Raw genomic sequence first — 113,820 nt, forward strand, 5'->3', positions numbered from 1 at the left:
TTACTCTTACGGCAAAAGAGGGGTTGGCATTGATCAACGGGACGCAGGCCATGACTGCCCAGGGGGTGGCAGCCTATCTGGAGGCGGAACAACTGGCCAGCCAGGCGGAATCCATTGCGGCAATGACGATGGAGGGGTTAACGGCCATTACAGATGCGTTTGATAAAGAAATCCATCTCGCCCGGGGCTACAAGGAACAATGTGAGGTTGCAGAGCGGATCCTCTCCTACTTAGAAGGAAGCGGGCTGACGACCAGACAGGGAGAAGCAAGGGTACAGGATGCGTATTCCATCCGTTGTATTCCTCAAGTGCATGGAGCTTCCTGGCAGGCGCTGGGCTATGTAAAGGAAAAACTTGAAATCGAAATCAATGCAGCGACAGACAATCCCCTCATTTTTGATGAAGGACGGAAAGTTATTTCCGGCGGCAATTTTCATGGCCAGCCAGTAGCGCTGGCGATGGATTTTCTCAGTATAGCTATGGCTGAATTTGCCAACATTTCGGAACGGCGCATTGAGCGGATGGTGAATCCGCAGCTGAGTGATCTCCCCGCCTTTTTAAGTCCGAACCCTGGACTTGAGTCGGGAGCAATGATTATGCAATATTGTGCGGCTTCTCTTGTGTCAGAGAACAAAACGCTGGCTCATCCTGCCAGTGTCGATTCCATTCCCTCGTCCGCCAATCAGGAAGACCATGTCAGCATGGGAACCATCGGCGCCAGGCATGCTTACCAGATCATCACAAATGTGAGAAGGGTGCTTGCAATCGAACTCATTTGTGCTCTTCAGGCGGTAAGGTTCAGAGGAATTGACCGGATGGCACCTAGAACAAGAAAAATTTATGAACAGGCCAGTTCAATCTGCCCGCCGATCACATCGGACCGTATGTTTTCAAATGATATTGAAAGAATGAACGAATGGCTCAAACACAATCGCTGGGATAGCCTCATTAATGTGTCCGGTGAAAATCCAAAAGAAATGCAACGATAAAAGGGGGAAACGTAACATGTCAGATACTATTCAACGAATCTCTGCTCCACGCGGAAAAAAACTTCATACAAAGGGATGGGTACAGGAAGCTGCACTAAGGATGCTAATGAACAACCTTGATGCAGAAGTAGCAGAAAAACCGGAGGAACTTGTCGTATACGGAGGAATCGGAAAAGCGGCTAGAAATTGGGAGAGCTATGAAAAAATCGTGGCTACTTTAAAAGAGCTGGAAAGTGATGAAACCCTACTGATTCAATCTGGCAAACCGGTTGCCGTCTTCAAGTCTCATAGTGAGGCCCCAAGAGTACTTCTTGCCAACTCGAACCTCGTTCCCGCATGGGCCAACTGGGAAACGTTTCGTGAGCTTGATGGAAAAGGGCTGATGATGTACGGCCAGATGACCGCGGGAAGCTGGATCTATATTGGCACACAAGGGATACTTCAAGGCACCTATGAAACTTTTGGGGAAGCGGCTCGCAAGCATTTTCATGGTTCGCTCGAAGGGACACTTACCGTTACAGCAGGACTCGGGGGTATGGGAGGAGCACAGCCGCTGGCCGTTACGATGAATGGCGGTGTGGTTATTGCCATTGAATGTGATCTTTCCCGCATTCAACGCAGAATTGATACGAAATATTGCGATGTGCTTGCTCTCGATCTTGATGAAGCATTAATGATGGCCAAACACGCAATGGCTGAAAAGCGTCCGCTTTCCATTGGTTTGTTAGGCAATGCTGCAGAATTATTGCCTCAGCTTGTAAAACGAAATGAAATTCCTCAGCTCGTGACTGACCAAACGTCAGCACATGACCCATTAAACGGCTATCTTCCTGCAGGAATGACCATGGAAGAGGGGGCACGGCTTCGCAAGGAAGATCCTCAGGGGTACATCCAAAAAGCAAAAGAGAGCATGGCCGTTCATGTTCAAGCCATGCTGGACCTGCAGGAAAAAGGAGCTGTCACGTTTGATTATGGCAACAACATAAGACAGGTTGCATTTGATGAAGGCATAAAAGATGCCTTTGCTTTTCCGGGCTTTGTTCCTGCTTTCATCCGGCCATTGTTCTGTGAAGGAAAAGGGCCATTTCGGTGGGTGGCATTGTCAGGTGATCCTGAAGATATCTATAAAACGGACGAAGTCATTCTCAGAGAATTTGCAGATAACGAACATTTATGCAACTGGATCAAAATGGCCCGGGAAAAAGTTCAATTTCAAGGATTGCCTTCACGAATATGCTGGCTCGGATATGGAGAACGGGCAAAGTTTGGCCGTATCATCAATGAAATGGTGGCAAAAGGAGAGCTTTCCGCTCCAATTGTCATCGGCCGTGATCATCTGGATTGTGGTTCGGTGGCTTCTCCAAACCGGGAAACCGAAAGCATGCTGGATGGCAGTGATGCCGTAGCCGACTGGCCAATCCTGAATGCGCTCATTAACTCGGTCAACGGAGCAAGCTGGGTTTCCCTTCATCATGGCGGAGGAGTAGGAATGGGCTACTCTTTGCACAGTGGGATGGTGATTGTGGCCGACGGTACTCCTGAGGCAGGCGAAAGATTGGAAAGAGTGCTTACCTCAGATCCGGGTATGGGCGTGGTCCGGCACGCGGATGCAGGATATGAGTCGGCGAAGAAGACCGCCAAAGAAAAAGGAATTCATATGCCAATGTTGCAGGAATAGGAGGGAAAAAATGCTGGATACACTACTCACACCCATCGGACAGCTGCTGATGATTACGGGTTCAAAAGGCCCAAAACGGGGAAGTGACATGGCCGTTCTTCCTGTGATTGAGCATGGTGCCCTCGGGATAAAGGATGGAAGAATTGCGTTTATCGGAAGTGCCGAAGAGGCAAATGGGCTAGAGGCAAAAGAAAGAATAGACTGCAGTGGAAAAGTCGTTTCTCCCGGCTTGGTAGATCCCCATACCCATCTTGTTTTTGGCGGATCACGGGAACACGAAATGGCATTAAAACAGCAGGGGTTGTCCTACCTTGAAATACTGAGCCGGGGAGGCGGTATTTTTTCCACTGTAAAAGCAACGAAAGCAGAAAGTGAGGAATCCCTTTTTCAAAAGGGGCTGTTCCATCTTGACCGGAGCCTGAATCTTGGCATCACCACCATGGAAGCGAAAAGTGGCTATGGACTGGACAGGGAAACGGAGCTAAAACAGCTAAGGGTCGTTAAACAATTAAATGAGGCGCATGAAATGGACATCGTCTCCACATTTTTGGGTGCACACGCCCTGCCCCCGGAATGTAAAGCGGAGCCTGATGCATTTTTAAACAGCATGCTTGACCTCTTGCCGGAAATTAAAGCGGAGGGGCTTGCAGAATTTGCAGATATTTTTTGCGAGACAGGCGTCTTTACGGTTGAACAATCCCGTAACTTTCTGGCATCTGCCAAAGAGATGGGGTTTGGAGTCAAAATACATGCCGATGAGATTGACCCTCTTGGCGGAACGGAAATGGCGTGTGAAATTGGGGCGGTTACGGCAGATCATCTTGTTGGTGTTTCCGAAAAAGGGATTTCCCTGCTTGGGACAGCGCCGACTATTGCCGTCTTGCTGCCGGGGACTACATTTTATCTTGGCAAAGACAGCTATGCTCCTGCCAGAAGCATTATTGAAGCGGGCGGAGCTGTCGCCTTGTCAACCGATTTCAATCCGGGAAGTTCACCTACTGAAAATCTGCAGTTTATCATGAATCTGGCCGCTCTGCGCCTTAAAATGAAACCGGAAGAAATCTGGAATGCGGTAACGGTAAATGCAGCGCATGCAATTGGAAGAGGAGAAGAAGCCGGTGCAATCGAGATTGGAAGATGGGCAGATATTGTGTTATGGGATGCTCCCAACTATCATTATCTTCCCTACCACTATGGTGTAAACCACGTAAACACTGTATGGAAAAAAGGCAGGAAAGCTGGGGAAAGGAAGCCTTCTTATGCCTGATATCCGTTATCTTTTGCCCGCCAGTGAACCTAAATTCAAGGATAGTGGAATAACGAAAGCAGGTGAATTGCTAAAAGCCTGGAACGGCAGTCCGGCAACCGGGATCGGACTGATTGGAGCTCCTTTATCCAAGACCTCGATATCCCATTCGGGAGCTGCCATGGCACCGGAAGCCATTCGAAAAATGCTGCATTCCTTTACAACCTATAGTGTAGAAAAAGACAAAGATCTCAAGTCAATGGCTATTACCGATTTTGGGGACATCACTCCCCATGTAACAGATCTGAAAGAAACACAGAACAGGTTTGTAAAAGTGATACAAGAAGTGCTTGAACGCAATCCGGATATCATTCCTGTAATCCTGGGCGGCGACCATTCGATCAGTGCGTCGAGTATCAGAGCCTTTAAGAAGGTTAAAGGGCCGGTTGGGATTATTCAGTTTGATGCGCATCATGATCTCCGAAATCTTGAAGATGGGGGACCTTCCAATGGTACCCCCTTCCGCCAATTAATAGAAGGGAACGATATTAAAGGAGAACATCTTATTCAAATCGGAATCCGGGATTTTTCAAATGGCAGAATGTATACAAACTATGCCAAAGAAAATGGCATTAAGATCTATTCCATGAACGATGTCAACCGTTTGGGAGCAAGGAGGATTTTGGAGGAGAGTGTTCGTACTCTAAAATCCAAGGTTTCTTCCATTTATGTTTCTGTGGATATGGATGTACTCGACCAGGCGTTTGCTCCGGGTTGTCCGGCGATCGGACCCGGAGGAATGAACAGTGAAGATCTTATTCAGGGGGTACAATATCTCTCCACCTGCCCGGATGTTAAGGGGATGGATATTGTCGAGGTGGATCCAACCCTTGATTTCAGGGATATGACCAGCCGTCTTGCGGCTTACCTGATCCTTCAGTTTCTTCTGAATCGCCCTTGATATAAGAAGAAAACCATCCAGAAGAATGACGCTGGATGGTTTTTTATGATTTTCCCTCTTTTTTCAGCATCCGGTTCAGCTTGGACCAGCGGAGCTCGATAAGCGGCTGAGCAAGTGCAATGACAGGCTTGCTGGCCAGGAACATGGTAATGATCACTGCGAGGACAAGGAGCATGACATAATAATTGTTGTCCTCAATCTTTGAAAAAAGATCGGTTGTAAACAGATATTTTAATACAAACCCGTGCAGCAGATAGATATATAACGTCCGTTCTCCGAATTCGGTAAAGAAAAATCTCCGTTTCGGTATAATCGCCAAAAAGCTGAACGTTGATAAAAACATGACCGCATACAAGCCGAGTCTGATCACACCGCCATACCATTCATTATGCCCCAATATATCTGCATAGGAAGATGAGGACAGGAGCCAGTCTTTGGCTTGATCCGGAATAAAGAAATGATAGGCCAAAAACATGAGTACGAGAAAAACTCCCGAAGCGATGCGTATGGATGGCTTTAGAATTTGTTTGAAATCCCTTTTGGTCAAATAGTGTCCCAATAGAAACACCGGGAAAAAGACAAAGGTTCGCAGAAGGCTCAGGTACGTCCCAATTTCTGTAATGTACCCAACCGCAATTCCGATGCCGGTCGCCAGCAGCAAGGGATATTTCATTTTCACAAAAACCTTTAAAAGGACGTTCCAAAACACAAGGCTTAATAGAAACCAAAGCGCCCAATGCGGATCGAAAAAGTTAAGCTTCATTTCACTTTTATTGTAGAGATCATAGTAAAAAAAAGAATAGATTAATTGGAAGACGATGTATGGAATAAGAATCTTCCTGAAGATTTTGGAAAGATATCCGTCTTTGCGTACTCCTTTGGTGAAAAATCCGGAGATTAAAATAAATGCCGGCATATGGAAGGTATAGATGAAATTATAGATAGTGTAAAGCCAGTCACTTTGGCTTTTAATCGGAGAAATAAAGTGTCCAAACACCACTAAAAAAATTAAAATAAATCGTGCATTGTCAAAATAATAGTCTCGTTCTTTTACTTGGGTCGCCATAATTCCTCCAACTTTTACAAGACGTGCAAATATAGTTATTCGTTTCTTTTTTATGAGCAGGGTCCGTTTTTTTGTATCTCTTTCTATAATTCCCATAAATGACTGGTAATCTAACCTATAAATAAAAAAAGTACAAACGGGGGGTTTGTACTTTTACCATATCATCCTTTTCTTAAAAAGGGCTTAAAAATCAATTTTAATCTTAATAAATCCTGCGCTGCGCAGTGCTTCATAGATGATCACAAGAGCCGGCCCGACAATTAATCCGATGAAGCCAAGGAGCTGGAAGCCAAGGTAGAGGCTGATCAATGCGGCAAGCGCTGAAATTCCAAGGCTGGAACCAAGGATCTTGGGCTCGATAATACGGCGGATTACGGTAAGAACAACAAACATGATGATTAAGCCAATCGCAAGGAAGTCATCACCTACAATAAAATTGTAGATCGCCCAGGGGACAATAAACGATCCGGTACCCAGTATGGGAAGGATATCGACAAGAATGATGAATAAAGCAATCAGAACGGCATATTTGACATCCAGAATCAAAAGGCCGATTAATGCAAGCACATAGGTGATAAAGCTTAAGATCAACTGGGCACGGATAAATCCTACGGTTGCTCGGGACAGCTGGGTAAAGACGAGCTCGACCTTTTCCCGCGCAGAGGTTGTAAACAAATTGAGAAAGTTGGCAAAAAGCCTCGGCAAGTCCAGTGAAATTAAAAATAAAGCTACCAGATAAATAATAAGGTAAAGCAGCAGCTGGGGTATGGCAGCCGCAACTGCAATGATGCCGTTAGTCAGTTTGGTTGCAAAGCTTCCGGCATAATCCTTAAATCCGTCCAAAGCATTCTGAACAGTTGAAAGGGCTTCAGGAGGAAGGGAGGCATAGAGCCTTTCTACTTTATATAAATCATTTTCAATCAGACTGAATACTTTTACTGCATACTTCGGAACCATCGTAAGGAAATCAATCGTCTGAACAACAAGAGTGGTTGTCAGCCAGTAGGTGAAAATGCCGAATCCGGCAAGAAATAAAATAAACACAATCGTTACGGACAGCAGCCTTTTAATTTTAAAGTGGTTTATGAAAAGTTTAATCGCCGGTTCAAGCACCAAAGCGGTCACAAGCGCTAAAATCAATGGAATGCTGTATGGAATAAGAAAAATGGCTGCTGCCAGCAGCACAATAATAATAATTACATTCTTTAGACGCATTTCTGTACATCATCCTCTATGTATAATAACTTTCTCTCTAATTAAATGATTATATGGAACGGGTAAAAAGTCAATCTGTAATATTGGTAATCTCATGAATTTTGCAAGTTTTTCCTTTGATGCATGGTAACCAGGATGGCATTGAGCTGTCCTCCAAGAATAAGAATCATGGCGGACAGGTAGAACCAGATCATAAGCGTCAGCAAAGCACCAAGGTTTCCATAAATCTGACGGTAATCAAACAAGGTCACATAGTAGGAAAATCCAAGGGAGATCAGCTGCCACCCAATGGTTGAAAAGAAAGCACCGGGAAGAACATGTTTTAATTTCAAACGGACATTCGGGGCGATAAGGTATAGGGAAATAAACATAACCATGAGGATCACAAAGCCCAATGTCCATCGGGTCGTTGCCCAGATATGGAAAGCTGGATGATTGTATCCAAGGTGATTGGCTAAAAAATGGCCAATCGAGCTTCCAAAAACGGGTAGCAGTAAAGATGAAACGATCGCAATAACCAGGCCAATGGTCAAAAGGATACCCAGCAGCAGTTCCCTGATAAACGGACGGTTCTCTTCCACATGATATGCTTGATTGAACACGCGGATAATGGCGAGAATGCCGATCGAGGACAGCCAGAGGGTAACCAATAGACTGATTGAAAAAATATCCCCGCGGCTTTGATCAAGTACCGATATCAAATTGTATTCCAGCAGGTTAAAGGCCTGAACAGGAGCAAACGGCCGGATAAGCTCCAGTACGGAGGACGACGAAATCGGCAGAAAGCCCAGTATAGAGAAAACCAAAAACGAAAACGGAAATAAAGAAACCAAAAAATAATAAGCAAGCTGTGCCGACAAATCGAACACTTTATCTTCAAAAAAACGCAATTTCAATTCCTTCAGAAATACAATCATAACAAACTCCTTCTGCCTCACTAGCCCCAGTATTCCCCTTGTTTCAGCAATAGAGACGTGGACGTCAAATTTTTTCACCGCCCGAAAATGATTGAAACCTTATGCGTAACGAACCGTATACTTTAACATGCCAAAATTCTTAAAAAGCAGAATTGAGAGGTGAAGGACAAGGTTGTGATAGGGAAATGGACGATGCATGTCTCCCGGCTTTTTAAGAAAGGATAGTAAAGAATTTGAAATTATTTTATGTGTTTTTCACATCATAAGGTGTTTGAGCTGGAAATCAAGGAGGATATTTACTGATGGATTTTTTATCAACCGAATTTCTGTCTGCGCTCTTATCCATTGTCATTATTGACCTGGTACTCGCAGGCGACAATGCGATTGTCATAGGACTTGCAGCGAGAAATTTGAAAAAAGAACAGCAAAAGAAGGTTATCATCTGGGGAACGGTCGGAGCTGTCGTGATTCGTGCTGTGGCAACAATGGCCGTTGTATGGCTGCTTAAAGTACCTGGCTTGCTATTGGCAGGTGGCCTGATCTTAATCTACATTGCCTATAAGCTAATGGTGGAGGAAAAAGACCACGACATTAAAGCACAGGACAGTATTTTGGCAGCCATCCGGACCATTATTATAGCGGATGCGGTTATGGGGCTTGATAATGTACTCGCTGTGGCAGGAGCAGCTCATGGAGACTTTTTGCTCGTTGTTCTTGGTTTATTGATTTCTGTTCCGATCGTCGTTTGGGGCAGTACATTGTTCTTAAAACTGATCGACAAATTTCCATTCATTATTACCATAGGGGCGGCTATTCTCGCCTGGACAGCCGCGAAGATGATCGTTGGTGAGCCGTTCCTGAAAGAATATTTCAGCAATCCGGTCATAAAGTACGGTTTTGAAATTATTATCATTGCAGCTGTGGTCCTCATCGGCTGGCTGAAGAAACGTTCGGCCAGCAGGAAAAAGGCAGAACCGGCGAATCAATCCGAGAGCGGTGTCTAAACGAAACGAAAAAAGCTGAAGCAGGCGTTGTTCTGCATCAGCTTTTTTTGCTGAATTCATTTAAAACACATCTTTTTTGGTAAACACGGCAAAGGAAACAACGAGGCCTCCGATTGCCCATACCAATAGGACGATCAGTGAAAAGCCGAGGGACATTCCTTCTATTGGTGTGGCCATTCCGCTAATGTAGTCGGTGAGGCTGAGATTAACCATAAACAAATATTTCGCACTTTCCCATGATGATACCATGTTGGAAAGAATCGCTCCGGCGATAAGTGCAGCCAGCATGATTCCCATGACAGCCGCTGTGCTCCTGAGCAGAACCGAAAGCATGAAGGTTAAGGTTCCGACGACAAGGCACACAAACCAAACTAAACCAAATTCCATAAGGATATACTGCCATTGGGGTATGAGGTGAACGTTATTCGTAACTAATTCCTCTCCGCTTGTGCTAAAGCCGGTGAGCAGCGGCATGCCCCATCCCCCATAACCGAACACCACGCCTGATATGGCATAGGATAACACCGCGGATGCCGTTACAATAAAGGAGACGGATAAGATCAGAGCTAAATATTTGCTTAATAATATTCGCCATCGCTTGACTGGCCGGGTAAGCAGCAGCTTGATGGTTCCGCCACTTGCTTCCGATGAAACGAGATCGGCAGCTACAACCATGACCAGAAGCGGAAGCAGCAAATCAATGGAGTTTTCAACAAACACCCTCATGAATGTTGGAGCACCGGGAGCTTGCGGATTAATATTGTGATCCAGATAGTATTGCTGCTGAGCCAAACGGATCTTCAGGTATTTTCTCCAGTCATCCTGCATCCTGCTCGAGCTTAGCCGATTTTGTGTATCCACAATTTCCTGTTGAAGCTGTGTTCTCCAATCCACGTTCCCCAGTTTTTCCCGTGTTGTTTTTACTTCCTGATACTGTGCGTACGTGAAGAGAGGCACAAGAGCCGCGATAATGAGGATGATAACGAACAAACGCTTTTTTCTGAAAAGCTTAAGCAACTCGTTATGGACAAGTTTATTCAATATGCTCGCCTCCTGTCAGTTCCAGGAAAAGATCTTCGAGGGCAGGCAGCTTAGTTCGCATCTCTTTCACTTCCACTCCTGCAGTGACGAGCATCCGATTCCATTTCCCGATTTGATTTTCATCATATAAGGTAATAAGATTTTCTTGCAACCGTGTGACATTCGTGACTTCCCTGAGCAGGGATTCTGCTTTTTCCAGCGGTTCAGCCTTCCAGACCACCCGTTCTTGTTCTGCCAGCAATGCATGAACCGAATCCACACGGATGATGCTTCCTTTTGAAATAATTGCAACACGGTCGCACATCAGCTGAATTTCACTAAGCAGATGGGAAGAAACCATGACACATAATTTTTCTTTTTCCGCGAGGAAGCGAATGAATTCTCTCATCTCGCGAATCCCGGCAGGGTCCAATCCGTTGGTTGGTTCATCAAGGATCAACAGTTTGGGGTTTCCCAGCAAGGCCTGGGCAATCCCCAGCCTTTGCCTCATGCCAAGGGAATAGGTGCCGACTCTGTCATGAATCCGGTTTCCCATATCCACAAGTTCAACTACTTCATGAAGCCGTTTCTGCGGAATGGAGGGATCCATCCGGGCAAAATGTTCAAGGTTTTCCCAGCCGGTCAAATAAGGATAAAGTTCCGGATTTTCTACGATGCAGCCCAAGTCTTTCATGGCATCGCCAAAATGGGTCTGAACGTTTTTGCCTCCGATCAGGACAGTGCCTGAAGAGGGCTTAATCAATCCGACGATCATACGGATGGTTGTCGTTTTCCCGGCTCCGTTGGGACCTAAAAATCCAAAAACTTCTCCAGGGTACAAGTCAAAGGAGATGCCTTTAATGATATCTTTTTTACCGATTGTCTTTCGCAAGTTTTTTACGGATAGAGCGGGTGATTGGCTCATTTTTGGTCCTCCTCGCTAAAACGGATGAGGGAAGCTGTGCGCTCTCCGATTAATTGATATCCTTGTTTGTTGGGGTGAAAATGATCACTGTACAAATAATCATTCACATTCAGTTCGAAAAGGTCAAAAGTAGGTACATAAATGATATTTGGCTGAGCAGCTGCGGCGTTGGCTGAATCATAATTCCACTTTCTGACGATGCTGGAGGTCGTTTTCGAATCCTGCATGTCACTGAAGGGATTATAAAGCCCAACATGATAGATAATACCGTTTTTGTTCAGCGAGCGGATTTCTTTATAAATAACTTTTAAGTTTGAAAGATAAACATCTTCTGTTTTATTGATATTTTTCGATTCCAGCTCTTCGAGCGCTTGTCCTCCGCGGAATAAATCATTGCCGCCAATGGTCAGCAGAATCACATCTGCATTTTTTATTTGTCGCTGAATTTGTGGCTGCTGGATTTGCTTAAGAAGCTGGACAGAGGTTTGTCCCTTTATGGCGGAATTGGTCAACTCGATTTCCTTTTTTGTTGTCTTTGCCAATTCTTCCTTGAGGTAACCAATGTATCCCTTGCCATCAGGATCTCCTGTTCCTCTTGTCAATGAGTCACCAATGGCCGCAATTTGCAGGGTTTTCCCTGATGAATTTTGCTTCTGTTGTTGAGCGGTATCCGGCTTCAGCGATTCTGCCTGCCGGTTTTTGTTATCCGCGAAAAATTGATCCTGAAGGACCCAGGCAAGACCCGCCAGCCAGACCAATGCGGATAAAATGGAAAGAGCTGTGACGAGAGATAGACCTTTTTTTCTCACAAGACCATCCTTTCATATCCTGATTAGTAAAAGCATAGCAGACAATGGAAAAATCTCTTACTATTTTGCATAGGAATTCCTTCATTTATTTCAAATGTTTTCAAATCTGACACATTAGGAATTTTGGTTTTTTATTGATATTTGCTGGTAAAGAAAGAGACAATATAGAAAAACGGTGGAAAGGCAACAAGGTGATCATAAATATGAAGAAAAAAATGAGAAGCATGGTGGCCGGTTTGATTATAATCGGCGGTTGTGCAATCTATATGTATATCAGCCTGATGCCGCCTCTTAAAATACAAACTAAAAGAACCTCAGCGGTTCAAACGTGGATGGACGCAGAAAATACGGGCCGCTTTCCTTTGAAAATAGAAGCTTTTTATATTAATAATAATGAAGTTCCACCCGAGGTCACTATGAAGATGAATACTTCTTGGGTTCCTGTTCGCGGGCAAAAGATTTTTGCAGGACAAAAAAAGAAAATACGTATTCTGCATGACTTTCCGGCTAAGCAAATCGTGATTGTTTATCAATATGCCGGCATTCCTTTCACCCGGACGTTCTTTGTAAAAGATGTCGCGCAATATAAAAAGAAGCTGTTTTTTAAAGAATTTATTTAATTTTTGTTGAGATACGATGAAAAAAGAAGGAATTTTGTAAAAAAACTCATGTGTTGAAGGTGAAGCAAGCAAAAAGCGTTAATATCAGACAAAAATGATTATTCTGAATATTTTAATTATGCTTAGAATACAGTATTATAAACGTAACAAACGAAGGGAGTAGATTCCAATGAAGAATGAAAGCGAAGCATGCTAAAGAAGCTTTAAGGAGCTTATGCATGTGGGTCTTCAGAGTAGTCTATTTAATAACACCTAATCTGTTAAAGGCGTGATTCCAATGAAAATTGTTAGCGAAGCATGTCAGAATCGTATCCAACATAAAACCAGCCCGTGAAAACTGGTTTTGCGATATGTGGACATGTGGGAAACCAGTGACGGGTACGCATTAATTCAGAGGACGTGGTTCCAATGACAACGGTAAGCGAAACATGCTAGAATCATGGCGCAAAGGAAAATAGTCCGTGAAAACTATTTTCGCATCATGTGGGCATGTGGGAATCCAAAGAAGGAAAATAAACTGAAAGATGCAAGTCTGCAAGTAATGCAAGGCATGTGTTTTAAGTAAAGAAAGGAAAATCAATAAGTGAATAGCAAGTACATTAAATGAGGCGCACGTTTATGTTCATTCACATAAACAGCGCCTTATTTTTGTTTCTTCCTATTCGTCATCATAACACGGAGATTTTCGGGGAACGCTATGAACATTATTTCACTTGTGTTTGAGGCATGAAGCGGCAGGGAATCTTAGCAGGGAAATGGAGGGGTGTGGATGAGTAAAGGTACTGAAAACGAAGCTTCAGAAACAACGAAGCCAAAGAAACCGGAGCGGCAATATTATTTTCCTGCTCAAATTGTAGAAAGTTTTATTACAAAGGGAAAGGAATCCCTGCAAACGACGTATATGGCCCAGTTCATTCTTTCGGTTCTGGCGGGAGCGTTCATCGCATTTGGAGCACTCGGTTCAGTACTGCTTACAATAGAAGTAGACAGCCAGGGGGTAATGAATCTGCTTGCAGGGGTCGGCTTTACCATCGGCTATGCCATGGTTTTTTTATCCGGCTCAATCCTTTTTACCGAAGTAAACATTCTCCTTCCCAGTTATATCATGCAAAGCAATTACTGGATCAGCAAAAAACTGCTCTATTTTTGGCTGATCTGTTACATAGGAAACTTCCTTGGTGCTTTATTTGTCGGCTTCCTGCTCAATTTTTCAGGATCGCTGCATGGGGAATTTTACGATCATCTGCTAACCTTTATGGAAAAGAAAATGGAATTTACGCATCGTGGCACATGGGGCTGGTTTCAGGTCCTTTTCTCAGGCATCCTCGCCAATTGGCTCATTGGAGCGGCCGCGGTTCTTGCTACTGCGGCAAGGGATGTTGTAGGGAAAATACTTGGTATTATGCTGCCTGTCATTATCTTTGAGGCCGGCAACTTTCAACACGCCGTAGCAAATATGGGTTATTTCAGTATATCTGTTCTTGAAGGCTTTGATATCAGCTGGTACAAATTTATCCTTTTAAATTTATTTCCGGCTACCATTGGGAATTTAGTCGGCGGCGCCATTCTCGTATCTCTGCTCTTGTCTTACGCTTATAAAGAACAAATTGATGAAGGGGTATTGAAGGAAGAGGAAGAGGCAATCGATGAAATCGAACATAAGGATAAAAAAGGTCAGCACTCATAATGTGATTATGTATGTTCAGCAGGTGAATGCGTGTTATTTTCGGATAAATAGGGTAAATAGTAATCACTAACAAGTATGAGGAGGCCCATCATGAGCTTAACAAAACAGCAAATCAACAAACTCGAACAATCATTGCTGAGGATGAAGAAACAGCTTGAGGAACAGCAGGAGTTAAGGGAGAGCCAGGAAAGCCTGCAGGAGTCTACAGGGGAAATCAGCTCAGTTGACAGCCACTTTGGTGATATGGGGAGTGAGTTATATGACCGCGAAATGGCAATGGCGCTTGATGAAAATCAAGAGGAAATTCTTGAAGACATTAACGAAGCGCTCCAGCGTATCGAAGAGGGTACCTATGGGAAATGCGTTGACACGGGAGAAGAAATACCTTACGAAAGATTAAAAGCTCTTCCTTATGCCAAACGGACTGTTGAAGCGCAGGCGGTAGCGGACAAGGAAGGAAAAATCAGTGACCAGTACGAAATTGAAGAACCCTCGTTTGTCCGTAATGGAGAAAAGAATCTTGAAGACAGCCGGATGAGAACGGTAGACGAAATTATGGACACACATGGAAATGCATCAAACAAAGGAGAGGACGCCTGAGCCGCTCCTTATTTTTTACCCAATAAAAAAGCAGCAGTCCCTCTAGCGGGGTTCTGCTGCTTTTTTGTTTTTGGCGTACTTCTTGCTGCTGGCATATTCCAGTATGGGTTTAAAATAAAAGATTAAATTAAACAAAATGTTTCCGAGCAGGATGCCGGCAAAAGCATCGAGAATAACGTGCTGTTTAACAAAAAGGGTGGAAAAAATGATCAGATATCCGATCAATGCCACTGAAGCAACAAAAACGGGTGTCTTTGTTTTACAATGGCGGGAGGCAATTACCATGAGGTAGCTGCTCAGCACATGAATGCTTGGAAAACAATTGTACGGTTCATCTGCCGAATAAATATAACGGATCATGGATGTGAAAATGCTGTTTCCATCCAGAGGAGGCCTTGGAACAGTGGTCTGAAAAAAGAAGTAAATAACATAACAAATGACCATTCCGGTGGTAAGGCTCAACAAAGTCTTATAGTAGAGAGACCGGTCATAAACAAAAAAGTAAAACAGCAAGCCAAAGATGAAAATATACCAAAAGACATAGGGAATAATAAATGCTTCAATAAAAGGGATCTGCTGGTCAAACGATGTGATAAGGCTCCTGGCTCCACGGTTTCCATTATTAAGCAACTCATAAAAAGAGTGCAAAAGCGGAATAGAGAGCATTAAGCACAAAGGAAAGAAATGCATTTTTAATTTACTCAAAGTCACTACTCCTTTAGCCGTGATAAAAAGTACTTACAATGTATTACCCTATTTTACCCGAATGAACACTATAAACCGAACACAGGTGATTACCACATTATACCATATTTTCAGTAATGCCGGCGTTTCCAAAAGAGAAATGGACATTCCAAAAACAGGATACGACCCACATGAGATCATGCGGGTTCTTGTTCATAATAGCGTAAAAATATGCCTATAGCACCCCTTTAAAGGAAGGTATTTTAGAAATGAATGCTAAAAGTCACTAAATGTTCCAATATATGATGGGACATTTTATAAACACTACTTTTTAAGGGGCGAAAAGACCTACTATAAAAGATGAGTAGAGCAAATGGCGGAAATCCCCCTCCATATTTTAACTAGTATTGGCAAAATTTGAGGAATTCTTTAGGTTTAATGTCACGAAAAATCGGGAATTATCTCTTTTTGTAATATTAATGTAATCTTCCTAAAACACGGATGTCATATTTTGTTGGTAGAATCTAAGTAAGTTAGCAAGAAGAAAATACCAACATTGGTAATACAGATTCTAGGGGGATACATGCTTTGAAAAAATTGGTAGCGGCAGCGGCACTAGTAGGAATGATGGCTTTCAATCCGATCGTAGGTAAAGCAGCGCTTGGCGATCACACATTAAAACAAGGTATGACCAGTAAAGACGTACAACAATTACAGACCGTCCTAAAGAAAAAAGGATACTTTACATATAAAAAGACAACGACTTACTATGGTACATATACGAAATCAGCAGTTAAAAAGTTTCAAAAAGCAAAACGGTTAAAAGCGGATGGCATTGCCGGCTCAAACACATTTAAAGCACTGGGCGTAAAAAAAGCAGTAAAGAAAAGTTCTTCAAGCAGCTCAGCAAGTGTAATAACTGTGGCAAAGAAATATAAGGGAGTTCCATACCGATGGGGCGGAACGACACCAAAAGGTTTTGACTGCAGCGGCTATATCAATTATGTGTTTGAAAAAGCCAAGAGAGTAGACTTGCCACGCACGGTTTCAGGTATTTATTTGAAAGGGACACGTGTAAGCAAGCCAAAAGCCGGCGATGTGGTGTTTTTCCATACGTACAAGAGCGGAGCATCCCATGCAGGAATTTATATTGGCAATAACGAGTTCATTCACAGCTCATCTTCGAAGGGTGTAAGTATTGCTTCTATGAAAAATCCATACTGGGCTCCTAAATATCTTGGAGCAAAGAAAATATAACAGGAAAACAGGCATATTAAATATGTCTGTTTTTTTATTTATTCTTTGTCATACTGTTTCACTTTTCTGAATACTATAGTATAATTTAAGATATATTGTAGGGCCTTAATGCAGTTTACCTTCCTGTGAAAGGAGTGTTAGGCATGTATTTAGGTGAAACTGTCAAAATTGATCGATTTGACGGAGAATATTTTGAGGTGAGCCAGCACTGGCTGATGGATATTGTGTGGAACAAATATCACATGCCGCTAAGGGACTTTTTGGCTTCCTATGACAGAAGAGACAGCGACTATATACTTTCACTTGCGAATCACAACACGCTGGAGTTTGAATTGAAATATGATGAAAACCACTTGTTTCTGTAAGTGGTTTTTTTTGTTTTTGCCCAGTGTCATCCTCTTTACCCGTTTCATATCATATGAAAGATGTGAGGCAAGGAGGAAGAAAAATGGCGAAAAAACCAGCGAAGAAAACGGCAAAAAAGACATCCAAGTATGATCAGGCGGTCAACAAGTATGCACATACAGTAAAAATGGTCACAAGCTCGACCTGTATTTCATGCAAGACGCAGTGTGCGAGAGGGCTGTCATATATCGAAAAAATGAGCCATCCGGGAGCAGTGGGCCATGGAGTCCCTTGCCATCTGACAAAAGGAAAAGGAACCAAATAAGATGGAATGGCATGGGTCCCGCTTCATACCATTATGAGCCAGTTTCCTCATGGGTGAAGCGGTGACTCTTTTTTATAAATGGATGATAATGGCAAAAAAAGGTGTTTACACAACCGGTAACAAGGGAAAAGTTCAGAATAGTGTGAAGTTCTTTGGCTCTGGCCCATAAAGTAATAGAAAACATACACTTATACCCGAAAAGTCAGGTGATAAAGATGAGCAGAGAGTGCAGAGAAAAACTGAGTTTAAATGGAATTTGGAAATGTGTGCAGGATGAAGATGACCAGCTGGAAGGAAATATTCGAAATAAGCCGGTTTACCATGCTGAAGAGTTAACATGGACAGACATTCTTGTTCCTGCTCATTGGCAGAAAGCGGGTTATGAAGATTTTCAGGGGGTGATGTGGTATAAGGCGACATTCCGGGCACCACCCAAAAAGTCCGATAAAATGTTTTATATTTGTTTTGACGCGGTAGATTATTATTCGGAAGTTTGGTTGAACGGTGTGTACTTGGGAACGCATGAAGGAGACTTTGATGCATTTGAATTCAATGTTTCCGATTTTCTCCATAATGGCGAGGAAAACATTCTGGTCGTTAAAGTGACCTCAGAATTGGATACGAGACCGGAGAGGAAAAAGATTGCCAAGGGCGGGCTTTATCATTGGGACTGTCTTCCAGTGAACCAGGAAGGGCTTACCGATTGCCCCGAGGTCCCTTCTTCTGTGAACGCTCACTATCCGAATCCACTCATCAACCCGGGCGGTATTTGGAAGGATGTTTATCTGGAGGAACGAGGCAAGGTACATATTGAGCATATCCAGATTACACCCTACTTGAAGGATGACTATAAGAAAGCCACCATCTACCTGGACGTTGAATTAAACAACAACAACAGCAAGGAAGCAAGGATTGATGTGGAGGTCTCCTTTTTGCCTCATAATTTCAGGGGGAAAATATACAGATGGAAACGGCAAAGTTATTTCCAGAGGCCGGGAACAAGCAGTTACTCCATGACCGACCAGCTGTCCCAGCCAAAATTGTGGTGGACATGGGAGCTTGGTTTTCCCCATCTTTATAAAGCTGTGATTGAGGTTTGGGCAAACGGGGTATTGGTTGATAAAAAGATTCAAATATTTGGGATTAAAGAAATAAAAATGGACGAAAATTGGATCTTTTATCTCAATGGAACGAGAGTTTTTATCAGAGGCAACAATTACTTGTCCGACCAGTTCCTTTCCCTGATGACCAAGGAATCCTACCAGCTCGATGTCCAGATGATGCTGGACGCCAATATGAACACCACCCGTTTGTTTGCGCATGCTGAACAGGAAGAGTTTTACCAGCTGTGCAATGAAAAGGGGATTATGGTGTTTCAGGACCTGCCCTTTCAGTGGGGCTATGAATCGACAGGTCTTTTTATAAAAAGAGCAGAGGATGTCGCCAGGCGTTTTATACGAATGCTGTATAACCATCCGTCCATCATTCTTTGGTCATGCCACAGTGAATCCCGCTATCATGATTACAATAAGCTGGATAATATGCTGCTGCGCGTGGTTAAGGAACTCGACAGCCTGCGCCCTGTAATAAAAAACTCAGTCCTTGTCTCTGAAGAAGATCTTCCACACTATTTTGAGACACTTGACGATTTTACAACTTATATAGGTACACATTTAAGTGTTCACTGGGTTGGATGGTACTGGGGGAAAATTGAGGACGCAGAATTCTATAATCCGATGTTTGTAACAGAATACGGCACTCAGTCCATTCCAAATGAAGATTCCTTAAAGAAATTTATGAATCAGGAGTCTCTCTGGCCGGTTAACTGGGAGATCTACCGCACATGGGGATTCCAGACGAACATTTACCAGACCATGATGGGATCTGTGATGACCCAGTCGCTTCAGGATCTTATCAACATCACCCAGGATTACCAGGTGCAGTTTTACAAGGAACATACGGAGGCATTAAGAAGGAAGAAATACAATCAGGTAGGCGGACTGCTTCAGTTTCACTTTGTAAATACCGGACCTTCCATTGACTGGTCCATTATCGACTATTACCGCCAGCCGAAGAAAGCATACTTTGCCATGGCAAAGGCTTTTGAACCGCTCCATCTGTCGTTCAACGGAGATATTACGGAAGGTGAACTTGGACGCACAGCCACGGTTATACCATGGATCATCAATGATTATAATGTAGCTTTTGAAAATTATGAAGTGACCTACAAAGTGTTCCTGGAAGATGGAACGCTGGTGGATCAGCAAAAATTTTCCGTTCCATTGATTGAGAAAGATTCCGTCCAGTCGTTTGAATCGTTAACCCTTCCAGTTGCGAAAGGGGAGACGGTTACCGTAACAGGCCAACTGAAGGACATGAACGGTACATTGATTATGGAAAATGACAAAGTGATCCGGTCGCTTCCATCTGAAGATGAGGTGCAGGATCCATTTAAATCACCCATACGTTTATAAAATGAGGAGGCAATTCTATGAAAAAGGGAATATTGCTGCTGTTTTGCCTTATATTTGCATTTTCGATGGCTGGCTGTTCCAACGACAAGCAGGGAGCGTCCGGATCGGAGAAAGGCGGGGAGGTGCAGCTTAAGATGTGGGCGCACCAGGGCCAGCCCAAGGAAGTCGACTTTTATAAAAAGAGGATTGACGAGTTTAACAAAGAACACAAAGGTAAAATTAATGTAAAGCTTGATATTATCCCAAGCGGTACAGGTCATGCGTATGAAGATAAAATCAATGCAGCTGCCACCTCCAATGGACTGCCGGATGTTCTCGATATGGATGGTCCCTTTGTCGGAAACTATGCAGCTACCGGTATTCTTTCACCAATCGATGATTATGTGGAGAAGAGTGACAAACAGGATTTTGCCAAATCCATCATCCAGCAAGGTACATATGACGGCAAGCTTTATGCACTTGGAGCGATGGAATCCTCCATTGTAGTTTTTTATAACAAAAAACTATTAAAAGAAGCGGGTATTCAGGCTCCTGAAACACTCGACAAAGCATGGACGTGGGACCAGTTCATGGAAGCCTCCAAAAAGCTGACAAAAGGTGATGTGCGCGGACTTACCATGCACATGGATCTTGGGGTCGGTGAGTGGCTTACGTACATGGGTTCTGTATTCGTATGGTCAAATGACGGGCTCTTGCTAAACAAGGACAGAACGAAAGCAGAAGGCTATTTAAACGGGCCGGAATCGGTAGAAGCGTTGAATTATGTGAAAGGTTTATTTAAATCAAAGGTTGTAAGTGTTTCCAACGGACCTGCAGATTTTGAAGAAGGAAAAGCCGCTATGATGATCGGCGGAGTATGGTTGATTCCTGGTTTTGAAGACTATAAAAATCTGGATTGGGGGATGACCTATTTCCCTTACAGCAAGAAGAAAGTGTCGCCTTCAGGCTCTTGGGCATTTGGTGTTTCCAGCCAATCTCAGCATCCAAAGGAAGCGGCGGAAGTTGTAAAATGGATGAGCAATAAGGATTCCGTCGTTGAAATCTCAAAGATTACCGGAATGCCCCCGGCGAGAGAATCCGCATTTAAGGAAATTAAAGAGTATGACAAACTTCCGAAAAAGGTAATCAAAGACCAGGTATTGAATACGGCAAAAGCCCGTCCGGCCACTCCAGCCTATCCAGTGCTGAGCGCCAAGTTTGCTGAAGCGTTCCAAGCAGCTGCGCTGGGACAGGATGTAAAGCCAGAACTGGATAAAGCAGCAAAGGACACTGACCGTGAGCTTCAGCGCTTTAAAAAATAAGAAGGGAAAGGAGTGATGATGTCACTCCTTTTCATATATTTTTACGCGGAAAGGAGAAAAGGATGGAACCAATTACCCAAAAAACAAACGTAAACAATCCGTTGCCCACAGTGAGCCCGAAGCAAAGAAAAAGAAAAAATTTGTTTACCAGCTATGGCTTTGTAGCTCCTGCCATAATCCTGCTCTTTGTATTTTTAATTCTTCCAGCTATTCTTGCGTTATATTTCAGCTTTACAAACTATTATCTTCTAACCCCGGAACAAACGAAATTTGTCGCATTTGAAAATTACAAGCGGCTTGCAGAGGATAGCCTCTTCCTGAAATCACTGGGCAATACAGCCATTTTCGTAGTGATTGTCGTTCCTGTACAAACGCTTGTTGCACTAGCCCTTGCGCTTTTGGTCAATCAAAAATTAATGGGTATAAAATTTTTCAGGATGGCCTTTTTTGCACCTGTTGTGACATCGATGGTTATCGTATCCATCCTCTGGACCTTTATTTATAATCCTGACAATGGCTTGGCAAACTCCATTTTAAATATTGTCGGTCTGGGGCCGTTTCAATTTCTGACGGATAAAGACCAGGCAATGTACTCTATTATTTTTATGAGTATCTGGCAGGGTGCTGGCTATCAAATGATGATTTTTCTTGCGGGACTTCAGGATATTCCGGATCATCAATATGAAGCAGCATCCATCGACGGAGCAAATGCATGGCAAAAGCTGATTCATATTACTATTCCGGGAATCCGCAATATTCTTGCCTTTATTGCCATCGTTACAATGATTGCGGCAACAAAACTTTTTATACAGCCATTCGTAATGACGCAGGGAGGGCCGCTTGATTCCACGAAAACGCTTGTTTATATGGTGTACGAAACCGGCTTTAAATTCCGGGATGTTGGTTATTCCTCCGCTATTGCCATTTTATTCTTTGTGATCGTATTGATTATTTCCATACTGCAGCGAAGGTTCATTAAAGAAAATACAGAATAGGAGGAGAATGTATGAAAAAGAATCGAATCATTGCACAAATCGGTTTGTATGTTGTTCTCATTTTGTTGGCCATTCTCTTTTTATTTCCTCTTGTTTGGATGGTGGTTTCGTCATTTAAAACCGAGCCGGAAATTTTTGCGGATTTGAAATCATTTAGAGCCTTTGTTCCTTATACATTCTCATTGGACAACTATACGGGGGTATTTGAACGAATTCCCTTCATCCGCTATTTGCTGACAAGTACGCTGTATGTATCCGTGATTGTTCTTCTCGGCTTGTTTGTGAACTCGCTTGCCGCTTACGCATTTGCCCGAATGCAGTTCAAGGGAAGAGATCTTTTGTTTTCAGCAGTGGTAGCTTTAATTATCATTCCGTTTGAAAGCATTTTGCTTCCGCTATATTTGATCATTGATGAGTTTGACTGGCTCAATACGTATCAGGCGCTCATTATTCCGTTCATTGCCAATGCATTTAATATTTTTATGTTCCGGCAATTCTTCTTGAACCTGCCGAAGGAGCTTGAGGAATCGGCAAGGATGGACGGAGCATCGACCCTGAGAATCTTTTTTCAGATTGTGATTCCGTTATCGAAACCCGTATTTATTACGGTGGCTCTGCTGACCTTCATTACCCACTGGGGAGACTTTATGTGGCCTTTGATTGCCACTACGGACGACAGTGTCAGACCGCTGCAGGTCGGGATGCAATTCTTTTTCCACCAGCCGCCTGTAAAGTATGGACATGTTATGGCAGCCCTCACGATGGCTACCATACCGCTGTTGATCATTTTTGTATTCTTCCAAAAGTATTATGTACAGGGAATTGCTTCTGCCGGTATGAAAAATTAATTCTGAATGGCTATGAAACATTCAACTTATAAAAAACGGGTATACCAGATGGCGGTATACCCGTTTTTTTTTATCCTTTGGTTCCCGAGGTGATGTTGGAGCCTTCAATAAAGTACCGTTGAAAAAAGAAGAAGATGAGAATCACAGGTAGCAGGACAAGTACCGATGCTGACATCAAATAATGCCATTGGGTCTGCACCGTACCCTTGAAAGTCTGCAGTCCGATTTGAAGTGTATATAGCTTCTCATCATTAATGTAGAGCAATGGTCCAAGGAAATCATTCCATGCGCCATTAAAAGAAAGAATGGCCACAGTAATGACCGCGGGCTTCATGAGCGGCATCGCAAGCTTCCACCAGATCTGAAAATGGTTTGCGCCGTCAATTTTGGCTGCTTCAATCATCTCATCAGGAATGGTCTTGAAAAACTGGCGCAGCAGAAAAATGAAAAATGCATTTCCGAAAAATGCGGGAACAATCAATGGTAAATACGTATTGATCCAGTGCAACTTTGAAAATAGCATATATTGGGGAATCATCATAACAAACCCCGGAATCAGCATGGTGGATAGAACAAGTGTAAACAGAAGATTCTTTCCTCTGAACCGGATTTTAGCAAAACCGTAAGCTACAAAAGAGTTCACTACGACGTTTCCAATCACTACACATACTGTAATAAAAATGGTATTGAGGGCCCACCGGGTGAAGGGGGCCGTTTGCCAGGCTTTCACATAATTGCTCCATTGAAAGGATTCCGGCATAAATGAGGGAGGATATTGGGCAATCTCTCCAGGAGTTTTCAAAGACGTAGAGATCATCCACCAAACGGGTGACAGGATAACGATACTGCCGAGAATCAGAAGAAAGAGAACAAAAGATTTCTTCATTTTTCTTCTAAATGACATGGTTTCATAGAACTTTGGTGTGTGCTGCCTCGTACTCATTTTTCATCCCCTCCGCCATAATGAACCCAGTGTTTTCCGAATTTCAGGTTGATGACTGTTAAAACCAGTACAATGACGAACAGGAACCATGCCATCGCTGAAGCATATCCCATGTCAAAGACTTCAAATGCTTTGTTCCACATATGCAAATTATAGAACAGGAGGGAATTCACAGGACCTCCATCCCCATTTTCCGTCATGACGTACGCTTCCTGAAAGATTTGGAATCCTCCAATCAGGCTTGTTACAATATCAAAAAAGATCACGGGTGTGATCATGGGAAGCGTAATATGGAAAAACTTTCGAAAAGCACTCGCTCCATCAATATCTGCTGCTTCGTACATGGCTTTTGAAACACCTTGGAGGCTGGCAAGATACAAGAGCATACCGCCGCCAACGCTCCACATCTTCATGACGATCAATGCAGGTTTTGTCCACTCGGGATCAAACAGCCATGCAGGGCCCTTGATGCCGAACCAGCTCAGTGCAGTGTTGACTAAACCTGTTGATGGGCTGAGAAGCTGCATCCATAGTAAATAAACAGCGACTCCCGATAGAACGGCAGGGAGATAATAAATAGTCCGGAACACTTTGATTCCGGGAATTTTTTGATTAAGAAGCACTGCCAAAAGGATAGCACCGGCCGTTGTCAATGGTACGGAAAAGGCTACGAAATATAAGGTGTTCCAAAGAGAGGTCCAAAACAATCCATCATTAAAAAACATATTATGATAATTTTGTGTTCCCACAAAATCCATTTTCGATGTGATATTGTAATTGGTAAAACTGACATACAAAGAAAAAAGAAGCGGCCCCAATGTTAGTGCCACAAACCCGATCAGCCATGGGGAAATAAATAAAAATCCTGATAATTCCTCACGTTTTCTTAAGGATTTTATCCTGTACTTTTTTACAGGTTCTGCAATGTCCTTTTGGGCAGCCTGTTTTCTTTTTTTTGCAGACTCATACGCTGTTTCCATCACAACATCCCGCCCTTCATTTAATTTTTTGCCAGCTGTTTGGCTGCGAATCCGCGTTTGGTTGAATAAACGGCCTGTCTTTGTGGCGACAGGCCGCTTCTTTTTCAAAAGTAAAAGAGTACCTTATTTCTTTAGTGATTGTTCTACCTTTGACTGTGCTTTTTTCAGCGCATTTTCCGGTTTTTCTTTTCCTAAAAGAACGGCATCAATTAACGGATTGATTTTGTTTTGATAATCAGGAGCATCTGCCGGAACCGGATTCATTGTCGTTACTTGTAAATTATCAACGGCCTCCTTATAAACCATTTTGTCGTTGCCGCTTAATTTAGAAAGGGCATCTTCAGAAGCTTTCTTGTTTGCTACATTGTCAAAATTTTTGGACGCCCAATAGGTTTGTGCTTGTTCTCCTGTCAAATATTTGATGAATTCAAAGGATTCTTTTGGATGTTTGGCTCCCTTCGGAATTTCAGCAACAAATCCGCCACCGTCGCTCCAATGCTTGGCATCTGCGGTTTTCGCAGGCATTGGCGCCACCCCGAAATCCATATCTTTTCCAAAATCCCTGATCTGTGTATAGAAGGTGGCAACGTCCACCCACATACCGACTTTTCCGGCAATGAAAGGATTGGATTGTTCGCTTCCGAATTCGGCTTTGAAGGCATTTACATTTTCCTGGCCGATCCGGTCATTCCAGCTCTTAAGCCACTTTAGTCCTTCCAATTTTTCAGGTGTGTTGATTTGTACCTCATTGTCTTTAGACAGGAATCCTTTTCCGTTGTCGGCATTCATGAGCCAGCTTGGAGGCCCGAATGATCCCCATAACGGATAAAAACCGATTCTCTCATACCGGTCACCGCTTTTTTTATCGAGCTTTTTGGCATAAGCTTCAAGCTCGTCCCATGTCTTCGGAGGTTTATTTGGATCAAGGCCGGCTTCTTTAAACGCCTTTTTGTTATAAAAAAGAAGTCGTGTATCAGTGTTGAATGGCACGGCGTACGGATCATTTTTATACAGGACGGTATCCCACAGTCGTGGATAAAAATTTCCTTTAAAAGAGTCATCTTTTATATATTCAGATAAATTGGTAGATTGATTGTTTTTTGCGCGGTGCTGTACGGAATTAATGTCGTTAATGATGACATCGGGAGGATTACCGGCAGAAATGGCCGCCAGGTTTTTTGTCCAGATATCACCAAATGGCAGGAATGTGTGTTTTACATAAATATCATCCTGTGATTTATTAAAATCATTAATGATTTTTTCAATAACAGGACGTCTTGTTTCGGACCCCCAGAATGTCCAAAAATTCAACGTGACTTTCCCTTTTTGAGCAGAACTGTCGCCGGAGCTTTCTTCTTGCGGCCCCCCCGCACTCCCCGAGCAGCCGGCAAGCATGCCCAGCAAAATCAAAACAGAGATAAATAAGACAGAAACCCTTTTCATGTAGTACCTCCTAGTAAATAAGTAACAGCTTCTATTCACAAAAAGCCGACCTTTTTAATTACCCAAATACTTTTGGACTGAAACCGATTTTCAACAATTTTTTTGAAAAAGTCTGTTTTTTTGATAAAAAGTTTGTTTATTTACTTGTTTTTATAGGGAAGAATGGAGAATTTGGGAAAATAGACGATTAAATACTGAGTTATTTTCATAACTTAATCATCAATTTTCCCAATACACACCCCTCTTTTGTACTGATACAATTAGATTAATACAAGATTCGACAAAAACTGGTATGCCATTTGTACCACAGAAATGGATGTGGACACATGAAAAAGAGAGTGCTGGTTTATCTCTATCCCCAATTCAGGGAAGTAGAAATTGTGGTGGCGTTATCTGCCCTCAGCCGACATTACGAAATTTTAAGTTTTTCATTGCCCCACGGGGGAATTACGAGTGAGTGCGGATTGCTTGTACATCCGACCATTAAATTGAAAAACATAAATCCTTTGGAATACGACCTGCTGCTGCTCCCTGGCGGAAGACAGGCAGCAAGCCAGTCAGATCCTCGCCTTATCAGGCTGATAAAGGGCTTCGACAGAGATGGAGTCCGTATTGCTGCTATTGGCTCAGGAGTGTTAATTGCCGGAAAAGCAGGGATACTGGAAAATAAAAGCTATTCAGCCCCTCATCTGGAGGAGGAAAACAGAAAAGTGAAGGAGTGGCTGACGGGGCGTGCCGTGAACCGGCAGGTAGTTGAAGACAAAAATATAATAACGGCAAAGAACAATGCATATATTGATTTTGGGCTGCTGATCGGGGACCGGCTGGGGTGCTTTTCCAGTATTGACGATTATAATCTGTATAAAGGCACATTGTAGAACGAAAGTCCATGGGATTCCGGATCCGCCCATGCTAAAATAAGGATTATCAAATAAAGGAGCTGTACATTGTGTCAACTCTTCTTATTACAATTTTGATTTCCGTTATTATTATTTTGTTTGTTCTTGTCGTATTTGTTTTGGCTATTTCAAGAGGATATGCGTATAAACACACAGTCGACAGCCTGGACGATAATCCCTATCTAGAAAAAAGAGAAAACTCGGGAGACGCCTGACCCGTCTGCCGCAAAGTGAGCACTGCTGAAGGATTCAGCGGTGTTTTTTTGTTGGAATATTTTTCACGATGAGTAGAAGGAATTGAAATTGGTACTGGAAAGTTTGCGGGCAAGAAGAGATAATAAATATGTGAGCGCATACACGATGTGTTTTTCTTTACAAAAAAGAAGGATAAAGGAGAAATTATGTTAAAAGTAATTAAACCTGCTTCACCCTTTGATTTCTCTAAAATGCTCCGAAGGGTGAAGAGTCATGGGAAAAATAACATTGTGAATGCTGATTTGGAGAGCCAGTCGTACAAACGGATGGTTCATGTTGGAAACCGGCCGGTATTACTTAATGTAAAGGCCAGCGGCAGCGTGGATGAGGCAGAACTTCTGATTGATCAGCCGGATGATCTGAACCAGGAGGAAAAGGCCAAACTGGATGTTATCGTCACACGCATGTTTTCAACGGACATTGATCTTAAGCAATTTTATACCCAATTTTCAGGACACAGGCAGATTGCGCCTCTTATCACGTCATTTTACGGCTTGCGTCTGGTGACGGATCCGGACCTGTTCGAATCGATGGTGAAAATCATCGTTGGACAACAGGTGAATCTCACGTTTGCCGGTGTTCTGATCGATCGTCTCATTGATCTTGCCGGTGAGCATCTGGAAGTGAGCGGTGAACCTTTCTCTATTTTTCCGGCGGTGGAGAAGATGGCAGCTCTTGATTATCAGGAGCTGAGAGAACTTCAGTTCAGCCAAAGAAAAGCAGAATATATTATTGATTTTGCCAGGATGATTGCAGACGGGAAACTAGATGTTGATGCCCTCTGGGGGATGAGCGATGAAGAGGTAATGGAAACGCTGTTGCCGATCAGGGGAGTTGGACGTTGGACCATTGAGTGCCTTCTCATATTTGCCATGGGGAGGACGGATGTGCTCCCGGCTGCCGATATTGGTTTAAGAAACGGAGTTCGTAATGCATGGGGGCTGGATTACCAGCCAACAGAAGAAGATGTCAGAAGACTCGCGGAGGACTGGCACCCGTGGAGTACGTATATTACCTATTATCTGTGGGAAAGCCTTGCGGCTGAGCCCGTTGTAAAAGATTTGCAGATTTAGATAGCTAGGAGGAAGGTATCGTGAACATTGCTTTTTTTCTTTTGCCGAAAGAACAGGTTGCTTTTTTGAAAACAAATTCAACCGTCCGTCAGGCGCTGGAAAAACTCGAACACCATCGATACACGGCAGTCCCGGTGCTTGACGATAAAGGAAGATATTCTGAAACTGTCACTGAGGGGGATCTTTTGTGGACGATCAAAAATACACCCGGACTGAACTTCGAAACAAGCCACCGGTTTTCCATATCGGGTATAAAAAAAGAGCGGTTGATCAAGTCGGTGTACATTAACGCTCAAATGGAAGATCTCCTGAGTTTGATAGCTACCCAGAATTTTGTTCCAGTGGTGGATGATAATGATGTATTCATCGGCATCGTCCGCCGCAGCGACATTATTGAATATTGCTCAAATCAGCTATTTGCGATAAAGGGGAGTTAACGAGTATGGAAACAGTCTCTGTACTGCCTGTGTTTCCAGAACTTTCCACCACGCGATATCAATTGAGAGAAATCAAAGTGAAGGATGCACAGGAGCTGCATGAAGTATATTCTGATTCCGAGGTAGTAAAGTACTGGGGAGCGATTCCGTTTGAATCCATCGAACAGACCGCTTCACTCATCCAGGATTTTCAGAACGGGTTCAGTTCTGGGGCAACCATCCGCTGGGGAATCGCCGAAAAAACAAGTGGAAGAGTAATTGGAACCTGCGGTTTTCACAATTGGGCAAAAAAGAAACGGCGAGCGGAAGTCGGATATGAAATACGGCGCAGTGAATGGCGGAAGGGTGTCATGTCGGAGGTATTAGGTGTCATATTGCCTTATGGCTTTCATACAATGGAGCTTAACCGTATTGGCGCGCTTATCCATCCTGATAATCTCGGTTCTGCTAAACTGGCAGAAAAATTAGGCTTTCAGGCGGAAGGGCAATTAAGGGACTATCAGTTCGTGGATGGGGAATTTCAGGATTTGGTGATGTACAGCTTGCTGAAAAAAGATACGAAATGGTGAGCCTTATTATTTACATCAAAAAAAGATGGCGGGAAAACGCCATCTTTTTTTGATGCTTTATGATTACAGCCAGATAATTGCAGCCAAAACGGCAGCAAGGATGAAACGGTAATAGGCAAATGGTGTCAGCTTTACTTTAGCAATCAAACGAATAAAGAACAGGATAGCAACAACCGCTACGATAAAGGCCGTAACAAATCCTGTAACAAAAAACGGGAGGTCGCTTGCGCTTAAGTAATCCCAGCTTTTATAGAGGTCGAGTCCGCTGGCCGCGATCATGATCGGCACCGCAAGAATAAACGTAAAATCAGCCGCCGTTCGATGGCTTAAGCCCATCAAAACACCACCGGAAATGGTAGCACCCGACCGTGAGAAGCCCGGCCACAATGCAAGACACTGAAACAAGCCGATGATAAAGGCCTGCTTATACGTAATCTGGTCAAGAGTAGCCGCTGTAATCTTCTTTTTTTTCTTTTCAGCATAAATCATCAGCAGTCCGCCGACAATCAAGCTGAATACAACCGTACTTGTTGAGAACAAATACTTTTTTACGGCATCGTGAACAAGAAGTCCGATCACAACTGCAGGCAGCATACCGCAAAAGATATGAATCAGATTCAAATGGCCCTTTTGCCCATCCTCAGATTCGATTTTGCCCACACCGAGAAGGCTCCACAGCCTTTTCCAGTAAAGGACTACAACAGCCAGAATGGAACCAAGCTGTATCACAATTTCAAACGTTTTTGCTTTATCTCCTGTAAATCCTAAAAAGTGCCCTGCGATAATTAAATGTCCAGTGGAAGAAACCGGAAGAAACTCTGTCAGTCCCTCAACCAGACCCATAATAATGGCAATCCAAAGAAACAATACATTCACCAGCCTGTTCTAAATTAATCAAACACTTACCTATTATAAAAGAAAACCGCTAAAAAACATATAAAGATTATGTGACAACGTAAGCTTAAAAAGCGGCCTAGCGGTCCGGCTCACGTTAAACTGTTCGATGGAGCATCAAAAAAAGAGGCGGCAAGCGGCCGCCTCTCTTAATTAAAGGTTTTTTCTGATTAATCAAGAACAGTAACTTTAACTGTTTTTCTTCCCCATTGGTTGGCAGTATCGTTGGAAGGATAGAATACGTCGATTCGGTTGCCATTGATCGCTCCGCCAGTGTCAGCAGCTGTTGCATAGCCATATCCTTCAACATACACTTTGGAATTTAAAGGAATAACATCAGGGTCAACGGCAATGACTTTTGCATTAGGGTTAGATTTAAGGTTTGTCCCATTCGCCGTTACACCGCTGCAGCCGTTGCAGCTTGCTGTGTAAGCCGTTGATTCCACAGAAATGGTTTTACCCTGCTTTTTCTGTGCAGGTGCTTTTGTTTCTTGTGCTTCAGCTTTTGGAGCAGGAGCAGTTGCAGTTTTCTGTGCCGGAGCAGCAGATTGAACCTCTGTTTTTACACGAACGCCATTATCGCTGTAGAGCGCCTTAATGGTTTGAGGTCCGGTGATTCCGTCAATACCGATTCCTTTAGCAGTCTGGAAAGCTTTAACCGCTCTTACGGTAACAGGTCCATAAATTCCATCAACCGTATAGTTGTAGAAACCTTGGTCCTTTAATTCGCTTTGCAATCCGGAAACAGCATAGCCTTTGCTGCCCTGTTGCAAAAGATTGGATTTATTTAAAGAAGATTGAAGCAGCGTTTCTGCTGTTTGTTTTCCTGTAATCCCATCTACTTTGAGTCCGTTTTTCTTTTGAAAATCTTTCACGGAAGCCGTTGTGATATCTCCATAGTAACCTGTTGTATCCGTATAATGGAAATATCCTTTATCTTTAAGCGATTGCTGTAATTGGTGTACGTCTTTATCCCACATGCCTTGTTTTAATGTATGGTCCCCTAACGCGGCTTCCCCTACTATTGGAGAACTCATGATTACTCCAGTGATCGCTCCTGTTGCAATTACTTTTTTTAACATATGTACCTCCTAAAGTACGAAAAGTTTTAGTTAAAAAGGATATGATTTCCTTGATAGCCACAATTGTCATTGTACAGGTAGAGTATGACAGGCAGGTTAGAGGAAGGTAACAAAACCGTTACATAATTATTTCAAGATAGTAGTAAATTCATCCAGTTTTGAGAGAATTATCGGCTGTTTGTCCTACCAATAGGGGATATTTTGGATATTTCAAGCTGTAATTCTTTATAATATTTAGAAAACTGGTAAACTTGTACTGTACCTATTTTTCTAAAAAGAAAGGTGGAAAATGATTATGGAATACCGTCGTCTTGGGAGTACTGGATTAAAAGTAAGCGAGATTTCTCTGGGAAGCTGGCTGACCACTGCGGGCTATGTAGCCCGGGAGAACGCAGAAGCCAGCATACATAAAGCATTTGACCTTGGAATTAATTTCTTTGATACCGCAAACGTATATATGCGCGGAGAAGCAGAAAAAGTCGTGGGAAGCGTTTTGAAAGGCTACCAGCGCGATTCATATGTTTTGGCTACAAAGGCATTCTGGCCAATGGGGGACGGCCCGAACGACCGGGGTCTTTCGAGAAAGCATGTGATTGAGCAGTGCAATGCCAGCCTCGAGCGGCTTGGATTGGATTATGTGGATATTTTTTATTGCCATCGCTATGACAAGGAAACTCCTCTGGAGGAAACGCTGCGGGCTATCGATGATTTGATCCGCCATGGCAAAGTGCTTTATGCCGGGGTGAGTGAGTGGACTGCAGAACAGATTTCAGAAGCGGTACACCTGGCGGATAAAAAATTGCTGGACCGTATTGTTGTCAGCCAGCCTCAATACAATATGTTTGAGCGTTATATTGAAAAAGAAGTTATTCCGGTGAGTGAAAAACACGGCATCGGCCAGGTGGTATGGTCGCCGCTTGCGCAGGGCGTTCTGACTGGAAAGTATAAAATCGGGGAAGAGGCGCCAAAAGGAAGCCGGGCCGCGGACGAGAACAGCAAGAAAATGATATCCGGCCATCTGACCGAAGAAAAACTTCAAAAGGTGGAGAAATTAAAAGGAGTGGCAGAGGAGAATGGAATTACTGTCGCTCAGCTTGCACTCTCTTGGATTCTTCGTCAGGACAATGTATCAAGTGCCATTGTGGGTGCAAGTTCACCGGATCAGCTGGAGGAAACCGTAAAGGCTTCAGGAGTCAAACTCTCTGCCGAATCACTTGAACACATAGAGGAAATCCTTCAAAATTAATAGGGGATTAATAGAAGATTATCATTAAAAAAACGGCGGGAAGTGGTCTCCCGCCGTTTTTTTGCTTTTAAATTTTTGGGGTTGGTCCATTATTGTCTTATCAAAGAATTTGGTTTTTCCTCTGTTCGGGAAAGCAGATTAAGCAAATGATCAAGTTCCTGGCTGCATTTCACAGTAACCTCTGCCGTCAAGCCATAGGTCTTTCCAAGACATAGCAAAACTTCCCGCTTTTTTTCAATCATTTGTAATAACATCTTTCATTCACGACTTTCATGAGGGATTTTGTCACAAAAACAAGTATGAAGGAAAACGCCTTTGAAGGAAAGAGCTTTGCTAAAAATAGTCAAAAAGTTACAAAATACCTTTTCTCTCACGTTAAATCCGTTTAAAGGGACGCAAAATAGTAAATGGATAGAAATAAAAGCTTTTATAGGAAAAGAGGCAACGTCATGGAAGAAAGGTTACATATTATTGTCATTCTTTTGGGTATTTCGGTGTTGGTGACGGCGCTGGCAAAAAAACTAAAAAGGCCATACCCTATTGCACTGGTTGTCGTAGGCGCTTTAATCGGTCTTATTCCCATTGAGAATTTGGAACCTATCAAAAATTTAACACAGGAAGGGGATATCTTCCAGTTTGTCATTATTTCTCTTCTCCTTCCCACGTTACTGGGAGAAGCTTCTTTGAAGTTGCCTTTTTCCCATCTGCTTGAAAATAAAGTGGCCATTGTCCTTTTGGCCCTGGTAGGTACTCTGATTACATGTGTGCTCGTGGGATTTAGTTCTTATTTATGGCTCGGCCTTGGTCTGCAGGCGGCTTTTGTATTCGGTGCCTTGATGAGTGCTACAGACCCCGTTTCAGTTCTTAGTATCTTTAAATCCATGGGCGTTAACAGAAAACTTTCTATCATTGTAGAGGGTGAAAGTTTGTTTAATGATGGAATGGCTGTCCTTTTTATTTACGATTGCTTCTGCATATCTGCCTGCTTACCTGAAAATGGGAGCGACTGGAGGACTGTACGGCTTTGGTATTTTTATAAAAGTCGCTCTTGGCGGTATTGCGATTGGAGCGGTAATGGGTTATATCTTTTCCAAGCTCACCAGCTTTTACGATGACTATCCGCTGGAAATCCTGTTTTCGGTTCTCCTTTTCTATGGAAGCTATTTGCTTTCAGAGTTTTTTGGTTTTTCAGGTGTTATTGCTGTTGTTACCAGTGGACTCATATTAGGGAACTACGGAGCCAAAATTGGTATGAGCCCAATTACAAAGATGAATATCAACTCATTTTGGGACGTGACGTCACTTTTGGCCAATTCGATCGTTTTCTTGCTTGTCGGGCTTGAAATTGCAAATATAAATCTTAATGACAAATGGGAAATCATAGGAATTGGAATCCTGATTGTATTAGTTTCGAGAGCCGTGGTTGTTTATGGAATGTTAATCTTTGTTAAGGATATCCCTTCCAAATGGAAACATGTGGTCAATTGGGGAGGCCTGCGTGGGTCACTGTCTATTGCGCTTGCATTAAGTTTAACCCAGGATTTTAAAGGAAGAGATGAAATCATTGTTCTTTCCTTTTCCATTGTATTCTTTTCCCTTCTTGTTCAGGGCACAACAATCAGCTATTTAATCAAGGCTTTGGGTATCCGTAAGCAGGCTCCAGCTATTCAGAAAAATGAAGTTTTGTTTACAAGCTATCATCGCTCACGCCGGGCTCTGAAACATCTTTACCGCTTACAGGATGATGCTGTCATTACTCCTGTAACATTCAGAAAGATGAAGGAAAGCTATGAACAAACAATTAATGAAGCGAAAAATCAAATGGAAAAGCTCTTGCTCGATCATCCAGAGCTTGAGAAAGAACTGGAAGAAAAGGCGCTGGCAGAAGCATTGGCTGCCGAACATGAGGCAGTTGATATATTGGCCAGAAGACTTCTCATTTCAGAAGAACTGGCTGAAATAGAAAAAGATAAAATTCTGAACAGACTGGGAAAAAAGGATTTGGAATAAAACGGGCAAATGAATAAGCAAATCTAGTAAACTTCCATATACTATTACAGCTTTGAGCAAAGGCGGTGATAGAGTGGATATCTTAACTTTTTTGCTTCAGTATTTGAATCAGCACTCATTATTTTTAATTCCGGCATTGCTGGTCATTGACTTTGGATTGAGGCGCGCACCTTTTCTAAAAAGGGAATACGTGTTTTGGGTGTTCCTGGGGATTTCGGTGCTCCTCTCCTTCTGGAATTTTGGAGTAAACATACATTCGTTTGTAAATGGTGTCACCAATGCAGGGGTGGTCCATTCGACATTATCATTGATAAAAAAAATCAACCTTTAGAAAATGGGCAGAAGTGTCCATTGTTTTTTTGTTTTTGGCAAGAAAAAGCACAACATTGAATGGAACCTCCGGAATTTTGATATAATGGAGGATACTATGTTACGGAGGCTAACATGTTAAGTAAGCAAATCCCTAAAGACGTTGTGTTGAACCTTGGAAAAACGGTGTTGTTTCATTTTAGCAGTGAAGCGATCCAGGATGGCTATGCGCTTTATCAGAAAGGCGCTGTATATAATATAAATGTAAAAGAAGAAACGGTTGTGACCGGGCGTGTTTCGGAAGATGGGGAGCATGAGGTAAGCCTTAACCTTCACCGTTTTCTGGAGAGCAGCTGCAGATGCGGGCAACCGGAACCGTGTGCTCACATTATAGCTGTTTTCTTTCAGCTGTATGCTTCCTTTGGTCCTCCTTATCAACTGATACTGGAATGGAAAAGCCAGCGCGGTAAACCGAAGGACCAAGAGCAGAGCAGTTTGGACCGACCGCCTATGGTAACAGAAGTCCCTCATGTTTCTGAAAAACAAGCAAAAAAGCGGATCCAAAATGTGCTTTCGGTGGAAGAATGGAAAAGTGTGTTTGATCAGCGATTTGAAGACTTTGAACGAATTAAAATGCAGAATATGACCTTTAAAGAGCTGGAAAAGGGAGAAGGATATACATTTACGCATATTTATAGAGAATTCTATCCCGGTTTATTAAATTCTGCGACCTTTTTGGATGATGATATAGGTAAGCTGTATCGTTTCCATGCCCAGCTTGAAACATTTCTCAGACTGACGGAATATGAAAAACAATTTGGCATTCCTGATTATTTACACTCTCACTTCCACTTGAATCTCAAACAGCTGGTGGATGGCATGTTCAAGACGGCCATGGAGATGGATGCTCTGCGCCTGAGGAGTGAGCATCTCGATTTGATTGAAGAAAGTTTACGAGAATTCCAGAATATCTTTAAGCTCCCTTCCCGATACTTTGATACCATCTTTCGGGTATTTCAGGTTGGCTGGGCGACCATTTACCATGTGGAGAAATGGGCAGTGTCCTATGAAAAACAGCTGCTTGATGAGAAAGAAAAAGGCTCGCGGGCCCAATTCCTTGATATGGCGCTCGTTCATTTTGCCTTTCTGAGGGATGACCTGAAGGAGGCATTCAAGAGGATGGAGAGCACAGAGCAGTTTTCATCCCGCCATGCGTTAATTTGGCTTGAGCTTCTTTTCCATTGGGAAAAATGGGAAGCTCTTTTGAAATGGCTCCTTGCTCTGAAGCCTGAATTCTACCGGAAAACCAAAGATTATTACAAAGATGCTTCCGTACGGGAAGAATTTCATCAGTATATCGAGTTCTTTTGGAAGTATGCTCAGTATACAGGGGAGGAAAAAGAATATGAGGAGATGCTCGTTGATTGCCTTCCTGTCACCTTTTATGAATATAACGAGTTTTTGCATGTTCAGCAGGACTTCAAGCGGTGGGTGGAGCTTCAGCTGTTAATGGGCTATTCTCCCTCTCTGATCAATTCCGCAGATTTAAAAGATGTGGAGCAGCTGGAGATGGATGTCCTGTTGCCGATTTATCACCAATCCGTTGACCGGCTCATCCGCGAGAAAAACCGTAAATCTTACAAATTGGCCATTCGCTTTCTGAAAAAGCTGCAGTCCATTTATAAAAAATTGGATCGTTCATGGCAGTTTAATGAATATATTGAAAAGCTGTCTGCCCAATATGGACGGCTTCGTGCTTTTCAGGAAGAGCTGAGGAAAGGAAAATTCATTCATGATTGATGTGACCGCCATTGTCATTCATACAAAATGGCTGGATGAAAAAAGAATGATGTTCTGGTGTGAAAAGAAGGGAAGCCGGATTCATGTCGATGATTGGATGCCGCTGTTGTTCGCATGGCATCATGAATCCTACTACGGCACCTTTGTTGACCGGGATGATGAACAGAATATCTATGTTTCTGCTGAAGATGCCTTTCGCCTGTTCACCAATCACCCCCGATTTTTCCTGAAGAAGAGCAATTGGACGCAAGATGCTCAATCGATGATGGATGAAGCCGAATGGGTCCTTTCTTCATTGGAAGATAACGGGGTAAAGCCAAGTTTTACCGCTTGGAAGAAGGGGCTTTGGAAATGGGAAATCGAAGGCAGTTCAAGAGAGCTGTCAGATTGGGCCAATGCCGCCGTTGATGGGCTGGCGTTAACGGAACCGGAAAGGCTGGATGCGGATCCTGCCTTTTTTGACCGTTTCCCGTTTGAGCATCTTTTGGAAAAAAACGCTTTATACGAAAATCTTTCGGAAGAATCGTGGCTTGTCAAATTAGGATGGAAAAAGGATGAGAAACCGTTTGATTTGCTCTTTGAGCTGCAGGAACCTCCTGAAGATGACCGGTTTTGGAATTTACAGGTGATGCTGGAGGACAAAGAGAACGGTGAAGCCCATAAATGGAATGACGGCGAGCGACTTCCAAGAGAGAACTGGGCTGCCTACGAAGAACGGATCGGCGAGGATTTGGCGTTTGCGGGAACACTGGTGCCTTTTTTAAAAAAGAAGGATGGCTCCTTTAAACACAAACTGACCGAAAATGAAGCCTGGGATTTTTTAAATGAAAAAGGAGAATGGCTGGAAGAGGGAGGGTTTAAGATTCTCCTTCCGTCATGGTGGGAAGCACTAAAGGATCTCCAGCCTGACATTAAAGCCAAGGTGAAAAATTCGTCGGGCTATGCACCGTCCTTTTTGGGGCTGGATGCTATTGTTCAATTCGACTGGAAGGTATCGACCGGTGATATTGAATTAAGCGAAGATGAATTCATGGAGCTGGTTGACAGCAGACGTCGTCTGGTGAAAATCAAAGGCAAATGGTTTAAGCTGGATCCGGCTTTCATCCGTGAGGTCCGGCAAGTCATGAAAAGTTTCAACCGCAAGGGACTGCAGCTGAAGGATGTCCTTGAGCAGCATCTTCTTCAAAATCAAAAAAACGGCAGTCAGGAAGAGCCTTCCATGCTCCGGTATGTCAATATCGAGCTGAACAGTGATCTCTCCCGAATGGTGGAGCAGCTGTCTGAGGTAAGAGAAATTCCGATTCAGCCATTAGCTCCCGGGTTTAAAGGAAGTCTTCGTGACTATCAAAAAGTCGGCAGTTCCTGGCTGCAATTTTTAAGAAAGTTTGGCTTGGGTGGCTGTCTGGCTGACGACATGGGGCTTGGGAAAACCATTCAGACCATCGACTACCTGCTTCATACCCGAAAAGGGAAACGAAGCGGTAAGCTCCCGGTGCTTTTGATCTGTCCCACGTCTGTTATTGGAAACTGGCAAAAAGAGCTGCAGCATTTTTCACCGAGCCTGAACGTTTTTCTTCATTATGGTTCATCGCGGGTCAGGGGAGAACACTTCATGGAGGCGATCAGGGACGCGGATGTGGTTTTAACGTCCTATACGACAGCACAGCTTGATCAGGATGAATTTCAGCCTGTGATGTGGGATGCCATTATTCTGGATGAAGCCCAAAACATCAAAAACAGTTTTACCAAACAGTCCAGGAGTATCCGGCGTTTGTCCGGACGTCATAAAATTGCGCTTACCGGAACACCTGTGGAAAACCGCCTTCTGGAGCTTTGGGCAATCTTTGACTTCCTTAATCCCGGTTACCTTGGCAGTGAAACGGCATTTCGTAAGAGGTTCGTTATTCCTGTTGAACGGGAGCATGACAATGACCGGCTGAAGCAACTGCAAAGTCTCGTACAGCCCTTTCTGCTAAGAAGGACGAAGAAGGATCCCCACGCGTTGCTGAACCTGCCGGATAAACAGGAAATTAAAGAATACGTGCACCTTACAACTGAACAGGCAACTCTTTATGAACGGATTATTCAGGATACGTTTCAGCAGCTGGAGCAAGAGAAAGGAATGAAGAGAAGGGGATTGATTCTAGCCCTTCTTGGCAAACTGAAGCAAATTTGTGATCACCCGGTTCTCTATTTAAAAGAAGAGAAAAAAACAAGGCTTGAAGAACGATCAAGCAAATTCTCGAAACTGATGGAGCTTTTGGAGGCCATTAAGGAGAAGGATGAAGGCTGCCTGATCTTTACTCAATTTTTATTTATGGGAAATCTGATCAAGGATTACATCGAAAAGCGGTGGAATGAAGAGGTGCCTTTCCTGCATGGAGGGATTCCAAAAGCAAAACGCGATGAAATGATTGAACAATTTCAGGCCAAAAAGCATAACGTCTTCGTTCTTTCATTGAAAGCAGGCGGGACAGGGCTGAATCTTACAGAAGCCAACCATGTTATCCACTTTGACCGCTGGTGGAATCCGGCAGTGGAAAACCAGGCGACAGACCGAGCCCACCGGATCGGACAGAAAAAATTTGTGACGGTCCACAAAATGATTACGCTTGGAACGCTGGAAGAGCGCATTGATGAAATGCTTGAAAGCAAAAAAGAATTAAGCGAAAAAGTCATCACTAGCGAAAATTGGATCACTGAACTATCCACCCAGGAATTACGGGAACTTTTTGTATTGCGAAAAGAATGGGTGGAAAAAGAATAAAAAAAGAGGAGCTTACGCTGGTGTATGCTCCTCTTTTTTTAACTTCACGACGACGTTCTGCGGAATATCCTTCTGGCAAAGATCAAATAAAAAAGAAGAGGGAGAGGACATTGAATCAGCCCCCACAGGGACCAAAACCAATAGCGGTATCCCCGTTTTCTGCCATCAAGGAAGAGGAAGGTACTCTGGCACAGCAAAACGAAAATCAACAGGATGAGTAACCAAAGGGGCAGCCCATGAAACTCAGATGTCATTCCACTTCACCTTCCTTTTTACGAGGATAGAACAGGAACAATACGGCAGCCACTAAAATCGGAACCTGCAGCAGCAAGAAGAAAACCGGAAGGCGTATGAGCATGACCGCGACACAACATAAAATCACTGCGGCCGTCAGAGCGAAATAGAAAAGCTCCCTGATAAGCTGTTGGTGAATTCGCTTTTTTTCTTCAGCAACAAGCTGTTCAAAAAAGGCAAGGTCAGGTATTGGGGGATTTTCCCATTTTTCTAGTCTTGAAAGCTCCTCTGTGAGCTGGTGTTTAAGCTTCTCCTCGTTTTCTTTCATGGTCTTCCAACTCCTCTCTGATGAATTTCACCCCGTTGTGAACCCTTGATTTCGCAGTTCCTGCCGGAATCTTCAGCATTCTGCCAATTTCGTCATACGTGTACCCGTAATAGTGCTTCAGGATTAAGGGAATCCGGTTTTCTTCATTTAGTACGCATAAGGCATCTAGCAACTCCGACCACTCTTCGTTGCTGGCTGCTGCTTTCCATTTTAAGCTTCGGGCTTGCTTGATCTGCTCGTTGTATTTTTTCTCAGTCTTCTGTTTTCTGATCTGATCCATATACAGGTTAGAAGCAATAGAGATCAGCCAGGAAGAGAATTTGGCTTTTTCCTCGTACAGTTCGATTTTTTGTATGCATTTAAGCATGGTTTCCTGCACAAGATCCTCAGTCACCGACCGGTTCAGGGTGATTTTTAAAAGGTAGTGAAACAAGATCGAATAATTTTGCTGCAGCAAAAGAGAAAGAGCGTTCTGGTTCCCTTTTTTTGCTTGTTTAATCAAGTCCTTTTCCTCCATAAATGGCTCTTTCCTCCTTGCTCCTTTAGATTCATGAATCTAAAGATATGACGTGTATGGCACTCCATTCGTTCACCAGAGCCATAAAAAAATGTAGTTCCAACTGAATGTGCTAAAATAAGAATGGTTTGATTATTGAAAAAACAATCGCGAGGTACTAATCAGAGAGGAAGATTCTAATGTATTTGCCATCCTTTTCATTGATAGGAAAAACAGCGATGATTACAGGCGCCGGACGGGGAATCGGCAGGGCGCTGGCCATCGGTTTTGCGGAAGCCGGAGCAGATGTTATTTTGGTCTCCCGTACACAGAAGGACTTGGACGAAGTGGCAGGCGTCGTTCAGGAGATGGGGAGAAAAGCGTATACGTATGCGGTCGATGTCACACAAAAACTAGAAATACAGTCTTTGTACCATTCTCTGGATACAGACCGCATTCCTCTACATATTTTGGTTAATAATGCCGGTATGAATATCAGGAGCAAAGCACTCGATGTGACAGAGGAAGAATGGGATACCATTATCAATACAAATCTTCGATCTGCTTTTTATTTTTCTCAGGAAGCAGGAAAGCGGATGAAGGAAGCCGGATATGGCCGAATCCTGAATATTTCCTCGGTCGGGGGCCATGTGGCATTGCGCACCGGGGTGGTTTATGCCTCTACCAAAGCCGCACTCATTCAAATGACCAAAAACCTGGCACTTGAATGGGGAAGATTTGGAATCAACGTCAATGCAATCGGCCCCTGGTATTTCAAAACACCGCTGACCGAAAAGCTGCTTGCAGATGAAACCTACTTTAACGATATCCTGTCCCGCACTCCGCTCAACAGAGTCGGTGAGCTGCAGGAGCTGGTTGGGCCGGCTGTTTTTCTCGCTTCGGATGCAGGTTCCTACTGTACGGGGCAAACCTTGTTCGTCGATGGCGGTATGACCGTATACGGATTTTAGCAGACTGAGAATCTCGAAACCCTGAGTATTATGGGCTCAGGGTTTTTTTGCTTTCGAAGAAAAACAAGGAAACAATGTATAAAACATGAAGAAAGGTTAATAATGGTAGCAAATGCAACACATTTAATTGCTATTTTAGGAGGTCTTTTATCATGAGAAAGCAAGATTTAGTCGACGCAGTAAAAGCGGCTACAAGTATGAATAAAAAGGAATCAACACTTGCGGTGGAAGCTGTACTTGATGCCATCACCAATTCATTAAAGCAGGGAGAAAGTGTTCAGCTCATCGGGTTTGGAACCTTTGAAACTCGTAACCGAAACGCCCGAAAAGGACGTAATCCTCTGACAGGCGAAGAGATTATGATTGCTGCAAGCAGTGTGCCGGCGTTCAAGCCTGGAAAGTCATTAAAAGAAGCTGTAAAAGCAGTATAAAAGAACCCCCCATTCACGGGGGTTTTTTTCTTTTGTCATAAAAGAGCGATTTGTTCCTCATTTTGTCGGTCGATTCATGAAGGAAAACGCCTTCTTTGTATCTAATATAAAGAGAGATTAATGACAGAAAACGACAGACTGAAAGTTGAGGGTGTGGACTTTTATGATATTAACGGGTAATGAGCTTCTCCCAAAGCTTGGCGTATTTAAGAAGTTAATTGATGTACTCCCGGAGTTCATCTGTTTGAAAAACGAGGAAGGCGAATGGCTTGTAGCCAATGAATTCGCGTTGCAAGTGTGCGGTGTCGACCGGAGTTCATATAAAGGACTGCGAGCTGAGGAGCTCTCGTGCTTCCTTACGCCTGATACCATCCGGCGCTGCCATGAAACGGACCAAAAAGCATGGGAAACGGGCCGGCCGATTAAAATCCAGGAGGAAGTGCTGCAAAAGGATGGTTCCTACATTATTCTTGAATTGATTAAACAAGCAACATTTGATGATGAGGGCAATCCTCTGTACCTGTTTGTAACTGGGCGTGACATCACTCAGCACAAAGCGAAGGAAGAGGAGCTCAGTGTGGCCCTTGAACTATTAGAATCGGTTCTTAAAGGAACGACCGATGCGATATTAATTGTGGATACAAAGGAAAATCCAATTAAAGTTAACCATTCATTTGAAAAATTATTTGGCTGGAAAGAAGACGATCTGATTTCCGGAAGAGTGGATACTGATGTGATTATCCCTTCTGAATATAAACCAGAATCAAAAAGTATCATGAGCCTGCTGGCGGAAGGAAGTACTGTGCCTTCCTTTGAAACCCAGCGGGTATGCAAAGAAGGGACAAAGATCGATGTTTCGATTTCTTTCTCGGCCATTCGAAATATGCAGGGGCAAGTGATTGGCTTTTGTTTGATTTACCGGGATATCACGCCTCAAAAAAAAGCGGAGCGGGCTCTGCGGGAAAGTGAAGCCAAGTACCGGGTAATTGCTGAGCATTCCAAAGATCTGATCGCTGTGGCTGATTCTTCGGGAAAACTTCTGTACTGCTCACCTTCACATGAAGGATTGCTCGGCTTGACCAATGGTATCGATGAACTGAATGAGGTCCTTTTTTCAAGAATTCATCAGGACGATTGGGAATTCTTGCGTGCCACGTTTGCCAAGGCAAGAAGCCAGAAGAAACCCTTCACGTTCGAGTTCCGGCTAAAAATAAGCAGCGGGGATTGGGTGGTCATGGAAACCAATGCCGTCCCGGTCTTGAACGAATGGGATGAGATAGAGAGCTTTGTAACCATTGCACGGGATATAACAGCAACCAAAGAAACCGAAGAGCTTATAAGGAAGTCTGAGAAGCTGTCTGTTCTCGGTGAGCTCGCGGCAGGAGTCGCCCATGAAATACGCAATCCCCTGACATCTCTTATCGGCTTTGCACAGCTGCTGAAGGAATCAGATGAAGAAATGAAAGACAAGTATATCGGAATCATGCTGACCGAATTAAAACGAATCAATGATATTGTCGGTGAGCTGATGCTCGTGGCGAAGCCCCAGGCCGTTCATTTTGAAAACAGTTCACTCAAAGATATGCTCGAGAGCGTGGTACGGCTCCTGGATACGCAGGCCATTATAAAAAATGTCCAAATCCAACTGAACACATTCGGGGATATCCCACCGGTTTATTGTGTGGAAAACCAATTGAAGCAGCTTTTTATCAACCTGTTGAAAAATTCAATTGAATCCATGGACAAGGGAGGGCTGATCAGGCTGACTCTAATAAAAGCCAAAGGAAATGTGATGGTCGAAATTGAGGACCAGGGTTCCGGTATCCCTAAAGACCGGCTTGAAAAACTGGGTGAACCCTTTTATACGACAAAGGAAAAAGGAACAGGCCTTGGGTTAATGGTCTGCTATAAAATCGTTAAAGAGCATTTTGGTCAAATCCAATTTGAGAGTGAAGAAGGAAAAGGGACGAAGGTTCAGGTGAAATTGCCCATTTACCCCCTTTCCGTCGTTTAAAAGAGGCTAAAGGGGACATAATGGTTGTTAAAAAGGCAGGAACCTGTATGTCTCCTTATCGTATTTTTTTCGTTTACCGCATTCATGATTTAAATTACCTTCATGTACATGGAATGGAAATGGCCACGAAGAAGCTGTTTACAGTTCTCTTATATTCGCCAAACGATGCCATTGATCTAACCGTTCAGACCAGCCACTTGCCAGCAGAGCTCCTGAGCGTTTTGGAGGAAGAAAAGGCCAGGATTGATCAGGGATATTATGATCTGGCACAGTGGGAGTACCAATCGTACAATGAACAACTTCATTAGAAGTTCCAGCCGGAAGTGGAAACCAAAAGCGTCTTGTTAATAAGGCACTTTTGGTTTTTTGTGCCCCATTTCTCTTGAGTGGATTTTTCATTTATAATGGCTTTGCTCACGGGGGATAAACGCCGTTATCTTTAAACGTGGCAATCATTTAGAGCGCCTGCCTTTCAATCGTTTTGTTTAAAGCGTGTTCTATAGCAGTCAGTTCGACCGGAATGATCGCTTCAATATCTTCATACCTTTGAAAGTTGTTTCCTTTTAAATCAGGAAGAATATCCTGCCGAATGAAGTTACTGTCCACCATGGAAAAAAAGTAACCCACGTAGTAAGGCGTTAAACTCTCTTCATGACTTAAATAATGGAAATCACTTGACTGTTTGAACTGCTCAATAACAGAGTTGAAACTTTTGCACGGTTTGCCTTTACTCTTAAACCATTTCATCTTTATCACCCGGATTTCTTGTTTCATTCTTTTTATTTTCAGACCAAGGTTATCCAAAAAAGACCCCTTCCGAGGCGGAAGGGGTCTTTAAACTTATCTTCTTCTTTTTACAAACAGGTAAATGAGAATGACAATGAGTATTAGAATGATTAGAGTTTTCACGAATGAGATCCTTTCATGAGTAATTTTTACTCTATCTTTACCCAACTCATCCTCTCTTTAACCTTTAAAATAAAACCTTGCCCGGATTCATGATGTTGTTTGGATCAAACTGCTGCTTGATCATTTTCATCAGCGGTAAAGTGTCACTATGCTCCTGCTGTAAGTATTTCATTTTTCCGATACCTATTCCATGTTCTCCGGAACAGCTTCCTTTTTTGGAAAGTGCATATTCTACAATTCTTTCGTTGATCCGGTTCGCTTTATTTGTTTCTTCCTGGCTATTTTTATCAAACATGAGAATGGAATGGAAATTGCCATCTCCTACATGGCCGAGCACTCCGCCAGGGAGGCCCTCACTTTCAATCAGTTCACGTGCATAAATGACTGCGCCGGTTAATTCCGAAAGCGGCACCACCACATCCGTCAGCATCATTTCCCTTCCGGAAAAGCCATGCTTGAATGCATAAGCCAGGTGATGGCGAGCTTCCCAAAGCTTTGCTTTTTTGATGGAATCAGTTTCGAAAATCAGTTCTTCTGAACCATTGGCCGAGAGCAATTCTTCTGCAAAGGCTACATCCTGGGCAATTCCGCCTTCATTGCCATGAAACTCAAGAAACAGGGTGGGTTTCTCCGGATAGGAAGTATCGCTGTGCATGTTCACCTGACGGATGGAGGGCTCATCCACAAGCTCTACACGTGCCAGAGAATTCCCGGAAGACAAAAGGGAGACCGCTCCGTCAACTGCTTCTTTCACGCTAGGGAAAACGGCCCTGCCTGCCACGGTTGTTTCCGGAATGCCGTATACCTTTAGTGTGAGCTCTGTAAATACGCCAAGGGTTCCTTCCGATCCCACAAACAAGCCTGTGAGATGATAGCCCGATGAAGATTTTGCCGCCAAACCTCCTGTATGAATGATGGAGCCGTCGGCAAGAACCACTTCGAGATCTCTGACCTGTGGACGCATGATGCCGTAGCGGACGCTTGTTGTGCCGCTTGCATTCGTGGCGGCCATTCCGCCCAGGGTAGCATCCGCTCCCGGATCTACCGGAAAGAACAGTCCGTATTTTTTTAAAGCCTGATTCAGCTGTGTTCTGGTTACTCCCGGCTGTACTTTAACCAGAAAATCTTCGGGCCTGACCTCCACTACCTGGTTCATATTTTGAAAGTTAATGGAGATGCCGCCTTGAAGTGGGATGCAATGACCTTCAAGGCTCGATCCCACGCCAAACGGAACAACAGGAATTCTATGTTCATTGGCGAATTTTACTATAGAAGAAACTTCTTCGGCTGAGTTTGGAAACACCACGACTTCCGGAAGCACGGGAGAATGATGAGATTCGTCTTTGCTGTGCTGGCGAAGAATGGTTTCATTGCTTGTGGCTCTTTTTTCATCCGTTAGTTTTCTCATTTCTATAAGTAAATCCTCATGTGTTGCCTGCATGTAAAAATCCTCCCTTAGGTGTATGTTGATTATTCTCTTCTTAGGGTAATTTATAGATGAAAAGCGAAAATCCTTTTTATTCTGTTAAAAAAACAAAAATCAGCCAACACTATTAGGTGAGGTGATGACATGAAAAAATGGCTGTTGATACTCAGCTTTACATTGCTTTTGGGCGGATGCGGAACAACAGAAAAAAATGAAGCGGACAAGGGGGAGCCAGTCATGGGAGACGGGAATAAACAGGAGCAGCACCAGGACAAGCCCGGCAGAGACCACAGCGGGGGAATCGTTGCGGGAGCTATTGAACCAAAGCTTTCGGTTATGGAGCAAAACACTGGCAGCACGCTCTTGCGTTATGAACTAAAAAACCAGACTGAACAAATAAAAACCTTTGAATTTACAAGCGGCAAAAAGTTTGATTACATCGTCAAAGATGAAAGCGGGAAAAAGGTATATCAATATTCACACGATCACATGTTTACCCAGTCTCTTTCCAAGATCACCCTGAAACAAGGTGAAACGTTCACGCAGGACATTATGGTAAAAAACTTGCCAGCGGGCACTTATACGATCGAGATATGGCTTACGGCGAAAAACGAAGAAAACGATTATCGGCAGAAAAAAACATTTGAAATACAGTGAGAATCCGCTCTTATGGAGCGGGTTTTTTTATGCAGCAAGGGGAAATGCAGATTGTTTGATTTTTTATTTATTACGGAGTACACTCATAAAAATAATCAAAATTAAACGTACTTTAAATAAGCAAATATAAATTTTTTTGAGCAAAGGACTTGAAAGTCAAAGAAGGTCAAAGTATAATATGGACATAAGGTCAAAGATAGTCAAAGTCAAACAACGACCTAACATTCTGAAGGAGGACATGCTTTATGAAATGTGAACAGTGTAAAGTGAATCCTGCGACAATTCAAATGAACGTTTCTTTTAATCAACATAAACAACAGTTAACACTATGTGCAGATTGCTATCATAAAATTACTCAGTCTATGAATACAACAGGAGGTATGAATCCGATGAACCAATTTTCATCCTTCGATGATTTCTTTAAACAAATGATGAATAACGGCATGAACTCAGGGTTTTCAGGCCAGCAACAATCCCAGCAGGCTCAGCAGCAAGGTGGCGGAAGAGGCAGGGGCGGAGGCTTCCTTGACCAATTCGGCCGCAACATCAGCCAGGCCGCAAAAACCGGTCTTATTGACCCTGTGATCGGCCGTGAGGAAGAAATAAACCGTGTGATTGAAATTTTGAATCGAAGAAACAAAAACAATCCGGTTCTTATTGGGGAACCAGGGGTTGGTAAAACAGCCATTGCTGAAGGATTGGCATTGAAAATTGCCGAAGGTACAGTACCGTCCAAACTTCTTTCCAAGGAAGTCTACTTGCTTGATGTAGCTTCTCTTGTAGCAGATACAGGTATTCGCGGACAATTTGAAGAGAGAATGAAGCAGTTGATTGCTGAGCTGCAAAAGCGTAAAAACATCATTTTGTTCATTGACGAGATCCACCAAATCGTCGGTGCAGGATCCGCCGAGGGATCAATGGATGCCGGCAACATTTTAAAACCGGCACTTGCCCGCGGTGAACTTCAACTGGTGGGTGCAACGACACTGAAAGAGTATCGCAAAATCGAAAAAGACGCGGCATTGGAGCGCCGATTCCAGCCGGTTATCGTTAACGAGCCAACTCCTGAAAAGGCATTTGAAATTCTTAAGGGACTTGCTTCCAAATATGAGCAGTACCATGAAGTGACGTTTTCAGAAGATGTTTTAAAAGCGTGTGTAACCTTGTCTCACCGCTATATCCAGGACCGTTTCCTTCCGGATAAAGCGATCGATCTTATGGACGAAGCCGGTTCCAAAATCAACTTGCTTCATTCAGGCAATGATACTTCTTCCATTGAAGAGCGTTTAGAAGAAATTTCAAAAGAAAAAGAACAGGCAGCAATGAATGAAAACTATGAGCTTGCTGCAAAACTTCGCCAGGAAGAGCTTCAATTGGAGGCAAAATTGAACGAGAACGAAGGCAAAGAAAAAGCAGCCGTTACCCTTGAAGACATTCAATCCATCGTAGAGCAGAAAACAGGTATTCCAGTTAAAAAGCTTCAGGAAGACGAACAGGCGAAAATGAAGGACTTGGCGAAAAACCTTTCCCAAAAAGTCATCGGACAGCAAGAAGCGGTTGAAAAAGTATCGAAAGCCATCCGCAGAAGCCGTGCGGGTCTGAAAGCGAAGAACCGTCCAATCGGATCCTTCTTGTTTGTCGGTCCGACAGGGGTAGGTAAAACCGAATTGACCAAGTCACTCGCAGAAGAATTGTTTGGTGATAAGGAAGCCATGATTCGTCTGGACATGAGTGAATACATGGAGAAACATGCCGTGTCCAAGCTTATCGGTTCACCTCCTGGATATGTCGGCCATGATGAAGCCGGACAATTGACTGAAATGGTCCGCCGCAAGCCTTACAGTATTATTTTGTTGGATGAAATTGAAAAGGCGCATCCGGATGTACAGCATATGTTCCTGCAAATCCTTGAGGATGGCCGCTTAACCGACAGCCAGGGCCGTACTGTATCCTTTAAAGATACAGTCATCATCATGACGAGCAATGCCGGCAGTGGTGTAAAGCAAACCAAAAAGTTAGGATTTACCAACGAAATCGCGGAAGTACAAAAAGAAACCAATATTCTTGATGCCATCGGTTCCTACTTCAAACCGGAATTCCTGAACCGGTTTGACAGCATTGTACAGTTCCAGTCTCTAAAGGAAGATGACCTTGTACAAATTGTTGAACTGATGCTTGCCGATCTGAAAGAAAACCTTGTAGATCAGGGAATCACGATCGAGTTTACCGATGAAGCGAAGAAGAAAATTGCTGAATTGGGCTACCATCCTGCATTCGGTGCAAGACCGTTACGCAGAGTAATCCAGGAAAAAGTAGAAGATGCCGTAGCAGATGTATTACTGGATCAGGAAGAAAACAAAGCGTTAAAAGTGGATGTTCGTGAAAATGAATTAGTCGTAGAATAAAAAAGAGCCATGCGTACAGACGCATGGCTTTTTTGTATAATTATGTGGGTAGACTTAATCGTTGTCCTTGGAGCGAATAATGGTCAGCACTAGCATGGAAAAACCAATCATCAACGACATTGCTTCGAATACTGTCATACCATTCCCTCCCCATGATTGTTGGGCTAGAACGTTTTATTCGAATGAGCCGCAGTCCCTGTCTTATATATTCCTATTTTATCCCGATTGCCAATATATAACAAGAATCGTTATAACTATTTCAAAACTTTCCCAATAGTTCGATGGTACCGATTTACCAACCAAGAAATCAGTAAATTCAGATAAATTAAAGATTTGATATGATTTCGGGACTTTTTTACCATTACCGATTTCTGGCTAATTCTGCTGCGATACGACTGGCGGGAATTCTGGATGTCCGTTTGTTACAATAGAGCGGGGAGGAATGCCTATGCTGAAATATAAGCTGAACGTACTGGATGTTTTTGAGGTAAAGGAGCATTATATTGAAGGAACGAAGGAAGTGCACATTGACACAGTGATTCTGAATGAAGATGGAAGCGATTTTTACCGGGGAACCACAGCTGTCAGGTTTAACACGCATGGCATTTACCCGCAATTGGACACCTTAAAAGGAATTTTTGAAGATAAAAACAGTTTTATGGATTTTGTCAGTTATTTGCGCCGCTACATTAAACAGCAGGTGCGGTATTTGTAGGAAGGAGTAACAGCGTGAAGTATGTATGGTATGCAAGCTATGGATCAAACATGAATAAAGACAGGTTTTCCTGTTACATAGAAGGAACGCAGGCTGAAGGAAGCTCAGAACCGGAAAGAGGGTGCAGGAACTGCAATCCTCCACTGGAAGATCGTTCGGTTGAAATGGAATATCCGCTTTATTTTTCAAAGCAGGAAAGCAAATGGGGAGCAGGAGGGGTGGCCTTTATCGGGCATCAGCCTGCTGCTTCTTCAAAAACCATCGGCCGAATGTACTTAGTCACCGAGGAGCAGTTTATGGATGTTGCTTCACAGGAGAATGGAATTGACGGGCTAGAGTTCGATTTTGAAAAGATTAAAGAAGCCCGTTTTCTTCCTTTGACAGAGGGCTGGTATGGCACCATTGTTTATCTTGGAGATTGTGATGGCTACCCGATTTTCTCTTTTACCTCCAATCATAATATGGGGGAGGAAGAATACGTGGCTCCAGCTCCTGGGTATCTTCGTACCATTGCCAAAGGATTGAAGGCCATGGGAATGACCGATGATGACATACTGGATTACCTGGGGGAGAAAAACGGCCTTAAGAGCGTTAAAACGAGAGAGCAGATCAAGAAGGATTCGGGACTAGCGGAAAGGTCTTAGTTATATTGGTCTGTTATTGAATGTTAATGGTAAAATAGGCACCAAGACGCAAGTCTCTGGATGCTTACGAAATGGGGGAATAGGTGAGATAATGTAATCCCCTATACATATGAGATGCCTTGACCAGGGCATCTCTATTTTTTTGCCAATACCAATAAGCACTGTCCCAAATGAGGACAGTGCTTTCATTTTTGCTGATAAGGTGCTTCTAATGTTTTAATCATTTGCTTAGCAATCATTTCATGCCCTTTATCATTGGGATGAATGGCATCGTAAATCCATTCCTTTCTGTTTTCAGGTTTCAATACCTCACTGCTCGGGATGACAATCGATGGTTTATTGTTGGCTGTGGTTTCGTAGGCGATCAGATTCCAGTCATTCAATAACTTTCTCGTGGCAGGAAAAAAGGTCTCCTCTGAGTCCACCGCGTTGTACAATTCGTTGTAAACAAGGATGGCGTCAGGATTTTCTTTTCGAATGATGGAAAAGATCTCAACCAGATTATTCTGATAGGATGATTTAACATTGGCATAATCCTGCAGCGCTTTAACCGGACCTTCCTTTAATGCGAGTGTAACGAGATCATTGCCCCCAATATTGATCGTTATCAAATCTGCCGAATGAATCCGCTCCTTCATATCAGGGGTGGATAAAAATCTGAGCAGGTCTCCGCTTGTTGCCCCGGATATACCCTGGTTATCCAGAATCGCTTTCTTTCCGGTAAGCGAGGATATTTCATCGTTGGCTATTTTGATAAATCCACCTTCCGTCGATCCCCGTCCCTGTATGACTGAATCTCCCAGGGCAAGATGATGAATGGCCTTCCCGGGAAGATTTCTTAGGTGGCCGATATAGGAAACATTATGGGATTCAGGCTTATCGGCTGAGTCCTGTATAGCGGCATTTTGTGCTTTCAAACGGTCAATTTTAAATTGAGGATAATAATACCATCCTCCGACAGAGACAACTATCAAACCTAAAAGGATGAGCGCCAGCCATAGCCATTTCTTCATATGCTGCCTCCTTTCAAGGTCCCCATTTTAAACCATTTCTCCCTCTCCTATCAATATATTAGCATGAAAGAAACATATGAGAGCGGTCTCACACCGGATCAATAAAACAACATCCCGGCTCTTTTGTGCCGGGATGTTGTTGTTTTAAGGGTCGAGCCTTCTGAAGCGTGCTTCAAAGAGCAGGTAAACGCCGTAGGCAACGAGACCGAGAGCTACTATGGTCAGGAGAACCTGCCCATAGGGCTGTTTAACAAGCTCCGCAAGTGCCCCGTCCAGTCCTTTCGTTTCATCAGGGTCTGCCTGGACGGCTGCACGGATGAGAAAGATGCCCATAATGGCAAAGACGATTCCGTGGGCGGAAATTCCAAATTTGCCAATGTAACGTGCTGTTTTCCATTCTTTTTGATTCATTTCTTCGCGCTTCAGTTTGTTTAAATATTTTTCCTTATAGGCCTTATAAAAATTAAAGATTCCTACCCCGATCAGAATGGCGCCAAGGAGCCCAATGATGAACTGGCCAAAAGGCTGAGCAAGAACTTTGGCTGAAAGTGTCTGGTATTTCTCGCTGGAGGAACCACTGCTAGCTCTGAATATAATCTTGATGGCACTTCCGCATAAGCCGAAATAGACACCTGCAACAATGAGGTAGCTTATGCGTGCCATCCATCCTTTTGCATCCTTCCCTTTGTGCTCGGGATCAAAGATTGCCATGATGACTTCCCACAACGCATAGCCGGCAAGCCCGACAGCGAGCACTGCAAGCAGAATGGAGCCAAAAGGCTGCTTGGCGATCGTGTAAAGTGCACCAGAGGAAGTAGCGAGTTTCCCCTCCAAACCGAATGCAGTCATAACCGCAAGTACTCCAATGAGAATGTAAACGGCACCTTTCGACAGGTGGCCAAACCGGGCCATGCGAACAATCCATGGCTCGGCTTCTTCTTTGTATTCTTCAGCTTTTCTTTCAGCGTGCTCTTTGTGCTGTGACAAATCTTTATCCATATGGGTGCCCCTTTCAAAGGTTCTATGTACTTAGTACCCATTTTCTCCAATTCATCAAACTAGCAGACAGCTGTCCAAACCCATATTCCATAATTTGCATACCATAGAAAGAAACCTTATGCAATTTAATCTAAAGGGAGGGTTATATATGAAAGAACATTATTATGGGTTATGCTGTCAATATATGGGTCAGGATGTTGAAATCACCACCACCGATGGAAATCGATACGTAGGAACCATCCAAAATGTTGATGCGGAAAATGTGTATTTGCTTCCCCATCAGGATGATGGAACAGGAAGGTTCTTTCCGTTATTGGGTGCAGGGCTGATCGGTCTTGGACTCGGTACGATTGCCGGATTTGCACTCGCTCCGCGTCCGACAGTTGCCTTTGGCTACGGTTATGGGTACGGTGGTGTGGCTCCCTTTCCAGGCGCTTATGGAGGCGTACCGGGAGGATTTGGCGGCTACCCTGGTTATTATGGAGGCTACCCTGGTTATTATGGCGGCTTTCCGGGTGGCGGCTTTGGGGGCTTCTAATGCACGTATGAAAAACTCATCTGCAAAAACGATGAGTTTTCTTTTTTTTACTGAACAGAATAAAAGTTCTGGATACCGTACAGACTTGACATTATGGCGGAAAAACTGTACTATTTTTTCCATAATCGAAGATCATAACGCAATGACAGACCAATAGTATCTGAGCCTCTTTAGAATGAAGCGAACCGGGGATGGTGAAAGCCCGGTCAAATGTTCAGAGAAACGGAAGTCTCGAGCCATTAATTGACCAAAGCGGATGCAATAGTGATTGCATCAATTGGGGTGGAACCGCGTGAGTACAGCTCTCGTCCCTGGACAAACAGGATTTGTCTATGGGCGGGGGCTTTTTTGGTTTTCAAAAAGCAAATGCGAATAAAGGAGAGAATGACATGAGTGTGACAATGGAGCAAGTCGTCAACATGGCGAAACAGCGCGGATTTATTTTTCCGGGATCTGAAATCTACGGAGGACTTTCAAATACTTGGGATTATGGCCCGCTCGGTGTGGAGCTGAAAAACAATGTAAAAAAAGCCTGGTGGAAAAAGTTTGTTCAGGAGTCCCCTTACAATGTAGGTCTCGATGCTGCAATCCTGATGAATCCACAAACATGGGTGGCTTCAGGACACATTGGAAACTTCAATGACCCAATGATAGACTGTAAACAGTGTAAAGCACGCCACCGTGCGGACAAGCTCATTGAAGATGCGCTTTCCGAAAAAGGCATTGAAAAGATTGTGGATGGATTGTCATTTGATGAAATGGAAAAATTGATTGAAGAACATAACATTGCCTGTCCTGAATGCGGAGCACATGATTTTACTTCCATCCGCCAATTTAACCTGATGTTCAAGACATTCCAGGGGGTAACAGAGTCCAGTACGAACGAAATCTATCTTCGCCCTGAAACAGCGCAGGGGATCTTTGTAAACTTTAAAAACGTTCAGCGTACCATGAGGAAAAAGCTGCCGTTTGGTATTGCACAAGTAGGCAAAAGCTTCCGAAACGAAATCACGCCAGGAAACTTTACATTCCGTACTCGGGAATTTGAACAGATGGAACTTGAATTCTTCTGCAAACCGGGAGAGGAATTGAAATGGTTCGATTTCTGGAAGCAATACGCCCATGATTTCCTATTGAATCTTGGCATGAAGCAGGATAAGCTTCGCCTTCGTGATCATGAATCCGAAGAGCTTTCTCACTACAGCAACGCGACGACAGATTTTGAATATCAGTTCCCATTTGGATGGGGCGAGCTCTGGGGAATTGCTTCCCGCACCGACTTTGACTTGAAGCGCCACAGCGAACATTCCGGAGAAGATTTCAATTATATTGATCAGGAAACGAACGACCGCTATGTTCCGTATTGCATCGAACCATCGCTTGGAGCAGATCGTGTCACCCTTGCCTTCTTGATTGATGCTTATGAAGAGGAAGAGCTGGAAGGCGGAGACACACGAAATGTGCTTCATCTGCACCCTGCCCTTGCGCCGTTTAAAGCAGCGGTACTGCCACTTTCCAAAAAATTATCCGAGGAAGCGCGTGAAGTGTTCGCAGGTCTTGCCAAGGACTTTATGGTGGATTATGACGAAACCGGATCAATCGGAAAACGGTACCGCAGACAAGATGAAATCGGAACGCCGTTTTGTATCACGTATGATTTTGATTCGAAGGAAGACCAGCAAGTAACAGTTCGTGACCGTGATACAATGGAACAGGTGCGTATGCCGGTATCCGAATTGCGTGCGTTTCTCGAGCAAAAAATCAGCTTCTAATCACTTTACATTTTTTTCGCTCGTGGTAAGATGAAAATAACTTCATATTATAGCAACACTGGGGGAGCCTTCCTGGCTGAGACTGAACGCATTGTTCTAAACCCTTTGAACCTGATCTGGATGATGCCAGCGTAGGGAAGTGCCACTGCACAGCTTTGACAGCTGCTGCAGCTGATTTGAAAAAACAGTGAATCAGCCACTCTTTCTACGCAAAGAGTGGTTTTTTTGTATGGAAATGAGGAATGGAAATGTACCCATTGGAGTTCCATGTCATCACGGACGGCAAACAGAGCGAAGACCGTATTCTTTCAGTGTCATCCATCCTTGCCCCCCATGTGACAGCAATACATATCAGAGAAAACAGCCAGGCTGCAGGCGACATTTACAGTTTGTCCGAAAAGCTGAAGCAATGTGGGATACAAAACGAAGCCATTTATATGAATGACCGTGTGGATGTTGCGGTAGCTGCAGGACTCGGCGGCATTCATTTAAAGGAAAGCAGTCTTGCGCCAGATGTGGTCAGGCATCATTTTCCTTCTTTTAGAATCGGTCAGTCAGTCCATTCGAGGGATGGGGCGATCCAGGCGGAACAGAAGGGGGCGGACTATCTTTTCTTTGGTCATGTTTTTTCAACCGAAAGCAAAAAGGATAAAGAGCCAAGGGGACTTGATCAATTGCAGGAGGTGGCCGAAGCGGTCAGCATTCCGGTTCTCGCCATAGGAGGAATTTCTCCGGAGAGAGTTGGCGCCATTGTCAGCGCAGGAGCATCGGGCATTGCTGTCATGTCAGGAATCTGGAAGGCGGAAGATCCAGTTTCGATAGCCAAACAGTACAAAGCAGTTTTAATGAAAGAGAGTGATCAGGATGCGCAAACATTATGATGTCATCATCGTCGGCGGAGGGGTCATTGGCAGTTCGATCGCCTACTTTCTTCGCCGTCACACCCCTTACAACGTTCTTGTATTGGAACGAAACAAAATTGGAAGTGAAGCCTCTTCTGCGGCGGCCGGCATGCTCGGAGCCCAGGCGGAGATTCATGAAGCAGGCCCGCTGTATGAGATGGCCAGACAGAGCAGGCAGCTTTTTCCGGAACTAAGTTATGAACTTAAGGAAATCAGCGGTGTGGATATGGAATGGGTGGATAAAGGATTGTTTAAAACAGCCAAAGACAGCTGTGAGGCTGAAAGGCTGCAGGATTTGGCTGCCTTTCACAGGGCTAACGGACAGCCCGCCGAGTGGATGGACGTGGATGAACTTTGTAAAAAGGAACCAAACGCATCAGCGGAGCTGGCGGGCGCCCTGTTTTTGCCGAAGGACGGTCAGGTGAATGCTCCCAAGCTGACTCAGGCCTACGCCCAGGCCGCTGTAAAGCTGGGTGCCGATTTTATGGAGTATACAGAGGCTGTTGGCTTCGAATTTGCCCAACTGGGAACAGGCGTGCAAACCAGCGCAGGCACGTTTTATGGGGAAAAACTGGTGCTGGCTTCAGGCGTATGGACAGGGAGACTTGCTGCCCAGACAGGCCTTCATATGCCGGTCTTTCCCGTAAAAGGAGAATGTCTGTCACTGAATTTTATGGAGCCTGTCATTACCTCAAGCATCATTTCAAAAGACTGCTACCTTGTGCCGAAACAGGGAGGCAGACTGGTGATCGGCGCGACGATGCGTACGGGAACCTATGACCGGAAAGTAACCGCTGAAGCCGTCGGGCAATTGCTTGAGGGTGCGATAAAGGTGGTTCCCGGCATCCGTAATGGAGAATGGGAGAAGGCGTGGAGCGGCTTTCGTCCGCAAACACCGGACGGCCTGCCGTATATGGGGAAACATCCCAACCATTCCAACATTTATTTTGCAGCCGGGCATTTCAGAAACGGAATTCTTTTGAGCCCGATTACCGGGCAATGGATAACCGAGCTGGTTTGCGGAAGGAAAGAGGAGCAAAGTCTGAATGAGTTTGCTCCCGAACGGTTTGTACTTGAACAAATGAAAGGATGAGGGGACATGAAGCTGATCGTAAACGGAAACACAATGGAAGTTGCCCGGGTTCAGACGGTTGATGATTTAATCAAAGAGCTAAAGCTGGCTGGCAAGGGGGCGATCGTAGAGCTTAATGAAGAAATCTTGAACAAAAGCCAGCATGCCGAAACGGTATTGGCCAACGGAGATAAAGTAGAGATAGTCCATTTTGTAGGAGGAGGATGAGCATTATGCTTAAAATTGGAAACCATGAATTTTCTTCACGTCTTCTTTTGGGAACGGGAAAATTCCCGGATTTTGATGTTCAAAAAGAAGCGGTTAACGTATCAGGTACAGAGATTCTGACATTTGCAGTCAGGAGAATGAATATTTTTGATCCGGAACAGCCAAATTTTTTAGAAAAGCTGGATGCGTCGAAATATACTCTGCTTCCCAATACGGCGGGTGCCAAAACAGCAGAAGAAGCGGTCAGGATCGCAAAGCTGGCAAAAGCATCAGGTTTATGTGATATGATTAAGGTAGAAGTTATAGGAGATTTCAAGACCCTTCTGCCTGATCCGGTAGAAACGCTGAGAGCGTCGGAGATCTTGCTGAATGAAGGATTTACGGTTCTGCCTTATGCTTCTGATGATGTACTTCTTGCAAAGAAATTAGAGGACCTTGGCGTGCATGCCATTATGCCCGGAGCTTCACCCATTGGTTCGGGCCTTGGAATCATCAACCCCTTAAATATCAGCCTGATCGTCGAGCAGGCAACGATACCGGTTATTGTGGATGCCGGGATCGGATCGCCGGCAGATGCCGCGTTGGCGATGGAACTCGGCGCTGATGGTGTGCTGCTGAACACAGCCGTCTCGGGCGCAGAGGATCCTGTGAAAATGGCAAAAGCGATGAAGCTTGCGATCGAAGCGGGAAGGCTTGGTTATGAAGCGGGACGAATTCCGAAGAGACGGTATGCCACGGCAAGCAGCCCGCTGGAGGGAATGAGTGTTTAATGAACGATCGCTACTCCAGGCAGATCTTATTTGATCCGATCGGAGAAGGGGGCCAGGAGCTCCTGGCCAATAAGCATGTACTGATCATTGGTGCTGGGGCACTGGGCACTGGAAATGCAGAAGTTCTTGCCCGTGCGGGCGTTGGGAAGATCACAATCGTCGACCGGGATTATGTGGAGTGGAGCAACCTGCAGCGGCAGCAGCTGTTTTGCGAGGAAGATGCAAAATACCGGATGCCCAAAGCGGTGGCGGCAAGAGAACGGCTGGAACAGCTTAACTCTGATATCCAGGTCGAAGGGCTTGTTATGGATGCAGGTGCCGAAGAGCTGAGGGAGCTGACAGAATTTGTCCACCTCATCATTGATGCCACGGATAATTTTGATACAAGGCTTCTGATTAATGATATTTCTCAGGAAACCAAGATCCCATGGATCTATGGTGCCTGTGTGGGAAGCTATGGCCTTTGCTATACCATTATACCGGGAGAGACTCCTTGTCTTAGCTGTTTGCTGGAAAAGGTGCCGATGGGCGGAGCTACGTGCGATACAGCAGGCATTATAGCACCCGCTGTACAGACGGTTGTAGCCCATCAGACAGCGGAAGCGTTAAAGTTGTTAACCGAAAACAAGGAAGCACTCCGGAACAAACTGGTTTCCTTTGACCTATGGAACAATTATTACATGGCGATGGATGTAAGGAAGTTAAAGAAACAGGATTGTCCTTCCTGTGGAAATCATCCAACGTATCCTTTTTTGAATCCCGAAAACCAGACAAAAACAGCCGTGCTCTGTGGAAGAGATACCGTGCAAATCCGTCCCTCTGAGCATGGGGAACGGGATCTGGAGGAGCTTTCCGGGGTGCTGGCACGATTGGGAGGCAGGATTGAACAAAATCCGTATTTGCTCTCCTATCGGGCGGATGAACAGCACCGGCTTGTTTTCTTCAAGGACGGACGAGTTTTAATCCATGGTACGAAAGATATAGCTGAAGCGAAAAATCTGTACTATAGTTTGATAGGATAATTGAATAGCACTCTGCTAGGGGAGCCGGAAACGGCTGAGACTGAACCTTTGTTCTACACCCTTGGAACCTGATCTGGATGATGCCAGCGTAGGGAAGCAGGCTTGCGAAACGGTTTTTAGACGAATCGATCATACAGCCGCCTTCCTCATCTGGGGAAGGCGGTTTTTTATATGCATAAGGATCAGCGATAAAAATCCTCATTGATATGTTGATTGGAGTGCAAGGTGCGAGATCCTCGAAAATGAACTTCACATTTTCTTCGTGCGATGTAACGCTGCTGAAGCGTTCCTTGTCCAGCGGGATATGCGTGACAGGTGAGAGCAGGTAGGCGTTTTACGCCGGCAAGGTAGGCGTTTTACGCCGGCAAGGTAGGCGTTTTACGCCGGCAAGGTAGGCGTTTTACGCCGGAAAGGTAGGCGTTTTACGCCGGCAAGGTAGGCGTTTTACGCCGGCAAGGTAGGCGTTTTACGCTGGCAAAGGCAGGTATTTTACGCCGGCCAATGGGGAGCTTGCGCCGCGGGGCTCATAAGTAGGCACTTGCGCCGGTCAAAGCGAGCATCCTGAAACGGAAAGCAACTGCTTTCAAGAGCAACAAAGGTTCAGCAGATAAAGGAGGGTGAGCATGAGCAGTATTCAGGACAAGATTAATAAGTTGGCAGATGAAAGAAAAGAGGATTTGATCGAGATTCTTCGGTCGCTTGTGGCCTTCCGGACAGAAAGCCCGCCGGCCAGAAATACTGAGGAAGCCCAGCATTATATCAAATATCTTCTTCGGGACCTCGGGTTTGAGACAGAAGAGTGGGGGCTGTTTCCGGGTGACACGATAGTGGCTGGAACCAAACCCGGGAGAAACAGTGAACAGTATCAAAGTCTTATCCTCAATGGGCATATCGACGTGGTAGCGGCAGGAGATGAAGATGAATGGGAGCATACGCCGTTTGAATTAAGGAAAGACGGAGATTTTTTGTATGGAAGAGGCACAGCTGATATGAAAGGAGGAATGGCCTCCACACTTTTTGCGCTGCAGCTGTTACGGGAATTAGGCGTCGAACTGGATGGCGATTTATATTTTCAATCCGTAACAGGAGAAGAAGCCGGTGAAGCTGGAACAAAATCATGCGTCGACCGCGGCATGCAAGCTGATTTTGCCGTTGTGGCGGATACATCCGATCTTGCCATCCATGGGCAGGGCGGTGTGATTACAGGCTGGATCACGATAAAAAGCAAAACCACTCATCATGATGGCCTCCGTTCCCGATTGATTCATGCCGGCGGAGGCATTGTTGGTGCAAGTGCCATTGAAAAGATGATGAAAGTCATACAGGGGCTGCAGGAGCTTGAGCGTCACTGGGCCGTAACCAAAGTCTATCCCGGGTTTTTGCCGGGCAGCACAACGATCAATCCTTCGGTTATTGAGGGGGGAAGGAATGCGGCCTATATTGCGGATGAGTGCAGGCTTTGGATTACCGTCCATTTTCATCCGAACGAGACTTATAAAGAGGTTGCGGAGGAAATTCAGCAGCATGTCCTTGCCGTTGCCCAAGGAGATCCTTGGCTCAAAGAAAATCCGCCTTCCTTTGACTGGGGCGGAAAATCGATGATCGAAGACAGAGGAGAGATTTTTCCTGCTATTGATATTGATGAAAATCATCCGGGGCTCGTCATGCTGAAGAATCAGCATCACCAGGTATCCAAGCAGGAGGCTGTCGTTTCCATGTCACCGACAGTGACAGACGCGGGCTGGCTGGGACAAGCCGGGATACCCACTGTGATTTACGGCCCCGGAAAACTGGAGGAAGCCCATTCGCTAAATGAGAGAGTAGAGCTTCAGCAGTTAATCCATCATGCAAAAGTTCTCGCCGGGTTTATTGAAAAATGGTGCAATACAGAAAGGAGCACTTTAAATGGTTAAGAGTAGCCAGCAGGACCGATTTACCCGCCAGCTCCATGACCGGGTATTGCAGGTATGGGAGCAGATCCACCGCCATCCTTTTGTTCAGGGAATTAAGGATGGCTCCCTGCCGATGGAGCGCTTTATGTTTTACATGAAACAGGATTATGTATTTTTGAAGGATTACGCCAAGCTGTTCGCACTTGGAGCGGTAAAAGCAGAAGATACTGAAACAATAAAATGGTTCTCCGGCCTTCTGCATGAAACGCTGCACACAGAGATGGATCTTCACCGCAGTTATTGCAAAGAAATCGGCATCGGTGAGGAGGAACTGGAGAACGAAAAGGCGACGCCTATAAATCTCGCGTATACGAGGTATATGCTGGCAGCGTCCCAGCAGGGGAGCCTGGCCGAACTGGTCTCTTGCCTTTTGCCATGCATGTGGAGCTATCACGAGATCGGAACCATGTTGAAAAGGGAAGCAGGAAACCTGTCCGGCCATCCTTATGGCCCTTGGATTGAAATGTACGCTTCTGAAGACTTCGGCAGTCTTTCACGTTGGCTGAAGGATAAGCTTGATGAATGGGCGGAAGGAAAAACCAATCAGGAGCTAGAGGCTTTGCAAAACCATTTTCTAACTACGTCACGATTTGAGTTCATGTTTTGGGACATGGTTTATTACGGGCATGAATGGCCGGTATAGTCCTGCAAAAGGAGAGCGAATGAATGACATTCATGATGAAAAATGTTTCTTACAGCATGAAACAAGGCGGGCAGTACAGACCCATCTTAAAGAACATAAATCTCTCAGCGGCGGCAGGAGAATTTGTCTCCATTATTGGCAAAAGCGGCACAGGAAAAAGTACAATGCTTAAACTCGCATGCGGTCTGGAGAAGCCGGATGAAGGGGAAATCCTGATTCAAAATGAGCCATCCGTCCCGGGGGCAGCAGGCTATATGCCTCAAAAGGACCTTCTTCTTCCCTGGCGTACGGTCATGGATAACCTGCTTCTGTCACCAGAGGTTCAAATGCAAAAAAAGGAAAAGAGAAAAGAGGCGGAAGCTCTCCTGGAACGGGTGGGACTGTCCGCATTTGAGAAAGCCTATCCACATGAGCTGTCCGGGGGAATGCGTCAGCGAATCGCTTTTTTGCGCACATTGTTGACGGGAAAAGAGGTGCTTTTTCTGGACGAACCATTTGGCGCTCTTGATGCCATGACCAAAAAGGATATGCACCAATGGATGGCTGCGCTATGGAGAGAACTGAACAAAACCATCGTACTGGTCACACATGACCTCCACGAATCGGTTTTTTTAAGTGACAGGATTATTGTTCTCCACCCATCCGGTGAGACGGAAGAAATCATGGTTCAGCTGCAAAGGCCGAGAGAGACATATCTATCCCCTGAAATAACAGAGCTGATCAATACATTGGAGAGCAGAATTACACATGAATCGTATCAAAGCATTTTTTAAGGATTATTATTTATTTTTGATGGCAGCCATCCTCCTGCTTGGTGCATGGGAATGGCTTGTGGATACCGGCAGGCTGCCGTCTTTTATTCTGCCGGCACCGTCAGGCATCCTACTGTCTCTTTTTGAGAACAAGGACATATTGCTTTTTCATGCATGGGCCACGTTTAAGGAAACGATCCTTGGCTTCGTTATAGCGGCAGTGGCTGGTGTTTCACTTGCGGTTGCCATGTTTTTTTTCAAATCGTTACAACGAACAATTTATCCCGGGGTATTGATTTCCCAGACCATACCGATTATCGCGCTGTCACCGATTTTTGTCCTTTGGTTTGGCTACAGCATATGGAGCAAAGTCGCGGTTACTGTTTTGATCGCTTTCTTCCCCATTGTGGTGAGCACCTATGACGGTCTGAACCATCATGATCGGGATTATGTGGATCTTTTGCGTTCCATGGGAGCAAGAAGATGGCAGATCTTTAAAAAAGTACAGATGCCCATGGCACTTCCCTCATTCTTTTCGGGCATCAAACTTGCTGCTGTATTTTCAGTCGTGGGTGCAACAATCGGTGAATGGCTCGGGGCAAGTGAAGGGCTCGGCTACTATTCCAGAAGAATGTCAGGCAGTCTGAACGCAGAAGGTGTCTTTTCCGCCATCTTCCTTTTGTCCCTGCTTGGCATGTGTTTCTTTGGGGCAGCAGCACTTGCGGAAAAACGAATGTTCAGATGGAAAGAAATCAGAAAGGATGTACAACATGAAAAAGTGGATAAAACACAGTAAATGGCTGCTTGCAGGGTGTCTGCTTCTCGCACTTGGTGCCTGTTCCTCTTCCGCGACTAAAAGCGGGGAAGGGAAAGATAGATTGAAGAAAGTGAGCGTGATGCTCGACTGGTACCCGAACGCAGTGCATGCCGGAATTTATGATGCCATTGAGAAAGGTTATTTTAAAAAGGAAGGCATTGAGGTGGACGTGAAAATGCCGGCTGAAACCAATGATCCGTTAAAGCTTGTGGCAGCCGGGCGTACGGACCTTGCATTGACCTACCAGCCGCAGGTTGTGCTTTCACGTGCCGAAAACATTCCGGTGGTTTCTCTTGGAGCGATGGTGAGGCATCCGCTTAATCATCTGATGGTGCCAGAGAAAAGCAGCGTTCACACACCTAAAGATCTTGAAGGAAAGAATGTAGGTTATCCGTCTATTCCGATTAATGAAGCTATTGTTAAAACGATGGTAAAACATGACGGGGGAAATCCGGATAACGTAAAAATGACGGATATCGGATGGGATATCATTCCGGCGATGGCTTCTAAAAAAGTTGACGGCATCTCCGGTGGCTATATCAACCATGAACAAATTTTGCTGAAAAAAGAGGGGCACCCTGTCCGATCCATCGATCCAGTAAAATACGGAGTGCCTGATTATTATGAGCTGGTACTTGTTTCGAGCGAAGATGGATTGAAGAAAAACAGGAAGCTTTACCAAAAATTTTGGCGGGCTCTTTCAAAAGGACAAAAGGATGTACAAGAGCATCCGGAGAACGCGTTGAATATTTTATTTCAGCATGAAAACAAAGAGTTTCCCCTGGATCAAAAGGTAGAAAAGAAAAGCCTTCGAATTCTTCTGCCCTTGATGGACAGTGGCAGCAAACCCTTTGGGTATCAGGATCAAAAGTCGTGGAATAAGGTTTCAGAGTGGCTTTATGAGACAGATATGATCAAAAAGAAAATAGATACCCAAAAAGCCTATATTAATCTGGAAAAATAACAGAGTAGACTCCGCCTTGTTTGGTTATGTTAAGTACCAGGCAAGGAGGTGTCCGGCATGGCCAAAAATGAAAAAATCCGCAAGCAAAACGCGGAGCAGCGAAAAGGAAAGGCGGATATTCCGAAGGGAACGTTTGCTGATCCAATTGCCAATCAGGATGATATCGCCGAAATCAAGAACAACAAGGACAGCCAATAACGAAGAACACGCCCTGATTTCAGGAGCGTGTTTTTTTGATTTTGTTGTATGCTAGAAAGAAGAATAGGGGGTGCGGGAATGCTGATATGGGAACAGAGCGGGCTGGAGAAAGTGATGGATGAACTAGAGATTATGAACTCCAATCCATTTTATAATGAGCTGTTTTACGGGAAAGGCAAAGTGGACCCGAAGGATGGCAAGCCGTGGCTGGGTTTCCTGATGGTTGCCAAATCCTGTCAAAACCAGGGATTGGCAGAAAAGCTTTATACGGAATGCGAAAATGAGTTAAGAAAGATGAAGCTCCACGTATTGCGGCTCGGAATCTTAACGGGTAATGCTCCTGCGTTGAGCTTTTGGAGCGGAATGGGCTTCAGAGAAATCGAAATTAAAGAAAACGAGGGGGGGAAAATACATATTTTTGAAAAACAATTTTAACCCTTCTGATGCTCCTCCCTTTTTCCTAAACTGCCAATTATCCACATATTGATGGTCAGGCGTGCATATCTTCATTGGTATGAAAAAAAGTTAAACTGCCTTAATATGTGCTTAATCATTGCGGGTTAAAATGGCAGGGAAAAGGAATAGGAGTGGAAAGGTATGAAGACATACTGCTTTTTGCAGGAAAAAATGAATTCCAGAACAATATCAAAGCTTGTTCATAAAGCGAACGAATTTGAAGAGTGTCAAATCTATTTCGAATTCGATAACTGCCAGATGAATGCCAAAAGCATGTTAAGCATGAGTAAACTCTCAGGCATGGCTGGCTTGTGCTGTATAACAGCGCAAGGACAGGATCAGCAGGATGCCCTTGAAGGAATACGTGAGATTTGTGCAGGAAAATTAGTGTAGCCTTATGCGCCTGAAAATTCCTGGGACCCTTTAATGGCTTTGGCCATCACTTTTACAGATTTTGCTTTTCATATCGCTGCGAGTGAAAGTTTCAGTGGAACGGTAATCACCAAATCCTTCATCATGGCTCTGGTGCCTTCACTGCTGATTATGTTTTATCTTGAACGGAAAAATAGGTCCAGGAGCGGTTGACGCTCTTCTTCCTCCATGATAAAGTAAGACTAATTTAAAAAAGCTTATCCAGAGCGGTGGAGGGAAAGGCCCGATGAAACCCGGCAACCTTCAGGCAGATTGTCTGAAAAGGTGCCAAGTCCTTCAAAGGTACAACTTTGAGCGATAAGAGATGAAACCGGAATGTAACTCTCTTATCATCGATAAGGGAGTTTTTTAGTACTAAAAAAGTCATTTGCTACATAACATGTTTCAATCTCATATGTACTCTTATCCAGAGCGGCGGAGGGAAAGGCCCTATGAAGCCCGGCAACCTACAGGCATATTGCCTGAAAAGGTGCTACTACCTGCAGGAGAAATCCTGGATGATAAGAGGAGGCCGTGACGCCCTCTTCTTAGGAAGGGGGCTTTTTTCATTTCGGAGCTATTCTCGAGAGGTAAGCTTATCCAATCAAACAAAGGGAGAGATATCATTGAGTGAAATTAAAATTGCATTGCTGGGACTGGGAATTGTGGGAACCGGGGTATATTCCTCATTGTTAAAAAGAAAACCTGAGATTGAACAGTTGCTGGGAAAAAAGATCCGTCTGTCAGGAATATTGATTAAAAATCCGGCAAAACCGAGGTCCGACTTTCAGAAAGCGCCATTATACTCAGAGTTTGAAAAAATTCTGGGTAAAGAGGCGCCAGATGTGGTCATTGAAGCCATCGGGGGAATTGAACCGGCCAAAACGTACATTACCCGGTCACTGGAAGCAGGGTGCCATGTAATTTCCGCCAACAAAGACCTGATTGCCCGTCATGGGGAAGAGCTAACAAGCCTTGCGAAAGCAAGAGGAGCACGCTTTGTATATGAAGCAAGTGTAGGCGGCGGCATCCCGGTGTTAAGGACACTGAGGGAGCTTTTGCGAATCAATAAAGTACAGCACGTGGAGGGAATATTGAATGGAACGTCCAATTTTATTCTCTCGCACATGAGAACAACTGGATCTACGTTCCCGGAAGCTCTGGAACTCGCCCAGCAAAAGGGATATGCAGAACCTGACCCGACGAATGATATTGAAGGGCTGGATGCTTTTTATAAAGCCATGGTGCTGAGTAAGTGGATTTATGGTGAACAGCCGTTATGGGAGGAAGCCGAGGTAAAGGGAATTGGAAATGTGCGTCTTGAGGAAATACAGCTCGCAGAACAGCTTGGACTGCGCCTAAAACATCTGGTGCTCCTGGATGACAGTCTCGAGCTGAAGGTGAAACCGGTGTTGGTAGACAGTGAACATCCGCTTTATGGAGTGGAAGGAGTGGACAATGCGGTCCGTATTCAGACGGATCTTCTTGGCTGTTTAACCTTACAGGGACCAGGTGCAGGGGCTGAAGCAACAGCAAGTGCCATCGTGGAAGATTTTTTATCCCTGTATGAGACGGGCAGCGTTTATCAGGACAAACCGGCCGTATCTGAAGTCGTTCATAAGAAACAGTCCAAAGAGGGAACAACCTATCTTTTGTTTGGTGAAAAAGAACACATTTCGGGAGAAACAATTTCTGCACTGCAGCTTCAAGGAGCAGTACTTGATACGGTTTCCCTGCCGGATTCCTCTCTCATCGCGTTCCTGTACGCTGGAGATTTGCCTGTAAGCACATTGCATTTCACCAGCATTTATCCTGTGAGACTCTCGGCTGCAAGCGAGGTTGCTGAGGAAGTTCTATTATAAAAAAATAAAAAGATCCAGGCGGACAACCGCCTGGATCTTTTTTGCTGCTTGAACGATTAGCAGCTGCTGCTGCTTTCACAGCCGCCGTGGCCGTGACCGGACCAGCATGAACAGCCGATGATGATCAAGAGGATGAACAATACGATGATGATCGCAAATCCTCTTCCGCCGCCATAACCGTAACCGCCGTAACCGCCGCATCCGCCGCCATAACCATACCCATAAGAAGCCGTTGACACAGGTACGTTTAACGGAGCGTTAATTGGTGCATTAATCGGTGAGTTTGCATACATTTAAAATTCCTCCTTTAATATCCAATTCCAACATTCTCGATACAGTATATGTAGGAGGCATCACTCGGTCTGGACGTTTGCCTTGTTGGCAAGCCTAATTACCGTGCAATGAAAAACGCACACTTTAGGGGAAACCAAAAGCGTGCGTGCAGATTACTGCGCGAGCTGTGCTTCTATTTCTTTTTTCATATCCTTCGGTGAGGTTTGAGGAGAATGGCGGGATACGACTGCTCCTTGTTTGTTCACCAGGAATTTGGTGAAGTTCCATTTAATTGCCTTTGATCCTAAAATCCCGGGTGCTTCTCTGGTTAAGTAGGTAAAGAGAGGGTGTGCATGATCGCCTTTTACATCCACCTTGGCAAACATCGGGAAGGTCACTCCGTAATTCAACTGGCAAAATTCCTGGATTTCCTCTTCATTTCCAGGTTCCTGGCCAGCAAACTGGTTGCATGGGAACCCCAGGATCTCAAGACCCTGATCTTTGAATTCATCGTAAAGCGCCTGAAGTTCCTTATATTGCGGAGTAAATCCGCACTTACTGGCTGTATTGACGATAACCAATACCTTACCTTCATACTCCTGAAGTGATTTTTCCTCGCCCATGATTGTCTTCGCATGATATTCGTAAACAGACATAGCATCCTCCCGTATGTACGTATTAACATTCATAGTAATAGTGTAGTAGTTTTATGGCCGAAAAGAAAATAAAACGCTTTCTTTTTCAGGGACTAATAGCATGGGACCAGGGTTGCTATTTAGTTACATGGAATCATTTTATGGTCAACAAACAATAAAAGACAAAATATTCCTTCAATTCACTTTATACTGTAACTAACTTACATATTTTGCATAACAGTCGATTATTGGAGGCGATAAAATTGAAAAGTCGAAAGACAAAGAAAAAGCTCATAGCTGTGTCGATGGCTGCTGCCATTCTGCTGCCTTTGCAGCTAGCTACCGTCCATGCGGCCAGCCCTTCCACAACGGCAAAGAATGAAGCCATGGTGGTAAAAATCCATCTGAAGAACCGTGCGGACCTGGACAAACTACTAAGCTATGGAATTGATCTTACGGAAAACCTTAACCAGCATGCAGGCCAGGGAATGGAAGCTGACGCTATCCTGACCAAAGAAGAGATTGAAATTTTGCAATTAAGAGGGTACAAGACGGATGTTATTTCCACCCAGCATGAAATTCAAACCTTGAGGCAGGAGCGCCAATTTACGGTACAGCAGGAAAAAGACCTGGCAGCAGCCAAGGACAAGGTTACCATTTTACGAGCCAACTATTTTACAAGCCAGGGCGGCAAATTCCTGTATGTCGAGGCGAAGACGGATGCAGGCTCTCTCAACTCAACCGTACTTACCGCAACATGGGACAAAGGAAAGAATACGGCATCTGGATCAGGTGGAACAGCAGCGCTTGAACGAATAGAGGACGCGGATGTCTATATGTATCATTCGATGCTGCTGCCAGTGGACACCCGTCCTTCAACCGTTAACATTACGAGCAGTCTTGGCGGCACCATGGAAGCAAAAGTGACTGATTGGATCGGTGGCAAAAAACCAACTCCAGGTAAACATTATGTATCGGATTTTACAGACCATTATATGACCCCAACCGAGCTCGATCAGCGGATCACCAAGCTGGCAAAGCAATTTTCCAGTATTGCGGAAATTGTGGAGCTGCCATATGAGACCAATGGTTACCGCAGAAAGGCACAGACAATAATTGGAGATCAGGCGAATCCCGCTTCGGCTGTCGTCATTACCTCGAAAAAGTGGGGCCATGAAGGCGGAAACAGCATCAGCCTCCAGGCAGTAAAGCAGGAGGGCGCAAATCTTCCGCTGTCCATTGATACAAAGGAAAACACGATTGTTGTCAAACTGGCGACTGATCCCGCCGGACAAAGTTCGAGTAAAGCAAAAGACGTCATTCAAAAAATTAACGCAGAGGCAGGAAGTCTCGTTACCGCCACCTCCTTTAGAGGCAGCAGTGGAGAAGGTCTTGTAGCCTCAACGGAAAAATTGAAGCTCACGGATGGCTTAAAAGCGCCGGAGTCGATTTCGCGCGAACCGCATACAATGAAAGCAATTCGGATCGGAAAACATCGGGATGGCTCGAAAGCCGGCGTTCTCCTTTATTCACAGGAGCATGCCCGTGAGTGGGTGACACCGCTCGTATCCGTGGAAACGGCGGAAAGATTGCTCAGAAACTACAGTACAGACAAAGCGACACGCAAGTTGGTGAATAACCTTGATATTTTTATCGTCCCTTCTGTCAACCCGGATGGAGCCACCTATTCTTTTTATGATTATAACTGGCAACGAAAGAACATGACCAATCATTGCGGCCCCGAGAAATCGGACCCGGCTCTCCGCAATACATGGGGTGTCGACCTGAACCGCAATCACGGAACCGGTTCGGTGTATGATGGGTATCTTGGCTCTTCGACAGATTGTCAAAGCTCGGTTTACGGAGGACCTACAGAGCAGTCAGAACCCGAAGCCAAAAATTTGATCAGGCTGGCCGATGAAAATCCAAATGTGAAGTTTGCCATGAATGTCCACAGCTACGGCGGCTATTTCATGTGGCCTCCGGGAGCGTACAAAGCTCTTGGGAGGGAAACATTGCCGCGTCCGACTGCCGGACAGGAAGCCTTCTTCTGGAGCGCGTCGGAGCGGATTCTGCAGCAAATAAAGGAGTATCGCGGAACGACCATTTTGCCAGGACGCACGGGTCCTGTACCGGATGTGTTGTATTCTGCAGCTGGAAACTCGGCAGATGCCCTGTGGTATAACAATCGCATTTATGCATGGGATTTTGAGGTGGGCGCCGATTTATGGAACGCCCAGGAGAGAAAATGGGAGCCCGTGGGATTTCAGCCGCCTTTTGAGGAAGGACATGAAGAGGCAATGGAATTTGCCAACGGCCTGATCGGAATGCTGGATGTTGCCTATGATTACGAGCATGACAAAAAAGCGCCAACTTCCAAGCTCCACGTGAAGCGCAGTATGGAAAATGCAACGCTTGAATTTTCGACGTCTGAACCCGCAACGATTTACTATACGACCAATAACAAGCGGCCGACTTTCTCATCCAAAAAAATAAAAATCAGCGGTATTCGTGAAGGTGCAGAAAAACCGGTTCTTGAGCAGACGGCAACGGTGAAATGGTTTGCCGTAGATGCGAGCGGCAATATCGAAAATCATTATAAACCTGAGGGAAAAAAAGATAACTACCGCTCCGAAACGGTGAAAGTCAAATAGCAAGGGAAAAGGCAGTGCACGACAAGTGCACTGCCTTTTTAACCTGCTTCTGAAAAACGTTCAGCCCGGGCCCGATAGACCTGGTAAAGAACCAGGGCAATGATTGATAACACGATACCTGAGATATAAGGCAGCCCTGCGGCTTTGGCAAACAGCCAGCCTCCAAGGGGGGGACCGATAATCCGCCCGAGTGAATCGAAGGAAGACAGCAGGCCGGTAACACTGCCGTGCCCCGAGGTGGAGGTTTTTGTCAGAAGGGCCGATACACTTGGCCGAATGACGCCATTGCCAATTCCGAAAATGGAAAGGAAAATAGCAGCAGTCGTGAAGCTGTGGACAAGAAGAATTAAGCCGAATCCGACTGCGGAGAGAACAATTCCCCCCTGAATGACCTTTCCTTCTCCATACTTTTTGGTTAAACGGCCAACAAGTCCCCCTTGCACAAGAGCGCCGGCAAACCCCATGATCATGAAGATGTATCCAAGGTGATTCGTATCAAGTCCCGCTTTCTTTGCGGCGAAATAAGCAAAGGTCGCTTCGAGCCCTGATAAAGAAAGTGAAATAAACAGCTGCAGAACAAAGAGAATCGAAACCTCGCCCTTGAACGCTTCCCACCTGGATGCGCCTTTTACATTTCCGGTTGTTCTCATGTCTTTCGGAAGTGATTCCTTTAATACAAAAAGAACCAGAAAGAACGTAATGAGCGAAGAAGCTCCGGCAAGATAAAAGGGAGTGTTCAGACTGGACTCGGAAAAAATACCGCCAATAGCCGGTCCGAAAATGAACCCAAGGCCAACGGCAGCTCCGACGATGCCCATGCCTTTCCCCCGGTTTTCAGGGGTTGTAATATCGGCCACGTAGGCCATCGTTGTCGGCATATTCGCTGAAGACAGAAGTCCTCCGGCAATGCGGGCCGCAAAAAGCATCCAAAGCTGGCTGGAGACAGCCATTAAAAAGAAAGAAACAGCTAATCCTGCAATCCCGATCAGCATAACCGGCTTTCGTCCAATCCGGTCGGAAATCCTGCCCCATACCGGGGCAAACAACAGTTGCATCAAAGAATATACAGCCATCAAAAAGCCGAGCTGAGCAGGACTTGCTCCAACCTTTTCCGCAAAAAAAGGAAGGACAGGAATAATGATCCCGAATCCAACCATTACTAAAAACATCACTAAAAATAAGATTGGCAACGCTTTTTTATTTTCCAATCTCAGAATCCCCCCTGATGAGATCATCCATCTTTTCTCTGATCTTTTATTAACTCTATTAACGTACCTCTTTTGTTTCTTTTAATCAACTTACTGCCTATACATTTTGAGGAACAGAGGCTTCTTTTATGTGTTCGGGAACCCTGCTTGTTTTTAAGAAAAGGTACAAGCCGGTGCAAACCAGAAAACCGCCGGCTCCCTGAAAAAGGGAGATGCTTTCATTCAGCATGAAATAAGCCAGGATGCTTGCCCCCACAGGTTCACCAAGGATATTGACGGAAATGGTGGTTGCACTCACATAATTCATCAGCCAGTTGAACAGGACATGCCCGAATACAGTTGGGATAATGGCCAGCAAACAGAAGATGAGCCAGTCGTGGCCACCATATCCAGTCATGGGAATGCCGGCTGCCCCGTTATACAAAGCAAACACAAGGACAGCTGAAATAAACACGGCAAGACTGTAGAAAAAAGAAGGAATATGACGCAATAAGTGCTGTCCGATAAGCATATGTACAGCTACGGCAAGCGTTCCGAAAAGGGAAAGTAAGTCTCCTAGCAAGTTTTCCGCAGAAATCCCGATATCCCCCCATCCAATAAGAGCGGCCCCGCAAATTGCAATCGCCATTCCCATAAGGGAGGCAGAGGATGTGCGTTCTTTAAACAAGAAAAAAGCCCCGATTAAAACAAACACCGGCTGCAATGCCAGAATAATGGTAGAACTGGCCACCGTAGTCAGCTTGAGGGAGCCCATCCACAAAAGGAAATGAAGGGCAAGGAACGTTCCGGATAAAAAAAGAAGCAGCCAATGTTTTGGCTGAATCAGTTTAGCCTTCTTCCATTGATTTTTTGTAAATGGAAGCATGAAAAGAATCGTAAACAGCAGCCGGTACATGCCCTGTACAGACACAGGGGCATCAGAGAGTTTCACAAAAATAGAAGAAAATGAAACGGCAATAATGCCGACAATGAGCGGAATAAAAACCGGAATGGGACATTTTGTTTTTTCCATGGAGGCCTCCAGCATATACGCATTGATCTATAAGACTATAAGAAGTATACAAGATTTCTGCGAAAAAATATCATAAATACGAAAAGATTTTCCATCCGATCCAAATAAAGGCCGGCTCCACACGTGGAACCGGCCTTCTGGCGTTTCAGGAACTATTTATTGTGCTCGTTGTTTATAAGAAAAGTTTCTCGTGAAAAGGCGGTAAAGCACATGAACGGCAAGTACGCCTGCGACCAGCAGGGCAGAAAGGCAAACATCCTTAAGTTCCGTCCGTTTCACAGCGATCCCGATGAACGCCCATACAAAAACGAGTGAATAGAAATTGTCTCTGTTTCTTGAGGTGAAATAAAAGGGCAAGACGATCCCAACGATGAGCATGATAACGGTCCAGGTAACATCGCTGAAGCCCTAACCGTTCGAATTATGAGAAACCAGGAACACGCCCGTATTGACGATTGTAGCTACAGACACCCAGCCGATATAAATCGAGAATGAAAGCCGGGTCCAAACGGAGAAGCAAAGTGGCCAACAGACCAAACATGATCAGCAGAGACAAGCCGACTTGCTCGTAATGCCAGGCAAAAATCCAGGCTGAATTAAAAAGGGAGTCCTGCCGCGCTGGCAATTAAACGTATCGTATCTGATTTCATCATTAGTCTCTTTTCAGATGGCTGAGCATGTCTAAGTAGTACCCTTTTCAAAAAGGTTCAAGCGGATTCAAGGAATAAAGCATCCAAAAGAGAATATGTACTTCAGGCATGAAGTTAAAAAGGAAAGAGCAGGAGGGAAAATGTATGAGAAAACTCGCAAATGGTGCAGCCATGCTCGATGTGAATGTGAACGGAATGTTGATTCATCCCGTCCTTGTATGGGACGAGAAGTCAGCCGTTTTGATCGACACAGGTGTGCCCGGCCAACTGCAGAACCTACGGAATGAAATGGAAACAGCAGGCGTTCACTTCCAAAATCTCACGCATGTTATTCTGACGCATCAGGATATTGACCATATCGGCAGCCTCCCGGAACTGCAGGAAGCACTTGGACAATCTCTTATTGTATACGCACATGAGACCGAACAGCCCTTTATTGAAGGCGATAAGCCTTTAATAAAAACCGATCGCAGCCGGCTGACTGATGAAGAATTTGAGGCTCTTCCCGAGATGGCAAAAGCGTTCTATGAAGTTCCGGCACCAGCTTCCAAGGTGCATATTCCGTTAAAAGGCGGAGAGGAACTTGAATTGGCAGGAGGCATATCTGTTATTTTTACCCCGGGGCATTCACCTGGCCATATCAGCCTCTATTTGAAAAAAAGTAACGTGTTGGTTGCAGGAGATTCAATGTACAGCATGAATGGTGTATTGTACGGGCCCCACAAGGAAACGGCGCTCGACTTGGAAGAGGCCGAGAAATCCATCCAGCACTACGCCGCTTATCATGTGGAACAGGTTGTTTGTTATCATGGGGGGCTCTGCAATGAAAATGCAGGGGAACAGCTCCAAAAATTGATCCATCAAACCCCAAGAGTATAAAAAAGAGCAGTCAGGGTCTTGGCCCTGGACTGCTTTTTTAATTCGCTTTGTGGACACTGCTGCTGACAAGTTCCCATTGCATAAATTTATATTTCCAGATCGAGTCGGCAAAGGCTACAGAATCGCCATTGGCAATTCCAGATATGCGCTGGACGCCCCGCAGTTCAAATACACCGTCTCCGTTTACATCCACAGGGGTCAGCATACTGAATTTATTCGCCGAGACTTTAATCGGTTTAATGAGCGTTCCGTTTTTATACACCTCGGACGTTTCATATTTTTGTCTTCGTTCAGCCAGATTGATGGACGTAATTTTACCGGTGTTTTTAACCAAAATGGTAGCGTAATAACCGTCCGTAAACCGCCCGCTGATCCCGAGTGAAGAAGGAACCGGAATTTCCACTACATGATTGTTCTTTGATGAAACCAGATGAAAGACGGAAGTACCGCCCCTTCCGCCGGTTTCAGCTGAAATATAGGTTTCCGGAATACGGTCGCCATTAAAATCAAAGAATTGAATGTTTGGGTGATATCCTCCATCGTTTAAATTTAACGTGGTAAAACGGCGGGTAGCCCCGTCTTGAAAGATCAGGAAAAGATTTTCCGAATATATATTTTCCTGCTTTTCCTTCTCACCCATTAGCGTAACAGTATCGGGCTGTTTGTCTCCCGTCACATCCATTTTCCGCTGATCGATTACGAAAATGGATGATCCGCTTTTACTATCAATGTTTTCTGTCTGTGGGTCGAGCGGTGTGGCATGTATGGGTGAACCCGCAGTAATCAGCAGGATGAGGAAAAGAAGCAGATTAAAAAAGATGGACTTCACGTGTGTTGCCTCCTTTTTGCCTTCTTGGCTTTAATATGCGGAAAACATTGGCATATCATACCGGGATCAGTTGTTTTATGTAAAAAAAATGAAATGTATTTTACGGGTTAACCGAAGATCGAACTGGGTATAGAAGCGTAAGGAGGTTATAACAATGAAACAAACAGCCAGTATGAAACCATGGATCCTAGTTGGGCTGGGCACCTCTGCAGCAGCGGTTTGGTTATCAGCCAAGCCGAACAGAATCCGCACGAAATTAGCATTCAATAGCATCAAAAGAAAAATAAGGCCAGACTATTCCAGTAAAACAAAAGTGTTGCCTGTTGATAAAGGCGGCCATCCGGATCCGAGTGACTATGAAGATTCAAAAATGGTTTCCGAAGGTTCTGCCTATGGGGTCCAATATTTTAATGAAAAAAAGCAGTGAAATAGTACAAAACCATTACGTTTTATTACAGCATCATGACATCAGCTAAGTTCGCCTCATCCGTATGTTATATTATGTTGAAATAATATACGGATGAGGTGATTTATATGAAAGCAAAAATTTTCATCTTAACTGCAGTTTTTTTGCTGGTCACTTGTACGGCGTATGCAGCCGATTCCATCAGCTTGAAATCATCTGGCGGCGATAAAACATCATCTTCTGCTGCATTTGATGGCTCCTATGCTACCATTTCCATTAAAAAGACTTCGGGTAGCGGAAAAATCAAGCTGGAGCTTTGGAAAAAGCACTTATTCTTCATGGATGAAAAAGTTGGACAGACGGCATGGGTAAGTAGTAACGGAGTAGGTTACCAAAAAGTTTATAATCTCGAGGATTCCGGTAATTATTATCTTAAAGTAGTAGATTCTGGTAAAGCAGGCGGCAGTGGAATTGCCGTCAATTATAAAGCCACCTCATTTTTGCAATGAGATACTTAGAAAAAACGGAAGCGAAGGTCTGCAGACCTTCGCTTCCGTTTTGTAGTTGCTGACAAGAAGATTGGAAAAATGACAAAAGAAGAATATATCACTGTAATCTCTAGTCCGTCATCTTTCTCCAGGGTAAAATTTTTCACCCAGTTCCCAAGATTCTACAAGCTTGTAGGCTGCTTGCTGCGGATAGCCCATCCCATACAAATAAGCCATGGCAGCCGTCTCCCGCAAAGCATGTTCATAGGAGGTTTTTGGCGCCTCGGCCAACCCCCGCTGAACAAACCATTCGACTGACGTCATGGTAGATAATTTTAAGGGATTGTTGTATGGTGTGTAGTAACTTCCTCCGGGCATCCCCGGGTATCCTGCACCGGCTCCTGTCATTCCTCCAGGCATAGCCCCTGTCATTCCACCAGGCATTGCGCCAGGCATTCCACCAGGCGCTGCTGGAAAGGGCATGGGACCGGGGTAAGGTGGATATGGATAAGGCATCACGTTCGATTCACCTCTTCTGTAAATGGCCTTCACGACATTGTAGTGTATGCCAACGCCTACTAAACGGTGCGGGTCGGATGTTTTTCCAACCGAAACACAATGATGCAGAATATTTAACCTAATGTAAATTTTAAGTATAATGGAATGGGTACGATAATATGAGCGCAAAGGCAGGGAAAGCTGAATGAAAATTTTAGTCATGAACGGCAGCCCGACGGCTGAATCACGAACAAGAGGAATAGCTGAATATGCAGCAAACGTTTTGCAGGAAAAAGGGGTGGAAGTGACGTTTTTCGACGCTGGCAAGGATCGTCTTCCATTGTATACAGGTGATACAGCGGAACAGGAAAACGAAGCGGTTCAGAAGTTGATCCAGGCGGCGGATGAAGCACAGGGCTTCTTCATTTGTACACCGGAATACCACAACGGCATGAGCGGGGCGCTGAAGAATGCGCTTGACTTCCTCACAGGCAATCAATTTAAAAACAAACCTGTGGTGATTACTGCGGCTGCCGGCGGAGGAAAAGGCGGTATCAACGCACTGAATAACTTGCGTACTGTTATGAGAGGACTCTATTCGTTGGTCATAGCTGACCAGTTTGTCGCTGATCCTATTCATTTTAATGACGAACGCGAGCTTACAGAAGAACTCGCAACACTTCGTGTGAATTCGTTGATCGATCAACTGATGGACCTTACAAAATTGGTATCATCCAATTCTAAAAACTAAAAACAAAAAAGAGGCAGCTTCCCATTGGAACTGCCTCTTTTTTTTTGATTATTTAAACCAGCTTGAAAGCTCAAAGTACCAGATGACGCCAAGAAAAAGGAATCCAAGCGACAAAACGATGTATTTGACGTATTTCACGAAGATTCTCCTATCTTTTTTATCAGTATGGCCCAAAAAACCAGAGAATAAAAAAGAGTTGGCGTGAAACTTTGTATAGTTTTGTAACTTTATCACTTCTTTTGTTGAATCCCTTCTCAAATGCTTGGTTTTTATAGATAATATCTCTGTGTATCGAATGATGATGTTGGAATTGATAGAAAAGGAGAGCTTGTGCGTGAGTACTACAGAATATCGGTTAAAAGGACTGTTGGAATCAATTGGAGCAAAGAAGGAAGAGCTGATCAGGCTGGCTTTTCTCAGAGGGTTTACGAATCACGAGACGGTTCAATGCAGCCAGGAGCTGGATGGCCTGTTGAACGAATATCAAAGAAATTGCTGTTAAGACAAACTGACAAGCTGCTGGGTTAAAAGGTCAACCCGCGTCAGGATAGCCCGTTTGATCAAGACCGGGTGATCATTCCTGAATTCGCTGAGCAGTCCCCGGATTTCGGTGACCAGGTCCATCTCGCTTTCGAGAAAAGCACCCGGGTTTACTTGCCTGGGGAAGTTAATGACATTATTTTTCATCAAAACACCTCCGCGTAACATACTTCTATTTGCATATATACATTCCATAAAAAAAGCAACATCCCTGCATGAAATTGTAAATGTTTTCAAAAACGTAATTCCAGACTCCATCAGTAAGCAACTAGATTGGCTATAACCTATGGTTTTTTGCCTTTTTCAAAAAAGGGATCCGGGCAAATGTATATGTTTTGCTGCGACCATTATTAAAGGTAAAATGTTGATATGCTTAAAACCTGCGGGAGGGATACATTGTTAAAACCCTGTTTTGGCTTGGGAGTACATAAGATAGAATAAGGGATGAAGTCTGCCAATCAATAAAATCCGCCCTTAGCAAAGTATACAAGAGCATTGATACAGCAGCGGTCTACGGTAATGAAGAAGGCGTAGGACGTGAGATTGTACCTATGGTCAACCAGGTGGAGTACCATCCGGGGCTTGCGCAAATAGAGCTTCTAGCGTTCTGAAAGGAAAGCTGCATTCAGATGGAAGCCTGGAGTCCTTTGATGCAAGGGGAATTCTTGAACCATCCAGTTCTTGCTGAAATTGCAGAAAACCAGGCAAGTCTTTGGCGCAGGTTTATTCTTCGGTGGGATCTTCAAAACGGAGTGGTAACCATTCCGAAATCCGTCAAGGCCCACCGTATCCGGGAAAATTCCTAGGTTTTTAATTTTGAACCTCCCTGACAATTTTGATTTTTAAGAATTGGATAGCATAGAAAAGAGCCGCCGGTAATGATACCGGTTGGCTCTTTTCTATGTTTATCAGTTGTAATAAGCTTTCATTTCTATGAGTGCAGAAACAAGATATTCCCAAGTACGAATAGTTGAAGGAATGCTGAGATGTTCTTCTGGTGTATGAACATCAAACATATCGGGACCCAGGGAAATAGCGTCAATATGCGGCAGTTTTTCGGCAAAAATCCCGCATTCCAGCCCGGCGTGGATTGCTACAATTTCTGGGCGTTTTCCGTAACGTTCTTCATACACTTCTTCAAAAAGCTTCTGAACCTTTGAATCCTTGCGATACGGCCATTCGGGATAATCCGCCTGAGTCGTGAAAGAGGAACCTGTCACCCGGGCTATGACCTCGTTTTGCTTCAGAATCTGCTCTTTTAAGCTTTTTACTGAGCTTCGGATTTCGCTGATAAATGTGATGGTTGATGCGGTGCTTGATACCACACCAAGATTGGTGGAGCTTTCGGTAAGTTCCGCAATCTCCTGGCTCATGGATTGTACTCCGTTTGGAATCAGCATGAGCGAATGGATGACACATCGGGTGGTTTCATCTGAGTAAACCCTTTCCGGCAGGTCGTCAACTTTCTCTACTGTTATTTTAACTTTAGGATCCGATGTTCTTAGTTCCTTTTTGAAAGTGACTTCCCACGCGGCTGCCACCTCCGGAACGCGTGTGGCATGCGCTGCCGGCACATGAATAACAGCCTCTGCTTCACGAGGAATTGCATTGGATTTTAATCCGCCGGAAATGGAAGACAAGTTGAAATCGAACTCTTCAGAAAGGCCATTCAGAAGCCGGCCGAGAAGTTTATTGGCATTTCCCCTGCCCTTATGTATGGACATGCCGGAATGGCCGCCAAAAAGACCGCCAATCTGAACATGGAAAACGTTTGTGTGCTCCGGCAGAGAATCCCGCTGAATGGGCAAACCTTGAGCAGCTGTGATGCCGCCTGCGCTGCTGACCAGAAGCTTGCCTTCTTCTTCAGAATCCAGGTTAATGAAGATCTCCCCTGAAAAATGTTCAGGGCTTACTTCCAGAGCTCCTTTCATTGTTGTCTCTTCTTCTGTAGTAATAACCACCTCGAGAGGGGGATGAGAAATATCACTGGCATCAAGGAGGGCAAGCGCATAGGCAACAGCAATGCCGTTGTCCGCTCCAAGGGTAGTGCCGTTCGCATACAGCATGTCCCCTTTGATCTGCAATTCAAGTGGGTCTGTGTCAAAGTTATGGACGGTTCCTTTGTTCTTTTCACAGACCATATCCATGTGACCTTGAAGAATAATGGCCGGAACATGCTCATAACCTTCTGTGGCTTCTTTTTTAATGATTATGTTGAGGGCTTCATCCTGAATCACATTAAGATTTCGTTTCGTTGCAAAATCCAGAAGATAATCGCTGACTCCTTTTTCATTACCTGAGCCCCGGGGGATGGAAGAAAGTTCTGCGAAATAATGAAATACGGGGTGTTTTTTTAATTCTGTCAATGTCATGTCCATTCATTTCATCCTTTGTCTTCATTTTTCTGTAATCACATATGTCTAGAGTAGAGAAAGCTGCCGAAATAATCAATGGCACAACACGGTAAACAAATGAATCTTAGTTGCTTGACTCTATTCATTTCCTCTTGTAGAATTATCAGGTAAAGAAGATTACGAGTGCGTAGTTACACCAAGAACAGCATATTGGCTCCGTAGCTCAGTGGATAGAGCGTCGGTTTCCTAAACCGTGCGTCGCAGGTTCGATTCCTGCCGGGGCCGCCACTAGATAAAAACAATACTGGCAGCGCGGTGCTGTCTTTTTTTATGCTTTTACCGGCATAATTTGAACGTTTTCTGAACACTGTAAGAACTTAATGTGACATTTATCACAAACATGTATTAGTTCTGTTAAAATAGAGTCATACTAATGATAGATATGAAAAGATGGTGATCTTAATGGGTGAAAATGCTGCTCCAAGCATTTTTAAAGACTATATACAAATTACAAAGCCTGGTATTATCACTTCAAATTTGTTGGGAACCATAGCCGGCTTTTGTATCGGTGCGAGAAACTTGTCATCTAGCCTCAGTTTATGGGAGTTGTTCTTTTGGACCGTTCTCGGAACTGTTTTTGTTATCGGATCATCTGCCATTGTTAACAATGTTTACGATGCGGATATCGATAAGCACATGGAACGGACAAAAAACCGCCCGATTACCAATGGAAGAATTCCAAAACGGAATGCCATTTTGCTTTCCATTGTAATGATCGTGATTGGCGAATTAATTCTTGGCCTGATGGTTAATCCAATAGCTGCAGTGATTGGCTTTACAGGATTTGTATTTTACGGTTTTGTGTATACAATGTCCAAGCGGGTAACCGTTGTGAACACGGAAATTGGCTGTATTTCAGGCGCTACTCCGCCGATTATCGGCTATACGGCTGTAACCGGAGAATTTGATTTGATTGCATTGCTTCTGTTTGTTTTCATGTTTGCATGGCAACCGCCTCATTTCTTTGCTCTTGCGATGAAGCGTGCCGAAGAGTATAAGAGTGTCAACGTGCCTATGCTGCCAAACAAGGTAGGCTTTAAGCAAACAAAGGTACATATTTTAATCTATACCGTGTTTGCTGTTGCAGCTTCGTTGCTTCTGTATTTCTTTAATGTTCTGGGCATCTGGTATTTGATTGTGGCAGGCATTTTGGGAGCAGTCTTCCTGTTCCGTGCCATTCAATCCTTTAAATTTAGAGAAAAAGAAAGCGAACTGGTCTGGTCCGGGAAAATGTTCAAGTTTTCAATTATGTATTTAACGTTAATGTTTGTGACCATGATGTTTGCTCCTCTTTTCGGATAATGTAACCAAATAAAAGAAAGAAAACCCCCTGTTTCGGCAAAAAATCCCGAGGAGGGGGTTTTTTGTGTTAAAGTACAGTAAGCTGATTTTTGCTTGCTGATTAAATCGCAAGCTTAATGGAGTTTAAGGGTAAGAAAAAAAAGGTATTGAACATGTAATTGAGGCATGATCAGGAGGTACAAATGCATGCAGAAAAGTAAACCCATCATTGTTCCGCGTTACACCTTTTCAGAAATTTATGGGCCTGACTTGATTTTTAACCCCAGGCCATCGTTTGCCCATAATAAATGGATCCCGGATTGTCCAGTCAAGCTTGATTTATTAACTGGCAGCCAGTTTGCTGTAATGGGAGAAATGCCGGTTATTTGCAGCCGGTCCGTAACAACCAGGCAGGCGACAGATCTATAGGAGAGGGCCGGACTGCAGCTTCGGTTTCCCATGCATTATTACTCCACTGAAGAAGATTACCGCAATTTGTTCAAACGGCTTGAGGACGAACGGAAACGGATGGTGGTTCAGCATATTCATCCTGAAGAAGAAATGTCAGCTCTAAACTACTGGATCGACCCGAAGCTGGTTCAGTATTTGAATAATAAAGCAAATCTTGAAGAGCTGGTGCCGGAAGGGCATGCACCAAAGCGTGTGAGTACCACAGCTGCAAAGCTTCATGAACATCTCGAAGCTTTTTCGCTTCCATGTGTTGTTAAAGCAGCGACGAATGAAGCAAATGCAGCAGGCTTTGATGTGTTTATCTGCAAAACTGATGAAGATATCCAAAAGGCTGAGAAGTTTTTTGAAACCTGTGAAGGCATCGTAATCGAAGAGTATTTGGAAATTGAACACAATTACTGTGTTCAGTTTGCTTGTACATTTGATGAGAAGTTGATTTACCTTGGCAGTACTGTTCAAAATATTGATGAAAACGCAAAATATAAAGGAAACTGGGTGGACGAAGATTCTGAACCCGATAGCGAAGTCATTAAAATCGGCAGGCGAATTATGGAAGAGGGCTGTAAAAGAGGCTACAGGGGAATTGCCGGTTTTGATATTGCTGTTACGCCGGATGGAAGAAAGATCGCGTTTGATTTAAATTACAGGGTCAATGGTTCGACGGCGGCTCTGCTTTTGAAGGACAGCATCACTGAGCAGCTTGGGAAAAGGGTAGTCAAATATGTATCCTGGAAATCGTCAGGCGGAATTGAACCGTTATACGACACGGTAAAACAAGCGATTGAAGACGGATATTTTGTGCCGCTTTCCATCTATAACGGAAGCGAAAGTCCCTATGAGGATGCGGATACACTGATTCAGGGACTGGTCCTTGGGGACAGCAGGTACGAGGCTGATCAAAAAGAACATATTTTTGAACGGGCTGGTCTGTCCTGAACCCGTCAACAAAAAAACTCCGATAAGGAGTTTTTTGTGATTGTTTAGTGAAGTGGGGTTAGGGTAATTACTAATAAGAGAGCCATACGGATAAAGGAGGATAAGCAATGAGTAAAATGGTAATCGGGGTATATGATTCAGAAAGCGAAGCGATTGATCGCATTCAAGGATTGGTTGACCAGGGGTACAACGCCAAAGACATATCCATCCTGGCTAAAGACGATGGAACGATGGATCGGGTGGCTGACAAGACCAACGTTTCAGAAGAACATTTGGATGAAGATGTGAACGAAGCAGCCTATGGGACAATTGCCGGGTTTCTTTCCGGTATTGGCGGAGCCATTGCTGTTCCGGGTCTTGGCGTTCCTGGTATTGGGCCGCTCCTCGCCGCAGGGCCGTTTGCTTCCATGTTTTCGGAGGATTCAGAGGAAGACTTAAAAGAGCTCTTAATGTCCCTTGATTTGTCCGAACGAACGGCGGAACGTTATGTTCAGAAAGTGGAGCAGGGAAGTGTAATGGTTTTCCTTGAAAAGGATGCCGTAAAGCTTTAGAATAGGGCAATACATACTAACAATTCCAAGCGGATAGCTCGGAAAAATATTTGACAAATTGAAATCCCTGGTATATGATAGAGCACATCAAGTAAATATGACGTATTTCTTATCCAGAGAGGTGGAGGGACATGGCCCTTTGAAACCTCGGCAGCGGGTTTTTCGTTTTTTGAAAAAATACTGTGCCAATTCCACCAGGTTCCCTAAAGAACCTGGAAGATAAGAAGAGCAAATTTCTATTATGGAATTAACATTCTCTTCTTGTCTTGGAAGAGAATTTTTTATTGCAAAAAAAACTGAATGGTTTTCTTATCCAGAGAGGTGGAGGGACTGGCCCTTTGAAGCCTCGGCAGCGGGTTTCCGGCAAACGGAAATACTGTGCCAATTCCGTCAAGCAGTTAGCTTGGGAGATAAGAAGAGAAGCTTTAATCATTATTAGCTGGCCTCTTCTTGTGTTCACAAGAAGAGGTTTTTTTTGTTGGAGCAGTTTGAAGGGGGAACACACGATTGATTCGATTTGAGGAAGTTACCAAGATTTATGAGAGCGGCAAAAACCAGGTCAAAGCACTTAACAATGTGAGCTTTGAAATAGATAAAGGAGAGATTTATGGAGTGGTTGGGTACAGCGGTGCAGGGAAAAGCTCGCTGCTGCGGTGTGTCAACTTGCTTGAGAAGCCTTCCTCCGGACGGGTGCTGGTGGACGGAGAGAACATGGCTGATCTTTCACCGAAAGAGCTCCGGAAAAAACGGAAAAACATTGGTATGATTTTTCAGCATTTCAATCTGCTGAATGCGAAAACGGTGTTTGATAACATAGCAACGCCTCTTTACCTCCAGGGAGAAAAGAAGAGTGCCATTAAAGAAAAAGTAAACAATCTGCTTGAGTTTGTCGGACTTTCCGAACATGGACATAAATACCCGGATCAGCTGTCAGGCGGTCAAAAGCAGCGGGTGGGCATTGCACGGGCGCTGTCTACGGATCCGGAGGTTCTGCTCTGTGATGAGGCCACCTCGGCGCTTGACCCGCAGACCACATCAAGCATCCTCGAGCTATTAAAAAGAATCAATAAGGAATATCACATCACTATTCTGATCATCACCCATGAAATGAATGTGATCCGTGAGATTTGCAGCTCGGTCGCGGTGATGGAGAAAGGTAAAGTGATCGAGAAGGGCAGTGTTTTTGAAGTCTTTTCCCGGCCGAAAACAGAAACCGCACGTCGATTTGTAAGCTCTGTCCTTCAGGATGAACTTCCTGATTCGCTGAAAAACATCTTGAGGAACCAGGACAAAAATCATCAGGTGTTCCGCATTGTTTTTACAGGAGCTTCAACAGGACAGCCGCTTTTATCTCAAATTGCAAAAAAGTTTGATGTCGATGTCAGCGTGCTGTACGGACATGTTACCGAACTGCAGGATGTTCCATTTGGAAATCTCGTAGTTCAGCTGATTGGGGACGAACTGGAAATCCGCAGGGCCGTCTTTTTTGCAGGACAGGGTGATGTGGAAGTAAGGGAGGTTATTGAACATGCCAGTTGATTGGAGTACATTCTGGGTCGACATCCTGGATGCGACCGGTGATACATTGATCATGGTCGGTGTTTCATTATTGGCATCGGCAGTGATCGGCATCCTGATCGGTATTATTCTCGTCGTAACGAGAAAAGGCCACATTCTTGAAAATTTACCTGTGTTTAATGTGCTGAATGCCATTGTGAACGTTCTCCGTTCCATACCGTTTATCATTCTCATGGTAGCCATCATTCCGTTTACACGTTTAGTTGTAGGAACATCCATCGGGACAGCGGCGGCGATCGTTCCGTTGATTGTATACGCAGGGCCTTATATTGCCCGGCTGGTGGAAAACAGCTTGCTGGAAATTGATCCGGGAATTGTGGAGGCTGCAGAAGCCATGGGTGCAACGCCTTGGCAAACCATTTTCCGCATCCTGCTCCCGGAAGCTTTCAGTTCATTGATCCTGTCATTGACCACCGCGACCATCGGTTTGGTCGGTGCATCTGCCATGGCTGGTGCAGTCGGAGGCGGAGGCCTTGGTGATTTGGCTATTGCTTACGGATACCAGCGGTTTGATACGGACGTTATGATCGTAACGGTGGTTCTGCTCATTATCCTGGTGCAAGGATTACAAAGCTCAGGAAATGTGATTTCAAGAAAATTAAGAAGAAGATAGCGAAAGAAAAGGGAGAGATACATCATGAAAAAATATTCACTTATCGTTTTAGTTATCGGGGTGCTGTTGTCGGCTTTCTTAAGCGGATGCAGCGGCGGAAGCAAAGAGGAAAAAGTAAAAATGGGCATTAGTGGATCGGACAGTGATGTCTGGAAATACATTGCGGAAAAGGCTAAAAAGGAAGGAATCGATCTTGAAACTGTGGAGTTTTCTGATTATGTTCGTCCCAACCAGGCACTGGCGGACGGAGATATTGACGCAAACTCGTTCCAGACCATTTCTTACTTTAATTCCTTTAAAAAGGAACATAAATTGGATTTAGCACCGATTGCCACAACCGTAATCGCGCCGATGGGCGTTTACTCTGAAAAATACAAAGACATCAAGGATATACCGGATGGAGCAACCATTGCCCTCCCGAATGAAGCGACAAATATGGGCCGCGGACTTCTCTTGCTGCAAAGCGCCGGTCTCATCAAGCTGGAAAAGAATTTTGACGGCAATGGAGATTTGAAAAAAGTTATCGAGAACAAGAAGCATTTAAAGCTTAAGCCTGTGGTTGCAGGACAAACACCGCGCGTGCTTCCGGATGTGGCAGCTTCCATCATCAATAATGGGGTGGCAGTGGACGCAGGAATGAATCCAAAGAAGGATGCTATTTATCTGGAGAGCAAGACCGCCAAGCCTTACATCAACATTATTGCGGTCCGAACAGAGGATAAGAACAATAAGACGCTAAAGAAAATCGCGAAGATTTACCAATCCAAGGCTACTGCCAAGAAAATCAATGAAATCTATAAGGGCGCAACCATTCCAACGTTCGTCCCATTAAGTGAAATAGGAGAATAAAAGAGAGAGAAAGGATCTGAGAAAATGACTGTCATCAGCCGTACTGTAGAGGAAATTCAAGAGCTTATCACTGTGAATGTAGAGGAAAATGCAGCAACATACATTGAGACCTCACATGAGATCCATGAAAATCCAGAAATCGGAAATGAGGAAATTTTAGCGTCCAGGCTACTGACCTCATTGCTTGAACGAGAGGGGTTCAAGGTAGAACGTGGTGTAGCTGGCCATGAAACATCGTTTGTTGCCAGCAAGAAATCAGCACTGGATGGCCCAACGATTTCGTTTCTGGCTGAATACGATGCGCTCCCGGGGCTTGGGCATGCCTGCGGTCATAACATCATCGGAACCTCAAGTACGGCTGCGGCGATTGCTCTTGGGTCCGTGATTCATGAAATTGGCGGTGAAGTCAAAGTGTTTGGTACACCGGCTGAAGAAGGCGGGGAGAACGGAAGTGCAAAAGGCAGTTTTGTTAAACAGGGACTGCTTGAAGGCACAGATGCTGCCCTGATGTTTCACCCGGGTAACGCCAACCGGGTAACGGGAACATCCCTCGCGGTTGATCCGCTCGATTTTGAGTATATCGGTAAACCTGCTCATGCGGCAGCGGCACCGGAAAAAGGCATCAACGCGCTTGACGCCGTCATTCAGCTGTTTGTCGGAATCAACGCTCTCAGGCAGCATGTACCGGATGATGTGAAAATTCATGGGATCATCACTCATGGAGGAGATGCACCGAACATCGTTCCGGAATACGCCAAAGCACGTTTTTACATTCGTGCCGCCACACGCGCCAAGCTGGATGAGGTGACGAAAAAGGTAAAAGGGATTGCTGAAGGTGCAGCTCTGGCCACAGGTGCAACGTTGAATGTGATCGCCTTTCAAAACCAGGTCGATAACCTTTTATTGAACCGTTCCTTTGATAAAGTATTTCAAGAACAACTCGAAAGCCTTGGTGCTGAAGTTGACAGTTCGCATCGAAGCGGTTTGGGATCCACTGATGCCGGCAATATCAGCCAGGTGGTTCCAACCATTCATCCTTATCTGCAGATTGGCCCGGAGAGCCTGGTAGGACATACCGATGAGTTCCGTGAGGCGGCCATTTCACCGGCAGGAGACCATGCGCTCATTCTCGGAGCCAAGGCACTGGCATTAACCGCATTGAAGCTTCTGACAGACGAAGAAGTGCTCTTCGGCATCAAGCAGGAATTTGAAGTGAACAAAGCGAAGGAGATTGCTTCTGTTTAAGGTCTGTTTTTTCTGGATGATTGGATGAATTGAACCGAATTTCGAATAATTGAACCAAAATCTGCTGCTAATTGAACCTGTTTTATTATTCCGACTTCTGGCGGAAAAACCTCTCGAACAAACGGGAGGTTTTTCTTTTTAACATGTGGAGTGGTACGATAATCTCAAGGAGGCGTTACAGATGATAAAAAGCATTTCAGATACAACCGTGCTGCATAACGGTGTTCGCATGCCATGGCTGGGGCTCGGCGTCTATAAAGCGGAGGATGGCCAGGAGGTCATTAACGCCATTCAATATGCGCTCGAAGCGGGATACAGAAGCATTGACACAGCTTCGTTTTACAAAAATGAAGAAGGTGTGGGACAGGCCCTCATGGAGTCGGGTGTTCCAAGGGAAGAACTTTTTATTACCACAAAAGTGTGGAATACGGAGCAGGGTTACGAAACCACACTGCAGTCTTTTGAAGAAAGCAGAAAGAAGCTCGCCCTCGATTATGTGGATCTTTTCCTGGTCCATTGGCCCGTTTCTGGCAAGTACAAAGACACTTGGCGAGCGTTGGAACATCTCTATAAAGAGGGGAAGGTGAAGGCCATCGGTGTTTGCAATTTCGAAATCCACCATCTGGAAGACTTGCTCGGTGACTGTGAAATTGTGCCAATGGTCAATCAGGTGGAGTTCCATCCCCGTCTGACCCAAAAAGAATTGCTGTCTTATTGCAAGGACAAAAATATTCAGCTTGAAGCATGGCGGCCCTTGTTAAAGGGAGAACTCTTTGGTGAGCCTGTATTAGTAGAGCTGGCAAAAAAATATGAAAAGACAGTCGCACAGGTCATTCTCCGTTGGGATCTCCAAAATGGTGTCGTCACCATACCAAAGTCGGTAAATAAGGAAAGAATCTATCAAAACAGCGATATCTTTGACTTTGAATTAAGCAGAGAAGATATGGAACAGATCGACAGATTGAATACGAATCATCGAAACGGACCCAATCCGAACGACTTTTAAAAGAAAAAACAGTAAGATTGTCACAAAAGGCCACCTGTTATAGAACAGATGGCCTATTTTTTATTTTGTTATAAAAAGATGTTGCACATCCTTGTCATTGTGTTATATATTATTTTACAAGATAATAAACTGTTTTATAACAGAATAAAAACACGAAGAGGAGGAAGTTAAATGGATTGTAAAGGATGCCAGGGGCATGGTGAGGAAACTTGCACGGAATGCAATGGTTCAGGGAAGCACAGGAACGGGAATTGCCCGGATTGCCAGGGTGACGGATGCGTATGCTGCAAACGTTGCAACGGAAACGGAATCATTGATTAAAGAGCTAATGGAACGTTTGTGAGGTACATGATCGCTATATTAAATAAGGAGTGAAAAATGATGAATCAAAAAGAAACGGCTGAACAAATCAAGGAGAACTGGAACGACAAGCGGTGGGAAGGAATAGAAAGAACGTATACGGCAGAAGACGTTGCCAGATTAAGAGGTTCGGTTCAAATTGAGCATACTCTTGCAAAAAGAGGGGCTGCGAGGCTTTGGAAATCACTGCAGGAAGAGAACTATGTTCATGCGCTGGGAGCATTAACAGGGAATCAGGCCGTTCAGCAAGTAAAGGCAGGACTGAAAGCGATTTACTTAAGCGGCTGGCAGGTAGCGGCAGATGCCAACCTTTCGGGTCACATGTACCCGGATCAAAGCCTGTATCCGGCAAACAGTGTGCCTAATGTCGTGAAAAAGATCAACCAGGCATTGCAGCGGGCCGACCAAATTGAATTCTCCGAGGGGAAAACGGACACCGACTGGTTTGTACCTATTGTTGCAGATGCGGAGGCCGGATTTGGCGGTGCGCTTAACGTTTTTGAAATGATGAAGGCGATGATTGAGGCGGGAGCTTCCGGTGTGCATTTTGAAGATCAGTTGTCCTCTGAGAAAAAATGCGGCCATCTTGGAGGAAAGGTGCTGCTCCCGACACAGCAGGCTGTGCGCCACCTGATTTCTGCAAGACTTGCCGCAGATGTGATGGGTGTGGATACGATCCTCATCGCACGGACAGATGCCAATGCGGCGAACCTGATTACAAGTGATGTTGATGCGTATGACCATCCGTTTTTAACGGGTGACCGTACAGCGGAAGGATTTTACAGAACAAGTGCCGGAATTGATCAAGCCATTGCCAGGGGACTTGCCTATGCTCCATACGCAGACCTGATCTGGTGCGAGACATCGGAACCGAACCTTGAAGAGGCACAAAAGTTTGCAGATGCGATCCATGAACGTTTTCCAGGTAAAATGCTCGCTTACAATTGCTCGCCTTCCTTTAACTGGAGAAAGAAGCTGGATGATGAAACAATCGCGACTTTCCAGCAGCAGATTGCAGCGATGGGCTACAAGTTCCAGTTTGTTACTCTAGCAGGCTTTCATACCCTTAACCATGGCATGTTCGAACTTGCGAAGGAATATAAAACTAGGGGAATGGCAGCCTACTCGGAATTGCAGCAAAAAGAGTTTGACAGTGAAAAGGATGGCTATACGGCTACCCGCCATCAACGAGAAGTAGGTACAGGCTACTTTGATGAAGTGGCTCAGGCCATTTCAGGGGGCCTTTCTTCAACCACAGCATTAAAAGGATCGACTGAAGAAGAGCAATTCACGATCACCAATTGAAGTTTAAAAGAATCCTGCTTTCTCTTAAAGGGAGAGCAGGTTTTTTGTGTTGTGAAGTCAGCTTTAAACAAGGACTGTTTGATATTTCCATTTTTGTATGAGAGAATAAAAGGCGTATTTTGCCAATATGCTAGAATGGTAACTTTTGCAGTACATAAGGGGGTTATTTTTTGTCGCTGAATCTGAAGAATGTAGATAAATCATTTGGAAAAACGCATGCGGTTTCCGAGTTTACAGTGAATCTGCCCAAGGGTCAGGTGCTGGGACTGCTTGGACGGAATGGAGCAGGCAAGACGACCACGATTAAAATGATATTGGGTCTTCTTGTACCGGATGCTGGGGAAATTTATTGGGAGGGAGCTCCCTTGGACAGAGAAAAGATTTCGATCGGATATTTGCCGGAGGAAAGGGGCTTGTACCAAAAAAGCAAGGTATCCGATCAGCTTCGGTATTTTGCAGAGCTGGAAGGGATGGACAGGCAGAGCGCTAATCAGGCAATTGACTACTGGCTGGAAAAATTAGAAATCCAGGAGCATAAAGAAAAAAAGGCCTCTGACTTATCAAAAGGCAATCAGCAGAAAATCCAGCTGATCGCCACCCTTATTCATGACCCGGAACTGCTCATTCTTGATGAGCCCTTCAGCGGCCTGGATCCTGTAAATGCCAATATGCTGGCGTCCATTATTGAGGAACAGGTTAAAATGAAAAAAACGGTTATCCTATCCTCTCACCGCATGGAGCAGATTGAAACATTTTGTGAAAAAGTCTGTCTGATGAAGGACGGTAAGACGGTAATCCAAGGCAACCTTAGTGAAATTAAGCAGAATTATGGCTACCGAAATCTGACTCTTCATAACGATGGGGAGCTTGAAAACAAGCTCCAGGAGTGGAAAATTGTATTCGAGAAAACACTCAATGAGGTAAAGCTTAAGGTGCGGGATGAGTCAGAAGCGTTTGAATTGTTTAGCCGGCTGCACTCGGCCCATATCCCGATTCGCTATTTTAAAATGCTTGAACCTACATTGAACGAAATCTTCCTGGAGAAGGTGAAGTAACATGAAAAAATTTGCGGCAATTTATAAATTCCATTTAAAAGAAAACTTGAAATCAAAGGCATTTAAAATCTCAACGACGATCATCTTTGTCGCCATATTGGCATTCTTTGCTTACTCCAATTGGGCGAATCAGAATGACAGCGGGAATAAAGATACCATTGCCGTAATCAATAAGACGGAAAGTAACATAAACGTCAAAGCCCTGAACAAAACATTAGATGAGACAAAGCTGGGATCAGCACAGAAGGATGAGGAAGAGAAGTTTCGAAAAAAGGTGGAGAAAGGCGACCTGGATGGACTGTTGCTTGTCCGCGAGCAAAAAGGGGTCCCGGCCCTCACGTATATCTATAAAAACTTCCCGAACAATGAAGCGGTACCCGTGGTTTCACAAGCACTGCAGCAATCGTATATTGCTGACACGATTGCCAAAAATAAAATCAATCCGAAAACCGCCACATCTCTCCTTTCAACCGTGCAGGTGAAAGAAGAGGTTCTAAAGGATACCAGTAATACGTTTGGAATCGTTTATGTGTTTGTTTTCTTTATGTATCTGTTTATTATTGCATTCGGACAAATGATCGCCACCGCGGTCGCTGCAGAAAAATCCTCAAGGGTTATGGAAATCATGATTCCGAAAGTGAAGCCCATTTTGATGATGTATGCAAAAATTGCGGCCATTTTAACGGGAGCTATCGTGCAACTCGCAATTATTGCTGCAGCCGGATTGATCGCTTATGCCATCGGCTGGCTCGATACCAACGAGCTTTCCATTTTTGGATCGGGAATCGATCTGTCCAACCTGACCCCTGGCGTCATTGCAGCGTTTATCACTTACTTCATATTGGGATACCTTCTGTATGCGATGATGTATGCTGCTGTCGGTTCCATGGTCAGCCGCACAGAAGACTTGGGCGCCTCACAGTTTCCAATCATTATGCTTATTATGGGGGCATTCTTCATCGGAATGCGGTCGCTGTTCGATCCTTCGACAACGCTCGTTGTGGTCAGCTCGTACATTCCCTTTTTCTCACCGATTGTTACATTTTCAAGAATCGTAGCGGGTGAGGCAGGTACACTTGAAGTGATCATCACGATTGCCATCCTGTTAATCTCCTTGTTGTTCATCAACCGGCTGGCAGGAAGAATTTATGTGCATGGGGTCATGCATTACGGCGGAAAAGTAAAATTCAAAGACATGATTCTGCTTGCAAAAGGCAAGTGAGAAAGGAAAGCCGGCAGCATGGGTCTGCAGGCTTTCTTTTTTAAGAATGAATGGGAGACACACAGGAAGAATGATACACTGATAAAGAATAGAGGAGGCGGTATTATGCTTTTACAATGGAAAAAAGAACACAAGGATCAGGCAATCCGGGATATTCAGCAGTTTTTCTATGACGAAAGAGGAGAAGAAATCGGAGAGATCGCGGCAGAAAATGTGTTGGATTTTTTTTCCGCACAGCTGGGGCAGCACTTTTATAATCAGGGAATCAAAGATTCATTGAATGTGGTCAGAGACCGGCTTGGGGCAGTGGAAGATGATTTATATGCTCTTGAGCGTAAATGAGTAAAAGCAGCAAGGCTGGCGGCCTGCTGCTTTTTTAAATGTTCAGCCTCACAACGGCACGAAGACGGAAGCTGCCGCTCATCCGGATTCTCTGTGCCTGCTCGGTTGATGCGTATAAGGTGTAAATAGCCAATTCAGCATTATCGCTCAGGGTTTCAGAGCCTGTAAGTGCCGTCGTCTTTTGCATCTGAAGATCCTGGGTGCTATCCTCTGTCTCTGCCACAAGGATGTCAGGATTTCGCCTTATCGTGAGCTTTATTGTTGCAGGTTCACACGGAAAGCCCGCCGTCCATCCGGCCGATGCTTCTATTTCTACCTTGTTTCCTTTGGACAACTGTGTAAAATGCACTGACAGGAGGGGGATTTCTTGATTAGGCGGAAGAAAGTCACTTGGACTGTTCAAGTCAGCTTCTTTGGTGATGGCCAGTTTTTTCTGAAACGTGCTGTATCGTTTCGCATCGGTGGTGCTGTTACCAAATTTAAACTTCATGATTGTTCCTCATTCTGCTTTTTTGATAGTTTATGTGAATGAAAGGACAAGGGATTGGACCTGCAGCCGCCCTATGGGATGGGTAACGGATGTTTATCATTTGGGAAAGTAAGGAATAAATACGGGTGCAGAAGAAATTAAAAAGGAGTGAAGTGAAATGTCATCCAAAAAGATACTGTTTGTTGTAACCAGTCATGGTACCATCGGAGATCACAAAACGGGTTTGTGGCTTGAAGAGTTTGCCGTTCCATACAATGAATTTAAAAAACAGGGCTATGAGATCAAAGTGGCAAGCATCGCTGGAGGCGATGTTCCATTGGTTCCAAACAGTCTTGAAGGGGATACAGGACAATTTGAGGAAGCAAAAGCCCTTTTGAAAGATACGCCTCCATTAACGAGAGATGATGCCCATGGATTCGATGCGATCTTTCTTCCGGGAGGACATGGAACGGTGTTTGATTTTCCGAACAGCCACGATCTCCAGGTCGTTGTTTGTCAATTTGCAGAAGATGATAAGGTAATTGGTTCTGTATGTCACGGTCCCTCCGGACTGGTCATGGCTGCCTGCGCAAACGGGGCTCCAATTGTAAAAGGGAAAAAGGTTTCGGCGTTCACCGATTCGGAAGAGGCGGAAATGAATCTTACCGAAGAGGTGCCTTTTCTTTTGGAAACGAGATTGCGCGAACTGGGAGCAGAATTTGTAAAAGGAGAGAACTGGGCGGATTTTGCTGTAGCTGACGGAAAGCTTGTTACCGGTCAGAATCCGCAGTCAAGCTTAAGCGTAGCAAAGAAAGTTATTGAAGTTCTTGAAGCATAACAGCTACTAAAAAAGCTGTCGGTAACCAGCACACACTGGAATCTGGCAGCTTTTTTTTGCAAAGTTGGGTGGATAAGCGGTGCAATCCTGAATAAGCGGAATAAGATGGTATGTACAAAGGAGGAGATAGAACATGAATCTGGACAAAGACCTAAAGCCAACAATGAATGCTGTTCCTCCCGCTGCCCTCCAAAAAGCGGGCTCCCACCAACCTTATCACTATTTGCTTCTATGCCGGCAATATATGGGCCAGTACAGTGAACTGGAAATGATGGATGGAGAGGTCTATTCTGGACTGTTAAGTTCCTATGATAGTGAAAATCTCTATATGGCTATACCCTTGAACGGGAAAGAGGCGGAAGCCAGCCGTGTCGTGTTCCCTTTTTTTGCAGGCGAACTGCATCCGGGAGTTGGACTTTTCGGCTTTCCTTTCCATGGCATACGACGTTTTCGGCCGTATGCCTGAAGGCCTTTTAGTTCGCGTGGACAGGATTAAATAAAATAAAGGCCGATTATCAGCTTGTCCATAACCTGATAATCGGCCTTTGTGTTTGTTTTGCATCTTCTTTTGTAGTTTGTTTTTCGTTTTTCTGGTCCGCAGATCGGCAAGGGCATAAAGTCCCCTGTTATCCGAAGGGTTTCTTTTTCCTTCCCTGATCATCCGGTCTCGGAGTTTCCTGGCTTTGCTTTTACTCATGGTTCATCCCTCCTGTTTATAGTATACAGATGATCACGTGATATGTAAGGGCAACCTTTCGTCATTTTCCGGGAAATAAATAGCGGGTTCCTCAACAAATGGGGGATTAGGGGGGGAAGTTAGGAAACAAGAAGAATAATGATATAATCTCCCTAAATTAGTAGAACGGTGTATCAGAAGGGAGAGGATGTGTTGAAACAAAATCTGAATCTTTTTAAGGAAAAAGCCCTTGATTTTACTAGAGTGGGCATACAATTACCGACCCATCGCTCTCCGATAATCCCATTATTTATGTTAATGAAGGCTTCCTGTCCATGGCTGGTTGTGAGTATGAAGATGTGATCGGGAAAAATTGCCGCTTTCTTCAGGGGGAAGATATGGATAAAGATTCTGTCAGGGAAATAAAAAAAGCCTTGCAGGATAAGAAGTTCCATTAGATGATCACACTTCATCCCTGATTTTTCAACTGCATCATCTTCTTAAACTGCTTGGCACGGACCTTGTACTAACCGGTATTTCTGCACAACTTGCCATGAAAGCAGGCACCAGCCATGAATTGTATTCCTTGAAAACCTATTTGTCGGTTCAAGAAGCCATTTACGGTTTGAGCAAAATATAAAAAAACAGAGTGCCGGCATCCTGGCGCTCTGTTTTATTTTATATACATCATACGGCTGGCAAGACTCATGCCTTTTGGATATTTGAAGCCAATGATCATCCATAAACCGAAGAAAATGAAGCAGAAAAAAATGAATACAACGAGAAAAATATCCCATAAAAAATGATTTTGAGGCTTCTTGAACTTATATTCAATATGCCAATTTCCATCTCCGAGATTAAGAGTATTATCGACTTTTCCTTTTGCTTTTGAAAATACATAGATGGGAGAAGTGGTGCTTTCATCTCCTTTGACTGGTTTTTGTGAAAAAACAGCCAAATACTCCAGTCCTTCGATCTTTGAGGCAATGGACGAAATTTTTTCTTTGGCGGGTGAAGATAATGTTTTTGAATCCTGCTGATCCAGTACTTTAAAAATTTCATTGGGATTGTGAGAAAATAGAGTGGTGCGTTTATAGTCCTGCCACATAAAAATGGCAAACACCAGAAAGCTTACACTCATAAACAGCAAGGTAGACCGGAGAAGCAAGCGGGTGGAACTAAGGGTTCCCCGTTTTTTTCGTTTTTTCTTTTTATACTCCGAAAGAAGGATAACTTTTGGATGATCCCCCATCATTTTTCGTACCCCTCCCTTTAAACAAAGTGAATTATTGATATATTCTACAAAATTTGAAATAATCCTACGATTAGTTACATGGTAATTAGGGTAAATATCTCATGGGACTATTGTTTGGTATCTGAGGATCAAAGCGTTCTAAAAAAAGCAGACGTGAACATATACCCAGGATAGTACAATCTCTCTAGTACTTTTGTGGCTAGTATTTGAAGATTCAACACGTTACCATTTAATTAGTCAGAACTATCAAACATTAAAAAAGGGGGAAAAGCAGTGAAAAAGTTCTATTTGCCAATGTTGTTAATTGCTGCGATGATTTTGTCGATTGCCGGCTGCGGGTCCTCGACATCCACAACGAAGAGTGGGGATGAGGTGGAACTTAAAGAAGATGGCGTTTTTTCTTTTGTCGTCTCAGGCGAGTTCTATCCGTTCAGCTATTCAGACAAGAATGGTAAGCTTGATGGATTTGATGTTGCAGTTGGAAAGGCTCTTGCCAAGGAAATGGGATTGAAGGCAAAAGTGGACAAGCAGAAATTCCATGGAATTGTTACGGCGGTTAAGACCAACCGGTTTGATGCAGCTGTTGCCAGCCATACTATTACTCCTGAACGAATGAAAGCGGTAAATTTCAGTACACCGTATTATTATTCCGGACCGGTTTTGTTTGTTCAAAAGGGCAGCGGCATTAAGAATGTAAACGACCTTAAAGGCAAGAATATCGCTGTAGCGAAAGGCTCTACATACGAAAGTGAAGCACAAAAATACTCCAAAGACATATCGGTATATGACAGCGATGTAACCGCATTGCGTGCCTTAAGTGAAAAGAAGCATGATGGTGTCATTACGGACTCCATTACCGGCAAACAGGCTATTGCAAAAGGCTTTAAAGTAGAGGAAGCAGAAACGCTTGGCACGAGCGAACAAGCGATTGCGGTATCAAAGAAAGACAAGCAGCTGTTAAAAGCGATCAACAAAGCGCTGGAACAATTAAGGAAAGACGGAACATTGAAAGAAATAAGCGAAAAATACCTGAAAACCGATATTACAAAAAAACCATAAAAACGATGAAGAATGTGTGTTACACTGCACATTCTTTTCTTTCAAAAGGAGCTGAACCAAGATTAGACATTTTTTCGAAGTATTTATCGACAGCTATCCGCTCTTTATGAAAGGATTGCTGCTTACCTTACAAATTACGGTGGTTTCCGTATTAATTGGTACGATAGTCGGATTGCTGTTTGCCTTTTTTAAGCTGTCAAACAGCAAAATTCTTAACTGGATTGCCAACGTGTACATAGCGATTATCAGGGGTACGCCGTTGATCGTACAGATTTTCTTCTTTTATTTTGGTTTAGCAGAACTTGGAATTTCTTCTTACTGGTGTGCAACACTGGGGTTGGCGCTGCATAACAGTGCCTACATCGCCGAGATTTTCAGGGGCTCCATCCAGTCCATTAATAAAGGACAGCTCGAAGCAGGACGGTCACTTGGCATGAGCACGGCACTTGCCATGAGGAGAATTGTGCTTCCTCAGGCATTCCGGCGCGCATTGCCTCCGCTTGGCAACCAGTTTATCATCGGACTGAAGGATTCATCATTGGCCGCCTTTATTTCGTCTTCAGAATTGTTTAATGTGGCCACCACCCAGGGGTCAAGAACGTTTGAAGAAATGACGTATCTTTTAATAGTGGCGATTTACTATCTGGTACTGGTATTGTTGTTCACCCTTTTGGTTAATAAACTGGAAGGGAAAATTTCCGGAGGAGACGAGTAGGGGGGAACGAGTGTGGAACAGAGAAAAGTAATGATAAACGTTAACAACTTGAATAAGTCCTTTGGTGAACTGCATGTTCTAAAGGATGTGAATATCGAAGTTCATGAGCAGGATGTGGTGGTTTTAATTGGTGCCAGTGGTTCAGGTAAAAGCACATTGCTCCGCTGTTTAAACTATTTGGAGTACAAGGAGAGCGGCACGATAACAATTGATGGCAAAGTAATTGAACCAGATCAAACGGATTTGAACAAAGTGCGTCAGGAAGTGGGAATGGTCTTTCAGCATTTTAACCTTTTCCCTCATAAGACGGTATTGGAAAATGTAATTGAAGCCCCGGTAATGGTCAAAAAGATTCCAAAAGAAGAGGCGATCGAGGAAGGCAGAGCGCTTTTAAAGAAAGTGGGATTGGCGGACAAGGAACATGTTTATCCATCAAAGCTTTCCGGCGGCCAGAAACAAAGGGTGGCGATTGCAAGATCACTCGCCATGAAGCCAAAAATCATGTTGTTTGATGAGCCGACTTCGGCCCTCGATCCCGAATTGGTTGGTGAAGTGCTGTCGACGATGAAGGATCTGGCGAAAGAAGGAATGACTATGCTCGTCGTAACACACGAAATGGGCTTTGCAAGAGAAGCGGCCGATACTGTGGTGTACATGCATGACGGCAAAATTGTAGAAAAGGGTACACCGAGCGATATTTTTTCTCAGCCGAAGCATCAGCGTACAAAAGATTTTCTTGGAACTATCCTGTAAATAAAAGATAAGAAGGCCAGGCCCGTCTTTGAACCGATCAAAGAAAATGGCCTGGTTTTTTATGCGTTTTTTTTCAAATAGGAGTCAAAAACGAAGGGACCGAAGGGAAGGACCGAAGCAACAAGTGCTCCCATGACGAGAGGGAATGACCAACGGTTTTTAAATGTGGCATAAGCCAGTGCGATCAGATAAAGAACAAAAAACAGCCCATGTAGAGAACCGGCAATGGTAACAGCCAGTGGAAGATCGGCAAAGTATTTGAGCGGCATGGCAATGGCAAGCAAAACAAGAAACGAGATGCCTTCAAGTGTTCCAATTAGGATAAAACGTTTGAGGGATGGATTCATACCTGATAACCTCCTGTATCTTATGTCCCTATTAATTTACCATAAGCAAAGGGATTATTGAGCAGGAAATTACAGAGAGTTGTGAATCCTTTTTGTCTATTTTTCTACTAGATACTCAGCTTCCAAATCTTTGTTCAGGTAGCGCGCCATGGCGGTTTTTGCACTTTTCAGTCCTGCTTTTTCATAAAACGGTTCATTACTCGTTGTGGAAATTAAATGCACGCAGGAAATGTCCTTAAGCTGATTAAGAAGGTCCTCCACAACGAGCTTCCCAACTCCCTTTCTTTGAAATTGCGGGTGAATGATCACGTCATAAATGGCTGCATTGAACACGCCATCAGACAGTGCTCTCCCAAGGCCTGCAAGCTGGCTGCCAGCGTAGGCCGCAGCAACATGGCTGCTGTTGCTGTATATAGTTTGCAAAGCTATAAGGGTATGCCGGGTCCAGCCTACAGCGTGGTAGATGGACAATACCTCATTCCAATCTAGGCCTGTAATGTTTCTATCAATCTTGTACACTGTACCTCCTCCTGCTCTATATCATTTTTTTTATTTTAACTTCCATAGGCTGTTAATGACAGGAGAAAAAGCAGCCTGGAATGTAGTGCAGGCTGCTGGGTTCTAATATGAAAAGAGGCCGTCCAATGGTTTTAAAAGATCAGGTTGAAGTTTGAGAGAGGAGTGACTCTCCATCTCCTTCTCCATCTTTTTTAACAGGTCAGGATCGGCGAGCTGATCTTTGTTCGTGGAAGATAAGTGAAGGTTTTTTAATAGCTGGCTCTGAACAAGCTTAAGCTGTTTGGTCGCAGACTCATTAGTTGGACAGAGGCCAGTGAGCGGAATTTTTTCTTTTTGGGCCTCATCAATGAAGTTAAGACCAAGCATTTTCGGTACAGATCCATTCAGTATCCCTGCCTTCTGGCAAAGCTGCTGTTTCGTTTGTTGTATGGTTTTCTTGACTTTTTTCTTCTCCTTTTTGGCAGTTTCCTTTGTTTTATCAATGACTTTTGGCACTTTTGTAATTTCTTTTTTTACACCTTGTTTAACTGGATGGGTTACATGCTCCAGTGGTTTTTTTACGTGTTTTACCGGGTCGGACACATCTTCCAATGGTTTTTTAACGTGCTTTACAATGTGTTCGGCATCAGGTTTCTCCTGCTTTTTGTCCGGTTTTTTCTCAGCCTTTTTTATAGGATCCTTTGACAGCTTGGGAAGCGCTTTTTTTATCTCATCCGAAGGTGAAGCAGGCTTTTTAGGCGATTTTTCTTTGTCCTCTTTTTGGTCTTCGCAGGTCAGCGGGAGATGGCCGTTCATGAGCTTATTGACGGCTTCTTTCATTTCCAATAAAGGAAGCGAGGCAAGGTCTTGAAGCACTTTCGGAGCAGCTGGCCGCTGTTGTCCATGATTGCCTTTTACCGTAGTAAGCGTCAGTCTGTCCAATTCTCCTTTTGAGGCTTCCATTTTGTGTATGAGCATGGTTACCTTTTTAAGTCCTGGGTCGGGGATTGGTTTTCCTGCGGTCAGGCATGCTCCCTTTAGTGAAAATGCCGAAGCATCAGCGGTCATATTTGTCATATGAACAGGTCCGTGTGCCTGCATAATTACAGTGACCGGCCCTTCATCGGTCGAAAGTACCTTTGTAAGCTTCATACCATACAGTGTGGCATTACGGTATTGAAAGCGGATCATGGGTTTTGATTTTGCTGATGACGTTTCTCCCATCACTACTTGAGGGAGCATGATTCCGCCCTCCACCCGATCTGCGCTGACCACAAACCCTTCGTCATTTTGCCCGCCTGCTGCCGCTTGTGCGTGATTTGGAACATAGAGCAAGGCCATAACAAGCAAACAGGTCAAGCCTTTTAATGCTCGCATCCTCATTTCGCTTCTACCAGTTCAGGAGACTTATAGCCGGTATAAGCATCACTTTGTTCATCATTCTTCTGAAGAGGGGCAGGAGGGTTCCAGGCAATCATCAGGGATCCCCCGGTAATACCAAGTAATGTTCCGATGAGAAACCCACCCAGAGCTCCGATCACGGACAATATGGATAAAAAGATGGTTATAATCCCCAGCAGTTTGGAGAACTGGGGAAATATCAGTGCCATGACGCCGAGCAAAAGAATCATGCCGCCAAATAAAATGCCAATTACAGAGACGGTACCTGGCAGGAAAGCTTTCACAATAAGGTTCAAGGGCACCCACAGGATCAATGCCCCAGATATCAAGGTCAGCAGTGACCCGGTAAAAGGGCGTTCATGTTTCCATTGTCTAACTGACATCTTTATTCCTCCTTGTTGTTAATTGGCTGGTTTGTTGATGCGTTCTACAGTAACTTTCATTCCGTTCATCACAACCTTCTCTTGGAAAAGGTAATGCGTTTTAATTTTTGCATGATTTAGCTCAATGGTTGAAGACATTTGCTGAAACTGTTTCTGCCAGTCACTGCTCTGTTTTTCTTTCAATGCAAGGTTACTGAACTTGGCATCCGCATTGATCACAGAAGCGTCCTGCTGCAGGCCGGAGATATGAACCGGTTTACTGGCGACAATTTTTACACGGATCCATTTGTCCCCGCTAATATTAAAATCTTTATACAGCTGCAGATGATCAATGGTTAAATCCTTAATCAGGTTGGTGCCCTGAGGAGTCGATTTCTCCTTGCTGGATTCACCCATTTTCGGGTAGAAGGTATAGCCGTTTCCTTCCAGGTGATCAAACTCAACATAGAAGTTACCTACTCCTGCCATCGGTATGGCGTAAGCAGTCCCGGATACTCCCATAAAGCTCAGCAGTGTGGCGAGTGCCACCATGCCTGATGCGAAAGCTTTCCAAAACACCCTTTTGTTCACGTTTCCTTTGTTGAGGGTTGTTTTCAATTCGACCGTTTTACCCATCAATATCCCACCCTTTTTAATATGATGAAAGCGCTTTAATAATGTAACTGTAAGGTTTGTTTAGTAAGTTGACAATTCCGATAAGTATCGTAATTAAGGGGATCACCCCGACAATTGTCGGGTTAAATGGGCAGATATTGTAAAAAGATTTCGAAAACTATAAAGTGAATGTAAGCAGTGGGGAGGAGGGGCTGGATATGGACGAGCTTTTTTTAAATGGCATGGCATTATTGGCAAAGTATGGCGGAGATATATTAAACAACTGGAAAACGATAAAAAGTGAGCTATCCTCTCAGCATGAACAGGACCTCATTACGGAATTTGACGGAATGATGACCTACTCCTTTGAGGAACTGCTGAAAAAGAACGATTGTGAGCATATCAATCAGCTCATACTTGCCATGGTTTCGCAATGGAGAGACCACTATTCCATGGACGTTGACTACAGCCAGGTTATTTTTTTGCTGTCTGCCATTGAAAATATGATTCACCATATTCTTGAACAGGAAGAAAATCCAAGGATCATTGATCATCAGTCCATCCAGTATATTTTCAACAAGCTTTTAGACCATGTTCTGATTCCTTTGACATCGGAAACGAACGGGCATCAGTGGCTGGATACAATGATCACCTCTAACATTATCCCTCTTCATTGGGCTGCGCTGCTGAGAATTGAGGATTTCGAGTATAAATTAATCGAACTGAAAAGTGTGGATACCGGGCAGGACAATCAATCGCTCATAGAAATCTGCAAAACGATGTCCGCTCCCACATCCGAACAGCTGTCCCTTGCATTGTGCCGCCTGATGAATCCTGGTACGAAACAGCCGAGAGTCATTCCTGTTTCATTTGCCAAAGAAACCTTGCTGCTTTGTGTAAAATCAACCGATGCAGGAAGCATTTCTTCCCAGCGTATTGAATTGATTTCGAACATGTACAAAAAGCAGCTCAAGATGAATACACTTGTAAGTGAAAACGAATGGAAAGATGCTGCTCTGCTATATACACTCCGATTGCTTATGGCACAAACCTGCACCGAAACACTTAAAACAGTTACGGATGGTTTTGTGGATTATTTAAAGTTTGAAAGAAGTGCCCTCTTTCTGTACTCCCCGCGGGTGGAGCGGGTTGTATTTGCGGCTCATCGCAACCTGGGACATAATATTCAGGAAATCCAAGTTGATTTTACTGAGGTTGCTTTTTTAAAGAATCATTTGCAGAAGATTCTTCAGTCCAAGCCCATTTATCTTGAGGATGCTTCCAAGCAGATTCCTAAAGGGCTGGCAGAGCAGTTTAAGGTGGCATCGCTCATCGCCGTTCCGGTATTTACACCTCGAAAAGGGCGTTTTCTCGGGCTGGTATTGCTTGACTGTAACGGAGCGCACTTTGAGGAACCGACACCAAACGAGCAGGCCATGCTCATGAAATTCGGTCAGTATGCAGGAGAGGCTCTTTATAAGCAATGGGGGACGGTTATTCAACTGCTTGACATGGATTCACCGATCTTGACGCCAAGAGAAAAAGAGGTGCTGAAGCTGATGGCACAGGGGGAAACCATTCAGCGGGCCGCTTCACTTCTTCATTTAAGCCATTACACTGTAAGGGATTACGTAGCCGGTATCATAAAAAAATTAAAAGTGAAGAATCGGACAGAGGCTGTTGTGAAAGCCATTCGGATGAATTTTATCGAATAAAAAAGGCCAGAGGCTGCTGATGAGCAATCATCAACGGACTCTGGTCATTAATCAATTGGGTTTAATCTTTTTTCTCGAGGGCCGCTTTCAGTGCATCGGCCAGGCTGTTGCCCATCGGGGCCTCTTCCTTTTTCTTGTATTTATTCATCAGCTGGCGTTCCTCACGTTTGGATACGGTCTTTTTACGGTCCTCTGCTTTTTCAACCACGTTGCATGGCCGGCATTGGAAATAGGTACCGGCTTTGCCGTTGTGAATCTCCATTTTTTTATGGCATTGCGGGCAGCGGCGGTTGGAAAGCTTGGGGTCCTTTCGCTTTCTGAAGCTGCATTCTCTGCTGGAGCATACAAGCATTTTCCCGTCGCGTCCTTTGACTTCCTTCATGAATTCTCCGCACTCCGGGCACTTCGAACCAGTAAGGTTATGCGCTTTATAGGTTTGTTCACTGCCTTTAATTTCCTTGACAAGCTGCTTGGTCTGCATTCTGATCTTCTCGAGGAAATCTTTTGGATTGCCTTTGCCCCGTGCAATATCCTCCAGTTGTTTTTCCCATTTTGCCGTTAATTCCGGCGACTTCAGCTCGCTGTTTACCAAATCAATCAGTTGTTTGCCCTTTGGTGTAGGATGGAGCCGGTTATTCTGGCGGTCAATGGTTTCGGTGCTGAGCAGACGCTCTATGATGTCGGCACGCGTTGCCGGTGTCCCGAGTCCGAATTTTTCCATGCGCGCGAGCAAATCGGCTTCATTAAAGCGGGCAGGCGGCTCGGTCAGTTTTTTCTGCATTCGCGACTCTTTTACACTGAATTCCTGTCCGGATATAAGGTTTCCGAGCGGTTTGCTATGGGAATCTTCCTCATCCTTCCCGGTGATTTTTTTGAATCCGGCGTCAACAACCTTCGTTTCTCTGGCTGAAAAGGATTCGCCTTTTACATCAATCACCGCATGAATGGTTTCTGTCTGGTACGGTCCGTAAAATAATGCGAGAAAGCGGCGGACGATGATATCATACAGCTTCCTTTCATCGGCTGACAGATCACCGAGGTGCGGGGGTTCATCTGTTGGGATGATCGCATGGTGGTCGGACACTTTGTCGTTGTTAAATACCTTTTTGACAAGCACCGTTCCTTTATTTTTCAGGACGGGCTGAACTTCGTCACGATATGCAGAAGAGAGCGCCTGCAGCCTGTCATTCATCGTATTTTTCATGTCCACAGTCAAATATTTGGAATCTGTACGCGGGTAAGTAACAAGCTTATACCGTTCATACAGATTTTGCAGGACACTGGAGGTTTTCTTGGCAGAGAACCCGAAGCGCCGGTTGGCATCACGCTGCAGCTCCGTTAAATCATACGGAAGAGGCTGCTGTTCAGCTTTTGATTTCGTATTCAGGGAAATAACTTTCCCTTTTTCGTTTTTTACAAGCTCTCCAACTTTTTCCGCTTGGGAACGATCAAAAATCCGGCGTTCTCCATTCTTCTCCCACACCGCCTCAAGGGGTCCAATTTTGGCATCAATCGTAAAATATTCTTTTGGCACAAACGCTTTAATGTCTGCTTCGCGTTCCAGAATCATGGAAAGAGCAGGTGTCTGCACACGGCCTGCGGACAGTTGTTCATTGTATTTCGTAGTTAATGCACGTGTGACATTCAAACCGATCAGCCAGTCCGCTTCGGAACGGCATACCGCGGATTGATAAAGAAAATCATATTGATTGGCAGGCTTCAGATTTTTGAAGCCGTCCTTGATGGCCCGGTCGGTCTGTGAAGAAATCCAGAGCCGTTTAACTGGCTTTTTCCAGCGAAGTTTCTCAAGAATCCAGCGTGCAACCAGCTCTCCCTCACGCCCGGCATCCGTCGCAATAATAAATTCACCCACATCTTTTCTGCGGGCGAGCTGTTCAATTCCCTTATATTGGTGACTGACCTGGCGAATGAGTTTTAATCCCATTTCTTTTGGGATAATCGGCAGGTCTTCCATCCTCCAGGTTTTATATTCCTTGTTATAATCCTCGGGCATCTTTAATTCTACTAGGTGGCCGAGCGCCCACGTTACAATGTATTTCGGTCCTTCTATATATTGTTTTGATTGCTTACTGCACCCAAGCACACGGGCCAGGTCTCTGGCAACACTTGGTTTTTCAGCAAGTACAATGGATTTCATAAAATGAATAAGCTCCTTTCTACAACAGCAGTTTCCTAAACTGCATCCCTTATCAGTATAGCCGATTGAAGGCTTCTTCGAAAATGATATGAAAAAACACAGTGACTAAAGGTTAAAAAGATGAAATGATTTCCGATAAAAAAGAAGGTTAACGTAAAAGTAAAAAAATTAGAGGTGCAGCGAATGAAAATCAGAAGCAAATTATTCATTTTATTGGGAACCGCTGTGGTCGCCTTGATGGTTGCCGGGAGTTATGCGTTTTACTCTATTCATGATCATACCCGGCTTAGCCAGGAACTGGCCAGTAAGCAGGAAATGCAGACAGAGTTTAAGGAGTTTCAATATTGCCTGACAGGCTATTCGAATGATGAACGGGCATACCTTCTTACGGGCAAGAAGGAGTATACAACGGAATTGGCGGATAAAAGGCGCAGGATTGAAGTGCTAAAGAAACGACTTTTTCCTTTGCTGGATGCAAAAACAAAAAAGACTGCTGAGAGAGGACTGACCGGGTATTTTAATTCCAGCACTCGTGCGGTCCAAGCTTATGATGGCGGTGGGAAAGAACTGGCTATGACGGTTCACTTTGTGGATGAAAGAGCCATTAGGAAAAATGTGCTGAATCCTGTTATTGAGAAAATGGTGCAAACGCTTCATAAAGATATTGAAACTCAGAAGCAGAAAAATAAAACGGCGATCAAGATTCAGACAGTTGTTTTTGCGGTTGTCTTGCTTCTTTTAATCGTGGGAGGTTTGGTTTTTGGCAGTATTATCGTGGCCTCCATCGTTCGTCCTATTGGAGTGCTCCACCAAAATATGAAGGAGATCGCAGAGGGGAAAGGGGACTTGACCAAATCCGTAAAGCTTGGCAGAAAAGATGAATTGGGTCAGCTGTCCGACACCTTTGATCTATTTACCTCAAGTCTGCGGAATATGATCATGCAGATTTCAGAAACCACTTCCGAAGTGGCAGCTTCCTCTCAACAGTTGACCGCCAGTGCTGAACAAAATAGCCATGCGGCAAGCCAAGTCACGTTAAGTATTCAGCAAATTGCATCGAATACCGAAGTGCAAACGGAAAAATCAACGGAAACTTCTGAAATGATGGAACAAACGGCAAGCCAGCTCGAGGTTATTTCCAAAAATGCCGTCCTGGCCCGTGACCTGACATCAGCAGCTTCAGAACAGGCCGACGAGGGGCGGATGCATGTCAATCGGACACATGATCAGATGAAAGAGATCGTCGACTCGGTCGATACGGCCCAACAAGGCATTGAGGAACTTAATGCACAATCCGAATCCATTGGAGAAATTGTAACCATCATTACCGAGATTGCCAATCAGACCAATTTGCTTGCGCTAAATGCTTCCATTGAAGCCGCCCGTGCCGGGGAAAGTGGTAGAGGGTTTGCTGTGGTGGCATCAGAGGTACGAAAACTTGCCGAGCAGTCGGGGAGTTCTGCTCAATCGATCAGTGACCTTGTTAAAAAGATTCAGGAGGGGACCCATAACTCCAGTGAATCCGTAAAAATGGTAAGAAACAATGTTTTTGCAGGTCTCACCGTAGTCAAGGAAACCGAAAAGCAATTCCAGCATATCCAGAACGCAACCAATGAAGTGAATCAGCAGATTATGGAAATAACCGGATCGATTGCACAACTGGCAAAAGGAGCAGAACGTCTTTCCTCTTCATCCGAAATTATCGCAGCAGGCGCAAGAGAGTCGTCCGGCAGTGTGCAGAGCATTGCCGCTGCTACAGAAGAACAACTGGCATCCATGGAGGAAATTGCAGCGTCTGCTCATTCACTGTCCTTTATGGCAGAAGAGCTGCAAATGATGATATCAAAATTCAAAATCTAGCAAAAAGAAGGAGGCCGTTTTTACGGTCTTCTTTTTTAGATAGATATGAAAAAATGCTTAACCGCATAGAATGTAAAAAGTATGAAGGATTAGGGGGACTTAAATGATGATGGGTCTGGAGGAAGGAACGGTGTTGTCAAATGGGGTTCATATCCCATGGATCGGATTGGATTCATGCAGTATAAATAACCCTGAAACAGTAGAAAGAGGAGTGCTTGCAGCCATTAAAGCAGGATACCGGGCCATTGATACTGCGGCATCCTACCAGAACGAACGCGGAATTGGAAACGCTTTATCTTTATCCGGCATGGATAGGAAGCAACTTTTTATTACAGCAAAGTTAAACAGTATTTCTCACGGGTACAATAACACCCTTGCTGCCTTTAATGAGAGCAGAAAGAAACTGGGCGTCGATTATATTGATCTTTACTTGATTCAGTGGCCGGTAAGGGGAGAACTTGAAGAAACATGGAGAGCACTTGAAATTCTGTATAACCGGGGTGATGTGAGAGCCATTGGTGTTTGTAATTTTGAAGAAAATGATCTGAAACTGATCATGAGACGAAGTCAGATTAAGCCGCATGTCAACCAAATTGAATATCATCCGCTAAAGTCTCAAAAACAGCTGATCCATTTCTGTAAGCAGAACCAGATCCAAGTTCAGGCCAGAAACCCGTATTCAAGGGAGGAGCTTTTTCAACAAAAAGTCCTGTTGGACATCGCGGTAAAGCATGAGAAAACAGCGGCTCAGATCGCCATGAAATGGGCTTTGCAGAATGGAATACCGGTTGTTCCTGCATTTTCGTCCATTAACGAAGTCCAGGAAAATATTCAAATGATGTCTTTTACTCTTCCGATTGAGGATATGGTTACTCTGCACTTTTTGAACAACAGCCGGATGACAGGACCGAATACAGGACAGTACTTTTGCGAATAGCGTTTCATATAACCTTCCACTCGTTGGAAGGTTTGTTTTTTTGCCACAATTTCCTTGTCTAAAAGTTGTAAAACGGGGGTAATAAAAATAACAGATAGCCCAGAGCTTATGAAAAATGGAAGTGAAAATAGATTAATTTTTACTGCACCAGGGTATTGTAGAAGGGAAGAGGTGAATACAGCTATGGAATCAATTACAGAATGGCTAAAGAACATACTACTATTTTTGGGCGGTTTTTTAAATGTCAGCATATTGTTGATCATCATAATTGTAATATTCGTCGTTCGTTCGGTCCGACGCAAAAAAAGAAACAGAGAGCATGAAGATTATCTTGGAAAAGATGATAAATAGTCGCAAAGTAAGGCGGTTCATTTAATGGACCGGCCTTTTTTATGGATTTTCCCTCTTGGAACCGATATGATAAAAAGAATTGAGCAGGATAATGAGGGGGATTTTGATGAAGGAAAACAATAAACTGGAAAAAGCAACGTTTGCCGGAGGATGCTTTTGGTGCATGGTCAAGCCTTTTGATGAATTGCCGGGAATCCATGGGATTGTTTCCGGATATACAGGAGGGAATATGGAAGATCCATCATATGAACAAGTGAAAACAGGAACAACCGGCCATTACGAAGCGGTGGAAATTACATATGATCCGGCTATATTTCCTTATCAACAATTACTGGATTTGTATTGGCCGCAAATTGATCCAACAGATGAGGGTGGACAATTTTTTGACCGGGGCAGTCAGTACCGAACCGCGATCTTCTACCATAATGAAGAACAGAAAGATCTTGCACTGGTTTCCAAACAAAAGCTCGAAGACAGCAGCAAGTTCAGCAAACCCATTGTAACCGAAATCTTGCCGGCATCAGTCTTTTATGCCGCTGAAGAGGATCATCAGGATTTTTATAAAAAGAATCCCGCAAAATACAAACAGGAACGAATAGAATCCGGCAGGGATGCATTTATAAAAGAAAACTGGAGCAAAAAAGGCAGCTGATCACAGCTGTCTTATTTTATTGTTTCATAAAAATCTTCATTGAATAATTCATTGAAGTGTTAGGTGCGAGACTCCGGCGGGAAATACGTGACAGGTGAGACCTGGAGGCGCTTGCGCCGCGGGGCTCAGCGCACGCCCCGCGGAAAGGGAGCATCCTGGAACGTAATCAACGACCCTCTAGGCAACAATGAGTTAAGAAAAAGTTTTTTTGGAAAGCGGTTGCAATTCAAAAAGAGGTATGGTAGCTTCTAGATGTCAAAAATCACATACAGAATATTAAATCACATATGTGATGTAGATGGAGGGCAAGATGTCAGTTAAATCAGCTCAGCGGGTACTCCAGGTTTTTGAGTGCTTGACCATGCACACAGAGGGGCTATCCATTAAGGAGATCAGCGAAACCTTGGACTTTCCGCAAAGCAGTACATCAAATTTAATTAAGACCTTAGCAGCTGAAGGCTACCTGAGACAGGACACGCAAAAAAAGTACAAGCTCGGGCCCAAACTCATTGGAATTGGAACCGCTGCCATGGAATCGCTGGATGTCTCGGCGGTAGGTAAGCCTTATCTGAAAACGTTAATGGAAGAAGTACAGGAAACGGTCTTTATGGCGTTGATGGCAGAAGAAGAACTGGTGTATGTTGCCAAAATTGATAATAACCGCTCCATCCGGACCACCGCCCAGCCTGGCAACAAAAAGCCAATATACTGCACAGGGCTTGGCAAGGCATTCCTTTCCTTCATGCCGAAAGAATCAAAAAACAAGCTGCTTGATTCAACAGAGCTGCTTCCGATTACGAGTCACACCATTACAAGCAGGGAACAAATGGAACACGAACTTGCCGAAAGCAGGAAACGGGGCTACGCGATTGATAATGAGGAAAACGAAGAGGGATTATTCTGTCTGGCGGCTCCAATATACGGGGGTGACCGGCAGATGCAGGCTGCGATCAGCGTAGCAGGGCCCAAAGAGAGGATGACTGCCCGTAAAGATCAGATTGCAAAAGTATTGCTGCTTACTTCAAAAAAGATATCAGCTAGTCTCGGCTATTTGGCCAGATAAAAATGACAGGGAGGGCAAAAGATGGATGTGATCAGTATAGGGGAAGCGATGGTGCTTTTTACCCCTGAAACGAGCGGGCCTATGAGGTATGCCCGGGATTATACCTCGAGGATAGCCGGAGCAGAAATCAATACACTCATTGGGCTGGCTAAACTTGAGCATGAAACAGGATGGATTTCCAGAGTGGGAAGTGATGAGTTCGGCGCCATGCTCAAAAACGCCGTAAGAGGCGAAGGGGTGGATGTGAGTGAGGTTGCAGCAGACGATGAGGCACCAACAGGCATCTTTTTTAAAGAAAATGTCTACGGAGACCACGTACGTGTACATTATTACCGTAAACACTCGGCCGCCAGCTTTCTGAATCCGGAAAGCATTAACGAAGCCTACCTGTCAGAGGGCAAAGTGCTGTACATAACCGGCATTACCCCGGCACTGTCCGATTCGTGTTCAAAGGCTGTTTTTCAGGCAATCGAAATAGCCAAAAAGCACAAGTTGACCATTGTCTTTGATCCAAACATCAGGTACAAGCTCTGGACTGAGGAGAAGGCGCGAAACACCATCCTGGAGATTGCCGGCCATTCCGATATTGTTTTTCCGGGTACAAGTGAAGGGGAATTTTTATTCGGAACAAGCCATCCGGAGAAAATAGCAGATGCGCTGCACGAGCTTGGACCAGATACTATTGTTGTAAAAAAGGGTGAAGAAGGCGCCTACTATTCCTGCCTTTCAAAAAAGGAACAGGGGCATGCCGAAGGTTTTCGTGTGAAACAGGTAATCGATCCGGTCGGGGCAGGTGACGGATTTGCGGCAGGAGTGGTATCGGGGCTGCTTGATGGACTATCCCTCAAAGAATCTGTGACCAGGGGCTGTGCAATCGGAGCTATGGTTACGATGGTCAATGGGGATATTGAAGGTCTTCCTGACCGAAAAACGCTTGAGCTTTTCCTGTCGAGCAAAAGTGACGTAAGCCGTTAAGAAAAGAGGAGGAACCATTTTGTCTGATGTACTTTCATCCATAAAAGAAAATAAATTGGTAGCCATCATCCGAGGTGCAGAACCGAAGAGCGTGCTGAAGATCGCACGTGCGCTTCAGGCCGGGGGTATAAGAACGCTTGAGATCACCCTGAACTCACCAGGGGCGTTTAAAGTGATCGAAGAGGTTTCATCGGAATTGGGAGATGAGCTATTGGTCGGTGCGGGCACCGTTCTTGATCCGGAGAGCGCAAGAATGGCAATCCTTGCCGGTGCGCAATTTATCCTGGCTCCAACCGTTAACTTGAAAACGATAGAATTGACCAAAAGGTATGGAGCGGTAAGTATTCCGGGCGCGTTCACACCAACAGAAATTTTAACCGCCAATGAGCATGGGGCAGACATTGTCAAAGTGTTCCCTGCTTCCATCGGGCCATCCTATATTAAGGATTTGCGGGGGCCGCTTCCCCACATTCCGCTGCTTCCAACAGGCGGAGTGACGCTTGAAAATGTTTCGGAGTTCATGAAAGCGGGTGCGGTCGGATGCGGCATTGGCAGTGCACTTGTGAATACAAAAGAAGAAGTTACAGAAGCGTATTTATCAAAGCTTACTGAAAAAGCACGTAATTTTGTAAACGCCGTATCACGAGATTAATAGGGGGATGAGATCATGAAAATTACAGGATATGAATTGTTTCAGGTGCCGCCGCGCTGGCTGTTTTTAAAAATTACCACGGATGAAGGAGTCGTGGGCTGGGGAGAGCCGGTCATTGAGGGGCGTGCAGCCACGGTTAAGACAGCGGTTGAAGAATTGATGGAATACTTGATGGGCAAAGATCCGATGCATATAGAGGATCATTGGAACCTGATGTACCGGGCAGGCTTCTACCGGGGAGGCCCAATCATGATGAGTGCCATTGCGGGTATTGATCAGGCGCTCTGGGACATAAAAGGAAAGTATTTTAACGCTCCTGTCCATCAGCTGCTTGGCGGAAAATGCCGTGATTCCATCAAGGTGTATTCATGGATTGGCGGAGACCGGCCAGCAGAGGTGGGTCTTGCTGCCAAAAAGGCACAGGCTGCCGGATTTAAAGCAGTGAAGATGAACGGAGCGGAAGAGCTTCAATATATTGATTCGTATGACAAAGTGGATAAAATTCTGGAAACCGTTGCCACGGTCAGAGAAGCAGTTGGACCGCAGTTTGGAATTGGTTTGGATTTTCACGGACGTGTGCACAAACCGATGGCCAAGCTGCTGGCAAAAGAGCTTGAAGTCTATAAGCCTATGTTTATCGAAGAGCCGGTCCTTCCTGAAAACAATGAAGCGCTGCGCGAGATTGCGAGAGCTACTTCCATTCCAATCGCCACAGGGGAAAGGATGTTTTCCAAATGGGATTTTAAGCCACTGCTGATTGATGGATATGTTGATATTATTCAGCCGGATCTATCCCATGCCGGGGGAATCACAGAGTGCAAGAAAATCATGTCGATGGCTGAAGCGTTTGATGTGGCGGCTGCTCCGCACTGCCCGCTGGGCCCGATCGCACTGGCATCCTGCCTGCAGGTGGATGCAACCTGCCATAATGCGTTTATTCAGGAACAGAGCCTTGGTATCCATTATAACGAAGGCAGTGACATTCTCGATTATATCGTGGACCGTTCCGTCTTTCATTATGAGGAAGGCTATGTCAAGATTCCTGATGGGCCAGGCTTAGGCATCGAAATCAATGAAGACCATGTCAGAAAGATGGCCGAGGAAGGTCACAACTGGAGGAATCCGGTTTGGCGGCATAAGGACG

General features: G+C 44.5%; 121 protein-coding genes, 1 tRNA gene, 1 pseudogene and 6 riboswitches (2 of these 129 cut by a window edge). Of the genes and pseudogenes, 87 read left to right on the forward strand and 36 right to left on the reverse strand.

The annotated features are described in order from the left end of the window. The 4 genes in view from hutH to hutG are tightly spaced (at most 16 nt apart) and all read left to right on the forward strand, a layout consistent with a single transcriptional unit that may run on beyond the window. Positions 1 to 989, forward strand: partial view of a histidine ammonia-lyase gene (gene hutH / locus AS030_RS00945; protein ID WP_176716368.1) — the 3' portion only. The gene continues 544 nt to the left of window position 1, outside the view; only the last 989 of its 1,533 coding nucleotides appear in the window; the start codon falls outside the window, past its left edge; it ends in the stop codon at positions 987 to 989. A gap of 16 nt (positions 990 to 1,005) precedes the next feature. Further along, entirely contained in the window at positions 1,006 to 2,667 is a 1,662-nt protein-coding gene (gene hutU, locus AS030_RS00950; protein WP_061967388.1) for a urocanate hydratase, read from the forward strand. 10 nt (positions 2,668 to 2,677) lie between these two features. Next, positions 2,678 to 3,934 carry an imidazolonepropionase gene (hutI, locus tag AS030_RS00955; RefSeq protein WP_061967391.1) on the forward strand — a complete coding sequence of 419 codons (1,257 nt, stop codon included), beginning with the start codon at positions 2,678 to 2,680 and terminating at the stop codon, positions 3,932 to 3,934. Then, positions 3,927 to 4,874, forward strand: coding sequence for a formimidoylglutamase (hutG, locus tag AS030_RS00960; RefSeq protein ID WP_061967393.1), 948 nt, complete (start codon positions 3,927 to 3,929; stop codon positions 4,872 to 4,874). The genes hutI and hutG overlap by 8 nt, the downstream gene beginning before the upstream one ends. Before the next feature lie 43 nt (positions 4,875 to 4,917). Here the strand turns inward: hutG and AS030_RS00965 are convergent, their stop codons facing one another. The 3 genes from AS030_RS00965 to AS030_RS00975 all read right to left on the reverse strand — a co-directional run bounded on the left by AS030_RS00965 (position 4,918) and on the right by AS030_RS00975 (position 8,072). Beyond that, the gene (locus tag AS030_RS00965; protein WP_061967396.1) at positions 4,918 to 5,940 is read right to left on the reverse strand and encodes an acyltransferase family protein; all 1,023 of its coding nucleotides are present in this window, start codon (positions 5,938 to 5,940) and stop codon (positions 4,918 to 4,920) included. Between the two features lie 183 nt (positions 5,941 to 6,123). Then, on the reverse strand, positions 6,124 to 7,155 hold the full coding sequence (gene ytvI, locus AS030_RS00970) for a sporulation integral membrane protein YtvI (RefSeq protein ID WP_061967398.1): 1,032 nt from the start codon (positions 7,153 to 7,155) through the stop codon (positions 6,124 to 6,126). Between the two features lie 92 nt (positions 7,156 to 7,247). Then, positions 7,248 to 8,072: a YihY/virulence factor BrkB family protein gene (locus AS030_RS00975; RefSeq protein ID WP_061967400.1), complete on the reverse strand. Its 825-nt coding sequence runs from the start codon at positions 8,070 to 8,072 to the stop codon at positions 7,248 to 7,250. Positions 8,073 to 8,374: 302 nt separating this feature from the next. Between AS030_RS00975 and AS030_RS00980 the strand changes: the two genes are divergently transcribed. Beyond that, on the forward strand, positions 8,375 to 9,076 hold the full coding sequence (locus tag AS030_RS00980) for a TerC family protein (protein WP_061967402.1): 702 nt from the start codon (positions 8,375 to 8,377) through the stop codon (positions 9,074 to 9,076). A 60-nt stretch (positions 9,077 to 9,136) separates the two neighbouring features. Here the strand turns inward: AS030_RS00980 and AS030_RS00985 are convergent, their stop codons facing one another. Genes AS030_RS00985 through AS030_RS00995 form a run of 3 tightly spaced genes read right to left on the reverse strand, consistent with a single transcriptional unit; the run spans position 9,137 to position 11,830 of the window. Next, positions 9,137 to 10,117 carry an ABC transporter permease gene (locus AS030_RS00985; RefSeq protein WP_061967405.1) on the reverse strand — a complete coding sequence of 327 codons (981 nt, stop codon included), beginning with the start codon at positions 10,115 to 10,117 and terminating at the stop codon, positions 9,137 to 9,139. After that, the gene (locus AS030_RS00990) at positions 10,110 to 11,021 is read right to left on the reverse strand and encodes an ABC transporter ATP-binding protein (protein ID WP_061967408.1); all 912 of its coding nucleotides are present in this window, start codon (positions 11,019 to 11,021) and stop codon (positions 10,110 to 10,112) included. The genes AS030_RS00985 and AS030_RS00990 overlap by 8 nt, the downstream gene beginning before the upstream one ends. Continuing rightward, positions 11,018 to 11,830: a GDSL-type esterase/lipase family protein gene (locus AS030_RS00995; RefSeq protein WP_061967410.1), complete on the reverse strand. Its 813-nt coding sequence runs from the start codon at positions 11,828 to 11,830 to the stop codon at positions 11,018 to 11,020. The genes AS030_RS00990 and AS030_RS00995 overlap by 4 nt, the downstream gene beginning before the upstream one ends. A gap of 203 nt (positions 11,831 to 12,033) precedes the next feature. Here AS030_RS00995 and AS030_RS01000 point away from each other — a divergent pair, with 203 nt between their 5' ends. From AS030_RS01000 to AS030_RS01010, 3 genes are all read left to right on the forward strand, one after another. Beyond that, positions 12,034 to 12,450, forward strand: a complete 417-nt coding sequence (locus AS030_RS01000; protein WP_061967412.1) for a hypothetical protein — start codon at positions 12,034 to 12,036, stop codon at positions 12,448 to 12,450. Between the two features lie 769 nt (positions 12,451 to 13,219). Next, positions 13,220 to 14,137, forward strand: coding sequence for a formate/nitrite transporter family protein (locus tag AS030_RS01005; protein ID WP_074440431.1), 918 nt, complete (start codon positions 13,220 to 13,222; stop codon positions 14,135 to 14,137). 90 nt (positions 14,138 to 14,227) lie between these two features. Further along, positions 14,228 to 14,737: a TraR/DksA C4-type zinc finger protein gene (locus tag AS030_RS01010; RefSeq protein WP_074440432.1), complete on the forward strand. Its 510-nt coding sequence runs from the start codon at positions 14,228 to 14,230 to the stop codon at positions 14,735 to 14,737. A 42-nt stretch (positions 14,738 to 14,779) separates the two neighbouring features. On the opposite strand, the gene AS030_RS01015 is transcribed toward AS030_RS01010, so the two are convergent. Further along, entirely contained in the window at positions 14,780 to 15,442 is a 663-nt protein-coding gene (locus tag AS030_RS01015; protein WP_061967415.1) for a phosphatase PAP2 family protein, read from the reverse strand. 567 nt (positions 15,443 to 16,009) lie between these two features. Here AS030_RS01015 and AS030_RS01020 point away from each other — a divergent pair. The 7 genes from AS030_RS01020 to AS030_RS01050 all read left to right on the forward strand — a co-directional run bounded on the left by AS030_RS01020 (position 16,010) and on the right by AS030_RS01050 (position 22,966). Then, a complete protein-coding gene (locus AS030_RS01020; protein ID WP_061967418.1) occupies positions 16,010 to 16,678 on the forward strand; it encodes a C40 family peptidase in 669 nt (222 codons plus the stop codon). Between the two features lie 143 nt (positions 16,679 to 16,821). Continuing rightward, a complete protein-coding gene (locus AS030_RS01025; RefSeq protein ID WP_061967420.1) occupies positions 16,822 to 17,043 on the forward strand; it encodes a hypothetical protein in 222 nt (73 codons plus the stop codon). A gap of 83 nt (positions 17,044 to 17,126) precedes the next feature. Continuing rightward, a complete protein-coding gene (locus AS030_RS01030; RefSeq protein WP_061967422.1) occupies positions 17,127 to 17,348 on the forward strand; it encodes a hypothetical protein in 222 nt (73 codons plus the stop codon). A gap of 215 nt (positions 17,349 to 17,563) precedes the next feature. After that, positions 17,564 to 19,822 (forward strand): glycoside hydrolase family 2 protein, encoded by a 2,259-nt coding sequence (locus tag AS030_RS01035; RefSeq protein ID WP_061967425.1) that lies wholly within the window; start codon positions 17,564 to 17,566, stop codon positions 19,820 to 19,822. A 17-nt stretch (positions 19,823 to 19,839) separates the two neighbouring features. Beyond that, entirely contained in the window at positions 19,840 to 21,123 is a 1,284-nt protein-coding gene (locus tag AS030_RS01040) for an ABC transporter substrate-binding protein (protein WP_061967427.1), read from the forward strand. 62 nt (positions 21,124 to 21,185) lie between these two features. After that, positions 21,186 to 22,118: a carbohydrate ABC transporter permease gene (locus AS030_RS01045; protein WP_061967429.1), complete on the forward strand. Its 933-nt coding sequence runs from the start codon at positions 21,186 to 21,188 to the stop codon at positions 22,116 to 22,118. 11 nt (positions 22,119 to 22,129) lie between these two features. Beyond that, positions 22,130 to 22,966: a carbohydrate ABC transporter permease gene (locus AS030_RS01050; RefSeq protein WP_061967431.1), complete on the forward strand. Its 837-nt coding sequence runs from the start codon at positions 22,130 to 22,132 to the stop codon at positions 22,964 to 22,966. A 70-nt stretch (positions 22,967 to 23,036) separates the two neighbouring features. On the opposite strand, the gene AS030_RS01055 is transcribed toward AS030_RS01050, so the two are convergent. Genes AS030_RS01055 through AS030_RS01065 form a run of 3 tightly spaced genes read right to left on the reverse strand, consistent with a single transcriptional unit; the run spans position 23,037 to position 26,332 of the window. After that, the gene (locus AS030_RS01055; RefSeq protein ID WP_061967434.1) at positions 23,037 to 23,909 is read right to left on the reverse strand and encodes a carbohydrate ABC transporter permease; all 873 of its coding nucleotides are present in this window, start codon (positions 23,907 to 23,909) and stop codon (positions 23,037 to 23,039) included. After that, a complete protein-coding gene (locus AS030_RS01060; RefSeq protein WP_240482184.1) occupies positions 23,906 to 24,997 on the reverse strand; it encodes a carbohydrate ABC transporter permease in 1,092 nt (363 codons plus the stop codon). Before AS030_RS01060 ends, AS030_RS01055 begins: the two co-directional genes overlap by 4 nt. Positions 24,998 to 25,012: 15 nt before the next feature. Then, positions 25,013 to 26,332, reverse strand: a complete 1,320-nt coding sequence (locus AS030_RS01065; protein ID WP_061967436.1) for an ABC transporter substrate-binding protein — start codon at positions 26,330 to 26,332, stop codon at positions 25,013 to 25,015. Positions 26,333 to 26,658: 326 nt separating this feature from the next. Here AS030_RS01065 and AS030_RS01070 point away from each other — a divergent pair, with 326 nt between their 5' ends. The 5 genes from AS030_RS01070 (at position 26,659) to AS030_RS01090 (ending at position 29,565) form a co-directional block, all read left to right on the forward strand. Beyond that, entirely contained in the window at positions 26,659 to 27,210 is a 552-nt protein-coding gene (locus tag AS030_RS01070; protein ID WP_061967438.1) for a DJ-1/PfpI family protein, read from the forward strand. A gap of 71 nt (positions 27,211 to 27,281) precedes the next feature. Further along, positions 27,282 to 27,446, forward strand: coding sequence for a YtzI protein (ytzI, locus tag AS030_RS01075; RefSeq protein WP_061967440.1), 165 nt, complete (start codon positions 27,282 to 27,284; stop codon positions 27,444 to 27,446). 186 nt (positions 27,447 to 27,632) lie between these two features. Then, entirely contained in the window at positions 27,633 to 28,559 is a 927-nt protein-coding gene (locus AS030_RS01080; protein WP_061967443.1) for a DNA-3-methyladenine glycosylase family protein, read from the forward strand. Between the two features lie 20 nt (positions 28,560 to 28,579). Next, positions 28,580 to 28,996 carry a CBS domain-containing protein gene (locus tag AS030_RS01085; protein ID WP_061967445.1) on the forward strand — a complete coding sequence of 139 codons (417 nt, stop codon included), beginning with the start codon at positions 28,580 to 28,582 and terminating at the stop codon, positions 28,994 to 28,996. Between the two features lie 5 nt (positions 28,997 to 29,001). Then, entirely contained in the window at positions 29,002 to 29,565 is a 564-nt protein-coding gene (locus AS030_RS01090) for a GNAT family N-acetyltransferase (RefSeq protein WP_061967447.1), read from the forward strand. Between the two features lie 63 nt (positions 29,566 to 29,628). Here the strand turns inward: AS030_RS01090 and bacA are convergent, their stop codons facing one another. Together bacA and AS030_RS24490 are read right to left on the reverse strand one after the other, a co-directional pair. Continuing rightward, entirely contained in the window at positions 29,629 to 30,432 is an 804-nt protein-coding gene (gene bacA / locus AS030_RS01095) for an undecaprenyl-diphosphate phosphatase (protein WP_129477449.1), read from the reverse strand. A 197-nt stretch (positions 30,433 to 30,629) separates the two neighbouring features. After that, positions 30,630 to 31,541, reverse strand: coding sequence for a peptidoglycan-binding protein (locus AS030_RS24490; protein ID WP_074440434.1), 912 nt, complete (start codon positions 31,539 to 31,541; stop codon positions 30,630 to 30,632). Between the two features lie 295 nt (positions 31,542 to 31,836). Here AS030_RS24490 and AS030_RS01105 point away from each other — a divergent pair, with 295 nt between their 5' ends. Then, positions 31,837 to 32,787: an aldo/keto reductase family protein gene (locus tag AS030_RS01105; protein ID WP_061967448.1), complete on the forward strand. Its 951-nt coding sequence runs from the start codon at positions 31,837 to 31,839 to the stop codon at positions 32,785 to 32,787. 89 nt (positions 32,788 to 32,876) lie between these two features. On the opposite strand, the gene AS030_RS22805 is transcribed toward AS030_RS01105, so the two are convergent. Further along, entirely contained in the window at positions 32,877 to 33,041 is a 165-nt protein-coding gene (locus tag AS030_RS22805) for an aspartyl-phosphate phosphatase Spo0E family protein (RefSeq protein ID WP_074440435.1), read from the reverse strand. A 195-nt stretch (positions 33,042 to 33,236) separates the two neighbouring features. Here AS030_RS22805 and AS030_RS24495 point away from each other — a divergent pair, with 195 nt between their 5' ends. From AS030_RS24495 to AS030_RS01125, 5 genes are all read left to right on the forward strand, one after another. Further along, complete coding sequence (locus AS030_RS24495) at positions 33,237 to 33,902, forward strand: cation:proton antiporter domain-containing protein (RefSeq protein ID WP_276203825.1); 666 nt, start codon at positions 33,237 to 33,239, stop codon at positions 33,900 to 33,902. Then, complete coding sequence (locus AS030_RS24500; RefSeq protein WP_276203848.1) at positions 33,784 to 34,797, forward strand: cation:proton antiporter; 1,014 nt, start codon at positions 33,784 to 33,786, stop codon at positions 34,795 to 34,797. Before AS030_RS24495 ends, AS030_RS24500 begins: the two co-directional genes overlap by 119 nt. A gap of 73 nt (positions 34,798 to 34,870) precedes the next feature. After that, positions 34,871 to 35,128 carry a phage holin family protein gene (locus AS030_RS01115; protein ID WP_061967450.1) on the forward strand — a complete coding sequence of 86 codons (258 nt, stop codon included), beginning with the start codon at positions 34,871 to 34,873 and terminating at the stop codon, positions 35,126 to 35,128. Positions 35,129 to 35,241: 113 nt separating this feature from the next. Continuing rightward, entirely contained in the window at positions 35,242 to 36,906 is a 1,665-nt protein-coding gene (locus AS030_RS01120; protein WP_061967452.1) for a hypothetical protein, read from the forward strand. Continuing rightward, positions 36,899 to 39,673, forward strand: coding sequence for a DEAD/DEAH box helicase (locus tag AS030_RS01125; RefSeq protein ID WP_061967454.1), 2,775 nt, complete (start codon positions 36,899 to 36,901; stop codon positions 39,671 to 39,673). The genes AS030_RS01120 and AS030_RS01125 overlap by 8 nt, the downstream gene beginning before the upstream one ends. Positions 39,674 to 39,923: 250 nt before the next feature. On the opposite strand, the gene AS030_RS01135 is transcribed toward AS030_RS01125, so the two are convergent. Continuing rightward, positions 39,924 to 40,235 carry a YxlC family protein gene (locus AS030_RS01135; protein ID WP_061967459.1) on the reverse strand — a complete coding sequence of 104 codons (312 nt, stop codon included), beginning with the start codon at positions 40,233 to 40,235 and terminating at the stop codon, positions 39,924 to 39,926. Further along, positions 40,210 to 40,737, reverse strand: a complete 528-nt coding sequence (sigY, locus tag AS030_RS01140; RefSeq protein WP_240482185.1) for an RNA polymerase sigma factor SigY — start codon at positions 40,735 to 40,737, stop codon at positions 40,210 to 40,212. Before sigY ends, AS030_RS01135 begins: the two co-directional genes overlap by 26 nt. Before the next feature lie 194 nt (positions 40,738 to 40,931). Here sigY and AS030_RS01145 point away from each other — a divergent pair, with 194 nt between their 5' ends. From AS030_RS01145 to AS030_RS01160, 4 genes are all read left to right on the forward strand, one after another. Next, positions 40,932 to 41,702, forward strand: coding sequence for an SDR family NAD(P)-dependent oxidoreductase (locus AS030_RS01145; protein WP_061967463.1), 771 nt, complete (start codon positions 40,932 to 40,934; stop codon positions 41,700 to 41,702). 152 nt (positions 41,703 to 41,854) lie between these two features. Continuing rightward, on the forward strand, positions 41,855 to 42,133 hold the full coding sequence (locus AS030_RS01150; protein WP_061967465.1) for an HU family DNA-binding protein: 279 nt from the start codon (positions 41,855 to 41,857) through the stop codon (positions 42,131 to 42,133). Positions 42,134 to 42,296: 163 nt separating this feature from the next. Further along, complete coding sequence (locus AS030_RS01155; RefSeq protein WP_061967467.1) at positions 42,297 to 44,147, forward strand: PAS domain-containing sensor histidine kinase; 1,851 nt, start codon at positions 42,297 to 42,299, stop codon at positions 44,145 to 44,147. A gap of 47 nt (positions 44,148 to 44,194) precedes the next feature. Continuing rightward, positions 44,195 to 44,455: a hypothetical protein gene (locus AS030_RS01160; protein WP_141687001.1), complete on the forward strand. Its 261-nt coding sequence runs from the start codon at positions 44,195 to 44,197 to the stop codon at positions 44,453 to 44,455. Between the two features lie 148 nt (positions 44,456 to 44,603). Here the strand turns inward: AS030_RS01160 and AS030_RS01165 are convergent, their stop codons facing one another. Together AS030_RS01165 and AS030_RS01170 are read right to left on the reverse strand one after the other, a co-directional pair. Then, positions 44,604 to 44,894, reverse strand: a complete 291-nt coding sequence (locus tag AS030_RS01165) for a hypothetical protein (RefSeq protein WP_141687002.1) — start codon at positions 44,892 to 44,894, stop codon at positions 44,604 to 44,606. Between the two features lie 226 nt (positions 44,895 to 45,120). After that, complete coding sequence (locus AS030_RS01170; RefSeq protein ID WP_061967474.1) at positions 45,121 to 46,497, reverse strand: FAD-binding oxidoreductase; 1,377 nt, start codon at positions 46,495 to 46,497, stop codon at positions 45,121 to 45,123. A gap of 129 nt (positions 46,498 to 46,626) precedes the next feature. Here AS030_RS01170 and AS030_RS01175 point away from each other — a divergent pair, with 129 nt between their 5' ends. Together AS030_RS01175 and AS030_RS01180 are read left to right on the forward strand one after the other, a co-directional pair. After that, the gene (locus AS030_RS01175; protein WP_061967476.1) at positions 46,627 to 47,139 is read left to right on the forward strand and encodes a BsuPI-related putative proteinase inhibitor; all 513 of its coding nucleotides are present in this window, start codon (positions 46,627 to 46,629) and stop codon (positions 47,137 to 47,139) included. 245 nt (positions 47,140 to 47,384) lie between these two features. Further along, on the forward strand, positions 47,385 to 49,544 hold the full coding sequence (locus AS030_RS01180) for an ATP-dependent Clp protease ATP-binding subunit (RefSeq protein WP_061967478.1): 2,160 nt from the start codon (positions 47,385 to 47,387) through the stop codon (positions 49,542 to 49,544). 54 nt (positions 49,545 to 49,598) lie between these two features. Here AS030_RS01180 and AS030_RS24740 read toward each other — a convergent pair whose 3' ends face one another. Next, positions 49,599 to 49,682, reverse strand: a complete 84-nt coding sequence (locus AS030_RS24740; RefSeq protein WP_353051312.1) for a putative holin-like toxin — start codon at positions 49,680 to 49,682, stop codon at positions 49,599 to 49,601. Between the two features lie 310 nt (positions 49,683 to 49,992). On the opposite strand from AS030_RS24740, the gene AS030_RS01185 reads away from it, so the two are divergent. Both AS030_RS01185 and AS030_RS01190 read left to right on the forward strand, forming a co-directional pair. Beyond that, positions 49,993 to 50,259 carry a hypothetical protein gene (locus tag AS030_RS01185; RefSeq protein ID WP_061967480.1) on the forward strand — a complete coding sequence of 89 codons (267 nt, stop codon included), beginning with the start codon at positions 49,993 to 49,995 and terminating at the stop codon, positions 50,257 to 50,259. A gap of 14 nt (positions 50,260 to 50,273) precedes the next feature. Beyond that, on the forward strand, positions 50,274 to 50,903 hold the full coding sequence (locus AS030_RS01190) for a hypothetical protein (RefSeq protein ID WP_061967482.1): 630 nt from the start codon (positions 50,274 to 50,276) through the stop codon (positions 50,901 to 50,903). A gap of 185 nt (positions 50,904 to 51,088) precedes the next feature. Here AS030_RS01190 and AS030_RS01195 read toward each other — a convergent pair whose 3' ends face one another. Together AS030_RS01195 and AS030_RS01200 are read right to left on the reverse strand one after the other, a co-directional pair. After that, positions 51,089 to 51,916, reverse strand: a complete 828-nt coding sequence (locus AS030_RS01195; RefSeq protein WP_061967484.1) for a GDSL-type esterase/lipase family protein — start codon at positions 51,914 to 51,916, stop codon at positions 51,089 to 51,091. A 144-nt stretch (positions 51,917 to 52,060) separates the two neighbouring features. Next, complete coding sequence (locus AS030_RS01200) at positions 52,061 to 52,915, reverse strand: DUF1206 domain-containing protein (protein ID WP_061967487.1); 855 nt, start codon at positions 52,913 to 52,915, stop codon at positions 52,061 to 52,063. 148 nt (positions 52,916 to 53,063) lie between these two features. On the opposite strand from AS030_RS01200, the gene AS030_RS24100 reads away from it, so the two are divergent. The 16 genes from AS030_RS24100 (at position 53,064) to AS030_RS01275 (ending at position 67,274) form a co-directional block, all read left to right on the forward strand. After that, entirely contained in the window at positions 53,064 to 53,453 is a 390-nt protein-coding gene (locus AS030_RS24100) for an LSm family protein (protein WP_176716369.1), read from the forward strand. Between the two features lie 389 nt (positions 53,454 to 53,842). Next, the gene (locus tag AS030_RS01210; RefSeq protein ID WP_061971403.1) at positions 53,843 to 55,225 is read left to right on the forward strand and encodes a glycine--tRNA ligase; all 1,383 of its coding nucleotides are present in this window, start codon (positions 53,843 to 53,845) and stop codon (positions 55,223 to 55,225) included. Positions 55,226 to 55,275: 50 nt separating this feature from the next. Next, positions 55,276 to 55,380: riboswitch (TPP riboswitch) on the forward strand. 93 nt (positions 55,381 to 55,473) lie between these two features. After that, a complete protein-coding gene (locus AS030_RS01215) occupies positions 55,474 to 56,106 on the forward strand; it encodes a thiamine phosphate synthase (RefSeq protein ID WP_061967489.1) in 633 nt (210 codons plus the stop codon). Next, positions 56,090 to 57,220: a glycine oxidase ThiO gene (gene thiO / locus AS030_RS01220; protein ID WP_061967491.1), complete on the forward strand. Its 1,131-nt coding sequence runs from the start codon at positions 56,090 to 56,092 to the stop codon at positions 57,218 to 57,220. The genes AS030_RS01215 and thiO overlap by 17 nt, the downstream gene beginning before the upstream one ends. Positions 57,221 to 57,226: 6 nt before the next feature. Further along, entirely contained in the window at positions 57,227 to 57,427 is a 201-nt protein-coding gene (thiS, locus tag AS030_RS01225; RefSeq protein WP_061967493.1) for a sulfur carrier protein ThiS, read from the forward strand. 5 nt (positions 57,428 to 57,432) lie between these two features. Further along, the gene (locus AS030_RS01230) at positions 57,433 to 58,197 is read left to right on the forward strand and encodes a thiazole synthase (RefSeq protein WP_061971406.1); all 765 of its coding nucleotides are present in this window, start codon (positions 57,433 to 57,435) and stop codon (positions 58,195 to 58,197) included. Then, positions 58,197 to 59,219 carry a thiazole biosynthesis adenylyltransferase ThiF gene (locus AS030_RS01235; protein WP_061967496.1) on the forward strand — a complete coding sequence of 341 codons (1,023 nt, stop codon included), beginning with the start codon at positions 58,197 to 58,199 and terminating at the stop codon, positions 59,217 to 59,219. The genes AS030_RS01230 and AS030_RS01235 overlap by 1 nt, the downstream gene beginning before the upstream one ends. 7 nt (positions 59,220 to 59,226) lie before the next feature. Further along, positions 59,227 to 59,331, forward strand: a riboswitch (TPP riboswitch). Between the two features lie 511 nt (positions 59,332 to 59,842). Beyond that, positions 59,843 to 61,132, forward strand: coding sequence for an acetylornithine deacetylase (locus AS030_RS01240; protein ID WP_061967497.1), 1,290 nt, complete (start codon positions 59,843 to 59,845; stop codon positions 61,130 to 61,132). After that, positions 61,125 to 61,814 (forward strand): thiaminase II, encoded by a 690-nt coding sequence (tenA, locus tag AS030_RS01245; protein WP_061967499.1) that lies wholly within the window; start codon positions 61,125 to 61,127, stop codon positions 61,812 to 61,814. The genes AS030_RS01240 and tenA overlap by 8 nt, the downstream gene beginning before the upstream one ends. A 23-nt stretch (positions 61,815 to 61,837) precedes the next feature. Next, positions 61,838 to 62,587, forward strand: coding sequence for an ABC transporter ATP-binding protein (locus tag AS030_RS01250; protein ID WP_061967501.1), 750 nt, complete (start codon positions 61,838 to 61,840; stop codon positions 62,585 to 62,587). Beyond that, positions 62,562 to 63,362: an ABC transporter permease gene (locus AS030_RS01255; protein WP_061967503.1), complete on the forward strand. Its 801-nt coding sequence runs from the start codon at positions 62,562 to 62,564 to the stop codon at positions 63,360 to 63,362. The genes AS030_RS01250 and AS030_RS01255 overlap by 26 nt, the downstream gene beginning before the upstream one ends. Continuing rightward, a complete protein-coding gene (locus AS030_RS01260) occupies positions 63,337 to 64,347 on the forward strand; it encodes an ABC transporter substrate-binding protein (protein WP_061967505.1) in 1,011 nt (336 codons plus the stop codon). Before AS030_RS01255 ends, AS030_RS01260 begins: the two co-directional genes overlap by 26 nt. 57 nt (positions 64,348 to 64,404) lie before the next feature. After that, positions 64,405 to 64,545: a hypothetical protein gene (locus tag AS030_RS23320; RefSeq protein ID WP_156412539.1), complete on the forward strand. Its 141-nt coding sequence runs from the start codon at positions 64,405 to 64,407 to the stop codon at positions 64,543 to 64,545. 78 nt (positions 64,546 to 64,623) lie between these two features. Then, entirely contained in the window at positions 64,624 to 64,980 is a 357-nt protein-coding gene (locus AS030_RS01265; protein ID WP_061967508.1) for a GNAT family N-acetyltransferase, read from the forward strand. 162 nt (positions 64,981 to 65,142) lie between these two features. Beyond that, positions 65,143 to 65,394: an HPr family phosphocarrier protein gene (locus AS030_RS01270; protein ID WP_061967510.1), complete on the forward strand. Its 252-nt coding sequence runs from the start codon at positions 65,143 to 65,145 to the stop codon at positions 65,392 to 65,394. 233 nt (positions 65,395 to 65,627) lie between these two features. Then, positions 65,628 to 65,737: riboswitch (SAM riboswitch) on the forward strand. A 95-nt stretch (positions 65,738 to 65,832) separates the two neighbouring features. Next, a riboswitch (SAM riboswitch) is annotated at positions 65,833 to 65,940 on the forward strand. A 98-nt stretch (positions 65,941 to 66,038) separates the two neighbouring features. After that, positions 66,039 to 67,274 (forward strand): homoserine dehydrogenase, encoded by a 1,236-nt coding sequence (locus AS030_RS01275; protein ID WP_061967512.1) that lies wholly within the window; start codon positions 66,039 to 66,041, stop codon positions 67,272 to 67,274. Positions 67,275 to 67,330: 56 nt separating this feature from the next. On the opposite strand, the gene yjcZ is transcribed toward AS030_RS01275, so the two are convergent. Together yjcZ and AS030_RS01285 are read right to left on the reverse strand one after the other, a co-directional pair. Next, complete coding sequence (gene yjcZ, locus AS030_RS01280) at positions 67,331 to 67,513, reverse strand: sporulation protein YjcZ (protein WP_061971408.1); 183 nt, start codon at positions 67,511 to 67,513, stop codon at positions 67,331 to 67,333. A 207-nt stretch (positions 67,514 to 67,720) separates the two neighbouring features. After that, the gene (locus tag AS030_RS01285) at positions 67,721 to 68,203 is read right to left on the reverse strand and encodes a glutathione peroxidase (protein ID WP_061967514.1); all 483 of its coding nucleotides are present in this window, start codon (positions 68,201 to 68,203) and stop codon (positions 67,721 to 67,723) included. 242 nt (positions 68,204 to 68,445) lie between these two features. Here AS030_RS01285 and AS030_RS01290 point away from each other — a divergent pair, with 242 nt between their 5' ends. Then, positions 68,446 to 70,836, forward strand: a complete 2,391-nt coding sequence (locus AS030_RS01290; RefSeq protein WP_061967516.1) for a M14 family metallopeptidase — start codon at positions 68,446 to 68,448, stop codon at positions 70,834 to 70,836. Between the two features lie 38 nt (positions 70,837 to 70,874). Here AS030_RS01290 and AS030_RS01295 read toward each other — a convergent pair whose 3' ends face one another. Next, positions 70,875 to 72,071: an MFS transporter gene (locus tag AS030_RS01295; protein ID WP_061967518.1), complete on the reverse strand. Its 1,197-nt coding sequence runs from the start codon at positions 72,069 to 72,071 to the stop codon at positions 70,875 to 70,877. 70 nt (positions 72,072 to 72,141) lie between these two features. Beyond that, positions 72,142 to 73,056, reverse strand: a complete 915-nt coding sequence (locus AS030_RS01300) for a DMT family transporter (protein WP_061967521.1) — start codon at positions 73,054 to 73,056, stop codon at positions 72,142 to 72,144. Between the two features lie 794 nt (positions 73,057 to 73,850). Between AS030_RS01300 and AS030_RS01310 the strand changes: the two genes are divergently transcribed. Continuing rightward, positions 73,851 to 74,585 carry an MBL fold metallo-hydrolase gene (locus AS030_RS01310; protein ID WP_061967525.1) on the forward strand — a complete coding sequence of 245 codons (735 nt, stop codon included), beginning with the start codon at positions 73,851 to 73,853 and terminating at the stop codon, positions 74,583 to 74,585. A 37-nt stretch (positions 74,586 to 74,622) separates the two neighbouring features. Here AS030_RS01310 and AS030_RS01315 read toward each other — a convergent pair whose 3' ends face one another. Beyond that, complete coding sequence (locus tag AS030_RS01315) at positions 74,623 to 75,414, reverse strand: hypothetical protein (protein WP_061967527.1); 792 nt, start codon at positions 75,412 to 75,414, stop codon at positions 74,623 to 74,625. 154 nt (positions 75,415 to 75,568) lie between these two features. Here AS030_RS01315 and AS030_RS01320 point away from each other — a divergent pair, with 154 nt between their 5' ends. Next, the gene (locus AS030_RS01320; protein WP_061967529.1) at positions 75,569 to 75,841 is read left to right on the forward strand and encodes a hypothetical protein; all 273 of its coding nucleotides are present in this window, start codon (positions 75,569 to 75,571) and stop codon (positions 75,839 to 75,841) included. A gap of 107 nt (positions 75,842 to 75,948) precedes the next feature. Further along, positions 75,949 to 76,329 (forward strand): hypothetical protein, encoded by a 381-nt coding sequence (locus tag AS030_RS01325; RefSeq protein WP_061967531.1) that lies wholly within the window; start codon positions 75,949 to 75,951, stop codon positions 76,327 to 76,329. A gap of 117 nt (positions 76,330 to 76,446) precedes the next feature. Here AS030_RS01325 and AS030_RS01330 read toward each other — a convergent pair whose 3' ends face one another. Further along, the gene (locus AS030_RS01330) at positions 76,447 to 76,827 is read right to left on the reverse strand and encodes a hypothetical protein (RefSeq protein WP_420889627.1); all 381 of its coding nucleotides are present in this window, start codon (positions 76,825 to 76,827) and stop codon (positions 76,447 to 76,449) included. Between the two features lie 184 nt (positions 76,828 to 77,011). Here AS030_RS01330 and AS030_RS01335 point away from each other — a divergent pair, with 184 nt between their 5' ends. Next, the gene (locus AS030_RS01335) at positions 77,012 to 77,557 is read left to right on the forward strand and encodes an NADPH-dependent FMN reductase (RefSeq protein WP_061967533.1); all 546 of its coding nucleotides are present in this window, start codon (positions 77,012 to 77,014) and stop codon (positions 77,555 to 77,557) included. Positions 77,558 to 77,891: 334 nt separating this feature from the next. Then, positions 77,892 to 78,059 (forward strand): aspartyl-phosphate phosphatase Spo0E family protein, encoded by a 168-nt coding sequence (locus AS030_RS01340; RefSeq protein WP_090231865.1) that lies wholly within the window; start codon positions 77,892 to 77,894, stop codon positions 78,057 to 78,059. Here the strand turns inward: AS030_RS01340 and AS030_RS01345 are convergent. Beyond that, entirely contained in the window at positions 78,056 to 78,244 is a 189-nt protein-coding gene (locus AS030_RS01345; RefSeq protein WP_061967537.1) for a hypothetical protein, read from the reverse strand. The two genes, AS030_RS01340 and AS030_RS01345, sit on opposite strands and share 4 nt — an antisense overlap. A gap of 222 nt (positions 78,245 to 78,466) precedes the next feature. On the opposite strand from AS030_RS01345, the pseudogene AS030_RS24175 reads away from it, so the two are divergent. Continuing rightward, a pseudogene (locus tag AS030_RS24175) lies at positions 78,467 to 78,900 on the forward strand (aldo-keto reductase family protein); the annotation flags it as partial. A 105-nt stretch (positions 78,901 to 79,005) separates the two neighbouring features. Here the strand turns inward: AS030_RS24175 and AS030_RS01350 are convergent. Then, positions 79,006 to 80,475, reverse strand: a complete 1,470-nt coding sequence (locus tag AS030_RS01350; RefSeq protein WP_061967540.1) for an aminoacyl-histidine dipeptidase — start codon at positions 80,473 to 80,475, stop codon at positions 79,006 to 79,008. Between the two features lie 188 nt (positions 80,476 to 80,663). On the opposite strand from AS030_RS01350, the gene AS030_RS01355 reads away from it, so the two are divergent. The 15 genes from AS030_RS01355 (at position 80,664) to AS030_RS01420 (ending at position 93,325) form a co-directional block, all read left to right on the forward strand. Then, positions 80,664 to 80,739 (forward strand) — tRNA-Arg (locus AS030_RS01355). A gap of 174 nt (positions 80,740 to 80,913) precedes the next feature. Then, entirely contained in the window at positions 80,914 to 81,813 is a 900-nt protein-coding gene (cyoE, locus tag AS030_RS01360; protein WP_061967542.1) for a heme o synthase, read from the forward strand. A 186-nt stretch (positions 81,814 to 81,999) separates the two neighbouring features. Then, a complete protein-coding gene (locus AS030_RS01365; RefSeq protein ID WP_061967545.1) occupies positions 82,000 to 82,221 on the forward strand; it encodes a hypothetical protein in 222 nt (73 codons plus the stop codon). A gap of 30 nt (positions 82,222 to 82,251) precedes the next feature. Further along, positions 82,252 to 83,199, forward strand: a complete 948-nt coding sequence (locus tag AS030_RS01370) for an ATP-grasp domain-containing protein (RefSeq protein WP_061967548.1) — start codon at positions 82,252 to 82,254, stop codon at positions 83,197 to 83,199. Positions 83,200 to 83,306: 107 nt separating this feature from the next. Next, positions 83,307 to 83,750 carry a YflT domain-containing protein gene (locus AS030_RS01375; RefSeq protein WP_061967551.1) on the forward strand — a complete coding sequence of 148 codons (444 nt, stop codon included), beginning with the start codon at positions 83,307 to 83,309 and terminating at the stop codon, positions 83,748 to 83,750. Between the two features lie 106 nt (positions 83,751 to 83,856). Continuing rightward, a riboswitch (SAM riboswitch) is annotated at positions 83,857 to 83,976 on the forward strand. 80 nt (positions 83,977 to 84,056) lie between these two features. Then, positions 84,057 to 84,167, forward strand: a riboswitch (SAM riboswitch). A 90-nt stretch (positions 84,168 to 84,257) separates the two neighbouring features. Then, positions 84,258 to 85,289: a methionine ABC transporter ATP-binding protein gene (locus AS030_RS01380; RefSeq protein WP_061967553.1), complete on the forward strand. Its 1,032-nt coding sequence runs from the start codon at positions 84,258 to 84,260 to the stop codon at positions 85,287 to 85,289. After that, positions 85,279 to 85,941, forward strand: a complete 663-nt coding sequence (locus AS030_RS01385) for a methionine ABC transporter permease (RefSeq protein ID WP_061967556.1) — start codon at positions 85,279 to 85,281, stop codon at positions 85,939 to 85,941. The genes AS030_RS01380 and AS030_RS01385 overlap by 11 nt, the downstream gene beginning before the upstream one ends. 24 nt (positions 85,942 to 85,965) lie before the next feature. After that, positions 85,966 to 86,790, forward strand: coding sequence for a MetQ/NlpA family ABC transporter substrate-binding protein (locus AS030_RS01390; protein ID WP_061967558.1), 825 nt, complete (start codon positions 85,966 to 85,968; stop codon positions 86,788 to 86,790). Between the two features lie 24 nt (positions 86,791 to 86,814). After that, complete coding sequence (locus AS030_RS01395) at positions 86,815 to 88,035, forward strand: M20 family metallopeptidase (RefSeq protein ID WP_061967560.1); 1,221 nt, start codon at positions 86,815 to 86,817, stop codon at positions 88,033 to 88,035. A 181-nt stretch (positions 88,036 to 88,216) separates the two neighbouring features. After that, a complete protein-coding gene (locus AS030_RS01400) occupies positions 88,217 to 89,041 on the forward strand; it encodes an aldo/keto reductase (RefSeq protein ID WP_141687003.1) in 825 nt (274 codons plus the stop codon). Between the two features lie 196 nt (positions 89,042 to 89,237). Further along, positions 89,238 to 89,384, forward strand: coding sequence for a hypothetical protein (locus AS030_RS23330; protein WP_156412540.1), 147 nt, complete (start codon positions 89,238 to 89,240; stop codon positions 89,382 to 89,384). Positions 89,385 to 89,419: 35 nt separating this feature from the next. After that, positions 89,420 to 90,706, forward strand: a complete 1,287-nt coding sequence (aceA, locus tag AS030_RS01405; RefSeq protein WP_061967562.1) for an isocitrate lyase — start codon at positions 89,420 to 89,422, stop codon at positions 90,704 to 90,706. Between the two features lie 170 nt (positions 90,707 to 90,876). After that, a complete protein-coding gene (locus AS030_RS01410) occupies positions 90,877 to 91,761 on the forward strand; it encodes an ABC transporter ATP-binding protein (protein ID WP_061967565.1) in 885 nt (294 codons plus the stop codon). 1 nt (position 91,762) lies between these two features. After that, positions 91,763 to 92,983, forward strand: a complete 1,221-nt coding sequence (locus AS030_RS01415; protein ID WP_061967568.1) for an ABC transporter permease — start codon at positions 91,763 to 91,765, stop codon at positions 92,981 to 92,983. Between the two features lie 105 nt (positions 92,984 to 93,088). Next, on the forward strand, positions 93,089 to 93,325 hold the full coding sequence (locus AS030_RS01420; protein WP_061967570.1) for a DUF2164 domain-containing protein: 237 nt from the start codon (positions 93,089 to 93,091) through the stop codon (positions 93,323 to 93,325). Between the two features lie 34 nt (positions 93,326 to 93,359). Here AS030_RS01420 and AS030_RS01425 read toward each other — a convergent pair whose 3' ends face one another. Next, a complete protein-coding gene (locus tag AS030_RS01425; RefSeq protein ID WP_061967572.1) occupies positions 93,360 to 93,815 on the reverse strand; it encodes a hypothetical protein in 456 nt (151 codons plus the stop codon). A 157-nt stretch (positions 93,816 to 93,972) separates the two neighbouring features. On the opposite strand from AS030_RS01425, the gene AS030_RS01430 reads away from it, so the two are divergent. The 3 genes from AS030_RS01430 (at position 93,973) to AS030_RS24745 (ending at position 95,766) form a co-directional block, all read left to right on the forward strand. Next, positions 93,973 to 94,632 carry a type 1 glutamine amidotransferase domain-containing protein gene (locus AS030_RS01430; protein WP_061967574.1) on the forward strand — a complete coding sequence of 220 codons (660 nt, stop codon included), beginning with the start codon at positions 93,973 to 93,975 and terminating at the stop codon, positions 94,630 to 94,632. 133 nt (positions 94,633 to 94,765) lie between these two features. Then, a complete protein-coding gene (locus AS030_RS23335) occupies positions 94,766 to 95,098 on the forward strand; it encodes an LSm family protein (protein WP_061967576.1) in 333 nt (110 codons plus the stop codon). Positions 95,099 to 95,643: 545 nt separating this feature from the next. Next, positions 95,644 to 95,766: a hypothetical protein gene (locus AS030_RS24745; RefSeq protein ID WP_420889628.1), complete on the forward strand. Its 123-nt coding sequence runs from the start codon at positions 95,644 to 95,646 to the stop codon at positions 95,764 to 95,766. A gap of 215 nt (positions 95,767 to 95,981) precedes the next feature. Here the strand turns inward: AS030_RS24745 and AS030_RS01440 are convergent, their stop codons facing one another. Further along, positions 95,982 to 96,563, reverse strand: a complete 582-nt coding sequence (locus AS030_RS01440) for a hypothetical protein (protein ID WP_061967578.1) — start codon at positions 96,561 to 96,563, stop codon at positions 95,982 to 95,984. Between the two features lie 294 nt (positions 96,564 to 96,857). On the opposite strand from AS030_RS01440, the gene AS030_RS01445 reads away from it, so the two are divergent. The 3 genes from AS030_RS01445 (at position 96,858) to AS030_RS01455 (ending at position 99,090) form a co-directional block, all read left to right on the forward strand. Further along, on the forward strand, positions 96,858 to 97,622 hold the full coding sequence (locus tag AS030_RS01445) for a transporter substrate-binding domain-containing protein (protein WP_061971416.1): 765 nt from the start codon (positions 96,858 to 96,860) through the stop codon (positions 97,620 to 97,622). 106 nt (positions 97,623 to 97,728) lie between these two features. Next, entirely contained in the window at positions 97,729 to 98,337 is a 609-nt protein-coding gene (locus tag AS030_RS01450) for an amino acid ABC transporter permease (RefSeq protein ID WP_061967580.1), read from the forward strand. A 30-nt stretch (positions 98,338 to 98,367) separates the two neighbouring features. Then, positions 98,368 to 99,090 carry an amino acid ABC transporter ATP-binding protein gene (locus tag AS030_RS01455; protein ID WP_061971419.1) on the forward strand — a complete coding sequence of 241 codons (723 nt, stop codon included), beginning with the start codon at positions 98,368 to 98,370 and terminating at the stop codon, positions 99,088 to 99,090. Between the two features lie 59 nt (positions 99,091 to 99,149). Here AS030_RS01455 and AS030_RS01460 read toward each other — a convergent pair whose 3' ends face one another. The 5 genes from AS030_RS01460 to AS030_RS01480 all read right to left on the reverse strand — a co-directional run bounded on the left by AS030_RS01460 (position 99,150) and on the right by AS030_RS01480 (position 102,334). Next, positions 99,150 to 99,437, reverse strand: a complete 288-nt coding sequence (locus tag AS030_RS01460) for a DUF3817 domain-containing protein (RefSeq protein ID WP_061967582.1) — start codon at positions 99,435 to 99,437, stop codon at positions 99,150 to 99,152. Between the two features lie 96 nt (positions 99,438 to 99,533). Then, positions 99,534 to 99,956: a GNAT family N-acetyltransferase gene (locus AS030_RS01465; protein WP_061967584.1), complete on the reverse strand. Its 423-nt coding sequence runs from the start codon at positions 99,954 to 99,956 to the stop codon at positions 99,534 to 99,536. 102 nt (positions 99,957 to 100,058) lie between these two features. Then, positions 100,059 to 101,312: a hypothetical protein gene (locus AS030_RS01470; RefSeq protein WP_061967586.1), complete on the reverse strand. Its 1,254-nt coding sequence runs from the start codon at positions 101,310 to 101,312 to the stop codon at positions 100,059 to 100,061. Positions 101,313 to 101,314: 2 nt separating this feature from the next. Further along, a complete protein-coding gene (locus AS030_RS01475; protein ID WP_061967588.1) occupies positions 101,315 to 101,719 on the reverse strand; it encodes a DUF6114 domain-containing protein in 405 nt (134 codons plus the stop codon). Between the two features lie 18 nt (positions 101,720 to 101,737). Beyond that, positions 101,738 to 102,334 carry a DUF6230 family protein gene (locus AS030_RS01480; protein ID WP_061967591.1) on the reverse strand — a complete coding sequence of 199 codons (597 nt, stop codon included), beginning with the start codon at positions 102,332 to 102,334 and terminating at the stop codon, positions 101,738 to 101,740. A 197-nt stretch (positions 102,335 to 102,531) separates the two neighbouring features. Here AS030_RS01480 and AS030_RS01485 point away from each other — a divergent pair, with 197 nt between their 5' ends. Next, positions 102,532 to 104,028, forward strand: coding sequence for a LuxR C-terminal-related transcriptional regulator (locus AS030_RS01485; RefSeq protein ID WP_061967593.1), 1,497 nt, complete (start codon positions 102,532 to 102,534; stop codon positions 104,026 to 104,028). Between the two features lie 61 nt (positions 104,029 to 104,089). Here the strand turns inward: AS030_RS01485 and AS030_RS01490 are convergent, their stop codons facing one another. After that, positions 104,090 to 106,186, reverse strand: coding sequence for a DNA topoisomerase III (locus AS030_RS01490; RefSeq protein ID WP_061967596.1), 2,097 nt, complete (start codon positions 106,184 to 106,186; stop codon positions 104,090 to 104,092). A 183-nt stretch (positions 106,187 to 106,369) separates the two neighbouring features. Between AS030_RS01490 and AS030_RS01495 the strand changes: the two genes are divergently transcribed. The 8 genes from AS030_RS01495 to dgoD all read left to right on the forward strand — a co-directional run. Further along, on the forward strand, positions 106,370 to 108,046 hold the full coding sequence (locus tag AS030_RS01495; RefSeq protein ID WP_061967598.1) for a methyl-accepting chemotaxis protein: 1,677 nt from the start codon (positions 106,370 to 106,372) through the stop codon (positions 108,044 to 108,046). Between the two features lie 103 nt (positions 108,047 to 108,149). Continuing rightward, positions 108,150 to 108,983: an aldo/keto reductase gene (locus tag AS030_RS01500; RefSeq protein WP_061967600.1), complete on the forward strand. Its 834-nt coding sequence runs from the start codon at positions 108,150 to 108,152 to the stop codon at positions 108,981 to 108,983. Between the two features lie 183 nt (positions 108,984 to 109,166). After that, positions 109,167 to 109,334, forward strand: coding sequence for a hypothetical protein (locus AS030_RS23340; protein ID WP_156412541.1), 168 nt, complete (start codon positions 109,167 to 109,169; stop codon positions 109,332 to 109,334). A 106-nt stretch (positions 109,335 to 109,440) separates the two neighbouring features. Beyond that, a complete protein-coding gene (gene msrA / locus AS030_RS01505) occupies positions 109,441 to 109,986 on the forward strand; it encodes a peptide-methionine (S)-S-oxide reductase MsrA (RefSeq protein ID WP_176716371.1) in 546 nt (181 codons plus the stop codon). A 310-nt stretch (positions 109,987 to 110,296) separates the two neighbouring features. Then, the gene (locus AS030_RS01510) at positions 110,297 to 111,049 is read left to right on the forward strand and encodes an IclR family transcriptional regulator (RefSeq protein ID WP_061967602.1); all 753 of its coding nucleotides are present in this window, start codon (positions 110,297 to 110,299) and stop codon (positions 111,047 to 111,049) included. 21 nt (positions 111,050 to 111,070) lie between these two features. Next, positions 111,071 to 112,024 (forward strand): sugar kinase, encoded by a 954-nt coding sequence (locus AS030_RS01515; RefSeq protein WP_061967604.1) that lies wholly within the window; start codon positions 111,071 to 111,073, stop codon positions 112,022 to 112,024. 19 nt (positions 112,025 to 112,043) lie between these two features. Next, complete coding sequence (locus AS030_RS01520) at positions 112,044 to 112,676, forward strand: bifunctional 4-hydroxy-2-oxoglutarate aldolase/2-dehydro-3-deoxy-phosphogluconate aldolase (RefSeq protein WP_061967607.1); 633 nt, start codon at positions 112,044 to 112,046, stop codon at positions 112,674 to 112,676. A 15-nt stretch (positions 112,677 to 112,691) separates the two neighbouring features. Further along, a protein-coding gene (dgoD, locus tag AS030_RS01525; protein ID WP_061967609.1) for a galactonate dehydratase crosses the window boundary here: on the forward strand, positions 112,692 to 113,820 show its 5' portion. It continues 20 nt past the right edge of the window; only the first 1,129 of its 1,149 coding nucleotides appear in the window; the start codon lies at positions 112,692 to 112,694; its stop codon lies beyond the right edge, outside the window.

Origin of the sequence: Fictibacillus enclensis, from assembly GCF_001457035.1 — a bacterium.
GTDB classification, from domain to species: domain Bacteria; phylum Bacillota; class Bacilli; order Bacillales; family Fictibacillaceae; genus Fictibacillus_C; species Fictibacillus_C enclensis.

Coding starts and splice junctions, on each gene's coding strand:
- hutU (WP_061967388.1), top strand. CDS start 1,006: ATGTCAGATACTATTCAACGAATCTCTGCTCCACGCGGAAAAAAACTT.
- hutI (WP_061967391.1), top strand. CDS start 2,678: ATGCTGGATACACTACTCACACCCATCGGACAGCTGCTGATGATTACG.
- hutG (WP_061967393.1), top strand. CDS start 3,927: ATGCCTGATATCCGTTATCTTTTGCCCGCCAGTGAACCTAAATTCAAG.
- AS030_RS00965 (WP_061967396.1), bottom strand. CDS start 5,940: ATGGCGACCCAAGTAAAAGAACGAGACTATTATTTTGACAATGCACGA.
- ytvI (WP_061967398.1), bottom strand. CDS start 7,155: ATGCGTCTAAAGAATGTAATTATTATTATTGTGCTGCTGGCAGCAGCC.
- AS030_RS00975 (WP_061967400.1), bottom strand. CDS start 8,072: ATGATTGTATTTCTGAAGGAATTGAAATTGCGTTTTTTTGAAGATAAA.
- AS030_RS00980 (WP_061967402.1), top strand. CDS start 8,375: ATGGATTTTTTATCAACCGAATTTCTGTCTGCGCTCTTATCCATTGTC.
- AS030_RS00990 (WP_061967408.1), bottom strand. CDS start 11,021: ATGAGCCAATCACCCGCTCTATCCGTAAAAAACTTGCGAAAGACAATC.
- AS030_RS01000 (WP_061967412.1), top strand. CDS start 12,034: ATGAAGAAAAAAATGAGAAGCATGGTGGCCGGTTTGATTATAATCGGC.
- AS030_RS01005 (WP_074440431.1), top strand. CDS start 13,220: ATGAGTAAAGGTACTGAAAACGAAGCTTCAGAAACAACGAAGCCAAAG.
- AS030_RS01010 (WP_074440432.1), top strand. CDS start 14,228: ATGAGCTTAACAAAACAGCAAATCAACAAACTCGAACAATCATTGCTG.
- AS030_RS01025 (WP_061967420.1), top strand. CDS start 16,822: ATGTATTTAGGTGAAACTGTCAAAATTGATCGATTTGACGGAGAATAT.
- AS030_RS01030 (WP_061967422.1), top strand. CDS start 17,127: ATGGCGAAAAAACCAGCGAAGAAAACGGCAAAAAAGACATCCAAGTAT.
- AS030_RS01035 (WP_061967425.1), top strand. CDS start 17,564: ATGAGCAGAGAGTGCAGAGAAAAACTGAGTTTAAATGGAATTTGGAAA.
- AS030_RS01040 (WP_061967427.1), top strand. CDS start 19,840: ATGAAAAAGGGAATATTGCTGCTGTTTTGCCTTATATTTGCATTTTCG.
- AS030_RS01045 (WP_061967429.1), top strand. CDS start 21,186: ATGGAACCAATTACCCAAAAAACAAACGTAAACAATCCGTTGCCCACA.
- AS030_RS01050 (WP_061967431.1), top strand. CDS start 22,130: ATGAAAAAGAATCGAATCATTGCACAAATCGGTTTGTATGTTGTTCTC.
- AS030_RS01055 (WP_061967434.1), bottom strand. CDS start 23,909: ATGAGTACGAGGCAGCACACACCAAAGTTCTATGAAACCATGTCATTT.
- AS030_RS01065 (WP_061967436.1), bottom strand. CDS start 26,332: ATGAAAAGGGTTTCTGTCTTATTTATCTCTGTTTTGATTTTGCTGGGC.
- AS030_RS01070 (WP_061967438.1), top strand. CDS start 26,659: ATGAAAAAGAGAGTGCTGGTTTATCTCTATCCCCAATTCAGGGAAGTA.
- AS030_RS01080 (WP_061967443.1), top strand. CDS start 27,633: ATGTTAAAAGTAATTAAACCTGCTTCACCCTTTGATTTCTCTAAAATG.
- AS030_RS01090 (WP_061967447.1), top strand. CDS start 29,002: ATGGAAACAGTCTCTGTACTGCCTGTGTTTCCAGAACTTTCCACCACG.
- AS030_RS24490 (WP_074440434.1), bottom strand. CDS start 31,541: ATGTTAAAAAAAGTAATTGCAACAGGAGCGATCACTGGAGTAATCATG.
- AS030_RS01105 (WP_061967448.1), top strand. CDS start 31,837: ATGGAATACCGTCGTCTTGGGAGTACTGGATTAAAAGTAAGCGAGATT.
- AS030_RS22805 (WP_074440435.1), bottom strand. CDS start 33,041: ATGTTATTACAAATGATTGAAAAAAAGCGGGAAGTTTTGCTATGTCTT.
- AS030_RS24495 (WP_276203825.1), top strand. CDS start 33,237: ATGGAAGAAAGGTTACATATTATTGTCATTCTTTTGGGTATTTCGGTG.
- AS030_RS24500 (WP_276203848.1), top strand. CDS start 33,784: ATGGGAGCGACTGGAGGACTGTACGGCTTTGGTATTTTTATAAAAGTC.
- AS030_RS01120 (WP_061967452.1), top strand. CDS start 35,242: ATGTTAAGTAAGCAAATCCCTAAAGACGTTGTGTTGAACCTTGGAAAA.
- AS030_RS01125 (WP_061967454.1), top strand. CDS start 36,899: ATGATTGATGTGACCGCCATTGTCATTCATACAAAATGGCTGGATGAA.
- AS030_RS01135 (WP_061967459.1), bottom strand. CDS start 40,235: ATGAAAGAAAACGAGGAGAAGCTTAAACACCAGCTCACAGAGGAGCTT.
- AS030_RS01145 (WP_061967463.1), top strand. CDS start 40,932: ATGTATTTGCCATCCTTTTCATTGATAGGAAAAACAGCGATGATTACA.
- AS030_RS01150 (WP_061967465.1), top strand. CDS start 41,855: ATGAGAAAGCAAGATTTAGTCGACGCAGTAAAAGCGGCTACAAGTATG.
- AS030_RS01155 (WP_061967467.1), top strand. CDS start 42,297: ATGATATTAACGGGTAATGAGCTTCTCCCAAAGCTTGGCGTATTTAAG.
- AS030_RS01160 (WP_141687001.1), top strand. CDS start 44,195: ATGTCTCCTTATCGTATTTTTTTCGTTTACCGCATTCATGATTTAAAT.
- AS030_RS01165 (WP_141687002.1), bottom strand. CDS start 44,894: ATGAAATGGTTTAAGAGTAAAGGCAAACCGTGCAAAAGTTTCAACTCT.
- AS030_RS01170 (WP_061967474.1), bottom strand. CDS start 46,497: ATGCAGGCAACACATGAGGATTTACTTATAGAAATGAGAAAACTAACG.
- AS030_RS01175 (WP_061967476.1), top strand. CDS start 46,627: ATGAAAAAATGGCTGTTGATACTCAGCTTTACATTGCTTTTGGGCGGA.
- AS030_RS01180 (WP_061967478.1), top strand. CDS start 47,385: ATGAAATGTGAACAGTGTAAAGTGAATCCTGCGACAATTCAAATGAAC.
- AS030_RS24740 (WP_353051312.1), bottom strand. CDS start 49,682: ATGACAGTATTCGAAGCAATGTCGTTGATGATTGGTTTTTCCATGCTA.
- AS030_RS01185 (WP_061967480.1), top strand. CDS start 49,993: ATGCTGAAATATAAGCTGAACGTACTGGATGTTTTTGAGGTAAAGGAG.
- AS030_RS01195 (WP_061967484.1), bottom strand. CDS start 51,916: ATGAAGAAATGGCTATGGCTGGCGCTCATCCTTTTAGGTTTGATAGTT.
- AS030_RS01200 (WP_061967487.1), bottom strand. CDS start 52,915: ATGGATAAAGATTTGTCACAGCACAAAGAGCACGCTGAAAGAAAAGCT.
- AS030_RS24100 (WP_176716369.1), top strand. CDS start 53,064: ATGAAAGAACATTATTATGGGTTATGCTGTCAATATATGGGTCAGGAT.
- AS030_RS01210 (WP_061971403.1), top strand. CDS start 53,843: ATGAGTGTGACAATGGAGCAAGTCGTCAACATGGCGAAACAGCGCGGA.
- AS030_RS01215 (WP_061967489.1), top strand. CDS start 55,474: ATGTACCCATTGGAGTTCCATGTCATCACGGACGGCAAACAGAGCGAA.
- thiO (WP_061967491.1), top strand. CDS start 56,090: ATGCGCAAACATTATGATGTCATCATCGTCGGCGGAGGGGTCATTGGC.
- thiS (WP_061967493.1), top strand. CDS start 57,227: ATGAAGCTGATCGTAAACGGAAACACAATGGAAGTTGCCCGGGTTCAG.
- AS030_RS01230 (WP_061971406.1), top strand. CDS start 57,433: ATGCTTAAAATTGGAAACCATGAATTTTCTTCACGTCTTCTTTTGGGA.
- AS030_RS01235 (WP_061967496.1), top strand. CDS start 58,197: ATGAACGATCGCTACTCCAGGCAGATCTTATTTGATCCGATCGGAGAA.
- AS030_RS01240 (WP_061967497.1), top strand. CDS start 59,843: ATGAGCAGTATTCAGGACAAGATTAATAAGTTGGCAGATGAAAGAAAA.
- tenA (WP_061967499.1), top strand. CDS start 61,125: ATGGTTAAGAGTAGCCAGCAGGACCGATTTACCCGCCAGCTCCATGAC.
- AS030_RS01250 (WP_061967501.1), top strand. CDS start 61,838: ATGACATTCATGATGAAAAATGTTTCTTACAGCATGAAACAAGGCGGG.
- AS030_RS01255 (WP_061967503.1), top strand. CDS start 62,562: ATGAATCGTATCAAAGCATTTTTTAAGGATTATTATTTATTTTTGATG.
- AS030_RS01260 (WP_061967505.1), top strand. CDS start 63,337: ATGAAAAAGTGGATAAAACACAGTAAATGGCTGCTTGCAGGGTGTCTG.
- AS030_RS23320 (WP_156412539.1), top strand. CDS start 64,405: ATGGCCAAAAATGAAAAAATCCGCAAGCAAAACGCGGAGCAGCGAAAA.
- AS030_RS01265 (WP_061967508.1), top strand. CDS start 64,624: ATGCTGATATGGGAACAGAGCGGGCTGGAGAAAGTGATGGATGAACTA.
- AS030_RS01270 (WP_061967510.1), top strand. CDS start 65,143: ATGAAGACATACTGCTTTTTGCAGGAAAAAATGAATTCCAGAACAATA.
- AS030_RS01285 (WP_061967514.1), bottom strand. CDS start 68,203: ATGTCTGTTTACGAATATCATGCGAAGACAATCATGGGCGAGGAAAAA.
- AS030_RS01295 (WP_061967518.1), bottom strand. CDS start 72,071: ATGATCTCATCAGGGGGGATTCTGAGATTGGAAAATAAAAAAGCGTTG.
- AS030_RS01300 (WP_061967521.1), bottom strand. CDS start 73,056: ATGGAAAAAACAAAATGTCCCATTCCGGTTTTTATTCCGCTCATTGTC.
- AS030_RS01310 (WP_061967525.1), top strand. CDS start 73,851: ATGAGAAAACTCGCAAATGGTGCAGCCATGCTCGATGTGAATGTGAAC.
- AS030_RS01320 (WP_061967529.1), top strand. CDS start 75,569: ATGAAACAAACAGCCAGTATGAAACCATGGATCCTAGTTGGGCTGGGC.
- AS030_RS01325 (WP_061967531.1), top strand. CDS start 75,949: ATGAAAGCAAAAATTTTCATCTTAACTGCAGTTTTTTTGCTGGTCACT.
- AS030_RS01335 (WP_061967533.1), top strand. CDS start 77,012: ATGAAAATTTTAGTCATGAACGGCAGCCCGACGGCTGAATCACGAACA.
- AS030_RS01345 (WP_061967537.1), bottom strand. CDS start 78,244: ATGAAAAATAATGTCATTAACTTCCCCAGGCAAGTAAACCCGGGTGCT.
- AS030_RS01350 (WP_061967540.1), bottom strand. CDS start 80,475: ATGGACATGACATTGACAGAATTAAAAAAACACCCCGTATTTCATTAT.
- cyoE (WP_061967542.1), top strand. CDS start 80,914: ATGGGTGAAAATGCTGCTCCAAGCATTTTTAAAGACTATATACAAATT.
- AS030_RS01365 (WP_061967545.1), top strand. CDS start 82,000: ATGCAGAAAAGTAAACCCATCATTGTTCCGCGTTACACCTTTTCAGAA.
- AS030_RS01370 (WP_061967548.1), top strand. CDS start 82,252: ATGCATTATTACTCCACTGAAGAAGATTACCGCAATTTGTTCAAACGG.
- AS030_RS01375 (WP_061967551.1), top strand. CDS start 83,307: ATGAGTAAAATGGTAATCGGGGTATATGATTCAGAAAGCGAAGCGATT.
- AS030_RS01385 (WP_061967556.1), top strand. CDS start 85,279: ATGCCAGTTGATTGGAGTACATTCTGGGTCGACATCCTGGATGCGACC.
- AS030_RS01390 (WP_061967558.1), top strand. CDS start 85,966: ATGAAAAAATATTCACTTATCGTTTTAGTTATCGGGGTGCTGTTGTCG.
- AS030_RS01395 (WP_061967560.1), top strand. CDS start 86,815: ATGACTGTCATCAGCCGTACTGTAGAGGAAATTCAAGAGCTTATCACT.
- AS030_RS01400 (WP_141687003.1), top strand. CDS start 88,217: ATGATAAAAAGCATTTCAGATACAACCGTGCTGCATAACGGTGTTCGC.
- AS030_RS23330 (WP_156412540.1), top strand. CDS start 89,238: ATGGTGAGGAAACTTGCACGGAATGCAATGGTTCAGGGAAGCACAGGA.
- aceA (WP_061967562.1), top strand. CDS start 89,420: ATGATGAATCAAAAAGAAACGGCTGAACAAATCAAGGAGAACTGGAAC.
- AS030_RS01415 (WP_061967568.1), top strand. CDS start 91,763: ATGAAAAAATTTGCGGCAATTTATAAATTCCATTTAAAAGAAAACTTG.
- AS030_RS01420 (WP_061967570.1), top strand. CDS start 93,089: ATGCTTTTACAATGGAAAAAAGAACACAAGGATCAGGCAATCCGGGAT.
- AS030_RS01425 (WP_061967572.1), bottom strand. CDS start 93,815: ATGAAGTTTAAATTTGGTAACAGCACCACCGATGCGAAACGATACAGC.
- AS030_RS01430 (WP_061967574.1), top strand. CDS start 93,973: ATGTCATCCAAAAAGATACTGTTTGTTGTAACCAGTCATGGTACCATC.
- AS030_RS23335 (WP_061967576.1), top strand. CDS start 94,766: ATGAATCTGGACAAAGACCTAAAGCCAACAATGAATGCTGTTCCTCCC.
- AS030_RS24745 (WP_420889628.1), top strand. CDS start 95,644: ATGGCTGGTTGTGAGTATGAAGATGTGATCGGGAAAAATTGCCGCTTT.
- AS030_RS01440 (WP_061967578.1), bottom strand. CDS start 96,563: ATGATGGGGGATCATCCAAAAGTTATCCTTCTTTCGGAGTATAAAAAG.
- AS030_RS01445 (WP_061971416.1), top strand. CDS start 96,858: ATGTTGTTAATTGCTGCGATGATTTTGTCGATTGCCGGCTGCGGGTCC.
- AS030_RS01450 (WP_061967580.1), top strand. CDS start 97,729: ATGAAAGGATTGCTGCTTACCTTACAAATTACGGTGGTTTCCGTATTA.
- AS030_RS01455 (WP_061971419.1), top strand. CDS start 98,368: ATGATAAACGTTAACAACTTGAATAAGTCCTTTGGTGAACTGCATGTT.
- AS030_RS01460 (WP_061967582.1), bottom strand. CDS start 99,437: ATGAATCCATCCCTCAAACGTTTTATCCTAATTGGAACACTTGAAGGC.
- AS030_RS01470 (WP_061967586.1), bottom strand. CDS start 101,312: ATGCGAGCATTAAAAGGCTTGACCTGTTTGCTTGTTATGGCCTTGCTC.
- AS030_RS01475 (WP_061967588.1), bottom strand. CDS start 101,719: ATGTCAGTTAGACAATGGAAACATGAACGCCCTTTTACCGGGTCACTG.
- AS030_RS01480 (WP_061967591.1), bottom strand. CDS start 102,334: ATGGGTAAAACGGTCGAATTGAAAACAACCCTCAACAAAGGAAACGTG.
- AS030_RS01485 (WP_061967593.1), top strand. CDS start 102,532: ATGGACGAGCTTTTTTTAAATGGCATGGCATTATTGGCAAAGTATGGC.
- AS030_RS01490 (WP_061967596.1), bottom strand. CDS start 106,186: ATGAAATCCATTGTACTTGCTGAAAAACCAAGTGTTGCCAGAGACCTG.
- AS030_RS01495 (WP_061967598.1), top strand. CDS start 106,370: ATGAAAATCAGAAGCAAATTATTCATTTTATTGGGAACCGCTGTGGTC.
- AS030_RS01500 (WP_061967600.1), top strand. CDS start 108,150: ATGATGATGGGTCTGGAGGAAGGAACGGTGTTGTCAAATGGGGTTCAT.
- AS030_RS23340 (WP_156412541.1), top strand. CDS start 109,167: ATGGAATCAATTACAGAATGGCTAAAGAACATACTACTATTTTTGGGC.
- msrA (WP_176716371.1), top strand. CDS start 109,441: ATGAAGGAAAACAATAAACTGGAAAAAGCAACGTTTGCCGGAGGATGC.
- AS030_RS01510 (WP_061967602.1), top strand. CDS start 110,297: ATGTCAGTTAAATCAGCTCAGCGGGTACTCCAGGTTTTTGAGTGCTTG.
- AS030_RS01515 (WP_061967604.1), top strand. CDS start 111,071: ATGGATGTGATCAGTATAGGGGAAGCGATGGTGCTTTTTACCCCTGAA.